The sequence below is a fragment of the Pseudomonas tolaasii NCPPB 2192 genome (assembly GCF_002813445.1).
Taxonomy (GTDB): Bacteria; Pseudomonadota; Gammaproteobacteria; order Pseudomonadales; family Pseudomonadaceae; genus Aquipseudomonas; species Aquipseudomonas tolaasii.
This window is the reverse complement of sequence record NZ_PHHD01000001.1, coordinates 4232980-4345794: the sequence shown is the minus strand read 5'-3', so window position 1 is coordinate 4345794 and position 112815 is coordinate 4232980. Positions and strand designations below refer to the sequence as shown.

Annotated in this window: 109 protein-coding genes, 1 tRNA gene, 1 pseudogene and 1 riboswitch (1 of these 112 only partly in view); of the genes and pseudogenes, 49 read left to right on the top strand and 62 right to left on the bottom strand. The window is 60.9% G+C overall.

All coding sequences use genetic code 11. The annotated features are described in order from the left end of the window. Positions 1–3: 3 nt before the first annotated feature. The 3 genes from ATI14_RS20335 (at position 4) to ATI14_RS20325 (ending at position 3088) form a co-directional block, all read left to right on the top strand. Entirely contained in the window at positions 4–942 is a 939-nt protein-coding gene (locus ATI14_RS20335; protein ID WP_016974536.1) for an AraC family transcriptional regulator, read from the top strand. 155 nt (positions 943–1097) lie between these two features. Then, positions 1098–2045 (top strand): nucleoside-specific channel-forming protein Tsx, encoded by a 948-nt coding sequence (locus ATI14_RS20330; protein WP_016974537.1) that lies wholly within the window; start codon positions 1098–1100, stop codon positions 2043–2045. A gap of 14 nt (positions 2046–2059) precedes the next feature. Then, positions 2060–3088, top strand: a complete 1029-nt coding sequence (locus ATI14_RS20325; protein WP_016974538.1) for a purine-nucleoside phosphorylase — start codon at positions 2060–2062, stop codon at positions 3086–3088. A gap of 183 nt (positions 3089–3271) precedes the next feature. Here the strand turns inward: ATI14_RS20325 and ATI14_RS20320 are convergent, their stop codons facing one another. From ATI14_RS20320 to ATI14_RS20295, 6 genes are all read right to left on the bottom strand, one after another. Then, the gene (locus ATI14_RS20320; RefSeq protein ID WP_017254554.1) at positions 3272–4231 is read right to left on the bottom strand and encodes a quinone oxidoreductase family protein; all 960 of its coding nucleotides are present in this window, start codon (positions 4229–4231) and stop codon (positions 3272–3274) included. Positions 4232–4261: 30 nt separating this feature from the next. Then, positions 4262–4435 (bottom strand): DUF1427 family protein, encoded by a 174-nt coding sequence (locus ATI14_RS20315; RefSeq protein ID WP_016974540.1) that lies wholly within the window; start codon positions 4433–4435, stop codon positions 4262–4264. Between the two features lie 90 nt (positions 4436–4525). Beyond that, positions 4526–5290, bottom strand: coding sequence for an AraC family transcriptional regulator (locus ATI14_RS20310; RefSeq protein WP_026083052.1), 765 nt, complete (start codon positions 5288–5290; stop codon positions 4526–4528). A 73-nt stretch (positions 5291–5363) separates the two neighbouring features. After that, on the bottom strand, positions 5364–5534 hold the full coding sequence (locus ATI14_RS20305; RefSeq protein ID WP_016974542.1) for a metallothionein: 171 nt from the start codon (positions 5532–5534) through the stop codon (positions 5364–5366). Between the two features lie 89 nt (positions 5535–5623). After that, positions 5624–6079 (bottom strand): DMT family transporter, encoded by a 456-nt coding sequence (locus tag ATI14_RS20300; protein ID WP_016974543.1) that lies wholly within the window; start codon positions 6077–6079, stop codon positions 5624–5626. Between the two features lie 4 nt (positions 6080–6083). After that, positions 6084–6572: a DMT family transporter gene (locus ATI14_RS20295; RefSeq protein ID WP_016974544.1), complete on the bottom strand. Its 489-nt coding sequence runs from the start codon at positions 6570–6572 to the stop codon at positions 6084–6086. 117 nt (positions 6573–6689) lie between these two features. Here ATI14_RS20295 and ATI14_RS20290 point away from each other — a divergent pair, with 117 nt between their 5' ends. After that, positions 6690–7622, top strand: coding sequence for a LysR family transcriptional regulator (locus tag ATI14_RS20290; RefSeq protein ID WP_016974545.1), 933 nt, complete (start codon positions 6690–6692; stop codon positions 7620–7622). Between the two features lie 215 nt (positions 7623–7837). Further along, entirely contained in the window at positions 7838–8029 is a 192-nt protein-coding gene (locus ATI14_RS20285) for a hypothetical protein (protein ID WP_042918823.1), read from the top strand. On the opposite strand, the gene ATI14_RS20280 is transcribed toward ATI14_RS20285, so the two are convergent. The 3 genes from ATI14_RS20280 to ATI14_RS20270 all read right to left on the bottom strand — a co-directional run bounded on the left by ATI14_RS20280 (position 8026) and on the right by ATI14_RS20270 (position 11794). Continuing rightward, complete coding sequence (locus ATI14_RS20280; protein WP_016974547.1) at positions 8026–9345, bottom strand: Nramp family divalent metal transporter; 1320 nt, start codon at positions 9343–9345, stop codon at positions 8026–8028. The two genes, ATI14_RS20285 and ATI14_RS20280, sit on opposite strands and share 4 nt — an antisense overlap. Before the next feature lie 40 nt (positions 9346–9385). Next, positions 9386–10939, bottom strand: coding sequence for a DUF726 domain-containing protein (locus ATI14_RS20275; protein WP_016974548.1), 1554 nt, complete (start codon positions 10937–10939; stop codon positions 9386–9388). A gap of 81 nt (positions 10940–11020) precedes the next feature. Beyond that, a complete protein-coding gene (locus ATI14_RS20270) occupies positions 11021–11794 on the bottom strand; it encodes an AraC family transcriptional regulator (RefSeq protein WP_016974549.1) in 774 nt (257 codons plus the stop codon). 93 nt (positions 11795–11887) lie between these two features. Between ATI14_RS20270 and ATI14_RS20265 the strand changes: the two genes are divergently transcribed. Together ATI14_RS20265 and ATI14_RS20260 are read left to right on the top strand one after the other, a co-directional pair. After that, positions 11888–12760, top strand: coding sequence for an amino acid metabolite efflux pump (locus tag ATI14_RS20265; protein ID WP_016974550.1), 873 nt, complete (start codon positions 11888–11890; stop codon positions 12758–12760). An 81-nt stretch (positions 12761–12841) separates the two neighbouring features. After that, a complete protein-coding gene (locus ATI14_RS20260) occupies positions 12842–13243 on the top strand; it encodes a RidA family protein (protein ID WP_016974551.1) in 402 nt (133 codons plus the stop codon). Here the strand turns inward: ATI14_RS20260 and ATI14_RS20255 are convergent. Next, on the bottom strand, positions 13233–14129 hold the full coding sequence (locus tag ATI14_RS20255) for a LysR family transcriptional regulator (protein WP_016974552.1): 897 nt from the start codon (positions 14127–14129) through the stop codon (positions 13233–13235). The two genes, ATI14_RS20260 and ATI14_RS20255, sit on opposite strands and share 11 nt — an antisense overlap. Before the next feature lie 344 nt (positions 14130–14473). Then, the gene (locus ATI14_RS20250; protein ID WP_231124377.1) at positions 14474–27148 is read right to left on the bottom strand and encodes an autotransporter-associated beta strand repeat-containing protein; all 12675 of its coding nucleotides are present in this window, start codon (positions 27146–27148) and stop codon (positions 14474–14476) included. A gap of 303 nt (positions 27149–27451) precedes the next feature. Here ATI14_RS20250 and ATI14_RS20245 point away from each other — a divergent pair, with 303 nt between their 5' ends. Then, positions 27452–29260: a monovalent cation:proton antiporter-2 (CPA2) family protein gene (locus ATI14_RS20245; protein ID WP_016974477.1), complete on the top strand. Its 1809-nt coding sequence runs from the start codon at positions 27452–27454 to the stop codon at positions 29258–29260. Between the two features lie 72 nt (positions 29261–29332). After that, complete coding sequence (locus ATI14_RS20240; RefSeq protein ID WP_016974478.1) at positions 29333–29887, top strand: DcrB/PsbP domain-containing protein; 555 nt, start codon at positions 29333–29335, stop codon at positions 29885–29887. A 132-nt stretch (positions 29888–30019) separates the two neighbouring features. On the opposite strand, the gene ATI14_RS20235 is transcribed toward ATI14_RS20240, so the two are convergent. Genes ATI14_RS20235 through ATI14_RS20225 form a run of 3 tightly spaced genes read right to left on the bottom strand, consistent with a single transcriptional unit; the run spans position 30020 to position 32106 of the window. Then, positions 30020–30739, bottom strand: coding sequence for an alpha/beta hydrolase (locus ATI14_RS20235; RefSeq protein WP_016974479.1), 720 nt, complete (start codon positions 30737–30739; stop codon positions 30020–30022). An 11-nt stretch (positions 30740–30750) separates the two neighbouring features. After that, a complete protein-coding gene (gene cobF, locus ATI14_RS20230; RefSeq protein WP_016974480.1) occupies positions 30751–31506 on the bottom strand; it encodes a precorrin-6A synthase (deacetylating) in 756 nt (251 codons plus the stop codon). Between the two features lie 45 nt (positions 31507–31551). Next, positions 31552–32106: a histidine phosphatase family protein gene (locus ATI14_RS20225; protein ID WP_016974481.1), complete on the bottom strand. Its 555-nt coding sequence runs from the start codon at positions 32104–32106 to the stop codon at positions 31552–31554. A 51-nt stretch (positions 32107–32157) separates the two neighbouring features. Next, positions 32158–32303, top strand: a riboswitch (adenosylcobalamin (AdoCbl) riboswitch). On the opposite strand from ATI14_RS20225, the gene ATI14_RS20220 reads away from it, so the two are divergent. Together ATI14_RS20220 and ATI14_RS20215 are read left to right on the top strand one after the other, a co-directional pair. Next, a complete protein-coding gene (locus tag ATI14_RS20220; RefSeq protein WP_016974482.1) occupies positions 32304–32516 on the top strand; it encodes a CbtB domain-containing protein in 213 nt (70 codons plus the stop codon). An 18-nt stretch (positions 32517–32534) separates the two neighbouring features. Further along, the gene (locus tag ATI14_RS20215; RefSeq protein WP_042918819.1) at positions 32535–33263 is read left to right on the top strand and encodes a CbtA family protein; all 729 of its coding nucleotides are present in this window, start codon (positions 32535–32537) and stop codon (positions 33261–33263) included. Positions 33264–33267: 4 nt separating this feature from the next. Here the strand turns inward: ATI14_RS20215 and ATI14_RS20210 are convergent, their stop codons facing one another. Beyond that, entirely contained in the window at positions 33268–33807 is a 540-nt protein-coding gene (locus tag ATI14_RS20210) for a DUF4865 family protein (RefSeq protein ID WP_016974484.1), read from the bottom strand. 93 nt (positions 33808–33900) lie between these two features. Here ATI14_RS20210 and ATI14_RS20205 point away from each other — a divergent pair, with 93 nt between their 5' ends. Beyond that, the gene (locus ATI14_RS20205) at positions 33901–34779 is read left to right on the top strand and encodes a LysR family transcriptional regulator (protein ID WP_016974485.1); all 879 of its coding nucleotides are present in this window, start codon (positions 33901–33903) and stop codon (positions 34777–34779) included. Positions 34780–34848: 69 nt separating this feature from the next. On the opposite strand, the gene ATI14_RS20200 is transcribed toward ATI14_RS20205, so the two are convergent. The 5 genes from ATI14_RS20200 to ATI14_RS20175 form a co-directional block, all read right to left on the bottom strand. Next, positions 34849–35328, bottom strand: coding sequence for a YbjN domain-containing protein (locus tag ATI14_RS20200; protein ID WP_016974486.1), 480 nt, complete (start codon positions 35326–35328; stop codon positions 34849–34851). A 134-nt stretch (positions 35329–35462) separates the two neighbouring features. Next, complete coding sequence (yghU, locus tag ATI14_RS20190) at positions 35463–36296, bottom strand: glutathione-dependent disulfide-bond oxidoreductase (RefSeq protein WP_016974487.1); 834 nt, start codon at positions 36294–36296, stop codon at positions 35463–35465. Between the two features lie 4 nt (positions 36297–36300). Then, a complete protein-coding gene (locus ATI14_RS20185) occupies positions 36301–37746 on the bottom strand; it encodes an efflux transporter outer membrane subunit (RefSeq protein ID WP_016974488.1) in 1446 nt (481 codons plus the stop codon). Further along, entirely contained in the window at positions 37739–38908 is a 1170-nt protein-coding gene (locus ATI14_RS20180) for an efflux RND transporter periplasmic adaptor subunit (RefSeq protein WP_016974489.1), read from the bottom strand. Before ATI14_RS20180 ends, ATI14_RS20185 begins: the two co-directional genes overlap by 8 nt. A gap of 1 nt (position 38909) precedes the next feature. After that, positions 38910–42089: an efflux RND transporter permease subunit gene (locus ATI14_RS20175; protein WP_016974490.1), complete on the bottom strand. Its 3180-nt coding sequence runs from the start codon at positions 42087–42089 to the stop codon at positions 38910–38912. 296 nt (positions 42090–42385) lie between these two features. Here ATI14_RS20175 and ATI14_RS20170 point away from each other — a divergent pair, with 296 nt between their 5' ends. Beyond that, the gene (locus ATI14_RS20170; protein WP_218166397.1) at positions 42386–42856 is read left to right on the top strand and encodes a MarR family winged helix-turn-helix transcriptional regulator; all 471 of its coding nucleotides are present in this window, start codon (positions 42386–42388) and stop codon (positions 42854–42856) included. Here the strand turns inward: ATI14_RS20170 and ATI14_RS20165 are convergent. The 4 genes from ATI14_RS20165 to ATI14_RS20150 all read right to left on the bottom strand — a co-directional run bounded on the left by ATI14_RS20165 (position 42853) and on the right by ATI14_RS20150 (position 47082). Then, on the bottom strand, positions 42853–43953 hold the full coding sequence (locus ATI14_RS20165; protein WP_016974492.1) for an agmatine deiminase family protein: 1101 nt from the start codon (positions 43951–43953) through the stop codon (positions 42853–42855). The two genes, ATI14_RS20170 and ATI14_RS20165, sit on opposite strands and share 4 nt — an antisense overlap. Before the next feature lie 111 nt (positions 43954–44064). Continuing rightward, the gene (locus ATI14_RS20160; protein ID WP_016974493.1) at positions 44065–45147 is read right to left on the bottom strand and encodes an extracellular solute-binding protein; all 1083 of its coding nucleotides are present in this window, start codon (positions 45145–45147) and stop codon (positions 44065–44067) included. Then, a complete protein-coding gene (gene aguB / locus ATI14_RS20155) occupies positions 45144–46025 on the bottom strand; it encodes an N-carbamoylputrescine amidase (RefSeq protein WP_016974494.1) in 882 nt (293 codons plus the stop codon). Before aguB ends, ATI14_RS20160 begins: the two co-directional genes overlap by 4 nt. Positions 46026–46029: 4 nt before the next feature. Then, positions 46030–47082 (bottom strand): agmatine deiminase family protein, encoded by a 1053-nt coding sequence (locus ATI14_RS20150; protein ID WP_016974495.1) that lies wholly within the window; start codon positions 47080–47082, stop codon positions 46030–46032. Between the two features lie 134 nt (positions 47083–47216). Between ATI14_RS20150 and ATI14_RS20145 the strand changes: the two genes are divergently transcribed. From ATI14_RS20145 to ATI14_RS20130, 4 genes are all read left to right on the top strand, one after another. After that, entirely contained in the window at positions 47217–48083 is an 867-nt protein-coding gene (locus ATI14_RS20145) for a LysR substrate-binding domain-containing protein (RefSeq protein WP_016974496.1), read from the top strand. Next, entirely contained in the window at positions 48080–48613 is a 534-nt protein-coding gene (mug, locus tag ATI14_RS20140; RefSeq protein WP_016974497.1) for a G/U mismatch-specific DNA glycosylase, read from the top strand. The genes ATI14_RS20145 and mug overlap by 4 nt, the downstream gene beginning before the upstream one ends. A gap of 30 nt (positions 48614–48643) precedes the next feature. After that, positions 48644–49240 carry a glutathione S-transferase family protein gene (locus tag ATI14_RS20135; RefSeq protein ID WP_016974498.1) on the top strand — a complete coding sequence of 199 codons (597 nt, stop codon included), beginning with the start codon at positions 48644–48646 and terminating at the stop codon, positions 49238–49240. Positions 49241–49301: 61 nt separating this feature from the next. Next, complete coding sequence (locus ATI14_RS20130) at positions 49302–49985, top strand: SOS response-associated peptidase (protein WP_016974499.1); 684 nt, start codon at positions 49302–49304, stop codon at positions 49983–49985. Between the two features lies 1 nt (position 49986). Here ATI14_RS20130 and ATI14_RS20125 read toward each other — a convergent pair whose 3' ends face one another. Then, a complete protein-coding gene (locus ATI14_RS20125) occupies positions 49987–50751 on the bottom strand; it encodes a Fic family protein (RefSeq protein ID WP_016974500.1) in 765 nt (254 codons plus the stop codon). After that, positions 50748–51011 carry a hypothetical protein gene (locus tag ATI14_RS20120; protein WP_016974501.1) on the bottom strand — a complete coding sequence of 88 codons (264 nt, stop codon included), beginning with the start codon at positions 51009–51011 and terminating at the stop codon, positions 50748–50750. The genes ATI14_RS20125 and ATI14_RS20120 overlap by 4 nt, the downstream gene beginning before the upstream one ends. Before the next feature lie 189 nt (positions 51012–51200). On the opposite strand from ATI14_RS20120, the gene ATI14_RS20115 reads away from it, so the two are divergent. Further along, positions 51201–52076, top strand: coding sequence for a bestrophin family protein (locus ATI14_RS20115; RefSeq protein ID WP_016974502.1), 876 nt, complete (start codon positions 51201–51203; stop codon positions 52074–52076). Positions 52077–52089: 13 nt separating this feature from the next. On the opposite strand, the gene ATI14_RS20110 is transcribed toward ATI14_RS20115, so the two are convergent. Continuing rightward, positions 52090–52956 (bottom strand): Bug family tripartite tricarboxylate transporter substrate binding protein, encoded by an 867-nt coding sequence (locus ATI14_RS20110; RefSeq protein WP_080520647.1) that lies wholly within the window; start codon positions 52954–52956, stop codon positions 52090–52092. Positions 52957–53147: 191 nt separating this feature from the next. Here ATI14_RS20110 and ATI14_RS20105 point away from each other — a divergent pair, with 191 nt between their 5' ends. Then, entirely contained in the window at positions 53148–55556 is a 2409-nt protein-coding gene (locus ATI14_RS20105; protein WP_017255491.1) for a glucose/quinate/shikimate family membrane-bound PQQ-dependent dehydrogenase, read from the top strand. 58 nt (positions 55557–55614) lie between these two features. After that, positions 55615–56880, top strand: a complete 1266-nt coding sequence (locus tag ATI14_RS20100) for a carbohydrate porin (protein WP_080520648.1) — start codon at positions 55615–55617, stop codon at positions 56878–56880. Between the two features lie 56 nt (positions 56881–56936). Here the strand turns inward: ATI14_RS20100 and ATI14_RS20095 are convergent, their stop codons facing one another. Then, the gene (locus ATI14_RS20095; protein ID WP_370590143.1) at positions 56937–57578 is read right to left on the bottom strand and encodes an imm11 family protein; all 642 of its coding nucleotides are present in this window, start codon (positions 57576–57578) and stop codon (positions 56937–56939) included. A 302-nt stretch (positions 57579–57880) separates the two neighbouring features. Between ATI14_RS20095 and ATI14_RS31680 the strand changes: the two are divergent. After that, positions 57881–58176, top strand: a pseudogene (locus ATI14_RS31680) (DUF6124 family protein). 432 nt (positions 58177–58608) lie between these two features. Continuing rightward, on the top strand, positions 58609–58905 hold the full coding sequence (locus tag ATI14_RS20085) for a DUF6124 family protein (protein WP_080520042.1): 297 nt from the start codon (positions 58609–58611) through the stop codon (positions 58903–58905). 113 nt (positions 58906–59018) lie between these two features. On the opposite strand, the gene ATI14_RS20080 is transcribed toward ATI14_RS20085, so the two are convergent. Further along, positions 59019–60518, bottom strand: coding sequence for a CoA-acylating methylmalonate-semialdehyde dehydrogenase (locus tag ATI14_RS20080; protein ID WP_016970647.1), 1500 nt, complete (start codon positions 60516–60518; stop codon positions 59019–59021). Between the two features lie 109 nt (positions 60519–60627). Here ATI14_RS20080 and ATI14_RS20075 point away from each other — a divergent pair, with 109 nt between their 5' ends. Beyond that, on the top strand, positions 60628–61569 hold the full coding sequence (locus ATI14_RS20075; RefSeq protein ID WP_016970646.1) for a LysR family transcriptional regulator: 942 nt from the start codon (positions 60628–60630) through the stop codon (positions 61567–61569). Positions 61570–61576: 7 nt separating this feature from the next. Here the strand turns inward: ATI14_RS20075 and ATI14_RS20070 are convergent, their stop codons facing one another. Next, complete coding sequence (locus ATI14_RS20070) at positions 61577–62617, bottom strand: SDR family oxidoreductase (protein ID WP_016970645.1); 1041 nt, start codon at positions 62615–62617, stop codon at positions 61577–61579. 109 nt (positions 62618–62726) lie between these two features. On the opposite strand from ATI14_RS20070, the gene ATI14_RS20065 reads away from it, so the two are divergent. The 15 genes from ATI14_RS20065 to ATI14_RS19995 all read left to right on the top strand — a co-directional run bounded on the left by ATI14_RS20065 (position 62727) and on the right by ATI14_RS19995 (position 81576). Next, positions 62727–63644, top strand: a complete 918-nt coding sequence (locus ATI14_RS20065; protein ID WP_051032792.1) for an AraC family transcriptional regulator — start codon at positions 62727–62729, stop codon at positions 63642–63644. A gap of 88 nt (positions 63645–63732) precedes the next feature. Further along, complete coding sequence (locus ATI14_RS20060; RefSeq protein ID WP_016970643.1) at positions 63733–64770, top strand: hypothetical protein; 1038 nt, start codon at positions 63733–63735, stop codon at positions 64768–64770. A gap of 394 nt (positions 64771–65164) precedes the next feature. Beyond that, on the top strand, positions 65165–67033 hold the full coding sequence (locus ATI14_RS20055) for a 3-dehydroquinate synthase (protein WP_017254252.1): 1869 nt from the start codon (positions 65165–65167) through the stop codon (positions 67031–67033). Next, complete coding sequence (locus ATI14_RS20050; RefSeq protein WP_031319703.1) at positions 67030–67914, top strand: UbiA family prenyltransferase; 885 nt, start codon at positions 67030–67032, stop codon at positions 67912–67914. Before ATI14_RS20055 ends, ATI14_RS20050 begins: the two co-directional genes overlap by 4 nt. Next, positions 67911–68594, top strand: a complete 684-nt coding sequence (locus tag ATI14_RS20045; protein ID WP_016970640.1) for an EboA domain-containing protein — start codon at positions 67911–67913, stop codon at positions 68592–68594. Before ATI14_RS20050 ends, ATI14_RS20045 begins: the two co-directional genes overlap by 4 nt. Positions 68595–68635: 41 nt before the next feature. Further along, a complete protein-coding gene (locus tag ATI14_RS20040; protein WP_016970639.1) occupies positions 68636–69520 on the top strand; it encodes a TatD family hydrolase in 885 nt (294 codons plus the stop codon). After that, complete coding sequence (gene eboE / locus ATI14_RS20035) at positions 69517–70737, top strand: metabolite traffic protein EboE (RefSeq protein ID WP_080520043.1); 1221 nt, start codon at positions 69517–69519, stop codon at positions 70735–70737. The genes ATI14_RS20040 and eboE overlap by 4 nt, the downstream gene beginning before the upstream one ends. Continuing rightward, complete coding sequence (locus ATI14_RS20030) at positions 70727–72163, top strand: alkaline phosphatase family protein (RefSeq protein ID WP_016970637.1); 1437 nt, start codon at positions 70727–70729, stop codon at positions 72161–72163. Before eboE ends, ATI14_RS20030 begins: the two co-directional genes overlap by 11 nt. Continuing rightward, positions 72142–73281 (top strand): hypothetical protein, encoded by a 1140-nt coding sequence (locus ATI14_RS20025; RefSeq protein ID WP_031319701.1) that lies wholly within the window; start codon positions 72142–72144, stop codon positions 73279–73281. The genes ATI14_RS20030 and ATI14_RS20025 overlap by 22 nt, the downstream gene beginning before the upstream one ends. A gap of 10 nt (positions 73282–73291) precedes the next feature. Further along, positions 73292–75655, top strand: coding sequence for a hypothetical protein (locus tag ATI14_RS20020; protein WP_080520044.1), 2364 nt, complete (start codon positions 73292–73294; stop codon positions 75653–75655). Positions 75656–75714: 59 nt separating this feature from the next. After that, entirely contained in the window at positions 75715–76638 is a 924-nt protein-coding gene (locus tag ATI14_RS20015; RefSeq protein WP_016970634.1) for a hypothetical protein, read from the top strand. A gap of 19 nt (positions 76639–76657) precedes the next feature. Next, positions 76658–77950, top strand: coding sequence for a hypothetical protein (locus tag ATI14_RS20010; RefSeq protein ID WP_016970633.1), 1293 nt, complete (start codon positions 76658–76660; stop codon positions 77948–77950). A 3-nt stretch (positions 77951–77953) separates the two neighbouring features. Next, entirely contained in the window at positions 77954–79762 is a 1809-nt protein-coding gene (locus tag ATI14_RS20005) for a hypothetical protein (protein ID WP_016970632.1), read from the top strand. Between the two features lie 11 nt (positions 79763–79773). Then, positions 79774–80823, top strand: a complete 1050-nt coding sequence (locus ATI14_RS20000) for a hypothetical protein (protein WP_016970631.1) — start codon at positions 79774–79776, stop codon at positions 80821–80823. Positions 80824–81012: 189 nt separating this feature from the next. Continuing rightward, positions 81013–81576 carry a hypothetical protein gene (locus ATI14_RS19995; protein ID WP_016970630.1) on the top strand — a complete coding sequence of 188 codons (564 nt, stop codon included), beginning with the start codon at positions 81013–81015 and terminating at the stop codon, positions 81574–81576. A 10-nt stretch (positions 81577–81586) separates the two neighbouring features. Here ATI14_RS19995 and ATI14_RS19990 read toward each other — a convergent pair whose 3' ends face one another. Both ATI14_RS19990 and ATI14_RS19985 read right to left on the bottom strand, forming a co-directional pair. Next, positions 81587–81880: a hypothetical protein gene (locus tag ATI14_RS19990; RefSeq protein ID WP_016970629.1), complete on the bottom strand. Its 294-nt coding sequence runs from the start codon at positions 81878–81880 to the stop codon at positions 81587–81589. Positions 81881–82089: 209 nt separating this feature from the next. Continuing rightward, a complete protein-coding gene (locus tag ATI14_RS19985) occupies positions 82090–82599 on the bottom strand; it encodes a hypothetical protein (protein ID WP_100217151.1) in 510 nt (169 codons plus the stop codon). 81 nt (positions 82600–82680) lie between these two features. On the opposite strand from ATI14_RS19985, the gene ATI14_RS19980 reads away from it, so the two are divergent. Continuing rightward, positions 82681–83604 carry a DNA cytosine methyltransferase gene (locus tag ATI14_RS19980; protein WP_080520045.1) on the top strand — a complete coding sequence of 308 codons (924 nt, stop codon included), beginning with the start codon at positions 82681–82683 and terminating at the stop codon, positions 83602–83604. Here the strand turns inward: ATI14_RS19980 and ATI14_RS19975 are convergent, their stop codons facing one another. Next, a complete protein-coding gene (locus tag ATI14_RS19975) occupies positions 83605–84294 on the bottom strand; it encodes a hypothetical protein (protein ID WP_016970626.1) in 690 nt (229 codons plus the stop codon). It lies immediately after the preceding gene. 58 nt (positions 84295–84352) lie between these two features. Between ATI14_RS19975 and ATI14_RS19970 the strand changes: the two genes are divergently transcribed. After that, entirely contained in the window at positions 84353–84790 is a 438-nt protein-coding gene (locus ATI14_RS19970; RefSeq protein WP_016970625.1) for a hypothetical protein, read from the top strand. Then, positions 84787–85104, top strand: coding sequence for a DUF4406 domain-containing protein (locus tag ATI14_RS19965; RefSeq protein ID WP_016970624.1), 318 nt, complete (start codon positions 84787–84789; stop codon positions 85102–85104). Before ATI14_RS19970 ends, ATI14_RS19965 begins: the two co-directional genes overlap by 4 nt. On the opposite strand, the gene ATI14_RS19960 is transcribed toward ATI14_RS19965, so the two are convergent. After that, complete coding sequence (locus ATI14_RS19960; RefSeq protein ID WP_130886751.1) at positions 85101–85751, bottom strand: hypothetical protein; 651 nt, start codon at positions 85749–85751, stop codon at positions 85101–85103. The genes ATI14_RS19965 and ATI14_RS19960 overlap by 4 nt on opposite strands. A 91-nt stretch (positions 85752–85842) precedes the next feature. Between ATI14_RS19960 and ATI14_RS19955 the strand changes: the two genes are divergently transcribed. The 5 genes from ATI14_RS19955 to ATI14_RS19930 all read left to right on the top strand — a co-directional run bounded on the left by ATI14_RS19955 (position 85843) and on the right by ATI14_RS19930 (position 89119). Continuing rightward, positions 85843–86271: a hypothetical protein gene (locus ATI14_RS19955; protein ID WP_016970622.1), complete on the top strand. Its 429-nt coding sequence runs from the start codon at positions 85843–85845 to the stop codon at positions 86269–86271. Positions 86272–86320: 49 nt separating this feature from the next. Further along, complete coding sequence (locus ATI14_RS19950) at positions 86321–86797, top strand: class I SAM-dependent methyltransferase (RefSeq protein ID WP_016970621.1); 477 nt, start codon at positions 86321–86323, stop codon at positions 86795–86797. Positions 86798–87601: 804 nt separating this feature from the next. After that, positions 87602–87823, top strand: coding sequence for a hypothetical protein (locus tag ATI14_RS19940; protein WP_016970617.1), 222 nt, complete (start codon positions 87602–87604; stop codon positions 87821–87823). Between the two features lie 2 nt (positions 87824–87825). Beyond that, entirely contained in the window at positions 87826–88068 is a 243-nt protein-coding gene (locus ATI14_RS19935) for a DUF4224 domain-containing protein (RefSeq protein WP_016970616.1), read from the top strand. A 1-nt stretch (position 88069) separates the two neighbouring features. Beyond that, positions 88070–89119: a tyrosine-type recombinase/integrase gene (locus ATI14_RS19930; protein WP_016970615.1), complete on the top strand. Its 1050-nt coding sequence runs from the start codon at positions 88070–88072 to the stop codon at positions 89117–89119. Positions 89120–89235: 116 nt separating this feature from the next. Here the strand turns inward: ATI14_RS19930 and ATI14_RS19925 are convergent. Next, positions 89236–89330 (bottom strand) — tRNA-Ser (locus ATI14_RS19925). Between the two features lie 173 nt (positions 89331–89503). Here ATI14_RS19925 and ATI14_RS19920 point away from each other — a divergent pair. The 3 genes from ATI14_RS19920 to ATI14_RS19910 all read left to right on the top strand — a co-directional run bounded on the left by ATI14_RS19920 (position 89504) and on the right by ATI14_RS19910 (position 90634). Further along, positions 89504–89713 carry a hypothetical protein gene (locus ATI14_RS19920; RefSeq protein ID WP_080520046.1) on the top strand — a complete coding sequence of 70 codons (210 nt, stop codon included), beginning with the start codon at positions 89504–89506 and terminating at the stop codon, positions 89711–89713. A gap of 93 nt (positions 89714–89806) precedes the next feature. Next, a complete protein-coding gene (locus tag ATI14_RS19915) occupies positions 89807–90130 on the top strand; it encodes a hypothetical protein (RefSeq protein WP_080520047.1) in 324 nt (107 codons plus the stop codon). A 192-nt stretch (positions 90131–90322) separates the two neighbouring features. Continuing rightward, complete coding sequence (locus ATI14_RS19910) at positions 90323–90634, top strand: hypothetical protein (protein WP_080520048.1); 312 nt, start codon at positions 90323–90325, stop codon at positions 90632–90634. 567 nt (positions 90635–91201) lie between these two features. On the opposite strand, the gene ATI14_RS19900 is transcribed toward ATI14_RS19910, so the two are convergent. The 27 genes from ATI14_RS19900 to ATI14_RS19775 all read right to left on the bottom strand — a co-directional run. Next, positions 91202–91714: a DUF2514 family protein gene (locus ATI14_RS19900; RefSeq protein WP_080520050.1), complete on the bottom strand. Its 513-nt coding sequence runs from the start codon at positions 91712–91714 to the stop codon at positions 91202–91204. Continuing rightward, positions 91711–92244 carry a glycoside hydrolase family 19 protein gene (locus ATI14_RS19895; protein WP_080520051.1) on the bottom strand — a complete coding sequence of 178 codons (534 nt, stop codon included), beginning with the start codon at positions 92242–92244 and terminating at the stop codon, positions 91711–91713. The genes ATI14_RS19900 and ATI14_RS19895 overlap by 4 nt, the downstream gene beginning before the upstream one ends. Positions 92245–92300: 56 nt before the next feature. Continuing rightward, positions 92301–92669, bottom strand: a complete 369-nt coding sequence (locus ATI14_RS19890; RefSeq protein ID WP_100831507.1) for a phage tail protein — start codon at positions 92667–92669, stop codon at positions 92301–92303. Between the two features lie 2 nt (positions 92670–92671). Continuing rightward, complete coding sequence (locus ATI14_RS19885; RefSeq protein WP_080520053.1) at positions 92672–93829, bottom strand: pyocin knob domain-containing protein; 1158 nt, start codon at positions 93827–93829, stop codon at positions 92672–92674. 85 nt (positions 93830–93914) lie between these two features. Then, positions 93915–94562 (bottom strand): hypothetical protein, encoded by a 648-nt coding sequence (locus ATI14_RS19880; RefSeq protein WP_080520054.1) that lies wholly within the window; start codon positions 94560–94562, stop codon positions 93915–93917. A gap of 348 nt (positions 94563–94910) precedes the next feature. Next, on the bottom strand, positions 94911–97949 hold the full coding sequence (locus ATI14_RS19875; RefSeq protein WP_100831506.1) for a phage tail tip fiber protein: 3039 nt from the start codon (positions 97947–97949) through the stop codon (positions 94911–94913). Then, a complete protein-coding gene (locus ATI14_RS19870; protein WP_080519877.1) occupies positions 97949–98347 on the bottom strand; it encodes a DUF6950 family protein in 399 nt (132 codons plus the stop codon). The genes ATI14_RS19875 and ATI14_RS19870 overlap by 1 nt, the downstream gene beginning before the upstream one ends. A 2-nt stretch (positions 98348–98349) precedes the next feature. Next, entirely contained in the window at positions 98350–98952 is a 603-nt protein-coding gene (locus ATI14_RS19865) for a hypothetical protein (protein ID WP_080519876.1), read from the bottom strand. Beyond that, complete coding sequence (locus ATI14_RS19860; RefSeq protein ID WP_080519875.1) at positions 98952–99536, bottom strand: hypothetical protein; 585 nt, start codon at positions 99534–99536, stop codon at positions 98952–98954. Before ATI14_RS19860 ends, ATI14_RS19865 begins: the two co-directional genes overlap by 1 nt. 18 nt (positions 99537–99554) lie before the next feature. Continuing rightward, positions 99555–102815 (bottom strand): phage tail tape measure protein, encoded by a 3261-nt coding sequence (locus ATI14_RS19855; protein ID WP_080519874.1) that lies wholly within the window; start codon positions 102813–102815, stop codon positions 99555–99557. Positions 102816–102870: 55 nt separating this feature from the next. Then, on the bottom strand, positions 102871–103206 hold the full coding sequence (locus tag ATI14_RS19850) for a hypothetical protein (RefSeq protein WP_080519873.1): 336 nt from the start codon (positions 103204–103206) through the stop codon (positions 102871–102873). Between the two features lie 293 nt (positions 103207–103499). Continuing rightward, on the bottom strand, positions 103500–103829 hold the full coding sequence (locus tag ATI14_RS19845; RefSeq protein ID WP_080519872.1) for a hypothetical protein: 330 nt from the start codon (positions 103827–103829) through the stop codon (positions 103500–103502). A gap of 39 nt (positions 103830–103868) precedes the next feature. Next, positions 103869–104366, bottom strand: coding sequence for a hypothetical protein (locus tag ATI14_RS19840; protein ID WP_080519871.1), 498 nt, complete (start codon positions 104364–104366; stop codon positions 103869–103871). A gap of 55 nt (positions 104367–104421) precedes the next feature. Beyond that, a complete protein-coding gene (locus ATI14_RS19835; RefSeq protein ID WP_080519870.1) occupies positions 104422–104808 on the bottom strand; it encodes a DUF3168 domain-containing protein in 387 nt (128 codons plus the stop codon). Beyond that, entirely contained in the window at positions 104801–105304 is a 504-nt protein-coding gene (locus ATI14_RS19830) for an HK97-gp10 family putative phage morphogenesis protein (RefSeq protein ID WP_080519869.1), read from the bottom strand. The genes ATI14_RS19835 and ATI14_RS19830 overlap by 8 nt, the downstream gene beginning before the upstream one ends. A gap of 3 nt (positions 105305–105307) precedes the next feature. Further along, entirely contained in the window at positions 105308–105478 is a 171-nt protein-coding gene (locus ATI14_RS31440; RefSeq protein ID WP_165448225.1) for a hypothetical protein, read from the bottom strand. Positions 105479–105487: 9 nt separating this feature from the next. Then, entirely contained in the window at positions 105488–105820 is a 333-nt protein-coding gene (locus tag ATI14_RS19825; RefSeq protein WP_080519868.1) for a head-tail adaptor protein, read from the bottom strand. Next, a complete protein-coding gene (locus tag ATI14_RS19820; protein ID WP_080519867.1) occupies positions 105817–106134 on the bottom strand; it encodes a head-tail connector protein in 318 nt (105 codons plus the stop codon). The genes ATI14_RS19825 and ATI14_RS19820 overlap by 4 nt, the downstream gene beginning before the upstream one ends. Then, complete coding sequence (locus ATI14_RS19815; protein WP_080519866.1) at positions 106127–106540, bottom strand: hypothetical protein; 414 nt, start codon at positions 106538–106540, stop codon at positions 106127–106129. Before ATI14_RS19815 ends, ATI14_RS19820 begins: the two co-directional genes overlap by 8 nt. A gap of 41 nt (positions 106541–106581) precedes the next feature. Continuing rightward, on the bottom strand, positions 106582–107787 hold the full coding sequence (locus tag ATI14_RS19810; protein WP_080519865.1) for a phage major capsid protein: 1206 nt from the start codon (positions 107785–107787) through the stop codon (positions 106582–106584). Positions 107788–107797: 10 nt separating this feature from the next. Then, positions 107798–108457 (bottom strand): HK97 family phage prohead protease, encoded by a 660-nt coding sequence (locus ATI14_RS19805; RefSeq protein ID WP_080519864.1) that lies wholly within the window; start codon positions 108455–108457, stop codon positions 107798–107800. Then, positions 108435–109646 carry a phage portal protein gene (locus ATI14_RS19800; RefSeq protein ID WP_080519863.1) on the bottom strand — a complete coding sequence of 404 codons (1212 nt, stop codon included), beginning with the start codon at positions 109644–109646 and terminating at the stop codon, positions 108435–108437. The genes ATI14_RS19805 and ATI14_RS19800 overlap by 23 nt, the downstream gene beginning before the upstream one ends. Then, entirely contained in the window at positions 109646–109837 is a 192-nt protein-coding gene (locus ATI14_RS19795) for a hypothetical protein (protein WP_080519862.1), read from the bottom strand. The genes ATI14_RS19800 and ATI14_RS19795 overlap by 1 nt, the downstream gene beginning before the upstream one ends. Continuing rightward, a complete protein-coding gene (locus ATI14_RS19790; protein WP_080519861.1) occupies positions 109834–111561 on the bottom strand; it encodes a terminase large subunit in 1728 nt (575 codons plus the stop codon). Before ATI14_RS19790 ends, ATI14_RS19795 begins: the two co-directional genes overlap by 4 nt. Continuing rightward, the gene (locus tag ATI14_RS19785; RefSeq protein ID WP_080519860.1) at positions 111561–112046 is read right to left on the bottom strand and encodes a phage terminase small subunit P27 family; all 486 of its coding nucleotides are present in this window, start codon (positions 112044–112046) and stop codon (positions 111561–111563) included. Before ATI14_RS19785 ends, ATI14_RS19790 begins: the two co-directional genes overlap by 1 nt. A gap of 135 nt (positions 112047–112181) precedes the next feature. Next, positions 112182–112532: an HNH endonuclease gene (locus tag ATI14_RS19780; RefSeq protein ID WP_370590107.1), complete on the bottom strand. Its 351-nt coding sequence runs from the start codon at positions 112530–112532 to the stop codon at positions 112182–112184. 46 nt (positions 112533–112578) lie between these two features. Further along, positions 112579–112815, bottom strand: partial view of a phage holin, lambda family gene (locus ATI14_RS19775; RefSeq protein WP_080519858.1) — the 3' portion only. Its footprint extends 93 nt past the window's final position; only the last 237 of its 330 coding nucleotides appear in the window; its start codon lies beyond the right edge, outside the window; it ends in the stop codon at positions 112579–112581.

The following is a 112815-nucleotide window of genomic DNA, read 5'->3' as shown; positions in this document are numbered from 1 at the left end:
GCCATGCCTGTCAGCCGCGCCAAGCTGTTCGAGCACCGCCCCGCCGAGCTGGAAGTGATCCTGCCCGAGCCCGATCATTGCTTCCGCTGGTTCGAGCATGATTACCCCTACGACCTGGCGCGCTGGAACCACCATCCCGAATTTGAAATCCACCTGATCCGCCAGGGCAGCGGCAAGCTGGTGGCGGGCGACTACATCGGCGCCTTCGGTGCCGGGCATGTCGCGCTGATCGGCCCGGACCTGCCCCACGACTGGATCGGCGACCTGGCCCCCGGCGAGTACCTGACCGGGCGCGATGTGGTGCTGCAATTCGACGGCGCCGCCCTCCTCGCCCTGCGCAAGACGCTGCCGGAACTGGGCGACTTGCAGCAGCTCTTCGAACAGGCCCGGCGCGGCCTCGAATTCACGGGTGACACGGCCGTAAAGGCCGCGCACTTGATGGAAGCCATCGGCAATGCCCATGGCCTGCAACGCCTGATCCTGTTTCTGCAATTGCTCGACACCTTGAAAAATGCGCCCACGCAACACGTCCAGGCCCTGGCCAGCCCCTGCTACGCGCCCACTTTGGACGCACGCAGCGCCGAACGCATCAACAAAGCCTTCGATTACCTGATGCGTGAACTGACCGGCGATTTGCGCCTGTCGGTCATCGCCCAGCAGTTGGAGATGAGCGAACCCGGCTTTTCGCGCTTCTTCAAACGCAACACCGGCCACGGCTTTATCGACCTGATGCGCAAGTTTCGCGTGCAGCGCGCCTGCCGCCTGTTGCTGCAAAGCGACATGTCGGTGGCCGATATCTGCTTTGAAGTGGGCTACGCCAACCTGTCCAACTTCAACCGGCATTTTCGCATCGAGATGAACCAGACGCCGAGTGAATACCGACGCGAAACCGCCATGCATCTGTTCAACCGCATTGAAAAAATGACACCCAGTCAATTCTGACCATAAGGTCGACTAATCCCCATTTTTATCAGGCTGATCAACCGATTGAGCAAAGTTGGTAAAGCCTGTGCAAACGTTTGCGGAACGGACCTGACGAGCAGGTTCATCTCCACCCGAAGAATCGGGTTCAAACCGCGTACGAATAGGGATTTTCAATGCACCCCACCTCAAGGCGTTCCGCCTGCTTTGGTGTTTCCTTGCTACTGACCGCCGTTACGGGAGTACTCAGTGGCCCCGTTTTGGCGCAGGAACAACCCGTCGATGACTCGGCCCAGGGCGAAACCCTGAGCCCTGAGGCCAGCCCGGCGAAAAAAGGGGCGTACCTGTCGGACTGGTTCAACCAGGACCTGACCTTGATCGGCAGCAAAGACATCAGCTTTGGCCCCAAGCCGCAGGATGACGTGTATCTGGAATACGAATACTTCGGCCGCAAAGGGCCGTTCGAGCTGTATGGCTATATCGACGTGCCAAAGATCCTTGGCATCGGTAACAGTAATGACAAAGGCGCGTGGGACCATGGCTCACCAGTGTTCATGGAGCACGAGCCGCGTATCTCCATCGACTACCTGGCCGGGCGCAGCCTGGCGATCGGGCCGTTCAAGGAATGGTACGTGGCGTTTGACTGGATCTACGACCACGGCAGCAACAAGTCCAACCGCGCCAACACCTTGTACAGCGGCCTGGGCACCGACATCGACACGCACTCGCGGGTCAACCTGTCGGCGAACTTCTACGGGCGTTACCAGTGGGAAAACTACGGTGCGAGCAATGAATATTCGTGGGACGGCTACCGCGCACAAATGAAGTACATCGTGCCGATCAGCAGCTTTGAGAACGGCGCTTCGCTGACCTACATCGGCTTTACCAACCACGACTTTGGCTCAAGCCTGCACAAGGACAACCCCGCGCGTACGGCCAACTCCACCGTGGCCACCAACGTGCTGCTGTATTCGTTCACGCACCTGCGCTTCACTCTGGTCGGCCGTTACTTTCATAACGGTGGCAACTGGGAAGATGGCAGCGAGCTGAATTTTGGCGAGGGCAACTTCCGCGCCCGCTCCGACGGCTGGGGTTACTACGCCGGCGTCGGCTACCAATTTTGATAAAGGAGCTAAAGATGAACCTGTTCACCCGTCTCTCGATGGCCATAAGCCTGGCGTTTCTGCCCCACGTCGTACTGGCAGATGCTCCGGCGCCGATCAAACCCAAAGTCATGCTGATCACCATGTTCGCGCCTGAAGCGCAAACCTGGATCGACCGCCTGGAACTCAAGCAGGAAGTACGCGTTCCGGGCCTGTCTGCCGAATACCCGGTGATTCGCTGCAACACCCAGGACGTGTGCCTGCTGGTGACCGGCATGGGCCAGACCAACGCGGCCGCCTCTACCCTCGCGCTGGCCCTGTCGCCGAAATTCGACCTGCGCCAGAGTTATTTCCTGATCGCCGGAATCGCCGGCATCAGCCCCAAACACGGCACCATCGGCACTGCCGCCTGGGCGCATTACCTGGTGGAGTTCGGCACCCAGTGGGAACTGGATTCGCGCGACGCCCCCAAAGACTGGCCCACCGGTTACATCGGCATCAACACCAAAGGCCCAAACGAGAAACCACCGCTGGACTACAAAACCGAAGTCTTCGAGCTGAACCCCAAGCTGCAAGCCAAGGCGTTCGCGCTGTCGCAAAAGGTTGAGCTGACGGAAAGCAAGGAATCGGCAGCCTGGCGCAAACACTACCCGGCCGCGCCCGCCAACCAGCCGCCGCAAGTCACCCGGTGCGACACCCTGGCGGGCAACACCTGGTTCTCCGGCACACGCCTGAGCGAGCGCGCCGAAGTCTGGACAAAATTGCTGACTGACAATAAAGGCGAGTACTGCACCACCCAGCAGGAAGACAACTCCACCTACGAAGCCTTGCTGCGCGCCAGCCGCGAAGGTTTGGTGGATATCCAGCGCCTGGCGGTGGTGCGCGCCGGCTCCGATTTCGACCGCCCGTACCCTGGCTACAGCGAAGTGGACAACCTGCTGAAATACGCCGACCAGGGCGGTTTTGTACCGGCGCTGGAAAACCTCTACCGCACGGGGAACCCGCTGGTGCAGGCGATCCTGAAGAACTGGTCAGCGTGGGAGAAAGGCGTTCCCGAGGCCTGATAAAGATCAAACTGTGGGAGCTGGCTTGCCTGCGATAGCCATAGGTATCGACACAACTTTCACAGACTGTCGAACCTCCTCCCTGTGGCGAGCGGGCTAGCCCGCTCGCCACAACAGCTTTATCGAGTTGTTGGCTGAACCACCGCTATCGCAGGCAAGCCAGCTCCCACGGTTTTGATTGTGTCAGGGCAGGAAGATGATCTTGTCTGCGCTGCCGCTGTTCACTTCCTCATAGCTGAGCAAGCCATCGGCCAGCGCCACTTCGCGCAAGCCGGTAGGCAGTGGCAGCAAGTCCTGATCAAAAAACCTCCCGAATTGCTCCAGCATCACCGCACATTGCTCGCAGTTGTAGAGCAACGAATTGATCCCCACCACCGAGCCGCCCTTGCGGTACAGGGCCAGGGCCGGCAATTGCACATGGCCGTCGACCGGCGCGGCGATGATTGCGATGCGCCCGAACGGGGCCAGGCCTGCCACGGCGGCCGGCAGCCAGAAACCGGTGGTATCGAAGATCACGTCCGCGCCGCCCTTGAACACAGCGTTGACCTGCGCACCCAGCTCCTCTGGCTTGCCCAGGGCAATCGCCGTGAACCCTTGGGCCTGCAACACGGGCACCTGATCAGCCTTGCGCACCGCCGCCAACACCTCGGCACCGCGAATTTTCGCCAGAGCCAACGCCGCACTGCCCACCGCACCATTTGCACCGATCACCAGCAAACGCGTGCCTTTGCCCACGCCGCTGCGCTCCAGCGCGTCCCAGGCGGTGGTGTACGGCACGCCGAGACTGGCGGCCTGGGCGAAACTCAGGTGGGTGGGCTTGTGCGCCACGCCTTTAGCCGACACGGTCAGGAACTGCGCGTGGGAGCCGTCGGCAAAAAAGCCGATATCGCGACCGGTGCCCCACACGTCCTGGCCCAGCCATTCCTGCGGCCCCTCCACCACCACCCCGGCGAAGTCACGACCGGGAATACGTGGCAATGTGGTGTAGGGAAAACGCCCGAGTACGTTTTTCACGTCGCTGGGGTTCAAGCCCGCGGCCTTGACCTGCACCAGCACTTCACCGTCCGCCGGAACGGGGGTGGCAACATCGGTGTAGCGCAATGCGGTGAGGTCGCCAGTGGCGGAAAATTGCAGAGCTTTCATGGCAGATATCCAATAAAGGGAAGAAAGGAATCAGGACAACCAGCCACTGACCAGCTGTCGGCCCAGGGGCCAGAGTTGTTCGCCGAGCAACATGCCCATCAGGCCGACCAGGGCGATGGCCGGTGGTGCTGGCGAACGAAAGTCCAGGGCGCCGTAGATCACGCCGACAAACAGGCCGATGGCGAGGGAGATCAAATAGTTCATGCTGAGCGGCGCCTTGTGGGTCGATGGGCTCAGTGTAGAGAGCGCTTTCCTGAAGCATCGGCCAAGTACTTCAGAATTTCGGCCAAACCGTCAGCCTGCGTATTGCGACGGCGCCACGCCCAGTTCACGGCGGAACATGTCGCTGAAACTGCTGGGCGAATACCCCAGCGACCGTGCAACCCCGCTCACCGACTGGCCCTGAATCAGCTCCGCCACTGCCGTGGCCAGTTGCACCTGCCGCCGCCAATGCGCGAAGCCCATGCCCAGGTGATTCTGGAACAACCGCGCGAGGGTACGCACACTGGCCCCGGCCGCTTCAGCGTGTTGTTCAAAAGAGATTTCCAGAGAAGGTGCGGCCATCACCGCGTGGCACGCATTGATCAGCCGGCGGTCAGCGTCTAAAGGCATGGCGATGCGAATCTTCGAGCGTCGCGCCCGTTGCAGCTCCAGCAGCGCCAGGCTGACCACGGCGTCGTAATAGGCCGGGTCGCCGTTATCACCTTGGTCGACCAGCGTGACGATGAGTTCACGCAGCAGGCCGCCCACTTCAATCACCTGTACCTGCGCGTCGAGCGTGCCCGCCAGTGCCGGGCGCAGGTAGATATTGCGCATCTGCAAATCCGAGACCACCCGAATGCCGTGCTCCACGCCAGGCGGCAGCCACACCGCACGCTGGGGCGGTACAACCAGGGCTTCGCGGGGCGTTTCGACCCACATCACCCCGCTCATGGCGTAGAGCAACTGGCCCCATTCGTGGCTGTGGGGTTCCACATACAAGCCACGCGGGTAAGTGCGCGCAAGGGGCTGCACGGGTATGGCGTGATCAGTGAGGTCGGGGGGCGCGGCGAGGGCCATGAAGGGCATGTCGATCAAGGGTGAGCGGCCATGGTAATGACCGCTACCCCACATTCCGAGCGTTTTTTGCGATTTAACCGTGGGCGGACTTGGTGCACTCGCAGCCCGTCGCCGAAGCGCACGGCTCGCCATGGGCATGGTGCTCGGCGCAGCCTTTGCAGCAATAGCCTTTACCGTCCTTCATCACCGCATCTTTGCCCAGCACGCATTTGCAGTGGGGGCAGGCACAGGTTTTATCAGCCATGGTCAGACTCCTTTTTCATGGTCGTCCAGATGCGGCGAGCGCCACACCTTAAGCAGTGACTATAGGAGAGGTTCCGGGGTTCACTTGGGTTAATCGGCCAGGCGGCTGTTGCTGCGGTACATGAACACCAGCGCCAGGGCCAACAGCAACATGGCCACGATGCGGCTGGCGGACAGCTCGATGGCCGGGTTACCGAGCCAGCCGAAATTGTCGATCAACATGCCCATACCCAATTGACCGACGATCACCGCCACCGTCGCGACCGCGGTGCCTACCACCGGTACCGCGCCGACCATCACCATCATGTACACCACGCCGAACAGTGCGCCGGTCAGTTGCCATTTCGGCACGTCCAGCAGGCTGACGGCCTGAGCGGGTTCGAAGAAGAAAATCAGCAAGGCGGTGGTGATTGCCCCCACCGCAAAAGTCAGCAAGCTGCTGCGCAACACACCCACCGCCTGGCCCAGGCGGCCGTTGATGGCGGCCTGTACGCTCAGCACCGCGCCAGCGACGATTACCAGCACCAATAACAGCATCAGATTCATCGTCTTACCCTCTCGCAATCAGAACAAGTGCCGCCACAATCAGCGCCAACGCAACCCAGCGCTCGCCATTGACCCGCTTGCGCGCAGTGCCGAACCAGCCGAAATGGTCGATCAGCACACTCTTGCCGACCTGCCCCGACAGTATTGCGATCATGGTCATGGCAATGCCGATATGCGGCGTGGCCAGGGTCAGCACCACCACATACATCGGCCCCAGAAAGCCGCCGATCAATTGCCAGCGCGGCAAATCGGTCAGCGCCGGGCCCTTTTGCGGGCCGCTGAACAACAGCAGCAAAAACAGGATGGCCGTGCCCACGCCGAAAATGCTCAAGGTCGCCCACAGGTGGCCCACCTGCACGCCCAACGGCCCGAGCAACCCGGCCTCCACCGACAGGCCCATGCCCGCCAGGATCACCAGTGGCAGCAACAGCAACCGGAGTAGGTTTTTCTTTGGCGTGGCTTGCGCCACACCCTCGATGGAATTTGCCTGCATACATCACCTGCGCATCAAGAAAGGAAACATGGCGCGCATTATCCGGTGGCCGTCCTGTGCGATAAATGGGAGCATGCGGATAACACCTTTGCGCAACACGCACAGCACGGAGCCACCATGCAGGGTTTGAATGAGCTGAGTTTCAAGGCTTTGCGCCTGTTCGTCGCCGTGCTCGACCACGGCAGTTTTTCTGAAGTTGCGCGGCGAGAGAGCCTTGCGCCCTCCTCCATTTCCCGGCAAATCCAGCTGATGGAACAGGCGCTCGGCCAACAGTTGCTCTATCGCCATACCCGAGCGGTCAGCCCGACCGAAGCCGGGCGCCTGCTCGGACATCACGCACGCTTGATGCTGGAACAATTGGAAAGCGCCAGCCAGGCCTTGCAGGAACAGGAAGCCGAACCCAGCGGCCTGGTGCGCATCAACGCGCCGATGGTATTTGGCCAGCGGCATCTTTCCCCCTGGCTCGGCGAGTTGTGCCGCCGCTACCCGAAATTGCAGCTGGATATCCAGCAGACCGACACCTATGTCGACCCGCTTCAAGACGGTACCGACTTGCTGTTTCGCATCGGTGTGCTCAACGACTCCGGCATGCAAGCACGCATTTTCGCGCCCCAGCGCTTTCGCATCGCCGCCAGCCCCGCCTACCTGGCGCGGCATGGCACGCCCAGCCATCCTGACGAGCTGGTTAACCACCAATGCCTGGCCTACAAGGGCATCACCGGCCAGCAGCGTTGGTTCTTCCGCCGTGATGGCAGCGACTGGACGCCCTACAGCGTCAAGGGCCCCATCACCGGCAACCACGCCGACACCCTCACCCACGCCGCCGAGCAGGGCCTGGGCCTGGTGGTGTTTCCTTCGTGGCTGATTGGCGAGGGCTTGCGCGCTGGAACCTTGCAGGCGGTGCTGACCGAATATGAGGTGGCGACCACGCTGGAACCCCAGCAGATAGCGGCGTTATGGCCGGGCAGCCGGCGCTTGTCGCTGAAGGTGCGTACGGTGATTGACTACTTTGCGGAGTGCTTCGGGGTGGTGCCTTATTGGGACAGGTAAGCGTAATGGATCGAACAGAACTTCTGTTTCATGAGGAAGTTTCCTCTGCGAGTAAGTAGGCTCGTTCTGATTTTGCGGGCCACTATTCCAGGACGGCGTCACTGCGACAGGCTTTCACCACTGACTTCTCGGAGAAATGCCATGGATGCAAAATACTTGATAATACTATTTCGCCGGAATCGACAAAGGCCCAACAAACGACTTCGGAACAAACCGTGACGATCACCGCAGATGGGTGTGAACCTGCCAACGGTGCAACTCTGGAAAAACATTCTGTTCAGCGCATTGGCGCGATGAAGGGAAAGCTATTTATTCCTGACGGATTCGACCATCCGCTACCCGGCGACATGCTCAGTACCTTCGAGGGCATGCAGTACATCGCGGGGCGGTATTTGGCTTCTGACTAAAACAACCATTGCCCGATCAACCAGGCATTCGCTCCGCTGATCACCGCAAACAAAAACCACGCCAGCAAACGCGTGGGCAAGCGGTTCACGAATGGCCCCATCAACTGTTTGTCGCCTGTCATGCGAATCAACGGGTACAGCGCAAACGGCAACTGCAGGCTGAGGACCACCTGGCTGAGAATCAGCAGTTTGCCGATGGCATCGTCGCCCATCAGCCAAACGCCGAGAAACGCCGGAATCAGCGCCAGCCCGCGGGTAATCAGGCGCCGCTGCCAGCAGGGAATTCGCAGGTTGAGGTAACCCTCCATGATCACTTGCCCGGCGATGGTGCCGGTAAAGGTCGAACTCTGTCCGGAAGCCAGCAGGGCTATACCGAACAGGATGCTGGCGAAGGCGCCGCCCACCAGAGGGTCAAGCAGGTGGTAGGCGTCCTGGATCTCGACGACGTCGGTGTGGCCGGTCTTGTAAAACGCCGCGGCAGCCAACACCAGGATCGCTGCGTTGACCAGCAGTGCCAGGGACAGCGAGCCGATAGTGTCGATGCGCGCCAGTTTGACCGCGTCCTGCTTGCTGGCCAGATCCTTCCCGATCATGCGGGTCTGCACAATGGAGGTGTGCAGGTAGAGGTTGTGAGGCATGACCGTGGCGCCGAGGATGCCGATGGCCAGGTACAACGGCGCGGCGTCGCTGATTGCCGATAACGATGGCGCAAAGCCGCTGAACACGTCCGGCCAGTACGGTTTGATCAGCACCAGCTCGATAAAGAAACACACGCCAATGGTCGCCACCAGCGCCAGCATGATCGCTTCAAGGCGGCGGAAGCCCCGGTTTTGCAGGGCCAGGATCAGCAACGTGTCGAAGGCAGTAATCACGATGCCGGTGGTCAGCGACACGCCGAGCAACAGGTGAAACGCCAGGGCGCAACCGAGCACTTCGGCAAGGTCGGTGGCGATGATGGAGATTTCCGCCAATACCCATTGGGTGCGCGAAGATCGTTTGCTGTAGCGCTCGCGGCACAGTTGCGCGAGGTCTTTGCCGGTGGCGATGCCCAGCCGCGAGCACAGACACTGCACCGCCATGCCCGCCAGGCTGGCCAGCAATACCACGAATAACAGGCTGTAGCCGTAACGCGACCCGGCTTCGATGGCCGTGGCCCAGTTGCCCGGGTCCATATAGCCGATGGAAATCAGCAGGCCTGGCCCGGCGAACATCAGCGCACGTTTGAAGAACGAGGCTTTGGGATCAACGAGCACGGAGCCGGCCACTTCGGGCGGGCAAAACGGGGCGGTGGCGATTTTCGGCAGGCTGAATTTCACGCGGTATCCCAGGCAAACACACAAGTAAGCCCGCAGCTTATCAGTCGGACGCGACCGTGCGCATCACCGTGTCCCGAGGCAAGTCAAAGGTTTCCACCACCTGCACCACCAGGTCCATCTCCTGGTTCAGTGCCTCACGCTCCATGCGCTGGCGAATCAGACCGACCACCAACACCGCCAGCGTGGTGATCGAATAGGCCGGGCCGGAAAACGCCCGCACGCCGGTGACCAACAGCATCGCCGCCGCCAGCGCCTGGCCCACCACCGGAATGGCTGTGGCGGCACCACGGCGCAGCATGAACCCGGTCAACCCCGCCAACGCCGTACCGCTCAGCGCGGCGGTGGCCGAACGGCCCACGTCGATCCGGTTGAACAGTCCTTGTTCCTTTTGCGCGGCGGCCTTGAGTTCCGCGTCGAACGCTTTGCGGTCAGCACTGCTGAGCTTGTCCCGGTACTGTTCGATCAGTTTTTCCGCGACCTGCGCCTCGATGTCCGCCAGCGCGACAGTGCCAGTGGGTTCATCGAATTTGACGCCAAGCCGACGTGCCACATCTTCGGCGATCTGGCGATAGCCCACACCATGACCACGGGCCAGGTTCATAAACGTGTCCCCGCCCATGCGTTGCAATTCGATGGCCAGCTTCAGCGGTTCACGCACATCGGCGTCAATCGACGCACTGCGCTTTTGCGCCATCAGTTCGGCGAGGAATTTCAGCTCATCGGGCCGCGCCTGCACCAGTGCCGGAAACAACTCCAGGTCTTCTTCGGCAAAACGCACTTCGGGGCTGCGCTGGTCAGAACGAATCATGCCGCGCCTCTCCTGCAACAGGTCGGTGTACTGCACGACCGTCTTCAATTGCGGCCAATACGCCGCGTGATCGAAGGTGGCCAGGTGCACATTGGTCACCTTGGCCTTGAGCGCAGGCGTGAGCGGAATCGCGTAACGCCCGATGCAGCGCTCGGCGTCCGGCTTCATCGCCAGCGCCCAGTCCTTGCTCGAATGGCAGTTGATCACCCGCCCCGCAAGCGGCGCCGACACCTCATCCCAAGCGCTCGACGTGCAAATCGCCCCACCCATCAGCAACACATTGTTCAATGGCAGTTCGCGGGCGACCTCGGGAGTGGCCAACAGACTCTTGACCAGAATGCGCGCGCCGAGGGAATGACCGATGAGGTTGATCCGCCGCACCGGCAGCGCTTCGGCGTGCAGGTAATTGGCCAGTTCGGGCAACAGGGTGCGGGCCACCTCATCTACCCGCGCCTCGACACTTTTGTAGTGGTCGAGAAAATAGGCAATCGCCTTACCCACTCCCACAGTGGCCGCGCCCAGGCCGCCACCGCCGAGCATTGAGGTGATCACCTCCTTGAACGGCGCAAACAGGTTTTCCAGAAAGTGCCCCGCCGGCCAGAACAACATCAGGTTGGTCGAGCCTTCGATACTCGCCAGTTGTGCCTTGAAGTTGCCCAGTTGCTGGCGGTTGAAAAACGCGGAGTAACCGTGAACATAGAGATTGAGCACATCCCCCTGAGGCTCGCCACACAGCAGGAACGTGGGCTTGCGGGTGCGGTGCATTTCATCCCACTGGTGTTGCATGGGTCGGTGACTCCTGGTGACGACGGACGGCGATAGTAACAAAGCATGGCTGCAAGAACGGTGAATCCTGACCGGCGTGGCTCAGAACATCGACCCCGCCCTGGATTTGGCCAGATAGCGTGCCGGCGAATCCCCGAGATTACGCCGGAACACCGCGGTAAAAGCGCTGGAGCTGCTGAACCCCAATTCGAGTGCCACTTCGGTGATGGACACACCTTGGCTGAGCCGCGCGGTCGCCTCCAGCAGGCAGACCTGCTGGCGCCAGGCGATGAAGGTCATGCCGGTATTGTCATGAAAGTGGCGGGTGAAGGTGCGCCGGCTCATGGTGGACCACTCAGCCATTTCATCAAGGGAAACCGACTGCGCAGGCGCCTCCAGAAACCGCTGGCAGGCCCGCGCCAGCCGTGGTTCGGCGGGCAACGGCGCACTGAGGGGCAACTCGGGCATGGCGCCGATTTCATCGATCAGCAACGCCAGCACGCTTTGTTGCCTGACGCTGGAGGGCTCAAGGTTGAGCGCCGCCTCCAGCAGATGCCTGAGCAACGGCGAAACTTCAAACACCTGGCAGCGCGCCTGCAGCCCGGCACGCTCGGCGGCATCTTCGTTCAAGTAAGTATTGAGCATGATCACATCCCCGCGCATGTGCATCTCGTGGGGCACGCCACCGGGCACCCAGATGGCTCTTTGGGGCGGCACCACCCAGTTGCCGAGGTCGGTAAACATCTTCAGCGCGCCGGTGGACGCATAAGCGAACTGGCCGCGCGGGTGGGTATGCCGTTCAAAAACGGTGCCGGACGGATATTCACGCAACGTGACCACGGCTTCGGGGTGGGAAGAATCAAAAGGGGAAATCATGGCCCGATAATGTCAAACCATGGCCCGGCATAGCAAGCGGGCCATTTCCGTACGCCCTAGCATGTACGGCTCTGAACCCGCTCCGGAACGTCCATGCTGAAAAAACACCTCGTCCTCGCTCTGCTCGTCACGCTGGTCTGGGGCTTGAACTTCCCCGTCACCAAACTTGGTTTACGTGAAATCGACCCCTTTGTGCTGACCGCCATCCGCTTTGCCCTCGCCGCCCTGCCCTGGGTGTTTTTTATCAAGCGCCCGACCGTCAAGTTCCGCTACGTAGCGGCTTATGGCGTGATCTTCGGGTTGGGCATGTGGGGCATTATCAACTACGGCATTCAACTCGGTGTAAGCCCCGGCATCGCTTCGCTGATCATTCAGCTCAGTGTGTTTTTCACCTTGGGTTGGGGCTATGTGCTGTTCAATGAGAAAATCCGCGCGGCCCAATGGATGGGGGCGCTGCTCGCGCTGACCGGCCTCGCGGGCATCATCGTCACCCAACAAGGCGCGGCAGCGGTGCTCGGCGTGTTGATGATCGTACTGAGCGCCGTGGCCTGGAGCGTCGGCAACGTCATCATCAAGGCCTCAGGCGTGAAGGAAATTTTCTCGTTCATGGTGTGGGCCAGTCTGTTTCCGCCGGTTCCGCTGTTGCTCATGGCCTGGTGGCTGCACGGCGACAGCGCATTCAACAACCTGCCCGCCAGCCTGGATCTCACGGCAATACTGTCGATTCTGTTTCAGGTGTACCTCGCCACGCACTTTGCGTACTGGGGCTGGAATTCGCTGCTCAAGGCTTACCCGGTTTCCACGGTGGCGCCGCTGTCGCTGTTGATTCCGGTCTTCGGAGTTGCCAGTTCGATGCTGATACTGGGTGAGCGCATTGCTACACCCAACCTGATGTTCATCGCGGTCATCATCATCGGCCTTGCCGTGGGCCTGTATCGCAAGCCGATTGTGCACACAGGTAGATAGTCATGGCATAAATCATGGATTTTGTTCACCCCACGGCTCCATTAGCCTTTGCCGAGTTTTTAACTGAACAGAGGAAACACCATGAGCACGCCCGAATTTTTTGTTACCCCCGGTTATGGCGATTACATGCGCGAACACTTGCACTATTCCCAGGCGGTGAAAGTCGGCAATCGCGTGGAAACCTCAGGCCAGGGCGGCTGGAATGACGCCTTTGAAATCCCCGCCGACATTGCCGAAGAGATCGCCCAAGCCTTCGAAAACCTGGATCGAACCCTGGCCACCGCCGGTGCGGGTTGGGAGCATGTGATTCACGTCAACTCCTACCACGTCGGCGGCTTTGCACCCGAAGTCAATGAAGCGATGGTCAAGCAATACCGCCACTACATGCCCGACCACGCGCCGATCTGGACTCAGGTCGGTGTCGAGGCGCTGGGGTTGCCGACCATGCGCGTGGAGATCCGCGTGACCGCCATTATTGGTTGACGCCAAAGGTGCGGATGACCCACTCGATAAACACCTTGAGCCTTGCGCTTTGGTGGCGATTGGGTGGGTAAAGGATATGCAGCGGCGTGGCCGGGCGTGACCAGTCCGGCAACAGACTGACCAGTTGGCCGCTGTCGATGTAGTACTGCACGATCGACCTGAAGTGCTGCCCCACGCCTAGGCCTGCAAGCAGCATTTCCTTGAGGCCGTTGCCTTCATTGGTGGAATAGGCGCACTCACCGACTTCAATCCGCTGGCCGTCTTTCTCGAAAATCAGCGGTTCGGGCCTGCCGGATCCTGCGAAGAAATAGCCGGCTTTGAGATGGTTGCCCTGCACATCCTGCGGCGATGTCGGCACACCGTGGCGCGCCAGATAGCTCGGCGCCGCGCACGTCAGGTAGTCGAGGTCAGCCACTTTGCGCCCGATCATGCCCATGTCATCGAGCTTGCCGGCGCGAATCACACAATCCACGCCCTCCCCGACGATATTCACCGCTCGGTCGCTGATGCCCAGCGCGACAGTGATGTCCGGGTACTCGCGATGAAAATCCACCAGCGCCGGGATCAACAGGCAATTGGCAAACGAAGCCGGCGCATCCACCCGCAAGTGCCCGCGCGGCTTGAGGGTTTGCCTACGAATGGCGCTGTCGACCTCATCCAGTTCGGCCACCAGGCGCCGGGCCTGACTGTAATACTCCAGCCCTTCGGACGTGGGTGCCAGCGCCCGTGTGGTGCGGTGCATCAGCTTGATGCCCAGGTAGGTTTCCAGGTCGGTAATCAGCTTGCTGACGGTGGAACGCGGCAACGCCAACTGATCGGAGGCGCGGCTGAAGGAGCCCGTGTCGACAACCCGCACGAAGGCGCGCATGGCGAGGAGTTGGTTCATAGGGGGTACCAAATGCCGTTAGTAAGCGAATTGTCGATCTTGACCTGACTATCGGCAAACGTCGCGATAATTTCCAGTTCGCCCCCATCGCACGGATTATTGTGGCGAGCGGACTTGGTGTGGCGAGCGGGCTTGCCCCGCGTTGGACTGCGCAGCAGTCCCCTATAGAGGCCGCAGCGGTGTGTCAGACATATCTGGGTGGCAGGTTTAGGGCGGCTTCGCCACCCAACGCGGGGCAAGCCCGCTCGCCACACCAAGTCCGCTCGCCACAGGAAGGCTAAGCGCGGTGACTGATGTGCAAAAAAAACCGCCCTTTCGGGCGGTTCAAAGGTGCTCGGCTTTGATCAGAAACCGAGGGAGAAACTGATGGTCATCGCGTGGTCCTTGTCGTTGCGCGAGAGCTGACCCGAGTAGCCCAGGCCCAGCTTGCCGTTCTGGCTGATCTGGTAGTCCACGCCAGCTTCCAGCACCGCGCTGTCCCTGGCGATCGGTACGCCCTGGGTGCTGAACGAAGCGCCACCATTGATGAAGGTCAGGTCGGCGTCGGGCTTGGTGTCACCGAACGCGTGACGCCAGCCGATGCTGCCCCGCGGGGTGATTTTCGAGCCGTTACCCAGGGTGATGGTCTGGCCGATGCGCACGCCCAGGGTGGAGAAGGTCACGTCCTGATCGGCATCGCCGCGCAGGGCTGCGGAACCGCCCTTCTCTTTGAGCGTGTCGCTGTCGTAGTTGACGTAGGCCAGGCCCGCGAACGGTTCCAGCGCCACACCGCCCTTCTCGATGGTGTAACCGACTTCACCGAACACTTGCGCGCTGCGCGCCTTGTAGTCAGCTTTCAGGCGTTGGCCTGCGCCGCCTACGGCTACGTCGCGTTTGCTTTCGATGTCGTGCCAGCTGTACGCCACACCCATGCGAGCGGCGAAGGCTTCCTGCTGGTAAGCGGTGTAAGCCATCAAGTGGTAGCTGTCGACGTCGGCGCTGGAACTGCGGCGCTTGGCGTCCAGGTCGCTGCGGGTGTAACCGGCCGCCACCCCGACGCGCCAGGCGTCATCCACTTGCTTGTCGGTACCGAGCAGGAAACCGCCGAGGTTGCGGTCCAGCTTGGCGGTGTTGCTGTCGCCGCCCATGTGCCCCCAAGTACCCAGCACGCGCATCCAGCCAACCATCTCGCCGTGGCAACCGGCACTGCTCAAGCGGTTTTCGCTCGGCGCCAGGCTGTTGCGCGGGTCGTCCTCGCGGTAGCAGCCGGGTTGGCGCAGACGCTCGTTGACCGCATCACGGATGTAACGCGAGTCTTCCAGCATCGCACTGGCGGTGCTGGCGTGGATCTCACCGGACAGGCTGTCGAAAGCCGCACGTGCTCCGGCCGCGTCGGAATTGAGCAGTGCATTCTGCACATCCGTACCGCCAACCGCCGCACCGCTGCCCAACGCAGCTGCAACCGCGCGTTGGTTGCGAGTGGCGGCCACGCTGGCGTAGCTGACGTTGTTACGGCTCACCGCCAGCGCCACTTGCGTCGGGCTGTAATTGAGCGAGGTATTGAGGAATGCCAGGTTCTCCAGGTTGGTGGTGTTGAACGTGCCGTTGACCACGCCGGCCGTCAGCAGGGTGTAGGTGGTCGGGCCGGCATAGGGTGCCAGGTTGACCACGTTCAAGGTGCCGCCCAGGTTGGCGGTGCCGCCCACCGCCAGGGAGCTGGCAACCGACGGGGTGATCACCAGGTTCAGCGCGCCGTCGCTGGCGTTGGTGAAGTTACCGGCCACCGTCAGCTTGCCGTTGTCAGGCGTGACCGCACCGTGGTTGACGATGGAGCCGACACTGCCGTTACCGGTCAGGCCGGCGCCGCTGGCAACCGTCACCTGCCCGCCCAGGACAGTACCGGGGTTGGCGGCGTTGCCCACTTGCAACACGCCCTGATCCACCGCCACGGTGCCGCTGAATGACTGGTTGCCGGTCAGCAACAGTGCGCCAGCGCCTTGTTTGACGATGGTTCCGGTGCCGGTCAGGTTGCCGTTGAACTGGCCGTTGTTGGCCTGCACGAACAGCAAGCGTGCATTGTTGAGGATCGAACCGCGCAGGCTGGTGGTGTTACCCGCCAGCGTACCGCCGCTCACCGTGGTGCCACCGGTGTAGGTGTTGGCGCCGGTCAGCAGCAAGGTGCCCGCATCGAGTTTGTTGATGGCGCCGGTACCGACGATCGGTGCCGACACTTCAGTGGTCACACCCGAGTTGACCCGCACCACCGCCGTGCCGGTTGGCGACAGCGTACCGCCGGCGCCTGCCGTGAGGGTGTAGCCAGCATCAAGGAACTGCAGGCCGGTGAAGCCCTGGTTGCCGACAACGGTAACGGTGCCGCCCTGCCCGCCAAACACGGCGAACTGGTTGGTCGACGCCTGGCCTTGGGTGCCGGTCGGGTCGGTCCAGTTGGTGCCGGGGCCCCAGGTGCCGCTGCCGCCCGTGATGGTGCCATCCGGGTTGGTGGTGCCGCCGTTCCAGAACTGGATTTGCCCAGGCGTGGTTTGCACCAACAGGTTCAGTTGATTGGCCAGCGAGGTTTGCAGGGACAGATTGCCAAAGCCTGTAGGCAGTGAGCCCAGGGTCAGGCCGTTGTCGGTCAAAGCGCCGCCGTAGCGGAACAGTTGGTACACGCCGATACCGAAACCGCCCGCATCGGTGACGTTAAGCGTGCCATCCAGCGTCAGGTTACCCGCCACGTTCACTGCGGTCGTGGACGCACCCGGTGCGCCCAGGGCGAAGTTCAGGTTGGTACCCGAAGACAACGCCAGCGAACCCACCGACAGCGGCGTGGCTGCTCCCGCCTTGAGGATCGAACCGTCGGCCATGCTCACCGCGCCACCCAGGGTACCGCTGCCGCCGAGGGTTGCGCCGCTGGCGACCTGTACCGCGCCGCTGTTCAAGGTGCCGTTGACGAGCAGGCTGCCGGCATTGACGTGGGTGTTGCCGGTGAACGTGTTGTTGCCGGTCAGCAGCAAGGCGCCGGTGCCGGTTTTGTTCAGCACACCGGCGCCGGTGAGGTTGCCGGTATAGGTGCCGTCAGTGGCTTGCTCGAAGGTCAGGGCCGCATTGTTGGCAATCGCCCCTTGCAAGCTATTGGCGGAACCGGTGGTGGTGCCGCCGTTCAGGGTAGTACCGCCGGTGTAGGTATTGGCGCCGGTCAGCAACAGCGCGCCGTTGCCGTTTTTGACCAGGCTGCCACTGCCGCTGACGACGCCGTTGAGGGCCAGGTCATTGCTGCCGCCCAGCGTCAGCGGGCCGCCCAGAGCAATGGCATTGGCCAGTTGCAGATTTGTGCTGCCGTCCAGTTGCGCAGCGCCGCCGACCGTCAGTGCGCCGGTGCCGAGCGCCGCATTGTTGCCGAGCACCAGCTGGCCGGCATTCAAGCCGGTGCCGCCGGTGTAGGTATTGGCGCCATTGAGGGTCAGGGTTGCCGCGCCTTTTTTCAGCAGGCTGCCTGCCCCGCTGATGTCACCATTGAGGGTCAGCGCATTGCTGCCGCCAATCGCCAGGGCGCCATTGAGGACCGCAGCGTTGCCCAGGGTTACGGCGACGTTGCTGTCCAGCGTGGTGCCATCGGCGGCGGTGAGCGCGCCTGTACCGAGTGCACTGTTATTGCCGACCACCAATGTGCCGCCGTTGAGCGCCGTACCGCCGGTGTAGGTATTGGTGCCGTTGAGTACCAGCGTACCGGTGTCGAGCTTGGCCAATGTACCGGCGCCGGCCAGGGTGACGCCGAGGGTGGCGGTGGCATTCGGATCAACGCGAACCGCCGTATTGCCGGTGCCACCGTTCACCAGGTTGAGTACACCTGCCGTGCCGGAGGCCAGGTTGTAGCCGTCGGTGACGAACTGCATGCCCGTGATGTTTTGCGTGCCGTCCACACTCACGTTGCCCGCCGCGCCCTGGAACACCGCGAAACTGTTGTTCCAGTTCTGGTTGAGCGTGCCGTCGACGTTGGTCCAGTTGGTCAGCCCGCTGCCCCAGGTGCCGTTGCCGCCTTCAATGGCGCCGTTGCCGATCAGGCTGCCGCCGTCCCAGAACTGCACAGTGGTGTTGGGTGCAGTGACCAGCAGGTTGACCTTGTTGGAGATAGCGGTCTGCACTTGCAGGTCGCCCGGGATCACACTGCCCGGCAAGGTGCCGAGGGTCAGGCCATTGTCAGTCAGCGCCCCGGTGTAGTTGATGATGTTGTAGACGCCGCTGCCAAATCCGCCGATATCGGTGACGTTGAGGTTGCCGTCCAGGGTCAGGTTGCCGCCCACATTCAGCAGCCCGCTGCCACCGCCGACCACGGGAGTGCCAAGGCCCACGTCCAGGTTGGCGTTGGCGCCGAGTACCAGTGAGCCTACCGACAAGGTGCTGCCGGAGCTCAGGCCGATATGACCACCGTCGGCCACGGTGACAGCGCCGGCCACAGAACCGGCACCGGTCAGCGTCCCGCCGTTGTTGACCGCCACCGTGCCGCTGGCCAGCGAACCGCCGACATTCAAGGTGCCGCCATTGACGTTGGCCGCGCCGGTGATGCCGTTCACCCCGCTCAGATTGAGGGTGCCCGTGCCGTTTTTATCCAGGTTGCCCGCGCCGTTCAATGCTCCCGCGAAGGTGTTGTTCAGGTTGCTGCCACCTACGGCCAGTGTGTTGCCGCCCGCCACTTGAACCACGCCGTTGCCGGCCAGCGTATTGAGACTGGCATTGCCACCCAGGTTCAGGCTGGCGCCTGTGCCCACGGTGACGCCCGACGTGTTGCCCAGTGCGCCGTTACCCACGGTGGTGAGGCTGCCGCCTGCTACGTTCAATGGCCCGGTGAAGGTGTTGTTGCCAGTGAGCAGCAGGTCTGCCGCACCGTTTTTGATCAACGCCGCGTTGCCGGCCAGTACACCGGCGAGGGTCAGGTTGTTGTTGCCGGCCAGGGTCAGATCAGCATTGAGATTGACGGCGTTGGCCAGTACCAGCGGCACGCTGTTGTCCAGCGTACCCGCCCCCGCGACGGTCAAGGCGCCCGAGCCCAGGCCCGCGGCATTGCCGACGGTCAGGGTGCCGGCATTGAGGGTGCTGCCGCCGCTGTAGGTGTTGGCACCATTGAGCGTCAGGTTGGCGTTGCCGTTCTTGATTAGCGAGCCTGTTCCATCCACCACGCCGTTCAGGCTCAGGTCGTGGGTGCCGCCCACAGTCAGTGCCGCATTCAGGGTGGCGTTATTGGCCAGGGCCACGGCGCTGCCGGTGTCCAGCGTTGCAGCACCATTGACGGTCAGGTTGCCGCTGCCCAGGGCGGCGGCGTTACCCAGCGTCAAGGCACCTGCATTCAACTGGGTGCCGCCCAGGTAACCATTCGCACCGTTGAGCGTCAGGTTGCCCGCCCCGCTCTTGGTCAGGCTGCCGACGCCGTTGACCAGGCCATTGAGGGTCAGGTCGGCGGTGCCGAGAATCCCCAGGTTGCCCGCCAGGTTCAACGTGTTGGCCAGGGTCACGGGTGCAGTGTTGTCGAGGGTGGTACCGGCGGCGGCGTTCAGCGCACCTGCACCCAGCGCGGTGCTGGTGCCCACAATCAGCCCGCCAGCGTTCAATGCCGTCGGCCCGGTGTAGGTGTTGTTGCCATTCAGGGTCAGGTTGGCGATGCCGTTTTTGATCAGGCTGCCGGCGCCTGCCACGGTGCCTGCCAGGGTCAGCGCGTTGGTGCCGCCGATCGTCAGCGCACCGTTGACGTTCACCCCGTTGGCCAGGCTCACCGCAGCGTTGCTGTCCAGGGTAGTGCCGTTGGCAGTGGTCAATACACCGCTGCCCAACGCACTGTCATTGCCGACCACCAGCGTCCCGCCATTGAGCGCGGTACCGCCGGTGTAGGTGTTGACCCCGTTGAGCACCAGCGTACCGGCATCGAGTTTGGCCAGGGTGCCGCCGCCATTGAGGGATACGCCCAGTGTGGCAGTGACGTTGGGATCGACCCGCACGGCGGTGTTGCCGCCGGTACCGTTGAACAGGGTCAAGGCCCCCGCCGTTCCGCCCGCCACGTTATAGCCGTCGGTGACGAACTGCAGGCCGGTGATGGCTTGCGCGCCGTCCACGGTGACGGTGCCCGCCGTGCCCTGGAAGATCGCAAAGCTGTTGGGTACCCAGGCCGCATTGAACGCACCGTTTACACCGGTCCAGTTGGTGCTGCCGGTTGTCCAGGTACCGTTGCCGCCGTCGATGGCGCCATTGCCGGTGGTCTGGCTGCCGTCCCAGAACTGAATATTGGTGTTGCCGTTGACCAGCAGGTTGACCTGGTTGCCGATGGCGGTTTGCAGGTCAAGGTCGGCCGCCGGGATGTTCACCGGCAGGCTGCCCAATTGCAGGCCATTGTTGGTCAGGCCACCGGTGTAGTCGATCAGCCGATAGATGCCGGCGCCGAAGCCGCCGATATCGCTGATGTTCAGAGTGCCGTCCAGAGTCAGGTTGCCGCCCACGTTGATCAATGCGGTACCGCCTGTGGAAGGTGCGCCGAGGCCCGCGTCCAGGTTGGAATTGGCATTGAGCACCAGCGAGCCGACGCTCAGGGTATTGCCGGAGTTGACGGCCAGATGGCCGCCATCCGCGATCGTCACATTGCCCAGCACCGCGCCGGTGCCGCCGAGCGTGGCACCGCTGCCGACTGCGACAGTGCCGCTGGCCAGCGAGCCATTGACCAGCAGGCTGCCCGCGTTGACTTGTGTGTTGCCGGTCAACAGGCTGATGCCGGTCAGGGTCAAGGCGCCGTTGCCGTCTTTGGCAAAGTTGCCAAGGCCGGCCAGCACGCCGCCGAAGGTGCTGTCGAGGTTATTGCCGCCCACGCTCAAGGTGCTGCCGGTACCGATTGTCGCCAGCCCGCTGCCGGTGAGCACCCCCAGGCTGGCCGAGCCGCCCAGGTTCAGGGCTGCACCGTTCGCCAGGTTGACCCCGGCGCCAACGCCCAGCGCGCCGTTGCCCAGGGTGGTGAGGCTGCCGGATTGCACATCGAACACGCCGCTGAAGGTGTTGTTGCCGGTCAGGGCCAGGTCTGCGGTACCGGTTTTGATCAGGCTTGCGGCGCCGGACAGCACGCCTGCCAGTGTCAGATTATTGTTGAGGCCGCCCACGGTCAGGTTGGCATTGGCGTTGACTGCATTGGCCAATACCAGCGGTGTACTGTTGTTCAGCGTCGCCGCGCCGCCGACCGTCAACGCGCCAGTGCCCAGCGCGGCTGCGGTGCCCAAGGTCAGGGTGCCCGCATTGAGTGTGGTGCCGCCCTGGAAGGTATTGATGCCATTGAGCGTCAGGTCGGCCGCGCCGTTTTTGACCAGCGCGCCGGTGCCGCTGATCAGGCCGCCCAGCGTCAGGTCATTGTTGCCCGCCGCCGTCAGGCTGGCGTTCAGGATGACGCCGTTGCCGACCGTCAGCGCCGCGCTGTTGTCCAGGCTCGCCGCCCCGCCGACGGTCAAATTGCCCAGCCCCAGTGCTGCGTTGTTGCCGATGGTCAAGCTGCCGGCATTCAACGTCGTGCCACCGAGGAAGGCGTTGGCGCCATTGAGGGTCAGGTTGGCCGTGCCGTTTTTGGTCAGGCTGCCTGCCCCATTGATGGCGCCGCTCAGGGTCAGGTCGGCCGTGCCGCCAATGCCCAGATTACCGGCAAGGTTGATGGCATTGCTGACGGTAGTCACCGCCGTGGCGTCCAGCGTCGTAGCGTTGGCCGCATTCAACACGCCACTGCCGAGCGCCGAATTGGACGCCAGGATCAGCCCGCCCGCGTTCAACGCCACCGGGCCGAGGAAGGTGTTGTTGCCGCCAAGGGTGAGGTTGGCCGCGCCGTTTTTGATCAGGCCGCCCACGCCGCCAATCGCGCCATTAAGGGCCAGTGCATTGCTGCCGCCGATGTTCAGGTTGCCGTTGAGGGTCACGCCATTGGTGAGCGTTGCTGCGGTATTGCTGTCCAGCGTCGTACCGGCAGCTGCCGTCAGCGCACCGCTGCCCAGCGCCGCATCGCTGCCCACCACCAGGGTGCCGCCGTCCAGTTGGGTACCGCCGCTATAGGTGTTGTTGCCACCGAGCACCAGGGTGCCAGCATCGACTTTGTTGATCAGCCCGGTACCGTCGATATTCACGCCAAGGGTGCCGGTGACGCCCGGGTCCACGCGCACTGTCGTGACACCGCCCCCATTGTTGACCGCCGTCAACACGCCGCCCGTGCCATTGACCAGGTTGTAGCCATCGGTGACGAATTGCAGCCCGGTGAAGGCTTGCGCGCCATCTACCGTCACCGTGCCCGCCGTGCCCTGGAACACCGCAAAACCACCGCCCCACGTTTGATTGGTGTTGCCATCGGCGGATGTCCAGTTGGTGCCAACGCCGGTCCAGGTCCCCGTACCGCCATTGACGATGCCGTCAGGCAGTGTGTTGCTGCCATCCCAGAAGCGGATGTTCGGCGCAGACACCACCAGGTTGACCTGGTTGCCTACCGAGGTCTGGACCAACAGGTCGCCCAGGCCAAAACCGGTTGGCGCCGTGGCCACGTTGAGGCCACCACTGAGCGCCCCGGTGTAGTTGATCAGTCGATACACACCGACACCAAAACCGCCGGCATCGGTGACATTCAGGTTACCGGCCAGGGCGACGTTGCCGCCCACATTCAGCAAGGAAGTGGTCGACGGTGCGCCCAGGGCCACGTCCATGTTCGAACCGGCATTGAGGGTCAAACTGCCGGCCGACAGCGTGTTGCCGCTGCTCAGCGCCAGGTGCCCGCCGCTGTTGACATTGACTGCGCCCAACAGCGAACCGGTGCCGGTCAGGGTGCCGCCGGTATTGACGTTAACCAGGTTGCTGGCCAGCGAGCCGCTGAGGTTCAGCGTGCCGCCGTTGATTGCCGTATTGCCGGTCAGGCCATTGATGCCGGTGAGGTTGAGGGTGCCGGTACCGACCTTGATCAAACCGCCTGCGCCGTTGAGGTCGCCGTCAAAAGTGCTGGTGGTGTTGACCCCGCCGATGGTGAGGTTCGTGCCGCCCCCCAACTGCACGCCACCCGCGCCACTCAGGCCCGCCAGGCTGGCATCGACGCCCAGATTCAGCGAAGCGCCGGCACTGACGTTGGCGCCGGAACTGCCACCCAGTGCATTGGCACTGGCCAACGTGACGCTGCCGGAGAGCACATCGACGGCCCCGGTGAAGGTGTTGTTGCCGCTCAGGGTCAAATCACCCAGGCCATTTTTGATCAGGCCACCGGTGCCGCTCACAACACCGCCAAGGTTGAGGTTGTTATTGCCCGCGAGGGTCAGGTTGGCATTCAGCGCAATGGTGTTGCCCAGGGTGAAGGCTGCACTGTTGTCCAGCGTAGCGGCGCCATCGACGCTCAAGGCACCGCTGCCGAGTGCGCCTGCCGAACCGAGGGTCAGGCTGCCCGCATTGAGCGTTGTACCGGCGCTGAAGGTGTTCACGCCGTTGAGTGTCAGGTTGCCAACCCCGTTTTTGGTCAAGGTACCCGCGCCGCTGATCACACCGCCGAGGGTCAGGTCATTGGTACCTCCCACACTCAAGCCCGCGTTGAGGTTGACGTTATTGCCCAGCGTCACCGCGGCATTGCTGTCGAGGATTGCGGCGCCGCCAATGGTCAGGTTGCCCAGGCCCAGGGCCGCGTTGCTGCCCACTGTCAGGGTGCCTGCGTTGAGGGTGGTGCCGCCCAGGAAATTATTGGCGCCGCTGAGGATCAGGTTGGCCGCGCCGTTTTTGGTCAGGCTGCCGGCGCCATTGATCGCACCGGTAAGGCTTAAGTCTGCGCTGCCGCCAACCCCCAGGTTGCCGGCGAGGTTGACGGCGTTGTTCAGGCTGACGTTCGCATTGGCGTCCAGGGTCGTTCCCGCTGCCGCGTTCAATGCACCCGACCCCAACGCCGTGGCAGACCCCACCACCAACTTGCCCGCGTTCAGCGCCGTATTGCCAAAATAGGTATTGGCGCCATTGAGCACCAGATCGGCCGAGCCATTCTTGATCAGACCGCCCACACCGGCCACCACGCCGCCCAGCGTCAACGCGTTGCTGCCGCCCAGGGTCACGCTGCCGCCCAGGTTGACGTTATTGCCCAGGCTGGCGGCGATGCTGGCATCCAGCGTGGTACCGTTTGACGCGTTCAACACGCCCGTGCCCAGCGCCGTATTGGAGCCGACTTGCAGCGTACCGGCGTTCAGTGCGGTGGAGCCGGTGTAGGTGTTGGCGCCGTTGAGGTTGAGCGTCGAAGCACCGGTTTTGATCAAATTGGCGGCGCCACTGATGACACCCCCGAGCGTCAGCGGGTTCGCGCCGCCTGCCGTCAGGTTGGCATTCAGCGCAATCGCATTGTTGATCGCAAGATTGGCGTTGGTGTTCAACGTGCCCGCGCCCGCCACGGTCAGGGCTCCCGTGCCCAGCGCAGCTGCGTTGCCCAGGGTGAGCGTGCCGGCATTCAGCGTGGTACCGCCCAGGAAAGTGTTGGCACCGTTGAGAGTGACGGCCGCTACACCGTTCTTGATCAGCGCCGCTGCGCCGTCGATTACGCCGCCAAGCGTCAGCCCGTTCGCGCCGGCCAGGGTCAGGTTGGCGCCGAGGTTGATGGCATTGGCCAGGCTGACGCCACCGCTGTTGTCCAGGGTTGCCGCGCCCGTGACGCTCAGCGCGCCGGTGCCGAGGGCCGCGTTATTGCCGGCGTTCAAGGTGCCGCTGTTCAAAAGGGTGCCGCCAGCGAAGGTATTGGCGCCGCCCAGTGTCAGCGACGAGGCGCCGTTTTTGGTCAGGCCGCCACTGCCGCTGATGACGCCGCCCAGCCCCAGGTTCTGGCTACCGACAAGGTTCAAATTGCCCGCCAGGTTCAGGCCGTTATTGACGATCAGCGCGCCGGTGGTGTCCAGCGTGGTCCCGGCAGCGGCGTTCAAGGTACCGCCCACACCCAGCGCGGTATTGTTGCCGAGCACCAACGTCCCCGCGTTCAGGTTGGTATTGCCGGTGAACGTATTGGCACCATTGAGCGTCAACGTGGCCGTACCGTTTTTGGTCAGGCCGCCAACGCCCGAAATCACGCCTCCCAGGCCCAATGCCTGTGAACCGCCGAGGGTCAGCGCGCCAGCCAGGTTGACGGCGTTGGCCAGGTTGACGGCAGTGCTGGCGTCCAGCGAAGTCCCGGCGGCGGCATTCAATGCGCCGGTGCCCAGTGCCGATGCGGAGCCGACGATCAGGCCACCGCCATTGAGTGAAGTGGTGCCTGTACGCGTGTTGTTGCCGGTCAGGGTCAACAGGCTTGCACCGGTTTTGACCAGGCTGCCGGCCCCCGACATCACGCCGCTGAGGGTCAGCGGGTTGGTGCCGGTCAGGGTCAGGGTATTGGTCAGGGTCACGTTATTGCTCAGTGCTGACGCCCCGCCGCCATCCAGGCTGGCAGCGCCCGTCACGTTCAGGGCGCCGGTGCCCAGGGCACTGTTATTGCCCAGCACCAACGTGCCGGCCCCCAGGCCGGTGGTGCCGCTGTAACCCGTGTTGACGCCGTTGAGGGTCAGGCTGCCCGCACCTGTTTTGGTGAGGTTGGATGCGCCGGTCAGCACGCCTCCCAGCGTCAGGGCGCCGGCGCTGTTGGCCGTTAACGTAGCGTTGAGATTGAGTGCGTTGGCCAGGTTGATCGTTCCGGGCGCGCTTAACGTCGTTGCCCCGCCGATGGTGACCGCGCCGGTACTGAAGGCCTGGTTGTTACCCAACTGCACCGTGCCGCCGTTGAGCGTGGTAGTGCCGGTATAGGTGTTGGCGGCACCGAGCGCCAATTGGCCGGAGCCGATTTTGGTCAAACCACCGCTTCCGGAAATGACACCGGACAATGTTGTGCCATTAATGCCCTGAACGGTCAGGCCGCCGGCCCCCAGAGTGACCAGGTTGCCAATGTTCAAGCCGGCGTTGCTGGCCTGGATGATCCCGCCATTGGAGGTCAGCACGCCGCTGCCGAACGCCTGGTTGTCATTGTATTGCGCTACGCCGCCGTTGAGCGTCGTGCTGCCGCTGACCAATGGCCCTTGCAGGGTCCAGGTACCGCTGTTGATCGTCAGGTTGTTGAAGTTGACGTAAGTGGCACTCGATGCCGTGCCGGTGCCCGTGGTACCGCCGCCGACACCGAGCGGGTTTTGCAGGACCAGCGTGTTGGTGCCAGCCGCCCCGCCGTCAATCGTGCCGGTCGGTGCGAAGGTCAGGTTGATGCCGATCAAGCCGCCAAGGCCGACGGAAATCTGCACGCCATCCCCCACGTTGACACTTGAGCCGGTAATCGCATTGAAGGTGTTGGTACTCCCCGCCCCCATCGAAACGCCGCCGGTGATGGAACCGGCGTTGGTAAAGGTGTTGCCTGCCACAGAGCTTTGGAACGCCACCCGCCCATTGATGGTACCGGTGCTGCTGTTGGTCATGTTGACTTGCGAGCCACCGTAAACACCCACCACGGGCGTATCGGCCAGCGTGATGCCGCCGACGGAAAGCCCGGTGGAAGTAATGGTGCCGTCGTTGATGATGGTGGTGGTGCCCGTCGCCGCATTGTTGACGCCGATACCCAGGCCGTCGACGCTCGTCAGGTTAAGCCCGAGCAGCATGCCGGTGCCGCGGATGAGCCCGGTGACATTGTTCGCCACATTGATGGTACCGGCGGCACCCGTGCCGAGAAACGCACCGCCACTCAATATCGACACCAGCCCCAGGAGGGCCGGGTCCAGCGTCCCGGAGTTGTTGAGGTTGACGTTGGCCCCGGTGAGGTTGATGACTTTGCCGCCCAGCGTCGCATTCATCTGCGCGCCATTGGTCACGTTGACGGTGAGGCCGCTGGTGGCGCTGGAGTAATCGTTGAGGAACAGTGGAAGGGTCGGTACGCCGGAGCAGGTGATGGTTGAACCGGCCGCCGAGCATGTGGCCAGTGCCTCTGGACTCGCCAACCCCACCAGCACCCCCACGATGCCCAAACGGATCGCCATGTTCAGAGGGGAAATACGAGAAATACCGGCAGCCGCAAGTCTTCTATCCACGTTCAACTCCTTCGTGGTTCAAGCCTTTCATCCATGAATGCGCAGAAGCCTTCTTGCAAAGATCCACACGCATCGAATTCGAGATGCCTGACCGTGGTGACAACTGATCTAGTTTGTCGAAACGGTAGTAGACCTACAGAAAAGTCATTGAATTAAATGGTATTAATACTTTCGTAAGCAGCCCGTAAGAATGGGCTGACAGCCAACATCCATTGGCGCTCGACGCAGAAATACAATTTTCGAAATGTAAAAAGCGCTCTAATGGCGCCTTGTTGAGTGGCTTTAAAGATCCTGGAGTTCGTGATGCCCCATGAAGGCAACCTGTTACAAGCAGCTGTGGTATTCCTGCTCGCCGCCGTGCTGACGGTGCCTCTGGCCAAGCGCCTGCAACTAGGCGCGGTGCTCGGTTATCTGTTCGCCGGCGTGATCATCGGCCCGTCGGTACTGGGCCTGGTCGGCAACCCGCAAAGTGTTGCGCAGTTTTCGGAATTGGGCGTGGTGTTGCTGTTATTCATCATCGGTCTGGAACTGTCGCCCAAACGGTTATGGGTGATGCGCAAGGCGGTGTTTGGCGTTGGTCTCGCCCAGGTGTTGCTGACTGGTCTGGTCATGGGCGTGGTCGCGTTGTGGCTGTTTGGCCAACCGTGGAACAGCGCGATTGTGCTGGGCCTGGGCCTGGCGCTCTCTTCCACCGCCTTTGGCCTGCAAAGCCTGGCCGAGCGCAAGGAATTGAACCAGCCCCACGGGCGCCTGGCCTTTGCGATTCTGCTGTTTCAGGACATCGCCGCCATCCCGCTGATCGCCATGGTGCCGCTGCTGTCCGGTAGTGATCACCCGGCCACCGAAGCCCAGGGATTGCAGCACGTGTTGCAGATTCTGGGCAGCATCGCGGTGGTGATCGTCGGCGGGCGCTATTTGTTGCGGCCGGTGTTTCGCATCGTCGCCAAGACCGGCCTGCGCGAAGTGTCCACCGCCACCGCCTTGCTGGTGGTGATCGGCACCGCATGGTTGATGGAACTGGTGGGCGTTTCCATGGCCCTCGGCGCCTTCCTTGCCGGGTTGCTGCTGGCGGATTCGGAATACCGTCACGAACTGGAATCCCAGATCGAGCCGTTCAAAGGTTTGCTGCTCGGGCTGTTCTTTATCAGCGTGGGCATGGGTGCCAACCTCAGCCTGTTGCTCAGTTCGCCGTTGATCGTGATCGGGCTGACCCTGCTGCTGATCGGTCTGAAATTGCCCCTGCTGTACGCCGTGGGCCGTCTGGTGGGTGACCTCAATCGTGAAAGCGCCCTGCGCCTGGGCGTGGTGTTGGCGGCAGGCGGTGAATTTGCCTTCGTGGTGTTCAAGATCGGCCGCGACCAGGGCCTGTTCGAACCGCACCTCTACGACATTCTGGTACTGACCATCACCCTGTCCATGGCCGTGACGCCCCTGTTGCTGCTGGTATGCCCGAAGCTGTTCAAGCCCAAGGCCAGGCCCGTGGAAGTGCCGGAGGAATACCGCACCATCGACAGCGACGCGCCACGCGTGGTGATCGCGGGCATGGGCCGTATGGGTCAGATCGTCGCGCGGATATTGCGCGCGCAAAACATCTCGTTCATCGCCCTCGACACCTCGGTGGAAACCATTGAGCTGACCCGCAGCTTCGGCGGCATGCCGGTGTTCTACGGCGACCCTCAGCGCCCGGAAATCCTGCACGCGGCCAAGGTCGATCAGGCCGAGTTCTTCGTGATTGCCATGGACGACCCGGAGATCAACATCAAAACCGCCGAACTGGTGCGCAACCTCTATCCGCACATGAAGATCATTGCCCGCGCGCGCAACCGCCAGCATGTTCACCGCCTGGTGGACCTGGACGCCTCACCGGTGCGCGAGACCTTCTATTCCAGCCTGGAAATGAGCCGCCGCACCCTGGTCGGCCTGGGTCTGACCCAGGCGCAGGCGGACGCGCGCATCACCCGCTTCAAGAACCACGACCTGCAGGTCCTCGCCGCCCAGCACGCGGTGTACGACGACGCGGCCAAAGTGATGCAAACCGCCCAGGAAGCACGGGCAGAATTGGCACGTCTGTTTGAGATGGACCGGCTTGAGGAAGAGTCCGACAAGGTGTAAGCCGGCAAGCGAACGAAATTGCGAATTTTCTGACAGAATACGGCGCAATTTCGTTCATCAATGGAGCGCTTCATGGCTACTTTCACCAAGACCGCCGCCCTGCTGGCCCTCGCGCTCACCGCCGGCAGCGTATTCGCCGCGAGCAAACCGGCGACGCAAACCATCTCCACATTGGGCGGCAAGTTCACCTTCAACCTGCCCAAGGCCTACACCGCCGACACGCTGCCCACCGGCAAATCCGAAGATGGCACCGCCAACACCCAGGGTACTTTGTACGCCAACTCGACCACCAAAAGCGTGGTGATCGTCGCTGAAACCGAGCGCAACGACGGGGCGACCATCAAAGACAACGACCCGCAATTCCTCGACGGCGCCGTGGCCGATTTCGTCAAGGACCAGAGCGCCGCGCTGCCGGACTTCAAAAAACAAGGCGAGAAAAAACTCACTTTCAAAGGCCTCGGCTTGCGCCAGGTGGACAGCACCGCCACACAGGGCGGCGGCAAGACCCTGAACTCGACCTTTTTGGGCGGCTCGGGCACCCACCTGCTGGTGATCCAGGCGATTTCCCGCGCGGACGACGTGAAGGGCCATGCGGAGTTGGTGAAGCAAATCACCGGCGGCAAATAACCCAATTCAGCTGGCGATACACATTTACTGTGGGAGCTGGCTTGCCTGCGATAGCGATTTACCAGTCAACCCTGCGGTGGCTGATACACCGCTATCGCAGGCAAGCCAGCTCCCACATTTTTTTGACCGTGTTTACTTAAGGCTCTTTTCCAGCCAGGCCTTGAGGTCCTGTATTTCCGCCTCACTCACGGTATGCGGCATGCCCATATACCCATGAAACTCCGGCTTTAACCCCAACCCCGTCAGAACTTCATTCGCCCGGGTCGCCGACGCATACGGCAGCGCCTGGTCCAGCGTGCCGTGGCCAATAAAAATCGCCAGTTTGTCCAAGCCCGCCTTCGGCTTGAGCTCGGCCTTGAGTACCGGCAGCACGCTGCCACTCAACGCGGCAATGCCACGCACCAGCGCAGGCTGACGCAGCCCGACTTCGTACGACATGATCGCGCCCTGGCTGAACCCCACCAGAAACACCCGATCAGGTCGGGTGTGGTACTTGGCGGTGGCCTGGGTGACGAAGGCTTCGATCAGCTTGGCACTGCGTTGCAGGTCAGCCGTTTCGCCGTCGTAATCGCCATCCCCGGCTTTTCTGGCGAACCAGCGGTAGCCATTCGAATCCACCGGCATTGGCGCGCGCGCCGACAGGTAGGTCCAGGTCGACGGCAGCTCATCCTTGATGCCAAACAGGTCGTCCTCGTTACTGCCAAACCCGTGCAAAAAAATCACCAGGGGTTGGTTGCGCGCATCGCCCTGGGTTTGTTCCAGATAAGTCAGCGGCAAGTCGGAGTGCAATGCGGAATCAGCATGGGCAGCGCCAGCTACGAGGGCTAGCGCCAGGGCAAACAGTTTGAGCATGGAAAATAACCTCAGGGTTTGCGCAGCAGGTAAGTGTCCATGATCCAGCCATTTTCCAGGCGTGCCGCCTTGCGCACTCGCTGGATTTCGTCAGCCACTTCGTTCACCTTGCCGCTGATGAGAATTTCATCCGACGTGCCCAGGTAGGCGCCCCAGTAGATGTCCATGTCCTGATCGGTCACGGTTCGGTAGGAATCTTCGGCGTCGAGCATGACCACCAGGGTGTCGGCCTCACTCGCCTGCCCGGCCGCCAGACGGCGCCCGGTGGTGATCTCGATGGAACGGCCGATGCGGTTCAGCGGCACTTTGTGCTGCGCGGCCAGGGCCTGCACGCTGGTGATGCCGGGGATCACTTCAAACTCGAACTCGGCGCGGCCACTGGCAAGAATCGCCTGCAGGATACGAATGGTGCTGTCGTACAACGCCGGGTCGCCCCAAGCCAGGAAAGCGCCTACTTCGCCGTCGGCCATTTCCTCGTTGATCATGCGCTCGAAGGTCTGCTGCTTGTCGCGGTTCAGGTCCTGCACGGCGGTGGTGTAATCAATGTCTCCCCGCACACGCTCGGGGCAGTCGGCCTCGACGAAGCGGTAGCCGGGCTCGCTGATGTAGGTCTCGCAGATCTCGCGGCGCAGGTCGATCAGCTTGTCCTTGCTCTGGCCCTTGTCCATCAGGAAAAACACGTCGGTGCGGTTCAGCGCCTTCACGGCCTGCATCGTGATGTAGTCAGGGTTACCGGCGCCGATGCCGATGATCAGGATGCGTTTCATGGGTTGCTCTCATTGCGGGGCGTGGATTTTGCCATGTTCGCGCGCTCAGGCGCGAGTTTCCAGGCGCAGGCGCCACACGTCGTTGAAGCGCAGTTCGGTGGCTGACAGCGGCTCGACGTCAATCAAGTAGAACATCGAGACAGGAAATTTCATGACGTACAGCATGGCGGCGCGGATCACGAAGGGGTGGGTGACGGCCACCACGTGACCGGGTTGGGTTTCGAGGCATTTCATCCAGCGGCCGACCCGCGCACAGACTTGGTCGACAGATTCTCCGCCATGGGGCGCACTGGCATTGTCAGTGAGCCATTCCAGCAATTCTGCGCGATCAATCTCGTCGATGTCCTTGCCTTTCCATCGTCCAAAGTCGCCATCACGCAGGTCTTTTTCGACGATGGGACTTGTGCCGAACATCCCCGCCGTCTGTCGAGTGCGAGCTTCTGGCCCGCACAACAGGCGCGCGTTTTTCTTGTAACGGTTCGCAAGGGATAGCCCTGCGTTTCGCCAATCCATAGCAACGGACTCGTTATCAGGAAAACTCCCCTTTTTCTGCTGAGGGGTCACAGCGTGGCAAATGAGTGTCAACCGGGTCGTTTGCATCACAATTCACTCTGTTTCGGCGCGCAGTCAGCGTAGACTCGCCAAGTTGTTTCAATATGTTACAACGAACATGAAACAGGAAGCCGGTGCAAACCCGGCGCGGTCGCGCCACTGTATTCGGCCTCACAGCCGTAAGCCAGACCCTGTTTCTGCCCTCTCGCTATCCATTTCGGGACGCGTCATCCCTGGAGGTTTTCATGGCTAATACCGCCGCAACCAACCCTGATGTTTATGTGCCGACCATCCCCTTGGGCGAAATCCTGCCCTGGGCGATCTTCGGCGGCCTGCTGTTGCTGCTGGCCATCTACTTCGTCGGTGCCGAACAAGGCGCCACCGCCGTGTTCAAGGGCATGTATGTGCATGAGTTCGTGCACGATGGCCGCCACCTGCTGGGTTTTCCCTGCCACTGACCTCAAGAGAGACATGACATGACAGGGCATTTACTCGTACGCGGAATGCTGGTGGGCCTGCTCGCCGGCATCTTGGCGTTTGGCTTCGCCAAGACCTTTGGCGAGCCGCAGATCGACAAGGCCATCGCCTTCGAAGACCAGATGGCGCAGATGCACGGCGATGCGCCGGAAGAAGAACTGGTGAGCCGCGAGGTGCAAAGCACCTTTGGCCTGTTCACCGGCGTGGTGGTGTACAGCGTGTCCCTGGGCGGCATTTTCGCCCTGGTGTTCGCCTACTCGTTGGGCCGCATCGGCAAAGTAGGCCCGCGCGGCCTGGCGGCGCTGCTGGCATTGGCCGCTTTTGTGACGATCATCCTGGTCCCCGGCCTGAAATACCCGGCCAACCCGCCGTCGGTGGGCGACCCGCAAACCATCGCGCAGCGCACCAGGCTGTTCTTCCTGATGCTGCTGGTGTCGGTGGCCGCCGCCGTGATTGCAGTCAACGCCGCACGCAAGCTGATCGCCCGTCGCGGCGTCTGGGCCGGCGCCATCCTTGGCGTGGCGCTGTACATCGTGATCGTGTCGGTGGCCGGAAGCCTGTTCCCGGTGATCAACGAAGTGCCGGAGCAATTCTCCGCCGTGCTGCTGTGGAAGTTCCGCGTGGCATCGCTGGGCATTCAACTGGTGCTGTGGACCACCCTCGGCCTGGTGTTCGGCGCGGTGGCCGAGCGCAAACTGAGCCAGCCACAGGCACGGTTCAACTCGTAAAACGCTAAATCCCCGGGCGGGCCAGGTACAACACCTGATAACCCGTGCCGGGGTGCTGCGCGTCCGGCGCGTTGGCCGACAAGGTGATCCGGATCAGGCGCCAGGCCTGCACATCCAGCGCCAGGAACACCGCAAACGTATCGCGGCTGTCGGCCAGTTGCCGATTGCGGATTTTCCCTTCGGCCAACACGGCGGCCCGGTCCGCGCCCGGCTCCAGCGGCCACTCCTCCCGGTACAAACTCAACGCGTTCTGCGCCGGGCCCCGTTGCACATCCAGCGGCAGCCAGCTCTCGATGTGTGGGCGGCCAAAACTGTCGAGTACTTTTTGGAAACGCTCACCGAGCAGAAAGTCGGCGGCCTGCAACGGGTCGGCCCACAAGTACACCGATGAATACACATTGCCCCCGCTTTCCCGGGCGATAAACGCCTTGAACAGCAAGCCTTCGGCGTGATCCCACAACGGCCCAAGCTGTGCAGCGCGACGGCGAATCACGCCCATGTCGTAATCGGCGGGCAGGCGGTGTGAATACTGTTTGGCGAACATGGCAAAGCTCCCGTGCAAGATGAGATTACAGCTTGCGCAGGACGGGTGATTTCAACAAGATATCAGTCGATATAGGTGCAATAAGGAATTGAAATGACTGATGCACTCAAACCCCTGGATATCGACACGGTGCAGGCCTTCGTGCTGGTCGCCGACTTTGCCAGTTTCACCCGCGCGGCCGAGGCGCTGGATACGTCACAGGCTGCCATCAGCCTGAAGCTCAAGCGCCTGGAAGAACGCCTGGGTTATCGCCTGCTGGAACGCACCCCCCGCCATGTGCGGCTATCGCCCCGAGGCGAACAATTCATCGCCGCCGCCCGTGCGCTGCTCAACGCCCATGAGCGTGCCTTGGGCGATATGAGCGCTGAGGCGGCGAGACGATTGGTCATCGGCATCAGCGACCATGTGGCAGGCCCGGACTTGCCGCACTGGCTGAGCCGCCTGGCGGCGTATGACCCGATGGTCATTCTCGAGGTGCGCATCGCCTCTTCCCGGGACCTGGTCGCGGCCTTTGACCGCAACGAACTGGACGCGGTGATCGTGCGCAACGAGGGTGACCGCCAGGACGGGGACGTGTTGGCCGTGGAACGCTTCGGCTGGTTCGCCGCCCCGACCTGGCAGCACAGCCCGGGAACGCCTTTGCGCATGGCGACCATGGCAGCCCCTTGTGGCGTGCGGCATTTGGCTACGCGGGCGCTGGATGAGGCGCAGGTGGACTGGACCGAGGTGTTTGTCGGTGGCGGCGTGATGGCGGTGGGTGCAGCGGTCAGCGCAGGGCTGGGAGTGGCCGCCCTCGCCCACCGGGTAGCGCCGGCGGGGGCTGTGGAAGTTGGCGAGCAGTTTGGGCTGCCGGTTTTGCCGGTCAGTGAGGTGGTGTTGCACAGCCGGATCAGTGATGCGCGCTCGCGGGAGACGTTGCGGGCGTTGAGTGCTACGTTTCGGGGCGCTTTGCAACGCCAGGTGGGGCACTGAGTAGCGACCGGATCAACGTCCGGTCGCCCCCTGCCCTGCAGCGACGCTCAGGGCCGACAAACAGCATTTTTACGCCACAGGCACGGCTTCACCCACCGGCTCAGCGGCGGCCTGGGCTTGCAATTGCGCGGCATGCTGGCTGTAGTCACGCAGGTACACGATGAACTCCTGCAGCAGGCGGTCCCACAACTCCAGTTGGTTGCGCAGGTGCGGCGCACCGACGCCAGCCACCACCACGTCCATTTCCATCAGCAAAAACTCACCCTGCAACGACAACCGCGCAAAGCGACGCGAAGCATTCCACACCTGGGCCAGGCCTTCGGGCAGCTCACCCTGTACGCGCAGCGCGCAGCTGTAAGTGAAGTCGACGAAACTGCCCTGTTCCGCCGCGGGGTTGCCGAAACGCACGGCAAACCCGATGCCCTGGCTGGCGCTGAGCAGTTGCACGATGCCGTTCTGTTCGGTCTGGTTAACGCGGTAACCGGCTGCCTGCAGCAGCTCGGTCAGGCTTTGCGGGGTGACGCTGGTGATCAGTTGAACATCGCTCATAGTGTCTCTTCCTTGTTGATCAATAATTCAGGGCGGTGTGCGGAACATCAAACCGATTAAGGTATAGCTCATCATCAAAACCCTGGGCGAGTTCTTCAAATCTTCCCTTGTGCCATTGCGCAAAGGTTGAGGGCTCAATCCAGGTCGCGGGCGTCGTGACGCTCACGCAATTGCTCGGAAACGTCCCCCGAGACCCGGTTCACCCGGCGCCCGCGCTGCACGGCGGGTCGCGCCTCGATGGCGTCGGCCCAGCGCAGTACATGGGTGTACTCGTGCACGGAAAGAAACTCCGCTGCGCCATACAAGCGGCCTTTGACCAGCCCGCCGTACCAGGGCCAGATGGCGATGTCGGCGATGGTGTATTCGTCGCCGGCAATGTATGGGCTGACGGCCAGGCGCTGGTCCAGCACGTCCAGCTGACGCTTGGTTTCCATGGCAAAGCGGTTGATCGCATATTCCATCTTGCTCGGCGCATACGCGTAAAAGTGCCCGAAACCGCCGCCCAGGTAAGGCGCGCTGCCCATCTGCCAGAACAGCCACGACAGGCATTCGGCCCGCGCCGCAGGTTCGGTGGGAAAGAACGCACCGAATTTTTCTGCGAGGTACTGCAAAATCGCCCCGGACTCGAACACCCGGATCGGCGTAGCGCCGCTGCGGTCCAGCAATGCCGGGATTTTCGAGTTCGGGTTCACCGACACAAAGCCGCTGCCGAACTGGTCGCCGTCGCCGATCTTGATCAGCCAGGCGTCGTATTCCGCGCCGCTGTGGCCCAAGGCGAGCAGTTCTTCGAGCAGGATGGTGACCTTCTGCCCGTTGGGCGTCGCCAGTGAGTACAGCTGCAAGGGGTGCTTGCCCACCGGCAGCTCCTTGTCATGGGTCGCACCGGCGACGGGCCGGTTGATGCTGGCGAAGGTGCCGCCGCTTTCGGTTTCCCAGGTCCACACCTTCGGGGGTACATAGTCAGTCATGAATTTACTGCTCCTTGGTTTGAGTAGTGTTCGACGCGGCCAGTTGAGCCACGTTCCATCCGCCGCCCAATGCCTTGATCAGGCCCACATTAGCGCTCAATTGCTGGGTTTGCAGTTGCAAGACTGTGCGTTTGGCTTCCAGCGCCGCCACCTGGGCGGTCACCACGTCCAGATAGGCCACGGCGCCCTGGCGGTAACGCGAGGTCGACAGGTCTTCGGCGTATTGCGCGGCTGCCGCAGCATCGCGCTGATCATCCAGCGCGCTGCCCAGGCCGGCGATCTGCGACAGGTTGTCTTCGACTTGCTCGAACGCACCCAACACCACGCCACGGTATTTCGCCGCGGCTTCATCGGTGGCGGCCTTGGCGATATCCACCTGGGCCTGACGCGCGCCGCCATCAAATAGTGTCCCGACCAGCGACGGGCCGATGGCCCAGAACAGGTTGGGCGCACTGAGCAGGCGAGCAAACTCGTCACTCTGATAACCGCCCTGGGCGCTCAAGGTGATCTGCGGGAACCACGCCGCCCTGGCCACGCCGATACGTGCATTGGCCGAGGCGATACGCCGCTCAGCGGCGGCGATGTCCGGGCGACGTTGCAGCAGGCTGGACGGCACGCCGGTCGGCACCGTCGGCAAGGCAATCGGCGCGACGTTGACGGCCACGCTGTAGGTGGAAGCGGATTCGCCGAGCATGGCTGCGATGGAATGCTCCAGCACCGCGCGCTGCACCTGCAGTTGGGTGAGTTGCGACTTGACGGTCGACAACTGCGTACGCGCCCGCGCCACATCCAGCCCGGAGACAATCCCGCCGCCGTGCAAGCCTTCGGTCAGGTTCAGGGCTTTGGCGTAGGCGTCACGGGTCTGTTCCAGCAACTGGTTTTGCCAGTCGATGCCGCGCAGGCGGATATAGCTGTCGGCCAGTTGCGCTTGCAGGCTCAGGCGTACCGAGGCCAGGTCAGCCTTGGCGGCTTCGGAATCACTGGTACCGGCGGCAACGGTGTCGCGCACGCGGCCCCACAGGTCGACTTCATAGTCCACCTCAAGGCCCAATGTGGCCGAGTTGTAGATGTCTGGCGAGGTCGCCGAACGCAATGGCCGGTTATCCGACTGGCGAATCCGCTGGCCATTGCCAAGTGCTGAAATCTTGGGAAACAACCCGGAGCGCGCCTGCGCCTCAAAGCCCTGGGACTGTTGATAGTGGGCCAGCGCCGCGCTCAGGTCGGCGTTGTTTTTCAGCAGTTCCTGCTGCATCGCGTCCAGTTGCGGGTCGTTGTAGATGCGCCACCAGCCATCACGGTTGGCCTGATCATTCGGCGTGCCGACGGTCCACGGCCCCTGGGTGTGGAACTGCGCGGCAATCGGGGTGGGCGGCACCTTGAGCGGCGGCGCCAGCGAACAGGCACCCAGGCTCAAGGTGGCGAGCAGCCCCAGCACGGTGCGCTTAGCCATGGGGTTTGACCTCATTCGCGGCGACGGCGAGTTGCACCGAATCATCATCGGCCAGGCCATCGGGCGGTGTGTCGATCACGCGGTCGGCGGCCTGCAGGCCGCTGGCAATCTCTACGCTGTCGCCGAAATCGCGAGCGATGCTGATGGTTTTGAAGTGCACGTGGTTCTGCTCGTCCAGGGTGGCGACGCGCATGCCCTTGTCATCGAACACCAGCGCGCTGGACGGAATGCGCAGCACATCGGCCTGCACCGGCAGGTCGAACTGCACGCTGGTGTAGCCACCCGGCAGCAGACGGCCACCGGGGTTGTCCACCAGCAATTGCACCAGCGTGCTGCCGGAGGCGGCGTTGACCGCATCGGCGGTGGCGATCACCTTGCCGGTAAAGGTTTCGCCACGGTATTCCGGCACGCTCAAACGCGCGGTGGTGCCTTCGCGAATCTGCGGCGAGAAGGTTTGCGGCACCTGCACGTACACGCGCAGGCGGCTGACATCGGCCACGGCAAACAGCTCTTTGCCGGCCGCCCCACCGGCGCTGATCAAGGCGCCCACGTCCGTGCTGCGCGCCGTGACCACACCGGCAAATGGCGCTACCAGATGCTGGAAGCCTTTGGTGGCAACCAGTTGCTCGACATTGGCCTTGGCCGCCGCCACCTGGGCCAGCTTGGCGGTCAGGTCGCCGGTGCGTTCATCCACGTCCTGGCGCGACACCGAATCATTCACCAGCATGGCCTGCCAGCGTTTGGCGGTGGTTTGCGCAAGGGCCGCGTTGGCCTGGGCCGAGGCCAGGGTGGCGCGGGCTTGCAGCAGTTGCTGGTCGAGTTCCGGGGTGTCGATCTCGGCCAGTACCTGCCCGGCTTTGACGCGGGTGCCGATGTCGACATTCCAGGCTTTCAGGTAGCCGTTGACCCGGGCAAAAATCGACGCGCGGGAGTAGGCCTCCATGCGCCCCGGCAGGTTGAGCACTGGCCCCTGGGCCTGCACCAGCGGCTTGATCAGGTTGACGCTGGGGAGCGCCTGGGCGTCGGTCCAGGTCTTGAGGTCACGGGATTCGCTGGCGCGCACGCCGAGGCCGACACCGACGATGACAACCACGACCACCCCGCCCACAAAGAGCCAGAGCAGGCCACGGGAAGGCTTCGGTTGAGAATGGGAAACGGACATGTCAAACCCCTACGGTAACGGTGGTCGCAAGCGGCGCGTGTTGGCGACGCCCGTGCACAAGGCTGAAAATCAGTGGAACCAGAATCAGGCTGGCGATGGTGGCGAAGGTCAGGCCGCCGATCACCGCACGGCCGAGCGGCGCGTTCTGTTCACCGCCCTCCCCCAGGCCCAGGGCCATGGGCGCCATGCCGATGATCATCGAGATGGCAGTCATCAACACCGGTCGCAACCGGGTGAAGCCGGCCTCGAGCGCGGCCTGCACCGCATTGCCGTGTGCCGCCAGGCGTTCGCGGCAGAAACTCACCACGAGGATGGCGTTGGCAGTGGCCACGCCCATGCACATGATCGCCCCCGTCAGCGCCGGCACCGACAGTGGCGTGTGGGTTACAAACAGCATCCACACAATGCCCGCCAGCGCCGCCGGCAACGCGGTGATGATCACAAACGGGTCGGCCCAGGACTGGAAGTTGACCACGATCAGCAGGTAAATCAGCACCACGGCGCCGAGCAGGCCGAACAGCAAGCCGCTGAAGGCCGCGTTCATGGTTTGCACCTGGCCCTGCAAAATCACTTTGGAACCGGTCGGCACTTCACCGGCGTGGGCGGCGATGATCTTCTGGATATCGGCAGATACGCCGCCCAGGTCACGGTCCTGAATCGCGGTCAGCACCTCGACCACCGGCTGGATATCCGACTGGCTGAACACCGAGTTGCTGTGGCTGCGCTGGATATTCGCCAGGCCGCCCAGAGTCTGGTCCGGCGCCGCCCCGCTGCCGCCGCTCAGCGGCAGGTTGTGCAACGCCGCCAGGCTTTCCAGGCTGTATTGCGGGGTTTGCATCACGATCGGGTAAGAGATGCCGTTGGCCGGGTTCAGCCAAAACGTCGGCGCCACCTGGCTGGAACCGGCGAGGTTGACCACCAGGCTGTTGGTCACATCGCGCTCGGTCAGGCCGACCAGTTGCGCGCGGGTGCGGTCCACGTCGATGTTGAAGGTGGGCAACTGTCGCGACTGCTGGATGCGCGCGTCCACCACCCCCGGCACCCGGCGAATGTCACGCAGCAACGCGTTGGCATAGGTGAAGTTGGCCGCCAGGTTATTGCCGGTGATTTGCAGGTCGATCGGCGCCGAAGAACCGAAGTTGAGAATCTGCCCGACGATGTCCGAGGCGGGGAACGAGAACACCGCACTCGGGAATTCCCGTGGCAGGGTTTCGCGCAATTCGCGCATGTACTCGGCGGTCGGGCGATGGCCTTCATTCAGGCTGATCTGGATGTCGCTGTCCTGGGAACCCACGGTGCCGGTGTTGTTGTACACCACGTTGATGCCGCTGATGGACAGGCCGATGTTGTCGACCAGGGCCTTGAGTTCATCCGCCGGGACCTTGCGGCGGATCGAGTTTTCAATCTCGGCGATCAGGTGCGCATTGCTTTCTACCCGCGTGCCCACGGGGGCCCGAACGTGCAGCAGAATCAGGCCGGAATCCACTTCAGGGAAGAAGTTGCGCCCCAGGAACGGCACCAGTGCAAACGACACCGCGACAAACGCCAGCAGGCCGATCACCACCGTGCGGCGGTGGTGCAAGGCGCTGTCCAGCACCCTGTGATAGCGCTCGCGAAACGCTTCGAAACGCCGTTCGAACCCGCGCTGGAACCTCACCAGCGGGTTGCGCGTGGGCGCCGGCCCGTGTTCGTCGTGCACATGGGGTTTGAGCAAGTAATTGGCGAGGGTGGGCACCAACGTCCGCGAGAGGATGAACGAGGCAATCATCGCGAAAATCACCGCTTCGGCCATCGGCACGAACAGGAACCGCGCCACGCCGTCGAGGAAGAACATCGGCACGAACACGATGCAGATACACAGCAGCGACACGAACGCCGGGGTCACGATTTGCGCCGCGCCGTCGAGGATCGCCGTCTGCACCGGCTTGCCCTGCTCCAGGTGCCAGTTAATGTTTTCGATGGTCACCGTGGCATCGTCCACCAAAATCCCCACCGCCAGGGCCAGGCCGCCGAGGGTCATGATGTTGAGGGTTTCGCCGAGGGCCGACAGCGTGGCAATCGAGGCGAGAATCGCCAGCGGAATCGAGGTGGCGATGATCACCGTGGAGCGCCAACTGCCGAGGAACAGCAGGATCATCAGGCTGGTCAGCGCCGCGGCGATCAGGCCCTCGCGGGCCACGCCGCTGATGGCCGAACGCACGAACAGCGACTGGTCGCCGATCAGGTCGATATTCAGGTTGGGCGGCAATGCGGCCTTGTTGTCGGCGATCTTGTCCTTGATCCCGGCAATCACCCCCAGAGTCGAGGCCGAGCCGGTCTTGAGCACCGGCAGCAACACCGAGCGGTTGCCGTTCACATGCACGATGTTGGTCTGCGGCGGGTTGCCGTCGCGCACGGTGGCCACGTCGCGGATCAGCACCGTGGTGCCGTCGGCGGTCTTGATCGGCAGGTTTTCCAGGTCGTGGAAGTCCGACGGCGCGTTGTTCAGTTGCAGGTTGAATTCGTAGCTGCCGATTTTCTGCGTGCCCACCGGCGTGATGAGGTTCTGGGTCGCCAGCGCGGTGGCCACGTCCTGCGCCGACAGGCCGCGGGCCTGCATGCGCGCCGAATCGAGGTCGATCTGCACCTGGCGGCTCTTGCCACCGAACGGGTATGGCAGCGCCGCGCCCGGCACGCTGGTGAGCATCAGGCGCACCTGGTTCAGGCCGATGTCACCCAAGCGTTGTTCGCTCAGGCCCGGACCCGACAGCGCCAACTGCACAATCGGTACCGTGGAGGCGCTGTAGTTGAGCACCAGCGGCGGCACGGTACTGGGCGGCAACTGCCGCAGGATCGCCTGGGACACCGAGGTCACCTGGGCGTTGGCCGTGCTGATGTTGACGCCGGGCTGGAAGAAGATCTTCACAATCCCGTAGCCGTTCATCGACTGCGCTTCAATGTGGCGGATGTCGTTCACGGTGGTGGTCAGCACCCGCTCGAACGGCGAAGTGATACGCCCGGCCATCTGGTCAGGCGGCAAACCGGTGTACTGCCAGATCACGGCAATGACCGGAATGCGGATTTCGGGAAAGATGTCGGTCGGCGTGCGCCATGCCGCCAACGGGCCGATGATCAAGATGAAAATGGCCAATACCAGAAAGGTATAGGGGCGCAGCAATGCGATGCGCACGAGGCTCAGCATAGGAGGTGATCCAGACAGGGGGTTGGACGTTCAAGCAGGCAGAGCCATGCCGTTTTCCCGCCTCGCCCCATGCGCATCCTGGGGAGTTTACAACGACATCCGGGTCACAAAGAGGCATACGCCACGATATCCAATTTAGTGGCGTACGCAACTAATTTGTTTCAAGCTGTCTCAATATTCACTTTTGCTGTTTTCGTGATGCGTCGGTGTTCATCGGTGGCCTCAAAGGCCTTGTCCTGACGGGGGCGGCAGGCATAATCGTCCCCGTCGCGTTTTGTATCAGAGAGTATTTGCCCTTGAAATCTGCACCGCCCTGCTCCGAGAGCCCCAGTGCCTGCGTGAATGGCGCCGTGCGCCGCACGTCCCGGCGCCTGGGCCAGATCTACGATGAGGCCTTTGCGCCCTGCGGCTTGAAAGCCACGCAATACGCCGTGCTCAACCGCATCGCCAAGGCCGGCACGCCGAAAATGGGCGAGCTGGCCCAGGCTCTAGTGATGGATTTGTCGGCGCTGGGCCACACGCTCAAGCCGCTGGTGCGCGACGGACTGGTGGAGTTGCGCGTCGACGAACTCGACCGCCGCACCCGTCGCGTGCTGCTGACCGACGCCGGCGCCAGCATCCATGCCAAAGCCAGGCGTATTTCAACGCAAATGGCCGAACGCTTTGATCAGGCGTTCGGCCGGGAAGCGGCGGCGCAATTGCGCCAGACCCTGGACTTTATCGCCTCCGACGACTTCGCCCGTCAGTTACTGGCCAAAAACGACTAAGCCACTGGCTGGTGATTGGTCACGCAGTGAATACCGCCACCGCCCGCCGCAATGGCGTCGATGTTGAGCTGCACCACTTTGCGGTTCGGATAGAGTCGGGTCAGCAGGTCCAGCGCCTTGCGGTCCGCCGTCGCATCACCGAACTCCGGCGCAATCACCGCGCCGTTGATCACGAAATAGTTGATGTAACCCGCGGCAAAATCGTCGTTGCCTTTGCTGAACTTGCTTTTGCGCGGGTTCAGCGGTGGCGACACGGTATGCACCTGCAATGGGCGGCCGTCGGCATCGGTGGCGTTCTTGAGAATTTCCAGGTGCGCCAGGGTGACTTTGTGGTCGTAAGACTCGGGGTCGGTATCGAGGTTGGCGAGCACCACGCCGGGCGAGACGAAGCGCGCGTAAAAATCGACGTGGGCGTCGGTGATGTCCTTGCCCTTGATGCCGGGCAGCCAGATGATTTTGCGCAGGCCCAGGCGCTCTTTCAGCTCGGCTTCGACATCAGCCTTGCTCCAGTCGGGGTTGCGGTTGCGGTTGATCCAGCTGCTCTCGGTCATGATGCCGGTGCCCAGGCCGTCCACTTCGATGCCACCGCCCTCGCCCACCAGCTCGCTGCGGATGTGTTTGGCGCCGGTCTCTTCGGCAACCAGGCCGGCCAGTTGAGCGTCCTCGTCGTGCTGCTGTTTGTTGCCCCAGCCGTTGAAGTTGAAGTCCACCGCGCCGATGCCGCCCGTGCCATCAATGACGAAATTGGCGCCGGTGTCGCGCATCCAGATGTCATCCAGCTCGGTTTCCACAAAGGTGATGTTGCGGGTGCCGCAGTGCTGCTCGGCCAGTGCGCGCTCGTCTTCGCGGCAGAACACGGTGACCGGTTCATAGGCTGCAATGGCACGGGCGATGCGACCGAGGGCGGCCTGCACGTCGGCGGTGAAGTCTTCCCAGATCGCGTCCTGGGCGCCAAAGGCGATAAACGCCTGGCGGTGTTTTTCGCCTTCGTCGGGCATGTAGAACCGCCCGCCAACAGCGGCGCGTACGTGGGTGTTGATCAGGGTCATGGCGCAGACCACGCTGGCTTGTTTGATGAAAGTGCGGCGAGTAGGCATGTCAGTCTCGGGAGTGCGGTGTTGGGTTGAAAGGCGTTGATTAAGGTGAGCAAGCTTTTTTGTGGCGAGCGAGCTTGCTCGCCACAAAAAGCACGCTCTCTACAGGAAGCTTCATTTGACGGTCGCTGTCTTGAATTTAGTCCACACACGCATTCGCGCGCGCATATCGGCCTGGGAAATGTCCTTGCCGGGGATCAGCCGATCAAAGGTCGCCGCGTCCGGGTAGATGTCGGGGTTGTCGCGCATGCTCGCCTCCACCTCCGGCCGGGCCTTGGCGTTGGCCGTGGGGTAACCGGTGAAATTGCTGATGGCCGCCATGTTCTGCGGGCGCATCACGAAGTTGATAAACGCGTAGGCGTACTCCGGGTGTTGCGCGTCGACCGGAATGGCCATCGTGTCCATCCACACCGTGGTGCCTTCGCGGGGGATGTGATAGCCGAAGGTCACGGCCTTGCCAGCCGCGTCGGCAGCGCGTTGGGCCTGGGTCATGTCGCCGCTGTAACCGAGGGACAGGCACAGGTTGCCGTTGACCAGGTCGGTCACCGGCTGCGACTGGAACTTGCGGATGTAAGGACGCAGCTTGAGCAGCAAATCACTGGCGGCGGCGAGGTCCTCGCGCTTGGCGCTGCGCGGGTCGCGGCCCAGGTAGTTGAGCACCACGGCGAGCACTTCGTCCGGCGAGTCGATCAGCGAAATGCCGCAGTCTGCGAATTTGGCGGCGTTTTCCGGCTTGAACAGCAGGTCGAGGCTGTTGACCGGCGCGTTCGGCATTCGCTGCTGGACCTGTTGGGTGTTGTAGGTCAGGCCGATGGTGCCCCAGGTGTAGGGCACCGTGGCTTTGTTCGAATGCACGTAGTGGGTGCGCAACTTCTGCAAGCCGGGCTCGATATCGTCGGTTTCGGTGAGCCTGGCCGGGTCCAACGGCTGCAAGGCCCCCGCACGCATCAGGCGCTCGGCCACGGTGTCACCGGGGAAGATCAGGTCGTAACCGCTGCCGCCCGCCATCAGCTTGGCTTCGAGGGTTTCGCTGCCGTCCATCACGTCGTAAATCACCTGGATGCCGGTTTCGGCGGTGAACCTCGACAGCGTGTCGGCGGCAAAGTAATCGGCCCAGTTGTAGAGCTTCAGGGTTTTGTCGTCCGCCGACGCGCAGGCAGCCGCGAGCATCAGGGTGCAGCTCAGCAATGTTTTCATGACGGGCGGCCATCCAGGGTCAGCAGTGCGCCGTACAGGTGCGGGCGGCGATCGCGAAAGATGCCCCACGTCAGGCGTTCTTCGCGCATGGCCGACAGATCGAGGCTGTGCACCCGCACGCCGGTGCTGTCGCGGTCGGCTTCGGCGAGCAATTTACCCTTGTGGTCGCAGATAAACGACGAGCCATAGAAGTCCATTTGCAGCCCGGCATCGGTGGTTGCCACTTCACGCCCGACGCGGTTGGCCGCCACCACCGGCACCAGGTTTGCCGCCGCGTGGCCGCGCATGGTCATCTGCCAATGGTCGCGCGAATCCAGTGTGGCGCAGCCGGGCTCCGAGCCAATGGCGGTGGGAAACAGCAGCACTTCGGCGCCTTGCAGGGCCAGGCAGCGCGCAGTCTCGGGAAACCATTGGTCCCAGCAGATGCCGATGCCGAGGCGGCCGAATGCCGTGTCCCAGACCCGGAAACCCGTGTCGCCGGGGCTGAAATATTCCTTCTCCTGGTAGCCGATGGCATTCGGGATATGGGTCTTGCGGTACACGCCCAACAGTTGCCCGTCGGCGTCGGCCACGCTCAGGGAATTGAAAAAGGCGTTGCCGGCTTGTTCGAACCAGCTCAGCGGCAGTACTACACCCAATTCCCGAGCCAGTGCGGCAAAGCGCTTGAGGACCTGGCTGCGCGAATATTCTTCGGCCAGGGCCAGATGCTTGTGGTGCTGCTCGATGCAGAAATACGGCGTGGCGAACAGCTCCTGCAACAGGATCACCTGAGCGCCCTTGGCCGCCGCGTCACGCACCAGCTGTTCGGCGCGGTCAAGGTTGCCCGGCAAGTCCCAGGTGCACGGCATCTGGGTGGTCGCGATGGTCAACATGGTCATGGCATTACCCCTTGAGTGGCCAGGCCGGTTGCTGCTGGGTGATGCAATGCACCCCGCCGCCGCCGTGGGCCAGATGGTTGATCTGCACCGGCACGATGTCGCGGCCGGGAAACGCCTGGGCCAGCACCTGCGCAGCGACCTGATCGGCGGCGATGCCATAGGCCGGCATGATGATCGCGCCGTTGGCGATGTAGAAATTGGTGTAGGAGGCGCAGAACACCTCGGCCTCCGTGTCCACCGCATCGGTGGCCTCGTAGAGCTCGATCATCTCGAACGAGCGGCCCCAGGCGTCGGTGGCCAATTGCAGGGCGCGGCGGTTTTCCCGCACCACCTCGGCGTAGACCGAGCTTTGGTCATGAGTGGCGTCGACCAGCAACACGCCGGGGCGGGCGAAGGCGCATACGCCGTCGACGTGGCCGTCAGTCATGTCGCCGGTCACGTAATCCGGGTCGCCTGGCAGCCAGACGGTTTTCTTGATGCCCAGCAGGCGCGTGAAGATCTCCTCCATCTCGGCCTTGGTCACGCCGGGGTTGCGGTTGGGGTTGAGCAGCACCGATTCGGTGGTGATCAGCGTGCCCTCACCGTCCACGTGGATCGCGCCACCTTCGTTGCTCAACGGCGTGCCAAAGCACTCCAGGCCCAAGTGGTTGAGCACCCGGCGTGCCAGGCTTTCATCCAGGTCGTGGGCCGACTTGCCGCCCCAGGCATTGAAGCGCCAGCTCACCCCCGCCAGCCCGAGTTGCGGGTGGCAGATAAAACTCGGGCCGGAGTCGCGGCACCAACTGTCGTTGACCGCCTGTGCGATCAGTTCCACTCCCGGCCCGCACAGCGCATTGGCACTGGCTACCGCCGAGGGGTCCACGAGCATCTTCACCGGCTCGAACCGGGCAATTGCATTGGCCACACGGGCAAAATCTTCCTGCACCTGCGCCAGGGTCACGCCCCAGGTGGTTTCCCACAAAGCCCGGTTGTGCGGCCAGACCATCCAGGTTGCCGCGTGTCGGGACCACTCCGCGGGCATCCACCAACCACTGTTTGGAATTTCATTGCGCTGCATGACAAGTACCTTTGAGTTAAGTCATTGTGTTCAGTGAAAACCGTCCACGGAGTCTTGGCATGCATGCTACGGTGGTGCTTAAGGTCAAACAAACGATGGATTTTGTAGAAAACTGATTAGAGGAACTTATCAGCATGTTGAACCACTGGCCGCCCCTCGGCACGTTGCGCGGCTTTGAAGCCGCCGCCCGGCTGGGTAGCTTCCACAAGGCGGCTGAAGAACTGCACCTGACCCAATCAGCGATCAGCCAGCAGATCCGCAGCCTGGAGGCCTACCTTGAGCAACCGTTGTTTTTCCGCAGCGGGCGCAGCGTGAGCCTCACCGACGCCGGTTATGACTTTCTCAGCACCACCCAGGCCCTGTTGCAACAATTGGCGGTCGGCGTGCGGCGGCTGGGGCAATACCGCAAGCCCAACCAACTGGTGCTCAACACCACGCCGACCTTCGCCCGCCATTGGTTGCTGCCGCGTCTGGCGGACTTCCGTCGCCGGCACCCGGAAGTGGACCTGTGGATTTTCAGCACCGATGAAGTGCCCGACATGGCCAGCCAGACCATCGACCTCGCGGTGCGCGACGACATCAGCTCCCAGGCCGAATGCAGCTTCAAGGTGCTGCATGCCGACCGCTTGTTCCCCGCGTGCCACCCACGCGTGCTGAACGTGCCGAAGGAGCAGCGCACCACCCTGCACGGCGAGCGGGAAATGGATTGGAGCCATTGGGCGGTGGAAGCCGGCGTCGATGTGGGACAGCAGGATCAGGGCCTTAATTTTTCCGACCCCGGCCTGTTGCTGGACGCCGTGTGTACCGGGCTCGGGATTGGCCTGGTCAGCCAGTTGCTGAGCCGCCAGGCCCAGGAAAACGGGTTACTCACGCCGCTGGTCGAAGCAACCATTCGCGGCCCGAGCTGGGCACTGCTGACCCACCGCGACAGTGAACACGACCCCATGGCACGCAGTTTCACCGCGTGGCTGCTGACCCATCTGCAGGCAGACCCGACATGACCGACCGGCTCGAAGACATCCTCGCCGAAGGCTTGTCGGTGGTGTTCTGCGGCATCAACCCCGGCAAGGGCTCGGCCGCCCTCGGCCTGCACTTTGCCAACCGCAGCAACCGCTTCTGGCGCACCTTGCACCTGGCGGGGTTCACGCCCCATGAACTTCGCGCGCAAGACGGGCCAAGGCTGCTTGATTACGGCTACGGCCTGACCACGCTGGTCGAGCGCCCCACGGCGAGCGCCGGCGAGTTGGCGCAGCATGAGTTCAAGGGGGCAGCGGCGGCCTTTGAGCAGAAGATCCGCCGCTGCCAGCCACGCTTCGTGGCGTTTCTGGGCAAAGCCGGCTACAGCGCACTGAGCGGCCAACGCCAGCTCGACTGGGGGTTGCAGCCGCAATTACTGGGCGACGCCTCGGTATGGGTGTTGCCCAACCCCAGCGGGCGCAACCTGGCGTTCAGCCTGGAACAATTGGTGGACGCTTACCGGCCACTGCAAGCCGCCATTGCGCAGGCCGATCAACAGCCCTTAACCTCCTGAGCCCAACGGTTTGAATGCAATGGAGGCTTCATGAAACTGATCGGCATGCTGGACTCGCCCTACGTGCGTCGCGTGGCTATTTCCCTGGACCTCTACGGGGTGCCCTTCGAGCATCAAGCGCTCTCGGTGTTTCGCCACTTCCCGGAATTTAGCCAGATCAACCCGGTGGTCAAGGCGCCCACGCTGGTGCTGGACGATGCAACCGTGCTGATGGACTCCAGCCTGATCCTCGACTATCTGGAAGCCCTGGCCCCGGCTGACAAGAAGTTGCTGCCCCAGTCCCCCGCCGCCCGCGCCCGTGATTTGCAAGTGCTCGGGCTTGCCCTGGCGGCGTGCGAGAAAAGCGTGCAGATCGTGTATGAACACAACCTGCGCCCGGCCGAGAAACAGCACGCGCCCTGGCTCGACCGCGTCGGCGGCCAGTTGCTGGCGGCCTATGCGCTGCTGGAAAAACACCTGCCCGACGATGAAACGCTGACCCAGGCGTCCCTCACGGCGGCGGTGGCCTGGTCGTTCAGCCAGTTCACCGTGGCCTCGGTGGTCAACGCCGATGCGTTCCTCAACCTGAAACGCCACGCCGAACGGCTTGAACAGCATCCGGCCTTCAAGCGCTACCCGATCGAATAAACAACCGGCCCCGGCCTGCGATGCAGCGGCTACGCTCAGGTGACAGCCTGAGGGATCAGCCATGTGCGGACGACTGACGCAGTACCGGGGCATCCATGATTTCGTCGCGGCCCTGAGCATGCCCAATGCCCTGGTCAACAGCGTGGGCGAGCAGCCGCTTGGGCGCTACAACGTGGCGCCCTCCACGCCGGTCGCCTTGCTGCATCTGGAAAACGGTCTGTTGCACGCCGACCTTGTACGCTGGGGCTGGCGCCCGCACTGGGCCAAAGACCGCGCGCCGCCGATCAATGCGCGGGTGGAGAAAGTCGCCAATGGCCCCTTTTTTCGCGCCATCTGGCCCCATCGCGCGATCGCGCCCATCGACAGCTGGTTTGAATGGGTGGACGAAGGCGGCCCGAAAAAGCAGCCCTATCTGATCCGCCGCCGCGACGGCGCCCCGGTGCTCTGCGCCGCCATCGGCCAACTGCCTGACGCCGATGAAGGCGCAGGCGTTGACGACGGCTTCGTGATCATCACCGCCGACAGCGCCGGCGGCATGCTCGATATTCATGACCGCCGCCCCGTGGTGCTCAACCCGTTGCTGGCCAGGGAATGGCTGGACCCGGCCACCAGCCGAAACCGCGCCGAGCAACTGGTGCTGTTCCAGGGCGAGCCGTCTGAGGTGTTTGAATGGTATCGAGTAGATACCGCCGTCGGTAATCCGCGCCATGACGGGGCGCATGTGGTTGAGCCGATAGACGGCTGAATCAGTTGCCCGGTTCTACCGAGGAGGAGGCGTCAAGCAGTTGCGCCCTGTAAGTCTTGTAGATCTGTTGAACCTCGGGCTGGTCCAGGTTCGCGTAGGTAATGCCTTCTTTATCTAGCCCATCCAGCCCTTTGATGCCACCAATCATTGCTGGCCATTCATCACGGTCGGCAATATCAACCACGAACGGCTTCAGGTAGTGATTCAAATGCCCCTGGAAGGGCTCTCTAATTTCATCGCTGAGTGCCAGAAGATAATGGTCTTTATTGGTTTTCGACCACTCAATCGCAAAACCGGCTCTAAAGCAAAGCTCCATGAAAACCAGCAGGATCGTACGACCATTTCCGTCAAGAAATGGGTGGGCAAAGGCAAGTTGCCCCATTACATCGCCAGGGCGATCTCTGAAACGCGCACGGTTCGAAGCCAGTTCGAGCGCGTAGTCAATAGAAGGCTCGATCAAGAGCGGTTGTTCGAAGGCCGTATGATGCGGGTTCTGCGGCGTCCCCTTGAAAACAGCAAGATGGGGAACAAGTACCTTCCGGTCCTTACCTGCCCAGGGATAGAAACCCGAGAACAGGATTTCGTGCACTTTCAAGACCGAGCTGTACGCAATGGTTTTTACACTCGCCAGGTAAACCAGTGCATCTTCCAGACTCAATTCAAACGAGAGATGCTCGGACTCTTTAATTTCGACAGGATCCTTGAGCTGCAGAGCATTTTGAAGGTACCCGGCAGTCTCGAAGTCGCCGAAGGGGTCAAAGCTCATGCGCTGAGTGTCTTCTTCAAGCGACGCTTTTCCTGAAGATAGCTGCCTTGAAGTGCAAGTGTCTCCGACTTGCTCAAAACCCCTTTCCTTTTGAGGTTGACCAGCAACTGCTCCACACCATCCAACTCGACCACATCGCCAGCCAGGCCGGTGATCGCAATAGCCATCCGGCTTATCCCGTCACGTTCGGCGGTGACATGATGGACTTCAGCCATTTTGCGCACTTTGCTGGCAACACTGACATCAGTTGTTTTGGTCATCGGGTATCCCTCAATTCATTGCTGGAGCATAGCATGGTGCCCGTCTCGACCCTCAACCCGGCTTACCGCCCGCGATGACCGGTTTTAACCTGAAATAGCCCCCTGCATTTGGCACTCGCCGAACCTTTCCCCCCAAACCCGCGTCCGAGCTAAGGCATTGTTGCCAACTGCTCGCTGTGAGGTTGTCGTTTGAAAGCCGCCATCATCAAAAAGTACCGTTTGATCATCAAAACCATGGGCTACGTGGGTTGGGCCCTGTTCTGGCTGCTGTTGTGGGATATCGCCGTGACGGTGGATTTCATGCTGTTTCTCAACGCCAAGATCAACCTGCCGTTGATGCCGCTCACGCTGCTGGGTTCGGCGCTGGTGGTGCTGATCAGTTTTCGCAACAGCAGCGCCTACAACCGCTGGTGGGAAGCACGCACGCTGTGGGGGGCGATGGTCAACAATTCGCGCAGTTTCGCGCGGCAGGTGCTGACCTTGCTGGATGACCCGGACGCCGAAGTCAACCCGATCAAGTCCACCCTGCTGCGCCGTCACGTCGCCTATGTGAACTGCCTGGCGGCGCACCTCAAGGGCCAGCCGTGCCCGGAGGAAGTGCGCGCATTCATTCCCGGTGAAGAATTCGCGCGCAACGGCGCCACCAACAACTTCGCCAACGACATTCTCACCGGCTCCGCCACGCTGCTGGCCCGTGAATACCAGGCCGGGCGGCTGGACAGCATTCGCCTGGCGCGGCTGGAATCCACCCTGGTGGACCTCTCCAATGCCCAGGGCGGCATGGAGCGTATCGCCAATACGCCGCTGCCCTACCCCTACGTGTATTTCCCGCGCCTGTTCATCTCGCTGTTCTGCCTGATCGTGCCGGTCGGCCTGGTGGAATCCCTCGGCTGGTTCACGCCGCTGGCGTCCACGGTGGTGGGTTTTATGCTGCTGGCGATCGAGCGCATCGGCACCGATTTGCAAAGCCCGTTTCACTCCAGTGAGCACCAGATTCAGATGGAGACGATTTGTGAAACCATCGAGAAAAACCTGCAGTCGATGCAGCGCGATGCCCTGGCGTAAACCCTTGCACGGTCTAGCCGCGCAACCACGCCCAACGCGCGAGTTCATCGGCCAGGTGCCGGGCGAACTGTGCGGGCGTGCCAGCCACGGCTTCAATGCCGTTTTCGTCGAGCAACGCCTGGGTTTGCGCAGCCTTCAACGCACTGGCGATGGCGCTGTTCAACACGGTTATCGTCGCCGGTGAAGTGCCTTTGGGTGCGACAAAACCCAGCCAGTTGTTCAACGCAAAACCGCTCAGGCCGGACTCATCCAATGTCGGCACAGCGGGCAACGCCGCCGATCTCTGCGGTGTGGTCACCCCCAGCGCACGCAGCGATCCTTCGCGCACCTTTGGCAGCATGGAAGCGGCGTTGTTGAAACTCAGGTCGAGGCTGCCCTCCTCCAGCGCCCCATACAGCTCGCGCGTGTCGGGGTACGCCCGGTGCTCCAGCTTGACACCGGTCAGCTTCTCAAACAAAAGGCCCGCCAGATAAGGCGCGCTGCCCACGCCCGAACTGCCGTAGGTCAGGGTCTGCTGCAAGCCCAACTCGATCAGCGCCTGCACATTGTCCACCGGTAGCCCCGTGCCCAGCACCAGCGGCGCACGGGTCGCCAGGCAGATCGGCTCAAAGTCCAGCAACGGGTCATAACCCAGATCATCACGCAGGTTGGGGTTGATGGCATGGGTGCCAAACGTGGCGACCAGCACGGTATGACCGTCCGCCTCACCCGCGATGAACGCGCGGGCGGCCCTGGCACCGAGTTCACCGGGCATCAGCTCGATGTGGATCGGGCGCTCCAGGGCGGCGCTCAGTGCCGGGGCCATGCTGTTGAGCAAGTCATCGGAAGCGCTGCGCGGCGAAAAGCCGATCAGTACGCGCAGGGGCGTGGGTGAAGGCATGGGGGAACCTCAGAGGCACGAATCCGGCGATTCTAAACCCGGCAGGGAAATCGTCCAGCGCGGCGCGGCATTTGACCACGTCTCATCTTCACCGCCGCTGTAATAGTCTATTGCAGGACTCTAATGTACTAACTGGTTACTTATCTTGCTAACATTCAACCTTTAGTCAGTCACATTCGAGTCCTGCCGACATGAAACGAACACCCCGCGCCGCTGGCGCATCCCGATATCTCCTGCTGGGCCTGGGCGTCATCATCGCCCTGCTCGGCGTGGCCCTGGCCGTGGGCGGCGCCAAGCTGGCCAGCCTGGGCGGTTCCTGGTACTTCCTGATCGGCGGCGGCGCCATGGCGATTTCCGGCGTGCTGATTGCCCAACGCAAGCCCGCGGGTGCCTGGTTGTTCGCCGCGTTCCTGGTCGGCACAGCCGTGTGGGCGATTGCGGATGTGGGCCTGGTGTTCTGGCCGTTGTTCTCGCGGCTGTTCATGTTTGCCGCCATCGGCGTGGTGGTGGCGCTGGTTTATCCGCTACTGGCGGGCCGCCCTGCGCGCGGCGCGTACGGCATTGCCGCCGTGCTGGCGGTAGGCGTGGCGGTCGCGGCAGGCAATATGTTCGTCGCACACCCCAGCGTGGCCCCAACGGGTGCAGGTCCGGGCATCACTGCGGTGAACCCGGCAGACGCGCAGAAAGACTGGGCGCACTACGGCAACACCGAAGGCGGCAGCCGTTTTGCCGCGCTGGACCAGATCAACCGCGATACCGTGAACAAGCTCAAAGTCGCGTGGACCTACCACACCGGCGACGTGGCCATCAGCGACGGCAACGGCGCCGAAGACCAGCTCACGCCCCTGCAGATCGGCAACAAAGTGTTCATCTGCACACCGCACAACAACCTGATCGCCCTGGATGCCGACACCGGCAAAGAGCTGTGGAAGAACGAAGTCAACGCCAAGTCGGCCGTGTGGCAGCGCTGCCGTGGCATGGCGTATTTCGACGCCACCGCGCCGATTGCTCAACCGACCCAGCCCAACAGCTCGCCGATCATCGCCGCCAGCGTCCCCGCCGGTGCCCAGTGCCAGCGCCGTCTGCTGACCAACACCATTGACGCACGCCTGATCGCCGTGGACGCCGACACCGGCCAATTCTGTGAAGACTTCGGCACCCACGGCCAGGTCGATCTGAAAGCCGGCCTGGGCAACGTGCCGGACAGCTACTATCAACTGTCCTCCGCGCCCTTGATCGCCGGCACCACCGTCGTGGTCGGCGGCCGCGTGGCGGACAACGTGCAAACCGACATGCCCGGCGGCGTGATCCGTGGTTTTGACGTGATCACCGGCCAGATGCGCTGGGCCTTCGACCCGGGCAACCCGGAAGACAAAAAAGCCCCGGCCGAGGGCAGCACCTACGTGCGCAGCACGCCGAACAGCTGGGCGCCGATGTCCTACGACCCGCTGATGAACACGGTTTTCCTGCCGATGGGCAGCTCATCCACCGACATCTACGGTGTGGAACGCACCCAGCTCAACCACAAATACGGCGCATCGGTACTGGCGCTGGACGCCTCCACCGGTGCTGAAAAGTGGGTGTACCAGACCGTCCACAACGACCTGTGGGACTTCGACCTGCCCATGCAACCGAGCCTGATCGACTTCACCCCGCCGGGCAGCGACAAGCCCGTGTCGGCGGTGGTGATCGGCACCAAGGCCGGGCAGATCTACGTGCTCGACCGCGCCACCGGCAAGCCGCTGACCGACGTGCGCGAAGTGCCGGTCAAGGCCGCCAACATTCCCAACGAACCCTACTCGCCAACCCAGCCAAAATCCGTGGGCATGCCGCAGATCGGCGCGCAAACCCTGACCGAATCGGACATGTGGGGCGCCACGCCGTTTGATCAGTTGCTGTGCCGCATCGATTTCAAGGGCATGCGCTACGAAGGCCTGTACACCGCGCCGGGCACGGACAAATCCCTGAGTTTCCCCGGCTCCTTGGGCGGCATGAATTGGGGCAGTATTTCCACCGACCCGGTGCACGGTTTTATCTTCGTCAACGACATGCGCCTGGGCCTGTGGATCCAGATGGTGCCGGGCCAAAAAAACGCCCAGGCCTCGTCCGGCGGTGAAGCACTGAACACCGGCATGGGCGCCGTGCCGCTCAAGGGCACGCCCTATGCGGTGAACAAAAACCGCTTCCTGTCGGTGGCCGGCATTCCGTGCCAGGCGCCGCCGTTCGGCACCCTCACCGCCATCGACATGAAGACGCAGAAAGTGGCGTGGCAAGTGCCCGTCGGCACGGTGGAAGACACCGGCCCGCTGGGTATCCGCATGCACCTGCCGATCAAGATCGGTTTGCCGACGCTGGGTGGCACGCTGTCGACCCAGGGCGGCCTGATCTTTATCGCCGGCACCCAGGATTTCTACCTGCGCGCCTTCAACAGCGGCAACGGTGATGAAGTCTGGAAAGCCCGCCTGCCCGTGGGCAGCCAGGGTGGCCCGATGACCTATGTGTCGCCGAAAACCGGCAAGCAATACATCGTCATCACCGCCGGCGGCGCTCGCCAGTCCACCGACCGTGGCGACTACGTGATCGCCTACGCCCTGCCCTAACCTTTGTTCGCGCGGTGCCCGCCCCGGCACCGCGCTTTTTTTGCCTGGAACACTTCGCATGACCCCCACTTCTCATTCTTCCCTCGGGCGCCTGTTGCTGGGCCTGGCCCTGGGTGCCGCCCTGCCCGTACAAGCCGACGATACGACCCTGACCGGCGACTGGGGCGGCCTGCGCCGCGAACTCGACGAACAAGGCATTCGCTTTACCGGCGACTACAGCGGCGAAACCGCCTACAACGCCCACGGCGGCCAACACCGCGCGGCGCGCTACTCGCAGAACATCAAGCTCGGCGTGCAGTTCGATCTGGGCAAACTCTACGGTTTCAACCAGGGCGACCGCATCCAGCTGACGATCAACGACCGTCGCGGCAACAGCGCTTCCGAGGACCTGGTGGGCAACCGCCTGCCGATCCAGGAAAACTACGGCGGCCTCTACACCCGCCTCACCGAGTTGAGCTACGAGCGCACGCTGTTCACCCCAGCGCTGAACATCAAGCTCGGCTACATGGCCATGGGCAACGACCTTGGCGGCCTCGACAGCGGCATCCTCTGCAACTTCATGAACGCCGGTTTCTGCAGGCACCCGCTGAACATGTCCGGTGGCAGCGGCTGGACCAACTACCCGAACGCCCGCCTGGGCGCGCGGGTGAAATACGACTTTTCACCAAGTTGGCAACTGCGCGTGGCCGCCTTCAACGTGGACCCGGACAGCAACGGCAACGCCAGCCGCGCCTGGCGCCTGGACCCGAAACGCACCACCGGCACCGTGGTGCCGATTGAGCTCGTCTACAAACACGCCGGCACCCTGCCGGGTGAGTACAAGCTCGGTTACTACTACGACAGCTCCGATGTAAAACGCATCGGCAGCGACAAGAAGGTCAGCGGGCGCGGCGGGCATTACCTGCTGGTTGATCAAGCGGTGTGGGCGTCCGAATCATCCGCCGGGCGCGTGCTGCACGCCTTTGGCCAATACTCCGCTGCCAGCGAAGCGGCCTCGCCGTTCAGCCAGTGGTATGGCGCAGGCGTGGTGCTGTACAAGCCGTTCGAAGGTCGCCCACGGGATACGCTGGCCCTGGGATATGGCCGCGCCGTGCCCAACCCGCGCAGCCGGGAGGTGCAGGAACTGGCTGCAGTCAACGCCGGGACCGATTACCCCAACCTGAACAACGCCGAACAGTTGATCGAACTGAGCTATGGCTACCAGGCCACGCCATGGCTGACGCTGCGCCCGGATGTGCAGTACATCCTTGAGCCCGGCGCGTTTTCCGGGGTGGATATCGACAATGCGCTGGTGGTGGGGCTACAGGTGAAAGCTGTTTTCTGACCGGGTGATTGCCGGGGTGCACGGCCACAGCACCCCGGCCATAACACCGTCGTGGGTCAGTCAGCATCAACCGAATCAAAGACCAGCCCGACCAGCCCAGCGGCCTCGAAACGACGTTTGACTTCTTCGCTGACGATAATTGCGCCGAGGTAGTCCTTGACCCGGAAGATATGGCGACCGCCTGTTTTCGACGGGTCGATGACGAGCCGGAAAAAGTAGCTGTATTGCCCTGCCAGATCCGGCCTCACAGGATCGTCTACCGCAAAGCGTTCAAACTCCGAACGCTGTTCGTCAATGCAGTCGACCTGGGTCTCGATGACCATCACAAAATAATCCTGCGACACGGCCTTGTTCGCGATGCGGACCGGCTCAAGCACGACGTGGTGATAAGGCTCGTCCACCTCGGGCAACCCCGCCAGGGCCTCATAGGCCCTTTGGCTCAACACCGGAACACTGGCATACCCGGCAACCGAGTAGTCCCGTTCTGCACCGTCGTGCAGCACGTCAAGCGTGTAGGTGCACGGCTCCATAAACTCAGCAGGCGGGTGCCTGAAGAGCCAGTTATCAACATGGCCTATGTTTCCCAACACCCATTTACCCGGCATTGCAAATTGTGGCCTGAGCCAGTAATACCGCATGTGCCTCATCCTTCTCTCTTTCCCTTTTGTCTCACAGATGGTCAAGTGGCATTTGGTCATGGTTTGTAAAGCGCCAGCAAGCCACCTCCCTTTTAATTGCAGGACGTTTCCTAGACAATCCCTGCCGCCTTGTGCGTCCTGGAATCGGTGGCTAGTCTGCGGTCCGTCACTGCTCATCAGTGATCGGGTTTAGTCGCCCGGATTCAGGAAGTGCATAGTCCCATGAAATGTTATGGCGGCTGTGCGCAGGGCGCCTTCGGGCGCGCCGGATGCTCCTGACCGGTCGACTAACCTGCGTACAGCCGCCACCCTGCGTTTAGTCGCGAAGCGTGTCGGCTCCTTAGTCATTCAGGAGCTACACCATGAATAAACCCGTCCCCGACCCACCCCTCGCCCCCCCAAAGACCGCGCCGCCTTCAACCGCGCCATCGACCATTACCTGCCCACCCAAAGCGTTCACATCCAGAACCTCAGCTTCGAAGACGCCCTGTTCTACACCGCCAGTTTGCTCGACAGTACTTCGGCGACTGCGCTGGATTGCGGCGAGTTACTGCCGCCGCCTGAACGGGCGAAGGTGCTGGCGGTGTGGCATTTGCTGGAGATGGCCAAGACCACGGTGGATCGGTCTATCGAATGCCTCAAACCTGAAACACAATAAAAAGTGGGAGCTGGCTTGCCTGCGATAGCGGAGTGTTAGCCAGAATATCCGGTACTGATACACCGCCATCGCAGGCAAGCCAGCTCCCACAGTGAATAGGTGACGTTAGTGGCATTTGGTCATGGCTTGTAAAGGGCCAGCAAGCCACCTCCCTTTTAATTGCAGGACGTTTCCTAGACAATCCCTGCCGCCTTGTGCGTCCTGGAATCGGTGGCTAGTCTGCGGTCCGTCACTGCTCATCAGTGATCGGGTTTAGTCGCCCGACCTTCCAACACGTGCATGGTCCTCCGTGAGATTTTATGGTGGCTGTGCGTAGGGCACCTTCGGGTGCGCCGGATTTTGCGTGTTGGACCGGTCGACTAACCTGCGTACAGCCGCCACCCTCGTTTAGTCGCGATGGGTGTCAGCCCTAATCCAACACGAAGGTACACCATGAATAAACCCGTCCCCGACCCGCCCCTCGACACCCTCAAAGACCGCGCCGCCTTCAACCGCGCCATCGACCATTACCTGCCCACCCAAAGCGTTCACATCCAGGACCTCAGCTTCGAAGACGCCCTGTTCTACACCGCCAGTTTGCTCGACAGTGCTTCGGCGACTGCGCTGGATTGCGGCGAGTTACTGCCGCCGCCTGAACGGGCGAAGGTGCTGGCGGTGTGGCATTTGCTGGAGATGGCCAAGACCACGGTGGATCGGTCTATCGAATGCCTCAAACCTGAAACACAATAAAAAGTGGGAGCTGGCTTGCCTGCGATAGCGGAGTGTCAGCCAGAATATCCGGTACTGATACACCGCCATCGCAGGCAAGCCAGCTCCCACATTAGATTAGCTGCTGGCTTGGGTTACCTGGACACAGGCATCGCAAACTCCGCGCCCTGCTCGATGCTCTCCGACCAGCGCTGCATGATCGACTTCTGCTTGGTGTAGAACCGCACGCCCTCAGTGCCATAGGCATGCATGTCGCCAAACAGGCTTTTCTTCCAGCCGCCGAACCCGTGCCAGGCCATCGGCACCGGGATCGGCACGTTGATGCCGACCATGCCCACCTCAATGCGCCGCGCGAATTCACGGGCGATGTTGCCGTCGCGGGTGAAGCAGCTCACGCCGTTGCCGAATTCGTGGTCGTTGACCAGTTGGATCGCCTCGGCGAAGTCGTTCACACGCACGCAGGCCAGCACCGGGCCGAAGATTTCTTCGCGGTAGATGCTCATGTCTCGGGTCACGTGATCGAACAGCGTCGCGCCCAACCAGAAGCCATTTTCCAACCCGGCTTCGGTCGGCACATAGTCACGCCCGTCGAGCAGCAGTTTTGCACCCGCCTGCACGCCTTGCTCGATGTAGCCGCTGATGCGCTCCAGCGCCGCCCTGGACACAATCGGGCCCATTTCGGCCTTCAAATCACGGCCATCGGTAATGCGCAATTGCTTGGCGCGTTCGGTCAAGGCCGCGATGACTTTATCGCCCACATCGCCCACCAGTACCGCCACCGAAATCGCCATGCAGCGCTCGCCGGCACTGCCGTAGGCGGCGCCCATCAATGCGTCGACGGTTTTTTCGATATCGGCATCGGGCATCACCACCATGTGGTTTTTCGCGCCGCCCAGGCCTTGCACGCGTTTGCCGTTGCGCGCGCCGGTTTCGTAGATGTATTGGGCAATCGGCGTCGAACCCACAAAGCTCAGCGCCTTGACGTCCGGGTGTTCGATCAGCGCATCCACCGACTCCTTGTCGCCCTGCACCACATTGAATACGCCTTTAGGCAAACCGGCTTCACGCAGCAATTCGGCCATGAACAGCGAAGCACTCGGGTCAGTCGGGCTTGGCTTGAGGATGAAGGTATTGCCCGCTGCAATGGCGATCGGGTACATCCACATCGGCACCATCACCGGGAAGTTGAACGGCGTGACACCGGCCACTACGCCCAGTGGCTGGCGCATCGTCCAGTTGTCCATGCCTCGGGACACCTGGTCGGAATGTTCGCCCTTGAGCAGGTTCGGAATGCCGCAGGCGAATTCGAGAATGTCGATACCACGGTCCACTTCGCCCTGGGCGTCGGTGAACACTTTGCCGTGCTCGGCGACGATGATGCGCGCCAGCTCGTCCTTGCGCTCACGCAACAGGTGCAGGTATTCGAACAACACGCGGGCGCGGCGGATCGGCGGCGTGTCGGCCCAGCCGGCGAACGCGGCCTGGGCGGCGGCGACCGCTTCGGCCACGGTCTGTCGGCTGGCCAGCGCGACGCGCCCGGTCACTTCGCCGGTGGCCGGGTTGTAGACGTCCTGGTAGCGGTCATCGCGGCTCACGCGCTGGTCATTGATGTAGTGCTCAATCGTGGTGGTCATGGCGGTTGATCCCGGGTCGGTAGCGTTGAGGCACACGATAGGCTTTCGGTTTGTTCCAAACCAGAGCAGAATCCAGAACTGATTGTCCTCATAAGCGAACAATACGATTATGGAAAAGGCTGAGATCGAGGGGCTCTGGACCCATATTCACTGGTTGTCGGTGCTTGAAGAACACGGCACTTACACGGCCGCGGCGGCGCGCCTGGGGGTGAGCAAGTCGGCGGTCAGTCAGCGCATTTCGGACCTGGAAAAGGCCACCGGCACGCGGCTGGTCACCCGCACCACCCGCAGCGTGCGGCTGACCGATGCCGGGCAATCCCTGACCCGTGAAGTGCGCAGCGCCTATGCGCACATCGCGCGCAGTTTCTCGTCGGTGCGCGATTCCGCCGGAGAGATTCGCGGGCTGGTGCGCCTTACCGCGCCGGTGGCGTTTGCCCGTCAGCAATTGGTGCCGCACCTGTCGGAATTTCTGCAGCAGTACCCGCAAGTGCGCATTCAACTGGATGTATCCGATGCCTTGAGCTCACTGGCGGCCGAGGGTTACGACCTGGCGGTACGCCATGGTTTTCAGGTGCCGGAAACCCACGTGGCGTGGAAGCTGTGCGACACCTCGTCGGTGCTGGTAGCCACCCGCGAATACCTGCACCGCCACGGCGAGCCGCGTGAACCGGGCGAACTCAGTACCCACAACTGCCTGTTCTACCCGCGCGGCACTGACCAGCCGGCCTGGACCTTCGAGCGCGGCCACAAAAAAACCGAACGCCTCACTGTGCCCATCGCCGGCAGCTTCGCCACCAATAACAGTGAAGCCCTGCGCGACTCGGCGCTCAACCACCTGGGCATCGCCCTGCTTCCGGATTTCAGCGCCCACGCCGCGCTGGCCAGCGGCAAGCTGGTGCAGGTGCTCAAGGACTGGACGCTTAAAGGCGCGTTTGCCGACGAGATCTACTTGATCCGCCCGTATTCGCCCCATGTGCCGAAGTCGGTGACTGCGTTGGTGGGGTTTCTGAAAGACAAGCTCTCGGGCGGCTTCCGCTACATCGCCGGTTAACCAAGCATCAGGCCTTGTGCCCCACCAAACCCAGACGCACCAGGCTCTCGGCGGTGGCAACAATCGACGCCTCCTGCGAACGCGGCGCCCAGCCCAGCAGACGCCTGGCCTTGGCGCTGCTGGCGTTGAGCTTCACCCCCAGCAACGGCACCATGTTGGCCAGGTTGGGGTTACGCCGGGCGAGCAGACGTATCAGCCAGTTGGGCAACACCCGCGTCGACACCTTGTCGGCAGCACGGCCCAGGCGTTTTTTCAGGACGTGGGCCACGTCCTTCATCCACAGGCTTTCACCTGCCGAGGCCAGAAAGCGCTCGCCCCTGGCGGCCGGGTGGGTCATGGCGAGCAGGTGCAGGTCGGCGACGTCGCGCACATCCACAAAGCTCGAATTGATCTTCGGGCAACCGCCCTGGCCCTCCATCAGGCGCTGGATAATGCGGATGGAGTGCGAAAAGTCCGCGCCCAACGCCGGGCCGAGTACCGCCACCGGGTTGACGGTCGCCAGTTCGAGCCCGCGCCCTTCACTGGCGATGAAATCCCAGGCGGCGCGCTCCGACAGGGTTTTCGACTTTTGATAAGGCGCCAGGCCTGCGTCCAGGTTGCTCCAGTCGGTCTCGTCAAAGGGTCGGAGCATCGGCGGATGGCCAACACCCACGGCGCCAAATGCCGACGTCAGCACCACACGCTGAACCCCGGCCTCCCGCGCAGCGCGCAACACCCGCAGGTTGCCGTCTACCGCCGGCTTGACCCACTGCTCTTCACTGACCTGGTCGCCCGACGGCGTGGGCGAGGCGCCGTGCAACACATAGGTGCAGCCCGCAGCGGCCTCGGCCCAGCCACGATCTTCACTCAAATCGGCGCGCACCACCTGCAATCGATCACCCGCCTCCACGCCACCGGTTTTCAGGTGGGCACGCACTTCGGCTTCACGGCTTAACGAGCGTACGGTGGTGCGCACGCAGTAGCCCTGGTTCAGCAAGGCAATGATGCAATGTTGCGCAATAAAACCGGTGCCGCCGGTAACCAGCACCCACGTAGGTGTATCGAGCATGGTGACCTCCAGGGTCAGGATTCAGCGAATCGGGAAGCGCTCATGATAGAGTCGCTCTTCCGGACGTTGAATGCGCCAGCGTGCCGATAACTATCGCGAGAGTACGAGTGTGAGCAGTGATCCCTTTTCCGACATCCTCAGGCTGACCCACGCCGAATCGCTGATGACCGGCGGCTTCAGCGCCGGGGGCCCCTGGGCGATCCGCTTTCCGCCGCCTACGTCCATCAAGTTCTTTGCGGTGATCAAGGGGCATTGCTTTGTCAGCATCGACGGCGAACCCGAACCCGTGCGGTTTGACACTGGAGACGTCGGCCTGCTGACGGCGGCGCGCGGCTTTGTGGTGTCCAGTGAGCCGTCGGTGGAACCGGTTGACGCCATGCAGCTGTTCTCCGGCTCCGGCAAAAACACCGCGCAATTGGGTGACGGCGAAGACTTCACCTATATCGGCGGGCATGTGCTGCTTGACCCGGTAAGCGGGTGCCTGCTGGCTCAGGTTCTGCCGGCGTGGATTCAGGTCTCGGCAGCATCACCCCAGGCCACGGCGTTTCGCGGGTTGCTGGATCAGTTGGTGGCAGAACAACAAGCCGGGCTGCCCGGTGTGCAACTGGCCTGCGCGCAGCTGTCGCAGTTGTTGTTCATCCAGATCATGCGCGCGCACTTGAGCACTTCCAGCACTCTGCCCGCCGGCTGGTTGCGCACGTTGAGTGACCCACGCCTGGCACCGGCCCTGCGCTTGATGCACGAGCAACCCGAACGGGCCTGGCCGCTGGAAGCACTGGCGAGCGCTTGTGCGATGTCACGCACCACGTTCGCGTTTCATTTCAAGGCCGTCGCCGGCGTAGCGCCGCTGACCTATCTGACGGAATGGCGCATGCACCTGGCCGAGCGGGCCTTGCGGGAGGAAAACACCCCAATCGCCGTGCTGGCGCACTCCCTCGGCTATGGTTCGGACAGCGCGTTCAGTAACGCTTTCAAACGCATCACCGGGCGCTCACCCAAGGCGTACCGCAACAGCATGCGCCGCTAGCGTCTCCATCAAACCTCCACACAACCTCACGGGAAACCTCATTGAGGGGCGGTAACCTGAGCGACCTGACTGTCAAAGGGCAATCGATATGCCGGGCCTCAACCCACGCGTGCTGTGTATGGCGCTGTTACTACCCGCCGTGCTGTGGGCGCAAGACTCTGCCGCCGCACGCCTCAAAAATGACATCCCGCCGCGCCTGCAATGGACGGCGAACTACGGTTACTGCGGCGAAGTGGCCTTCATCAGCGCCGGGCTCTATTACGGCCAGTATGTGTCCCAATACGACGCCCGCGCCCTGGCCAGCCCGGGCGTGGACCAATCCCACGCCGGCAGCCAGCTGCTGCCGGGGGTCAACGATGTGGCCGCCGCTGCGCGCATGCATTTGCAGGCACAGCCGTGGAACAGCGTCAGCACGCCAAACGCCAACCACTTCCTGACGTGGGTGAAGGGCAATGTGCTCGCCGGTTACCCGGTGATTATCGGCGTGTATGAAAACATGCACGCTTTCGAAGGTTCCGATGACACCGAAGCCGGTGACGCGCAGTACGACCATATCGTGCCGGTGATCGGCGTCGCCTCAAAACACCCGTTCACATCGCCGCCCAGCTATTACGCCGACGACGTGCTGACGCTGAGTGACAACGGCCTCTGGTCCCCCGACGGCGCGCCCGTTTACCGCTACCACTTCCCGTTCGGTGAATTCCAGGCCAGCCGGGAAGCAGCGAATGCGCCCTCCCGGCCGGTGTATTCGCTGCCGCGCGGCAAACAGTTCGGCGTGGCCGTCACCGGCATCATCGATCATGACGGCCAAACGCTGCCGGTGCGCCTGTGGACCGATGTCAACGCCGAGGAACCGGCGATGGCGCAACACGGCAATAAACGCCCGCCGTCTGCCCCGTTGACATTGACCCTGACGATTTCCGACTTGAAGCCGGACGTTTCCTACACGCTGTATCGCTATGACCACTTTGCGGCGGTGCCGGACGCCGCCTTCAACGCCAATGCGTCACGGGCTGCACAGCACTGGAAGATCAAGATCAAAACCGGTTCGACGTACACATTAAAAGAGACGATTCGCTCGGATGAGGTTGCTGTTTATCGCGCTGTTCCAGACTCGGCACCTTAAACATTCGACGGCTTAAGCGGAATCATTCTCGACAACTAAGTCGCGTTAAATTACTTATAGCCAGCGGCAATAACCCGACCCACTAACATCGCAACTTTGCTACTGCATTGGGCGTTTTAAAACGGGTTATTGACGCCCAATAAAAAGCCATACAACTAGTTGTAAGTATTGACCAAGTGCCCGCCTCCGACACCCGCCTGCCCCCCCCCGCCAAGCAACTGCTTTACCGCCCGAACTTGCAAAAAAACCACAACCGTCTACGTTCATGAATACCTTCACCGCCGTGCTCAATTGCCCGTATTACCAGCCCTCCAGGCAGGGGAAACTGTTGCTCTGAATTAGCGTTGACGACTGAAACGGAACTTGGTCTTTACACTTGAAAAGGGATGCTTTGATGAAGCGCAGCCAGTGGCATCGTGCGTTTTCGAAAAAGGGGCCAGTCGAACATTTCTGGCTGTCATTGAGTGTTTTTGCTGTGCTGGTGATCGCCAGTTTCCTGTTATTCGAACAACAGATTCAGCACGCCCTGAGCTCACTCGATCAGTTACAACTCACCTCTGCCAATCAGGCACTTGCATTCGCACTTTTACTGATTGCTTTGCTGGCGCTCGACGTGGTGTTGCCGGTGCCGTCGAGCATGGTCGCACTGCTCGCCGTGGCCCTGCTCGGCAGCCTCGGCGGGTACCTCACGATCTTTATCGGCCTGTGCCTGGGCGCCGGGTTGGGCTATGCGCTGGGGGCCGGTTATTTTCGGCTGTTATCGGGTCGCCTGGGCCTGCATCAGCGCCAGCCGGGGCAACTGGCTTACCGTTTGAACACGCTGTCGCTGATCTGCCTGCGCGGCGTGCCGGTGCTGGCAGAAACCTCGGTGGTGGCCGCCGGGATGCAACGCTACCCGCTGCGCGCGTTTTTACTCATCACCACCCTGGCCAACGCGGGCCTGGCACTGGCTTACACCGCCATCGGCACGTTTCTGATCGAGGAAAATGCGCTGCTGGTGACCATCCTGGCGAGCATGGTGCTGCCGCTGCTGTTCGTGGCCGGTTACAGCCTGTTCAAGGCCCTGCGCGCACCCGGCGCCGGGCAACCGCTGCAAGGCCGTTTCCAGGTGAGTTACGACTACCCGGTGGTGTTTACCGACCACCTGTTCGACCCGCTCAACCCTTGCCTGCACCAGCAACTCTGCGCGCGGCACAATAGCCCGGTCACAGTAATGGTGTTTGCCGATGAGCAACTGCTGCACAGCGCGCCGACACTGCTGCAGCAGATCGACACTTACTTCAGCACCCACAACGCCGACCTGCATTTGCTCACCGCGCCCATTGCAGTGCCCGCCGGTGAGCTGAGCAAAACGGCCCAGGTACTGGAACAGCTTTACGCCGACATGTTGCAACACGGCCTCGACAGGCATTGCTACGTGCTGGCGCTGGGCGGCGGCGCGGTCCTGGATTCGGTGGGCTACGCCTGTGCGACCTTCCACCGGGGCATTCGGCTGATCCGCATCCCCAGCACCGTGCTGGCGCAGAACGACGCCGGTATCGGCGTGAAAAACGGCATCAACGCCTTCGGCCAAAAGAACCTGCTCGGCGCCTTCTATCCCGCCACGGCGGTGATCAACGACTTCCAACTGCTCACCAGCCTCACCCACCGCGACCAGATCGCCGGGCTTGCCGAAGCCGTCAAGGTGGCGCTGATCAAGGACCAGGCGTTTTTCGAGTGGATGGAGCAACACGCCGACGCCCTCGCCCGCTTCGACCACCCGGCGAGCCGCTACGCGATCCGGCGTTGTGCAGAGCTGCACCTGGGGCACATCACCGGCGCCGGCGACCCGTTCGAGCGCGGCAATGGCCGCCCGCTGGACTACGGCCACTGGGCCGCGCACAAGCTGGAAAACCTCAGCCATCATCGGCTGCGCCATGGTGAAGCGGTCGCGGTAGGGATGGCGCTGGATGGGCTGTACGCCAATGCCCTTGGGCTGTTGAGCGATGCCGACACGCAACGGGTGATGAACCTGTTGCACACCCTGGGCTTCAACCTGTGCCCGCCGGAATTGAGCCTGAAAGACGCGAGCGGTCGCTCGCAGGTATTGCTCGGCCTGGAGGAATTCCGCCAGCACCTGGGCGGGCAGTTGTCGATCCCCATGCTCAACCGCATCGGCCAGTCGGTGGACCTGCATGACATCGACGACACCCAGATGGAATGGGCGCTGCACCAGTTGGCAACCCGCAGCGACCTGGCCCTGCGCCTGGGCTACGCACAATGAGCCAGACCACGATGAAAACCTGGCTGACCCTGGGCCGCGTGTCCAACCTGCCCACGGTGTGGACCAACACCCTCGCCGCCGCCCTGCTGGCCAGCAGCGCCGGGGCCCTGACGCCGCCGTCGTCGCTGGTGTGGGGGCTGCTGCTGGTCACCCTGTCGCTGCTGTACCTGGCCGGGATGCTGCTCAATGACTGGCTCGACGCCGACTGGGACGAGCAGCACCACAACCCGCGCCCCATCACCCTGGGTCTGGCCAGCCGCCAGCAAGTCGGCCTCGCTACCGCCCTGCTGCTGATGCTCGCCGTGGCTGCGGTGCTGGGCCTGAGCCGCCTGATTGACCAGCCGCACTGGCTGCTCGGCGGCGTGGTGCTGCTGGTGGGCTGCATTGTTGGCTACAACCTGCTGCACAAGAAATACGCCCACAGCGTGTGGCTGATGGGCGCCTGCCGCTCGGCGCTGTACCTCACCGCAGCGGCGAGCCTGGCGGTGCCGCCGGAGCCGATCTGGCTCTGCGCGATGCTGCTGGGCGTATACATCAGCGGCCTGACCTACCTGGCCCGCCAGGAACATCGCAACCAGTTGATCAGCCGCCTGCCGCTGGTGCTGATGCTCAGCCCGCTGGCGCTGGCCCTCTACGCCGGCAGCCTGTGGTTCTGGCCGGTGCTGGTGTTGTGGCTGGGCTGGCTGGGCTGGCATTACCGCAAGCACCTGGCCAACCCGCAGCAACGCAGCGTGCGCGCGTTTATCGGCGCCGGGCTGGCCGCCTTGCCGCTGTTCGATGCACTGGTGCTGGCGGTGGCCGACCAACCCTTGGGCAGCCTGCTCTGCGTGCTGGTGTTCTTTGTGCTCCCCCACTTTCAGCGCTGGATCAAACCCACATGAACATGCGCCCGGATTGCCTCGCCGACTATCGCCAAGCCTTCGCCCAACAGCTGGACGCTACCGAACTGCAGTGGTGGCAACAGGCGCAGGCGCAACTCATCCAACAACCAGGCGTCAGCACCACGGCGTTGTTGAGCGGCCAATGCAAGCGACATCTCAAGGCGCCGGTGGTTGAGCGGGCGCGTGCCTTGTTGCTGGCTCAGACACTTGAACAAACGCCGGACGGCGAGCACGTTTCGACCGTGCGCCAGCTGTTCCTGTGGGGCGACGACCACGAGAAAACCGCGATTATCAAAGCCCTCGACTGGCTCGACAGCGACGGCGTGTGCCTGGAGCTGGCCTTGCAGGCCGGGCGCACCAGCAACCCGCTGGTCTTCGCCGCCCTCGCCCTCGACACGGCTTATCCCTCGCGCCACTACCCCGAACGCGCCTTTCACCAGCTGGTGCTGAAAGCCTTGGGCATGGGCCTGGACATTGGCCGTGTCGTCGGCCTGCCGCAACGCCAGGGCGTCACGCTCAATCAACTGGCGCTGGACCTGCTGGACGAACAACTTGCCGCCGCGCGGACCGTGTCCCCCGGCCTGCCCAACGCCATCGCCTTCCCCTTGCTCAGCCCCGCGCAACGCCAGCGCCTGGGTGGCTTGCGCCTGCCGCCGGAATGGCACGCTCACTTGAACTGAACCGTTCACCGCCTGCGCCTTTTCCTTGACGAGGATTCACCATGCTCAAGTACTTCGATCCGCATATTCACATGGTCAGCCGCACCACCGACGACTACCAGAACATGGCCGCCGCCGGGATCACCGGGGTCATCGAGCCGGCGTTCTGGCAAGGCCAGGCCCGCACCAGCGTCGGCAGTTTCGTCGACTATTTCGACACCCTGCTGGGCTGGGAGCGCTTTCGCGCGAGCATGTTCGGCATCCACCATTTCTGCACCATCGGCCTGAACCCCAAAGAGGCGAATGACCTCTCAATCGCCAACGAAGTGCTGGAGATTCTGCCGCGCTACCTGGTCAAGGACGGCGTGGTCGCCGTGGGCGAAATCGGCTACGACGACATCACCCCCGAAGAAGACCGCTTTCTCGCCGCGCAGCTGGAGCTGGCGAAGCAATTCAACCTGCCGGTGCTGGTGCACACGCCGCACCGCGACAAGATCGGCGGCACCAAACGCACCCTCGCCGTGATCCGTGAAGTGGGCATCGCCGAGCACCTGGTGATCATCGACCACCTCAATGAACTGACCTTGCCGCTGGTGCTCGACAGCGACTGCTGGCGCGGCCATTCGATCTACCCCAACACCAAAATGTCGGAGCAGCGCATGGTCGCGTTACTGCAGGAATACGGCACCGAGAAAATGGTGGTCAACAGCGCGGCCGACTGGGGCATCAGCGACCCGCTCAAAGTACCGAAAACGGGCCAGGCGATGCTCGCGGCGGGTTTCTCTCAGGCTCAGGTCGAGCAGGTGCTGTTCCACAACCCGGTGGATTTCTTTGCCCAAAGCGGCCAGCTCGACAAGGCTCTGGTCAGCACCCCATTGCCCATCGACCAGCGCAAGCAGTGGCAGGAAAACTCGGCCCTGCGCGGCCAGGACCCGGTGGTCAAATGAGTGCCGCCAGCGGCTGGGCCGCAAGCCAAGTGGGTTATTGCAGCAACGTGCACCCCACCCGTGACCTGGCGGGTTTGCGCGCCTCCATCGAGCAACACTTTCAAGGTGTGCGCCGCCTGCGCGGGTTGAGCGAGCAGGACAGCGGCCTGTGGATTTGCGCGCGTGCGGCCGCCGAGCTGCAAAACGAGTCGGCACGCGCACACTTTCTGAGCCTGTTGCGCCACAGCGGGTTGCGCCTGACGTCGCTGAACGGTTTTCCCTATGGCGAGTTCCACGAGGGCGCGGTGAAAGCCGAAGTGTATTCGCCAGACTGGGCCGACCCACAGCGGCTTGCCTACAGCCTCGATCTGGCGCGCATTCTCGCCCATGCCTTGCCGCCTGACTGCCGCCAAGGGGTAATTTCCACCGTGCCGCTGGGCTATGCCGCCACCTGGACCCCGGCGTTGCAAACCCGTGCTGACGAACACCTCAGCCAGCTCACCGCGGCGCTCGCGGACCTGCACCGGGAAACCGGCAAGAAGATTGTGTTTTGCCTGGAAATGGAACCGGACTGCGTGCTGGAAAACACCGAGCACACCATCGCCTTCTTTCATCACCGACACACCATTGACCCCAACCATGCCTACCTGACGCTGTGTTTTGACGTATGCCACCAGGCGGTGATGTTCGAGGACTGCTACCAGTCCCTCGACCGGCTGCGCCACGCGCGGGTGCCGGTGGGCAAGATCCAGCTGTCCAATGCGATGATTTGCCGCTTGCCGGCCAGTGATGAAAAACGTCGCGAACACGTCCTCAATACCCTCGGCAGCTTTGCCGAAACCACCTACCTGCATCAGGTCAAATCCCTCGACGCCCACGGTCGGCGTGTGGCGTGGCCGGACTTGCCCGCCGCGCTGCAGCGTTGCGCCGGGTTCACCGAACTGCGCATTCACTTCCACATTCCGCTGTTCAGCGAGCACCTGCTGTTGCCCGAGCTGAGCGGCAGCCAGGTGGCCCTGGCGCAGACCTTTGACTACCTCGCCGCCCACGCGGATTTTCGCCCGGTGCTGGAAGTGGAAACCTACAGTTGGGGCGTGCTGCCGGCCCAACTGCGTCCGGCCACCGAACGTGCGCAACTGGAAGGCATTGCCGCCGAACTGCGCTGGGTCGAAGACCAGTTGCGCCAGCGCAACCTGCTGCAAACCCTGGTGCGGGAGGCCTACGCCGATGCCCTCTGAGCAACCGCTGCTGCTGATCAATGTGGTGGGGCTTACGCCATCGCTGCTGGGTGAGGCCACGCCGCACATCAACAGGCTGCTCAAGACCGCGAAAATGGCCACGCTGCAACCGGTGTTTCCGGCGGTGACCTCGACGGTGCAGGCGTCGATCCTCACCGGCGCGCCGCCGTCGCAGCACGGTATCGTCGGCAATGGCTGGTACTTTCGCGATCAGGCCGAGGTGCGTTTCTGGCTGCAACCCAATGCGTTGATCGAGGGCGAAAAGGTCTGGCACACCCTCAAACGCGAAATGCCGGGCTTTCGCTGCAGTCAGTTGTTCTGGTGGTACAACATGTACGCCGACGTGGACGCGTCGATCACCCCGCGCCCGCATTATCCGGCCGACGGGCGCAAGCAATTCGGGCTGTATTCGTCGCCGCCGGGGTTGCACGAGCAGATCGAGCAGCAGATTGGCACGTTTCCATTCCCCGGTTTCTGGGGGCCGGCGGCGGGTATTGCGTCGAGCCGCTGGATCGTGGACTGCGCCATGGCCGAGTTCACCCTCAGCCGGCCGCATTTGCAGTTGATCTACCTGCCGCACCTCGACTACAGCCTGCAACGCCTGGGGCCGGATCACCCGTCGATTCCTGATGAAGTGCGCGCGATCGACAGTGAAGTCGGGCGCCTGCTGGCCTTTGCCAAGGCCGAGGGCGCGGCGGTAATGCTGCTCTCCGAATACGGCATCGAAGCCGTCGAACAATCGGTGTCGATCAACCGCGTATTGCGTGCCGAAGGCCTGTTGCAGGTGCGCGAATCCCTGAGCTGGGAGTTGCTCGACCCCGGCGCCAGCGCGGCGTTTGCGGTGGCTGACCATCAAATAGCACACGTCTACGTCAGGCAGGCCCAGGACATCCCGCGCATCAAAGCCCTGTTGCAGCGCCAGCCCGGTATCGAGCAGGTGCTGGACAAGGCCGAGCAACACGCGTGGCAGCTCGACCATACGCGCAGCGGCGAGCTGGTGGCCGTGGCCGCCAAAGGTTTCTGGTTCGATTACTACTACTGGCTGGATGAGCGAAAGGCGCCGGATTTCGCACGCACCGTGGACATTCACCGCAAGCCCGGCTACGACCCGGTCGAGCTGTTTATCGACCCGGCCATTCGTTTCCCCAAGCTGAAGGTCGCGCAGCGCCTGCTGCAAAAGAGCCTCGGCTTTCGCTACTACATGGACCTGATCCCGCTGGACACCGGGCTGGTCCGAGGCAGCCACGGCCGCCTGCCCGAGACCCCGCAAACCGGCCCGCTGCTGATCACCGATTGCGATCTGCCGTTACCGCACCACTTGGCGGCCACGGCGGTGAAACAACTGCTCCTGGAACACTTCCTGGGGCGCCCCGACACCGAACTGGCCACAGCCAAGGAGCTTCCATGCGGCGAGCCTTATCTATAACGGTACTGAGTGCACTGGCCGGATTGGCCCAGGCCCAGACCACCAGCCCCTTCGATTGCAGCAACTTCATGCAATTTGGAGGCGACATCGACAAGACGCGAACTACGTTTACCCAGAGCCCCGAGACCCTGGCCTGGAACTGGTTCGCCTGCCTGAACCAACCGGCGGCGGCGCAGAGCCCGGACTTGGTGTGGGAAACCCTGAAGCCGTCGGACCAGGTCTACCTGGCCAAAGGCGCCGCGCCCCTGCCCTACGCCCAGCGCACGCCAGTGCCCGCTGCGGTGCTGAGCCAGGCCCAGGCCATGGGCATGAACACCAGCCGCCTGTTCCATAACCTTAACGCCACGCAACAGGTGGACGGGCTGATCCTGGAAATGGGCGGCCAGGTGCCGCAGGCCGAACAGGGCCAGGCGGTGCGCTTCCAGTTGCTGATGGGCGAAGACACTTTCAACTACATCGTGCAGCAGAAGGTCTACAACGTGAACGGCCAGGCCGCGCTGACAGGCGACCTGAACTTTCCCTTTACCGCATGGGAACTCAAGGCGGCCTGGCTGTGGATCGGCAACAACCCGACCTACCAGCAGCAACTGGCCAATGACGGCTACTACATCGCCCAGACCTATTACCAGCAAGGCACAAAGTACGTGGTGGGCTACGCCGCGCTGAGCGGCCTGCATGTGATCAATAAACTCAACCCGGACTGGGTGTGGACCACTTTCGAAAACCGCAACAACAGCAAGTACACCGTGACCAACGCGATTCCTCCCACGCCAATGACCAACAGCACCGGGCCGACGGCTGCGGCGCAACCGGTCAACACCACGTTCCAGGCGCAATTTCCGGCGCTGGCCCAATACGAGCTGATCGGCGTGCAGTCCAACACCAACCCGACGCTGCTGGCCAACTCCCAGCTGGAGTCGGCGTTCCAGAGCGAATCCTCGTGTTTTGCCTGCCACGGCACTGCGGCGTATTCGCCAAAGCAGGGCTACTTCAATTTCGCCCTCAACAAAAACGGCGGGATTGTCTACCCCACCGCCGCACTGCCGGCCTCCGACTTTGTCGGCTATCACAAACTGGACTTTGTCTGGTCGCTCAAACGCGCCCAGTGGCAACGCTAAGGAGCCTGACATGAGCGTATTGAATTTCCCGCGCATCTACGTCGGTGGCCATATGTTCTGGAACCCGCCGACCGCCAACAACAACGACATGTACCCGCTCTACGACGCCGTGAAAATGCGCATGAACTGGCGGTTTCTGGAGTCGTTCAACATCACTCCGTTGAACGCCGCGACCACCCTGTTGCCCTGGACCATCGCACCGCTGGCCCCTGCTCAGGTGCCGAGCTATGTGATGCAGGTGCCGGGCAATGCCGGCCAGTTGACCACGCCGATGATTCCCGGCGAATGGAACCTGTTCGGTGACAACGCCTGCGGCACGGTCAGCTACAACGGGACCCAATCGGTGATCACCGGCGGCGAGCTCCCGGGCGGTGGCTATGTGGGCAGCGACCCGCTGATCAACCAGAGCTTTCAGTTGCTCGGCAACCCGTTTGGCGGCGCGCCCAACTCCCCGGCGCGGTTCGTGGACGTGAGCCCGTGGCAGAACACCTTCACCGCGTTGTACTTCGACAAGCTGGTGCTGGGCGGCAATGGTTGCAGTCTGACCCTGAACCGCGAACACCGCATGCTCGACCGTTTCCTGAATTTCAACTGGGCCAACCTCGGCGGCCTGAGCTACGTCACCACCACCTGGCAAACCTGTTTCCCGAAAGAGAACCTTGAATGGGTGCCCGGCAGTTCGGCCCTGCTGCAAAATTTGCAGGCGCAAATGACCCAGCAAAACGCCAAGGGCCTGATGTTCCGCTTTACCACCTACCTGACCTGCTACGACAAGAACGGCATCCTCAACAACTACCCGCCCATCGACACCCACAGCTCCACGCCGCAAGCCCAGGCCAAGGTGCAGGCGATGTACCAGCAGGCGCTGGATAACGTCGGCGATATCTTTTTCAACCCGGCCTACAGCCGCACGGTGGGTACGGTGGGCCTGTGGTTTGAGGATGAGTTTCCCACCGCTCCGGCGGGCCGCCGCCTGGTGCCGGCGCAAAAGGTGCCCATCTACAAAACCTCGCCGGGTGATACCAACCCGGTACAACTCGGGGTGATTTCGGTAGAGGCCCATGGCGACACCTTGTCGCTGGACCTGGGCAACGCCTTCCCGTTCTACCCGGTCGACAAGACCGCCGACATCCCGATTGCCGCCAAATACCAGGCCGGCAATTACCAGATCGGCATTCGCCAGGGCGCGCAATTCAGCCCGCTGGCGACGTTCGGTTATGCCGATTACGAGCAACTGCAATTCGACAAGCGTTCGGGCATTCTCGACCTGCCGCTGAACGTGCAGGCGCAGACGCAGTTGCAAACCGGCAGCCTCGAGTTGCAGTGGCAAGGCACCACGCCCGTGATCGCCGCGACCCAGCAAATGTGGACCGCCGAGGTGGTGCAAAGCGCCGGTTTCATCGACGTGGGCGACACCAAAACACTGCAGGTGATGGTGCAATACGACGGCCTGCCCGCCCCCGCCGGCACCACGTTGTGGGTCGCGGAATACGGCAACCCCTACATGCTGTGCACCACCGATTACTACCTGGCGTTCAGTAACGCGGCGAATTTCACGCTGTTTAACAACGACCCGGCGAACCCGGCCAACAACAGCGCCAACCTGCCGCAATTCCAGGGGGTGGTGACGCTGCCCAGCCATGTCACCGACGGCACCGGGCGCCAATTGATGGCGATACGGCTGGCGGTGTCGGCCGACCAGACCACGCCCGTGACGTATCAGGAGTTTCTACCGACACCGGCGTCTGTCCCTTTGAGCCCGACCCTTGCATTTCAAAACCCGATCGCCCGGCAGGGTACGCTGCAAGACCCACTCAACAGCACGGTGCAGTACAGCCTGACCCAGATTCAAACCGACGCCAACGGCATCGCCAACCTGACGGTCACGGCCCTGGCGCCAGGCTTTCCGACCTTGCGCTTTTTTGTGCAGGAAGGTCAGCAGGCGCCGGTCATTCCGTTCAGCTTCCCGCTGGGCCAGGCCTACACCGACTTCCTCGCACCGCTGCGCGTGCTGCCGCAGGAGCCGCAGATGCAGCAGGATTTCGTCAATGCCTGGAACCTGATCTACCAGCGCGAAGACGCCGGCCAGGTGATCTGGGAGACGTTCATCTACCCCTTCATCCTCCAGCCGTTCTATTACCTGTACCCGATCATGAGCAAGTACATGCCGCTCAATAACCTCACGCGCATCGAGGGCGCCGTCGACCAGTTGATCGTGCTGATCAGCAAGGCGTACCAGGAAGAAAGCACGCTGGCGATGCCCATCACCCGCGACATGCCGCAAAGCCGCCGCGCCGTGCTGGAGCTGTGGGCGCAGGCGCTGGTCAAGCGCAACTATCCGCCCATTCAGCTCAGCATGAGTGACTACCACTAACGCCGCACACAGGACTACCGGGTGACGCACCTGTCACCCGGCTTTCAAAGGAGTGTCTTATGAACGCCAGCCTCTTGAGCCGACTGCTGTTGCTGATTGTGTGCCTCAGCCCCGCCACCTTTGCCGCCGATGACAGCGGCGCGGTGTACTTCACCAACGGGGTGCACAACACCGAAGGGTGCAATGCACAGAACGGCAATTGCATCGCCAAACGCCTGCCCGGCGAGCCGTCCGACCCGTTCTTTCCCGCGCAGTGGATCAGCAACTGGACCATGTACCGGGTGATGACCAATTACGAGAAAAACCCGCCGCCCTACAGCAGTCCGCCGTCCACCTTGAAGCCGTCTGACTATACGGTCTCGCGGGGCACCAGTTACTACGACACCACCTACATCCCGGCTGATGGTGACGGCTTCGGCGCGATGATGGAGCACTACGAGAAGTACTGCCTGCCGATCTTCCCGATCAAGAACAACAACTACAGCTGCTCTTTCGTGTCCCTGGGCAACAAGGCGTACTTTCTGACCTACCCCGAGGACCGCCCGAAAGACATGCCGGCCTGCTGCATGTTCTCGCCGATGAACCACCCGCCCCGCCAGGACTTCGTGCAGCACCTGCCTTACAGCGCGACACGCAGCCAGAACCTCGGCGGCAGCGTGCAGGCCTATGCGCTGGACTTGCAGTCACCGTCGGGGCCGATCCTGTTCGGTTACGCGTTCAACAAACAGCAAACGGGCACACCGCCCTACCGGCTGCCGCAATCGTTCTTCTTTTCCGGCGACACCAGCGTGGCCAATGCACCGATTGTCAGCCAGAACTACACGAACTTTCGCATCGCCAAACCCGACCCGGCCCAGACCTGGGCGCAAGTGGCCGCCATGTGCCCCACCAACCCGCCGCAATGCCAGTTGTTCGAGCCGCCGGCGTCCCAGAGCAATGGACGCAAGGCGCAGTGGAACCAGCTCATGCCACGTAAACCCTGACGTGCGAGGAAGGATTGCGATGAAAAAGCTATTGAATTTTTGCCTGATGGCTCTCGGGCTGTTTAGCCTGTCGGCACAGGCGCGTGAAGAACCGCAGCCGGCCACCCTGGCCACCCAGTTGAACTGCCAGCCACCCGGCAGCGCACCCGCCGCCAACGCCAGCCAGGACCAGTTCGACCAATACAGCTGGCAAATGTTTATTGCCCTGAACTGGCCCGCGCAAGATGGCCAGCGCGGCGCGCCCAATTGCAGCAAACAACCCGGCGACCCCGGCTACACCGTGTGGCAAACCTACAAGACCGTCAGCGAGATTTTCCTGCCGGGAGCCGCCAACCCGGGGCCGTGGAACAGCCCGCTGAAAGCCAAAAGCCTGGGCATCATCAACATTGCCGCGCTGAAGAACAGCACGCTGGTCAACTCCATCGACCAGGCTGTCGGCGGCTGGCTGATCGATCAGGCGGGCAACCCGACCTACTACGATATTTCGGCGAACCAGGCGTCCTACAACTACATCGTGGGCAACAATTTCTACAACGCGAATGTGGTGTCCAAAGCCAACAACATCGCCTTTCCGAATGGGGTGATCGAGATTAAATCCAGCTGGCGCATCCTGACCCCGCGTGACAATGCCAGCCATTACCTCACCCAGTTCGCGCGCGTGGCGCGGTTCAACAGCCAGGGCCAGAAGATTGGCGTCAGCGAGGCCTATTTGGGCTTGGTGGGGCTGCATATCATCACCAAGGTCAACGGCTACCCGCAGTGGATCTGGTCGACCTTCGAGCAGATTGAAAACGTGCCGCCCAAAGCCAAGGTCAACGGCCAGTGGGTCGACCAACCGGTACCGGGCACGGCGTATTCCTACTACAACGCCACGGCCCCCGCCGCCTCGCTGAACCAGTCACCGTGCAACTGGCAAACCCAAGGCACGCAACTGGTATGCGTGCCCAAAGCCGGTACCACGTTCCAGACGCCGAACCCGCTGAATCGCGTGACGCCTATTGCCGACGTCACTCAGTGGGTCAACAACAACTACCGCGCCAACCCCGGCCTGCAGCGCAGCGTGCTGAAGTACTACCAGCTCGTCACCACCCAACGCCCCTTGATGCCGAACAACCCGAGCAACCCGTTGGGCCAGCCAACGCCTGCGCTATCGGCCAACGTGACCATGGAAAGCTACATCCAGCCCAACAGCAGTTGCATGAACTGCCACTCCATGGCGACGCCGGTGAAGAGCCCGTTCAAATCGGACTTCTCGTACCTGTTCAAATTCGCCAACCCGCCTCTGACCCCTCACGCCACGGACAAGGAATAGACCATGAGCATTCTTAACGGACCACGACTGAATTTCTGGGGCGGCATCCGCACGGACGTGAGTTTGCCGAACAACTCGCCGACCATTCCATTCAATGGCAACCCGAACTGGCCGCTGTTCGACCTGACCACCTCGACCCTGGCGCCGGGCGCGCAGTCCTACACCGATGACCAATTGAACAACATGATCAACGCCCCCGCCGGCAACTACTACACCGCCGGCGGCTGGAACCACTACGGCCAGCATGTGGTGGACATGCAAAACGCCTTGATCAGCTCACAAGGCAGCCCCGGCAACATCAGCACCACCGGTGACCTGATCGGCCAGCCGGTGTACCTGCTCGGCTCGGTAGACCCGGTGACCGGCCAGGGGCCAGTGTCGGGGCCGATGATGGTCGACCTTGACCCCACGTCCTCGGTGACCACACAGATATTTGTCGGCGGCCTGCAAATTGGCGACAGCACTAATGTTCAGTTGCTGATTCGCAACAACGCGGTATGCAGCAGTTTCGACGTGACCGGCCGCGTGCTCGACCCGGCGAAGATGGACGCGCCGGGCTCGTTTCACGCCAGCGGCACCTTTCAACTGACCTTCCCGCTGAGCAGCATCGTCAGCTGGAACAAGAACAGCGCCGGGTTGAAGTCGATCATCCAGGCGCCCGGCGCCACGGGTATTGTGTTGCGTTTCGTGATGTTCGAGATGTGCCCGCAGATGACCACGCCGCAGCTGGATGCCGACTATGCGGCGGGCAAGTACACACCCAACCCAAGCATCGGCCGGGTGATCGGCACCCTGGCTCCGGCCTTTGCCGGCGAGCCGATGAGCTGCCAGCCGGGCCGGCAAATCGTCAACCTCAGCACCGGCAACGCCGCTTATGCAGCGCTGGGCAATAACGGTTTGTTGAGCCTGGACATGGTGAATGTCATCCCCAAGCAAACCTTTCGCACCGTGCGTGACGACATCACCAGCCCCATCGGGCCGAACGCAAACTACGGGCCAGTGACCATTGCCGCCGGGGCCACGGCACTGACCACCCTCAACCCGACGGCCAGCCCCTTGGTCAATTACTACGTGTACGGTGGCATTGTCGACCTGCCGTTGAACACCAGCCAGCAGCAGGCGGTGAGGACTACCGCGCTGACCATCACCGGCCCGACGGCGGTGAACGGCAAGACGCTCAACGCCATCGAGTCGACCTACCGGGTGTATGCCGACCAGCGCAACGTGTACCTGGAGGACTACCCCAACGGACTGACCATCAACCTGCAGGTCCGCTACCTGGGCGGGCCAGTGCCCAACGCCACCAAAATCAGCGTGCAGGCCAGTGCGCCGGGGACTTATGAGGGCAAGCAATACACCGACTTCCTGAATTTTCCGGCGTCGATGACGCTGAATGCCGGCCAGCAGACACTGAGTTTTCCTGTCACCGTGAAATCCGGCAGCGCGGGCCAGGCGGGATTTGTCTCGCTGACCTGCACGGCGAATGGCGTGGACAACGGCGCGTTTTTCACCAATTTCCGCAAATACGCGCAGACCGACTTCGGCATCGCCAAGGGCAGCACTATCACCTGGCAGCAGGTATACCCCAACGTACTGCGCTTTCATTACCTGGCCTTCCCGGCGATGTCGCGCTACGTGCCGCTGAACCAGCCGGACGCGATCATGGCTGCCAAAAACGCCATCCTCGCGCGCACCGCCGACGCCTATAAGGGCACCACGCTGTTCATGCCGGTGGTGCGTTCCATGTCGCCGGCCCAGCGCGCGTTGCTGCGTGCTTACCTCACCGGCAGCCCTTGGCAACCGCCGCAATAGGAGTAAACCCCATGACCCTGCATATTCCTGCGCAGCCTGTCGAAACCCTGCGCCCGAGTACGTTGATTGCCGAAGGCCTGCTCAACCCGCGCGGGCTGTGCCTGCAAGCCGATGGCAGCCTGTTGCTCGCGGAGGCGGGCTCGGGCTTGCCGGACCAGCCGTTCAGCGGCCGTATCAGCCGATTGATTCCCGACCCACAGCGGCCCGGCGCTTACCTGCCCGGCGCGGTTCTGGCCCAAGGCTTTCGCGCGCTGAACATGCAGGCTCGCATGTTGCGCGATGAAATCATGGGCGTATCGGATATTGCCTGCGGTGATGGCCGCTGCCTGGCGAGCCAGACCGATTATGTCGGCGGCTCCAGGCTGCTCGACCTGCAATACAGCCCGCCGGAGCCGGTGTTTCACAGTCGCGGCAATCTCAATGCGCTGTGCTACCACCCGACGCGGCGCAGCTGGCTGGCGGTCAAACCCGATACCAACCAGTTGGTGGAATTTCGCGATGGCGAAGAAGAACGTGTGCTGGCGCAACTCCCAGAGCTGGATCAGGGCCAGGAAGCCGTACCCGTCACCCTTGTCTATGAACCCGAAACCGACGCGGTGCTGATGAGCCTGTTTTCCGGCGAACTGCATGACGAGCCGGCGCGTAAAGGCATCGACTTTGCCGACTTCGCGGGCCAGGTGGTGCGGGTTTACCCGGCCAGCGGCCAGGTGGAAGTGGTCATACGCGGTTTGCAGTTGCCCACCGGGCTGGCGCTGTGCCCAAACGGCAACCTGCTGGTGCTGGAGCTGTGCAGCCATCTGCAACAACCCTTGGCGCCGGACTGGGCCGGTGAGCCACTGCATGGCGGTTTCACCCGGTTTACCGGGCGGCTGTTGCGTTGCAATGTGCGCAGTGGCCAGGTTGAAGTGCTGGCGCGCGGGCTGGATACGCCGTCCAACCTGTGCCTGGTGCCGGGGGCCGTGGTGGTGAGTGAAGGCATGGGGCTGACGGGCCGAAAAGTGCCCGCGCCGGGGAATAAAGTCGTGGCACTGAGTGGCAAATTACGCCGGGTTGAACTGTGAAAAAGGCTTTCACGAGGTTTTCACAATCAAGCGCATAGGATCGATTCAGCTCCTAAGCGAACACCTTTAAGCCCGCGCCCCCATCGTGGGCTTTTCTTTGTCTGCCCTTTGGTGAACAGCCGTTAGCCAGCCGCCTCGATATAAATGCTTAAATGCACGCTCGATTACGACGGCAAAGGGAATTGGCGGATGAACAAATACATTCTGTTAACAGTACTGGCACTGGTCACGGGCTGCAGTACCGGACCTTATCTGCACCCCGAATCCCGCATCGGCCAGAACGCCCTGCTCTCACGCACCTGCCCCGGCGCGCTCGCAGCCATCAGCGTCGCTCCCACCTCGCCCGCGCTTGACTGGGTGCGCGTGCTGGTGTATGTGGCGCCACCCGGCACACGGAGTTGGCCGGGTAATGTGAAATCAGCCGATACAGAACTTCGCCTGTTTGGCCGTCTCTACAAACCCCGTCAAGGCAATGCAGGTACCCCGCTCTGGGTCAGCGCCGCGTCACCTGAAGTCACCGTACAACTGGCTTCCGGGCAGACTTATCAGGTCAGCGTGGATCGTTTGAAAACCGGGTTCGATCCCAGAGACATCAACAACTCCGACAGCAAGGGCACGCCCCTGGGCAAAGGTGATCTTGACGACTTCACCCTGACCTTCCCGGATATTTTCGTGAACGGTGAGAAAATCCCCATGGCGCCGATTCACTTCAAGAAACGTCAGGAGCGTTATGCGCCGGTGTTGAACTGTTAAGTCGAGCCCGTCATTGCAGCGGCAGCTTGTCCAAGGCGCAGCCACGTTCCACTTTCGGCTCGTCAGCGACAGCGACGCGTGCCCCCGAATCCGCGTTGAAAATACTGATGTGGCACCCGCTCAAGGCTGACGGGTCGTCGACAATCCCGCCCTTGATCACGTAACGCACTCCCGGCGCAAACTCACTGACGAACCCTATCCTGCAGGTGCGGTTGGCATTGGCCCAGCCACGCATGACCAGATGCAGCGGCTTGCCGGCTTCGATCGGAAAGTAACCGGTGGGAGTCGAGGTATTTTTGTACACCGAAACTAACTCCCCACCTTGCACGACTTGCACGGTTCTTCCGAATTTGCAGCCAAGGGTAACCGCCGCGCGGCGCCGACCGGCATGCCTGGCACTGCCAGCAAGTGGAATTGAAGAGGTAGGCCATGGCCAAAGACAATGCGCAGATTCAGCGGGACAAGCGCGCGAAAGAGAAGACGCTGCTGCATCGGGTAAACGGAGGGCGGCGCTTACCAATGGCCCTCCGTCCGATAAATTTGTGCAACCAATTCAAAACTTCGCAAAAGGTGTCTTTTAAGATACAGGCGGTGCTTACCGTAATACACGGCAATGTCATCGGCATAATCAGAACCCATTTCCTTGCCATTAATAACGAAGCCTGTAGGTCCATATCCAGAAGCTACGCAAAAGGTGAACTTGCCAGACTCAATTTTGTGCTCCCCGCTTGGAACATGACACGCCGCATATCTGCAAGCTCTAACAAGGTCGGTGACATCAGAGATTGTTTCAGTGATCTCAATGTCGTCCACGAAGCTTATTCTTTTCCCATCCGTCTTGGCCTTCTGCAACAAGTCATTCAGATGGATCAGCAAAAGCGTTACTGCAGACTCAAACAAAATTCCAGCACTGGAGTTGGAGTTAAAAACCCCGCTATTGAACAAGTCAGCACAGCGCGAGACCGAGGACTGTATGTCCGAAGCCCTCATCCATGCTGCGAAATTTTTTGTGTCTTCAGCCATGTTCGCTCCCTGATCCGGCTCCATGCCGGTCACCCGTAATACCCCATATCAACGAATCACGCCAGCCGGCGAGGGTCCCCTATGCTCACAGCAATTGACTTGTTTTCTGGTTTCGGCGGATGGACCCGCGGAGGGAAAGACGCTGGCCTCAACGTGCTCTGGGCTGCCAACCATTGGCCCGCAGCCGTAGAGTGGCACACCAAGAACAACCCGGAGACGCAGCACGTCTGCCAGGACTTGCACCAGGCTGACTGGTCGCGGGTGCCAAAGCATGACGTGATGCTGGCCTCTCCGTGCTGCCAGGGCCACGCAAAGGCACGCGGTAAGGCCGCCGGCAACCCGCAGCACGACAACTCGCGCTCTACCGCCTGGGCGCCGGTGGCGAACGCAGAGGTGAATCGGCCCGACTTTGCCGTCATCGAAAACGTGCCGGAGTTCATGGACTGGATTCTCTACCCGGCCTGGGCAGATGCGATGAAGCGCCTTGGCTACTCACTGGCGCCGCACATCGTGGACTGCGCCGACCTCGGCGTGCCTCAGCACCGAGTGCGTCTGTTCATGGTGTGCTCCCGCAGCAAGGCTCCGCTTCACCTGCAACTCCAGCAGCACCAGCACGTGCCTGCCAGCGAGATTATCAATTTCAATGCTGGAAAGTGGTCGCCGATCATCAAGCCAGGTCGTTCTGAATCTACGCTTACCCGCGTGAAGAATGGCCGTGAGCGGTTCGGCGAGCGGTTCGTTATGCCCTACTACGGTTCCGGTTCTGGGCTCACTGGCCGCAGCCTGGAGCGCCCCATCGGCACCATCACTACTCTGGACCGATGGGCCGTGGTCGACGGTGACCGGATGCGCATGATCACTGCCAATGAGGCCATGGCCGCGCAGTCTTTCCCGAAGGACACGCAGCGGCCGGACAACCACCGGCTGACCATGCACATGACCGGAAACGCGGTTCCGCCATTGGCTGGTCGTCGAATAATTGAGGCGCTAATGAAAGCTTGCTGATTAGCTAGAGAGCCTTACCGCTTCCGCAAAAGGCTGACCAAATCTAGGCTGGACTTTCCTTAGACCATAAAACTCATGACTTACTGTTCCGTTATTTTTTGTATAACTAAGAGTAGCCTTTCTTAGTTCAGAAATACTTAGCAGCCTTTCAGGCACTTCAATTTCAATTTCCTCACTCGCAAAAACCTCCTTATATATCAAAATTATTTGCTCAGAATCAGAGGCGGAAAATATAACACTCAACGCTCGACATCTGGGTCCGGTATTAATCAGTACAAAAGTAGCGATATTCTCAGGGCCTTTAGTGACCATATACTTAAATTTGAAACCAGTATGCGGCTCACAACTTCTTTCGTTAAGCTGTCTCTCATACTTTGCTGCATCTATCGCAGTGCGTAGCTGTTCCTTCGAAACATCAACCATAGCTGACTGCTGCTGCACTGACGCCCTTAATTCTTTTGCTTGCATCTTCAGCGCCTCTGTCCCTTGCCGAAGTTCTACGCCCTGCTGGAAAAACCCCAGTACGAGCCAGAGAATAGCTAAAGGTCCAAACACACCTGCTAAAAAATCCCCTACTTCATTTAGCGCCATGGTTTGCAGGGATTGAATCCTCTCCCCCACTAACCACCAAACAAAAACCAAATAAACCACTGTTACAACAATACCCACTATCGCCAGAACACGCCCCATTACACATTCGCCTCGAAATTTTTTACTAGTTTACCGCATATAGACGCGAGGACTCCCCATGCCTACAGAAAACAAAACCATCGGCCAGCAGCGCCTGGACCGAGTCATCGCTGCAAACGAATTCCTCAGGGTGATAGCCAACTGCGGCCGGTGCTTCTTTCGTAACAAGGGCGCCGGGCATGATGCATACCTCGCCCTCAATGGCCGTCGCAATATCGTCTGGCTGTTCGATGACTACACCGGGGACCGCATCAACGTTACGAGGCAAGGCCCGTGGGACGGCTTCTCGCACGGCGGCACACTGAAGAGCCTTGTCGGATCTATCGGTTCGTTCGTACTCAGCGGGAAGATGATGCTCTACGGGTATTTCCAGCCCGTGATGGATAACGGCTTCGAGAATCCATGGGGCTATGGCGACGACATCTTGATTGTTCGAGATGAAGGCGTACGCCTGGGCTTGATACGAAAGCCGGAAGATCGAAAGGAGGCAGCATGAAGCGCATCTACCTCAGCGGCCCCATGACCGGCCTGCCCGACCTCAACTTCGCCGCCTTCCACGCCATGACCACCAACTTGCGCGCCGGCGGCCACACCGTCACCAACCCCGCCGAGATCAACCCCAACGGCGGCACTTGGAACGACTGCATGCGCCGCGACATTGTCGCCCTGATGGACTGTGAAACCGTGGCCACCCTGCCCGGCTGGGAGCATTCAAAGGGTGCCCGCTTGGAAGTCCTGATCGCCGAACACCTCGGCATGAAGGTTGTGAATGCCCATGATCTGGTTACATCTCATCCGATAAATATCTAGGCAGATAAATTTTTAATAATAGCGCGCGCGCCCGTTTCTAACTCTTTATATTGAGACGTAATCTCTTTCCCACCTCTAGCTGTTTCCTTTACCAAGTTCAAGTGACGCCTAAGCCTCGGGCTCCCGTCTTCGAAAACAATATAAATCATCTTCTCAAACCATTCGGTAACAGAATCATCCAAATCAGAGGGGCGCGTAGCAAACCTAGAAATGTCTTCATCACTGAGTATTTCACACATATTGTTCCATGCGTAATTCAAGCTTTTCGAGTGCTGCCACCACAGTTCCATTCCAAAATCCTTCATCACCTCGCTTGGATCATCTTCAAGCGACTCGCTATATAAGGAGCTCATCAATTGATCTCGAACAGATATCACAAAGCGCCTGATGAAATCAGAGTCACTAGTCATATCCCTTAGCTCTTTGATCATTCGATACTTTTCTGCATGTTTAAACTGCGTGCGCCATGAATTTAATGCATATACAGCAGTGAGTGCAGCTCCAATTGTAGCTAAGCTTGAAAGAGCTCCAAGGAACGTAATAAAGCTCACCTCACCCGTTTTCGTAAAAATGAAACTAAACACAACTCCAGCGCAAAACAATAAACAACAGTAGCAAAAAATTAAATAACTGTTCGTTCTGCTCATTTCATTTCTGCCATGTTACTAAAGACTGAGAGCTTAACCTACTAACCCCTCCCCCTTCAAAGTCAGCCGCTATAGCGGCAAGGACGAAGTCATGTCTGAAAAAACCTTTTTGATCCAGCCACTGCCCATTGAGCGAGACGCGGCCGGCTGCTGGACCCACCCAGCTTGGCCATCGACTGATGACGAACTGATTCCATACGCCTGGTTCACAGATCGAGGGTTGGAGGTTCGTGAGCGGAACTTTGAGGATGACGCCCCGGATGAATTGCAAGCGGCATGGTTCGCCAGTGGCATCGCGGATTGTACGGCCTGGGCGCCGACACAGCCCGCTGGTGATGGCTGGTTCCTCTTCTCGATCCACGACACCGAAGACGGCCCAGTGTGCGTATGGGTGCGGTATGTGCCGAGCCTGCAGCGAGAAGTCGACGCCATGGCAGTTGGCAAAGATTTCTGCGGTGCGTGCGGTGACGGTTGCGGCTCTTGCCAGGTCGCAGAAGAAAGCCCGCTGGTGACGCCATGATCGCCCCTCTCTGGTTCGCCTACGTGTTCATTTACAAGGGGCCAAGACCATGAATGCACAAGTCCTCGATCCATGCAGCGCCAGCCGGATGATGTGGTTCGACAAGGGTGACCAGCGCGCTCTGTTCGGCGACATCCGCGACGAAGAGCATGTGCTGTGTGATGGCCGGGTGTTGAAGGTTGAGCCCGACGTCATCATGGACTTTCGGCACCTGCCTTTCCCTGATGCCAGCTTCAATATGGTGGTGTTCGATCCACCGCACCTGGTGCGCGCCGGCCGCGAAAGCTGGTTGCGGCTCAAGTACGGAATCCTCACCGATGACTGGAGGGACGATCTCCGCAAAGGCTTCGCAGAGTGCTTCCGGGTGCTGCGACCAGGCCAGTTCCTGATCTTCAAGTGGAACGAAACCCAGATCCGGGTCAGCGAAATTCTGACACTGACCGACGAGCAGCCGCTGTTTGGCCACAAGTCCGGTAAGCGCGAGAAAACGCACTGGATCACGTTCATGAAGGGGTCAAATCCATGAGGCGGTTCTTCCGGCGGAAAGCCGAAGCCTGGCTGATCCTGCTGGCTGCAAAGATCCTGATCGATCGCAACGTCCAGCGCGGCAGTGGTATCCCGCCGCGACAACAACGATATGTGGAGCATGGCCGAAAAGCTCGAAGCCATCGCCCAGCGCATCAGCAAAGGCTACTCCTAACCCCAATCCCCCTACATGCCTGCCGGTGAGCAACTTCAGGGCAACTGGCTGTCGACCCATCTCTCGGCTGCGGACATCGCTTCCGATATCGCCGACTGGTAGTCATCCCACGGGCCATGTAGATCAGCCGCAACCTCGCCCAGTCCGTTAATAGAGGCGGGCTCGATCACGGTGACCGAGCGAGGACTTTTGTCGTTGGGGCGCCGCCACTCGAATTTGAGGAAAAGGATGTGCCCTCGATATTCGTGAGCAATTGGGGCTTCCAGATGATGAGACAAGCGCACGACCGATGGATTAAAGAACGGACTTTCTGTTCTACGCCCTTCTTCCAACCGTAGATACGGGGGCCATACGCCACCACTCCATTCCCCTATATGCCTGCAGGTGAGCATCAAGGCTGTTTCTTGCTCTTCGCCAGCCCACAAACCATCAAAACCAAACCGGGAATCCAAAGGGCTGGCGCAGTGATCGCAATGCCGCAGATTGCCAACGGGATCCCAGTCAAAAACAAAGGGTTTCTAAACGCCTTATCCATTTCGCGCCACCTGCAAGGATTTTTCTCATTAAAGCATAAGTGCCTGCCGGAAAGCGGTGGGCCAACTTCTGCCGCCAGCGCGGCAAGGACACTCCATGTACTCAATAAAACTCACCCTGCTGATGCTGGGCGTCTTGCTGTACGTGTCAGCTACGGTCTGCTGGTTCTTCTGGCTCGGCCCGGTGCTGCTCATGGACGGCGAGACGGCCGACATTCTCTACGCCTTTGCCGGCACCTGCGCCTGGCTGCTGGTCAGCTTCGGCATTGCCATTCACATCATCAAGACAGCGCGGCCCACTGCGGGCAGCGGGAGGTAGGCATGGAAGCGGAGATCCTTTCGGATGAAGAACTTGCTGACTTGACCGGGTACAAGCACCGCGCGCACCAACGCAAGTGGCTTAAAGACCGTAACTGGGTGTACGTCGAGAGCCGCGGCGGACGCCCCTTGGTTGGCCGAATGTTTGCCCGGATGAAGCTGGGCATGGCGACCGCAACTAATGTCGATCCAAATCCGCCGCCGGCGCGCCCGGCTTGGACGCCGGACTTCTCAAGAGTGAATTGATATGCGCCCCCGCAATACAGAGAACAGGGACTTGCCGCCTGGGATGGTAAGGCGCAAGCGCCCACGCAAGAACGGCAAAGTATGGGTCGGGTACTACTATCGCGACGCAACCGGTAAGGAGATCCCCCTCGGCGGCGACCTGGGCAAGGCCAGGCTGAAGTGGGCAGAGCTTGAAGCGAAGGAAAAACCAGCCGACCTAACCACGATGAAGGGAATCTTCGACAGATATGAGCGTGACGTCATTCCGAAAAAGGGCGAGCGCACCCAGAAAGACAACCTGGCCGAGTTAAAACAGCTACGACCCACCTTCGATAGCGCGCCCATCGACTCTATAACCCCTGCCAATATCGCTGGCTACCGTGACGCGCGAACGGCCAAGGTCAGGGCAAACAGGGAAATCGCCCTGCTCTCTCACGTATTCAACATGGCGCGGGAGTGGGGCCTTACCGAACGGGAGAACCCATGCCAGGGGATCAGAAAGAACAAGGAGACACCCCGCGACTATTACGCCAATGCGGTGGTGTGGGATGCGGTCTACGGGATGGCAGAGCCTGAGCTCAAGGAAGCGATGGACCTGGGCTATTTGACCGGCCAGCGACCTGCAGACGTGATCATCATGCGCAGCGACGATACAGAGGGTGATTACTTCTTGGTGACGCAGGGCAAGACAGGCCTAAAACTGCGGATCTCGATGCGCACAGAGGCCGGGGAAAACAGCCTGGGACAATTGATCAGAGAAATTACCGAGAGGAATGCGCACCACTCTTCAAAATACCTGCTGATCAACAAGCACGGTAAGAGGATGACGAAGGGGATGTTGCGCTTGCGCTGGGACAAAGCTCGGGAGAAGGCGCAGCAGAAAGCAATTGACCAAGGGGACCCCTTGCTCGCGGCGAAGATAGGCGGGTTTCAGTTTCGTGACATTCGGCCTAAGGCGGCCTCGGAAATCATCGATATTGGTGACGCAAGCCTCCTGCTCGGACACAGTAAACAGGAGATCACGAAGAGGGTTTACAGGAGGATCGGCGCGACCGCCAAGCCCTCTAAATAGGCAAAGTTTCGGAACTCCTGCCCGAAAGTTTCGGAACGCCTCTTGTTTTCGTCGTTGTGCCAACCAAGCGCCAGAAACGCAAAAGCCCCGCAATCGCGGGGCTTTTGTGTAAATCTTGGCGGGAAACCAGGGATTCGAACCCTGGAGACGCTATTAACGTCCGCCGGTTTTCAAGACTGGCGACTTACCTATTGATTTCAAACAGTTACCCTTAAACGGTTTCCGCATCTGATATGTTTCAGTTGTTCTACAGCCCGCATAAATCAAGGGGCACGTATCAGGTTGCGGAAATGATTTACCCCTCCCCCGGCGTTCTGCCGACCGAACACGAGCTCCCCAAAAAACACAAGCTGCTAAGCTGTTCACTCCACCAGAGGAACGCCGATGCCCAACTCAGACCTGCTCCCCTCCCTTCTGTCCAAGCTCTACGAAAACCAGCTGGCCCTCGAAGCCTCAATCATCGAAATTTCGAATTGGGTAGAACAACGCGGATCCGCCGAAGTCGCAGAAAATGTTCGAGGTGCCCTACACACCATCGACGAAAATGAAGAGTTTATTAAGCTGACCCTGGCTTTACTGATGTCCCCCGACTGATCGTCGGGCGGGCAGGCAGTTCGTCGGCTTGAACCTTCCCATTGCTCGAATCTCGATTACTGTATGGGCATACAGTATTCGGATTGACTCACCATGAACCTCGACGAAGACACCTCAGCGTGGCTTGGCTGCCCAACGCCTCTCGAAATGTACCAACAGCATTGCCTGCTGCTGGAGAATGAGATCCTGGAATTGAACTTGCACTTGCGCAAGGCGCGCGCCGACATCTTCGGCCTGATCAACATGCTTTCGGAGGCCCAGGCGAAGAAAGAGGAGTTCGCCGGGTATCTCAGGCTGCGTGGAGCTGAAGCCGCCGACATGCGAAGGCAGATTGCTGACCTGACCGTCTCGGATAACGTGCATAGGCGGGAAGTTGAACAGCTCAGGAAAAAGCTTAGGCCGGTTGCGGCACCATAAATCTAAACCTGAAATAGGACTGACCTGCAGAAGATCGGATAACACCCACTTGTTAAAAAGGCCCCAACACCCTGACCAGGTGCGGGGGCCTTTTTGTTGGCACTGGAAACCACTTCCCCCTACGATGGTCTACCAATCCCCTATCGTTGGTCTTAAATGCCACTCCCATTCAGTCGTCAAGGAGCTTGCTTGATGAGTAAAAACATTGCCCATCCCGGCGGGCCGCAATATGGCAGCGGTCGGCGCAACGACTCACCCAATGGAATCAAGCTACCGTCCGATTTTCTTACCAATGCTTGGAACCGCGAAATTGACAACATTGGTCGGAACCTGAGCATACCGATGATCCAGCAGCACGTCGCGCGGGCCACGGGGTTCGCTTGGGGGCTGCGCGCGGCTGATTTGGTCAACGAAGACATGCACAAGGCGATGGGCGAAGCTATTGGTCTAGCTGAACAAGCAGCTCTTGTGCGTTTTGAGCGAGGTAGCGATGAGCGCGACTGATTACTTTGATGACGTTAGCCTCCCGGTGCTAATTCGTACACATACCGCCAGCCACCTAGCGCGCATGGCTCGCGCTCCTGACTTATTGACACTTAGCTTTGCGGTGGAGCGTGCGGAGGGTTTTGTAGAAGGTGTAGAAGCCGCTCGGGGACTGACTCCCGCCACGATTGAGGCATTGCTCGTGCTTCTAGACAATGCTGCTAAGGTGCGACGCCAGGAACTGACGCCCTGATTGGACCTGCACAGCCGGGCACGCTCGGGGTTATTGGTATCAACGCAAGTTATCAACCTAAATTTCCATCGACAAACTTGTGATCCTGCGCAGCTCAATCAGGCCTATCAGGTTGATAGGAATGGCTATCAAGCGTCTGAAAATGATTTTTGATTAAGCCCCGTATGATTTGCGAAACAGTTTTATCTTGATCCTTCGCAGCCTTTACCAATCGACTTTTTGTCGACTCATCAATCAGTAGCGTGATCCTTTCATCATTCTTGTGCATTCGGGCTCCATCTGCCACGCCAAAACCGTCTTACAATCCTACAGCTTAAACAGCTATAAAGTTCTTATTATCTGGCTTGAGAGCCAGCACTACCCTCTCTAATAACTCTGTATGCATGCTCACATGATAGACCAGCTATTTTGGCCCGGTCATAAGCCGCTGCCAACTCTCCCGCTCTTTTATCAGCCCGCTGGAGCAGGTCGGAGAGCACCATAGCGGCGCTGATGGCTGACGCGCCTCGATGGGTAGCTCCGGGATCGCCACAGGCAGCAGCGGCAAGCTTACCGGCTTCGATGTGCAACCGCACACCAGCAGTATCAGCGTTACTGGCATCCACAGCTGCAGCCTTATTCTGTTCTCGCGCATAACTTCCCGCCTCGTTCACCGCCACTTGGCGCCGTTGCTCTTCCTCTCGAGCAGCGATCACTGCCCTTTCCTTCGCGATTGCCTGCTCAGCGTCCCGGTCTGCCAGTTGCTTCTCATAACGCCAGTCCTGCACCTGCCACGCCGCGCCGCCGGCGCAAGCCATCAGCACCAAGATCAGCAACGCCAATCCCGCCAGTCTCTGCGCCGGCGTCATGCCAGCACCTGCAGCGCCTTTTCATACAGCGCCTGGCGGTCTACCTGGCCATTGAGCCCGCCATTGATGCGGCGGGTGATCTTCGTGAAATCCTTCTGGTCTGCCAGCGTATTCAGCCCGCGCGTGGACCAAAACCACGCCGCCGACATCGCGGCATGCTGGGGCAACTCCAAAAGCTCAGGTTTGCCGATCAGATCCAGGCCCAGCGCCTCACCGCACGCGACGTAATTCGCCCGGCCGGTGACCTGGATAAGGCCCCGGCCTCGGAACTTGGAGCCGTCACCCTTGACGGTGTTACCCAGATCCGCGCGCCCTTCATATCCGAGCTGCTGCGCCGTCGGCCCCCAAATCTCGCGCACCCACCGCAACTGGCCCGACTCATGTCCGACCTGAGCGATGAATGCAGCCACCCGCGGCATGCCGACAATGGAGTAGCGACCCATCGCAGTGTTTAACGCGGAAACGAAAACGCCGGCTTGGCAACCGGCGTTCGGGAGGATTTGCAGCAACTGCTGCTCGGTGATCGGCATACGTTTCTCCAGGCGAAAAAAAACCGCTCAAGGCGGCTGTGGTGTATTTGCGTTGGTCAGGCTTCGGGCGTTACGGGATCTTCCGCAGGTTGTGCTTCCTGTGGCATCTCCACCGCTGGAGCATCAGGCACCAGAATGTGCAGCGTGATCATGTGCTTCAGGTCGTATGGCTTCCCGTCCTTGGTCACCGTCACGACCAGCACATCGTCATCGAATTGAATGTCCACGTCCGCCCGAGAGTCCACCTGGTTGACGGTGTAGCCCCAACCATCATCCACTGGCGGGAACGGAACCATGCCGAGGCATCCTGTGATGTGATACACGCCAACCGAATCGCGGGATGATCCAACCACCCCGGCGCCATTGGTCACGAAGTCGTAGGTCGCGCCAGTCGCCCCGAGGACATTGATTGCTGCTCTTGCCATGGTCAGATCGCCTTCAAGGTGCCGTCAGCGGCACGCGTGGTGTTGGTGTCGTCATAGATTTTCCGCCACGGCGTGGTAGCGCCGTTCGCCAGAGTGACGCGCGAGTAGAGGCTGCCATCGAGGATGTTCGCTGCGAGCTCACTTTGACGAAATCCTTCTGGATACTTGATCGTTATCAGCGTTGAGTAAGGGGCGGCGGCTGGAACGTCAGCATTGCTGCTGGTCGTCGAGAACTGTGTCTTCTGCACCAGGCTCAAGGCTGTTCCCTGAGGGATTCCGATAGCCACGCCAAGCAGCCCGCCCGCGCCAACCGCCATTACGTTCCCGGCCGCCGTACCAACAGTCGCTGTAGCAGCCGAGCCAAGGCCAAGGCCCGCACGAGCATCCGCTTGGGTTTTTCCTCCGGTACCACCTTGCGAGACTGAGAGCGCCGTTGTTAAACCTGACAAACTGGTGATATCAGTATTTGCACCGGCGCCCGGCAGCTTTTTCCAGGCACGCCATGAAGAAAGCGACTGCGTCCGGAAGTATTTAGAATCTTCATCAAGGGCCAAGAATTCCTGGCCGGCGAATGTTGCATTTGATCCCGGGTGGACGATCAACACCCCCACCTTTCGGGTGCCGAGAATGAGGAAATTCCCCAAGTACTCCCCACCGGCGCGATAGTCATCCGGGTTTACGTCACCCAAATAAGGCATGTTGTCCTTTGCGCCAAGCCCGCCGTAGCCCACAGGCAATAACCGCCCAGGCGTCGTATCCGAAAGGCTTGTCGCGATGTCGGCGGTTATCGAAGTGCCAATCGTGGTGCGACCGGTCCCGCCCTTTGATACGGGCAAAATATCGTAATTGCCAGTGGTGCCCAGCGCTGCCAGCTTCGGCCCGAACTGATTGTTCAGGTTGTTGAAGGCATCCGAGAGCATCTTGTCATAGCCCTGCACCGGCATGATGGCGTAGGCACCACCGCTGACTGACGGGCCTTTGTACGCAGGAATGATCGAAATGATCGTAGCACTCGCGACGTTGCCAACCTCATAAGTGAAGCCATCAGGCCCGATGAACGAATCGCCGTTTCTGCTGCTCGCGGCGAAGTCCACGCCGATTCCAACTACTGTATTGCTGTTAGTTTGAACAGTGACCGAGCCCGCTCTTTGCCAAACCATGTATTTCTCCATGAAAACAATTATCTAACGGCAGCATAAATACTGCCCCAAGACTTGGACATCAGAATCACAAACCCTACCAAAATCATTGTGGCATTGGCTTTGCGAACAATAATGGAAGAAACAATGAATCCGTTCGAAAATCTCCAATATTCTGAAGATAAACCGACACCGTGTTGGCGGCGTAATTGAAACCACAGCTGAGTTTAGAAAACGTATCATTACCCGGAAGATCATATGCAATATTATTGATAAGCATATAATCGCCGGTATTGAATGAGGCAGGTGCTAGATACGTGTAAAGCCATCTGCCGGGCGATGGATTTTCTGCACTGACAAACGTCCATGTAGTGACTACACTTGTGAATTGGGCACAAGGCGTTCCATTGTCAAATAAAAGCTTTGAATTACCATTCCACAACCTCAATCCATATCCTGCAGTCGGCTTTGATTCGTAAGCGGCTAAAAAATAATTTCCAACTCCAGCCGCTTCATTAACAAAGCCAGTCCAATTACCGGGCCCACCAAGAAGCCTGACCCATTGAAAACCGCCGCTTACATCTGGCCTCGCAAAAATTAAAGGGGGTTCAAGCGAGGTGATTGGCGTTGGAAATGCGGCACCTTTAACACCATTCTCCCCATACCTTGCGGAGTACAGTACAACAAGCCTGGAAAACTCAGAGTCGAGTGTTACTACGCCTGAGCTATTGGTAAATGTGAGACCATACGTCATTTCAACCTCACTTATATTTTAATACCAGCAGCCTTTGCGTGCTTATACCAATTCGTCCATTCGGCATATTCCTGTTTGAGAACCAAACCCTGACCCCACCCGATAATACTTGGGCATCAAACTGAGAGTTGCGAGCATTTTGACTACTCGTACTTCCGGACCAGGGCTCGTTGGGCAAGCAAATGGCCGTGTGATTTGAAGGCTCTACTCCTGGGATTGCTATGTACACACTCCGACCTGAACCTGGCACTGAAGAGTCTATAAGCGCCGAGTAAACCACCCTTACAGTGAAAGAGTTTTCATCCAGTTGAAGACCGCCCGCCCCCCCCCAAATCCTTGCTCCATAACTCATTCACTTAAATCTCCGATTTGAACGCGTTTGATGCCGTTAACATCCCAAAACCGCAACGATCGATTCGTCATAATCGAGCGGCCTTGACCAGGAACCACCCCGTTAATCTCAAACGTTCCGTCGAAGAACAACTTCCATCCACTGGTACCCGCCACGTAGTTATTCGACTGGATGTAGTTGCCGATCTTCGCGTTAGTGATGGTTCCGTCCTGGATAAAGGCCGAGCGGATGAAGGTCTGCCCGCCGGTGACCGAGAACGGCGACACCGGCGTGCCGTTGGCCAGGTTCAGCAGCATGAAGGTGTCGGCCCGCACGACGAACTGCGACGACACCCCGGACGGATCGACCTGCAGGCCCAGGCCAAACGATGCGGCGTACTTCTGGCCGCCCGCGGCGGTCTCCATCTTCACAGACCAGATCGTCGACAAATCACCGCTCAAGTCGGCTACAGCCTTGCTCGTGGTCTGAATGGTCGCCTCGTTGGCCCCCACTTTTGCATTGAGCTGAGTGAGGCTTTCCGCCGTAGCCGTGCGATCGGTTGCCGTCACGCGCTCAAGGTTGGTGAGCTTGGCGCCGTTGTCACCGACAGAAGCGTCGAGTGTGGTAAGGCGCTGCGCTGTTGCCTCTTGGGCAGACGATCTAACCGACTCTTCCCGAGCAATAGCCGCCGTACTCGACCAGCCTTTGAGCGCATCGATCTTGGAGCCGTTACCTGAGTCGTCCCTGGTCGCCGCGCGCAGAGCATTTAGCGTCGAGGCCTGCGCAACTACCTTGCCGTCGACGGTCTCGATGTTGGTCTTGTTCAGCTCCACCTGCTGCGCCAAGGCGCCGACAGTGCCGACGGTCTGCCCAACGTCGAGCCAGAAAGCGGGATTCGGCGGTGGGGTGTTTGTCGGCACGTCTGCAGTGGCCTGGTACAGCCTTTGGCCCTGGCGCACGGTGTCGCCCGCGACGTAGGTCTTCTGCGCGTCGTACAGCAGGATGTCGTCGAGCGCGTCGATCTGGTCCTGCAGGCCTTGGATCTTCTCAAGATCACTGAGAACGTCCTGTCCAAGCTCTGTTTTGCCAACCTTCCCGGCCAGAGCCGATAGGTAGGCGGTGACGTCGTTCGACGTTGAGGCTGGCACGTATAGAAACGCGCTTTTGCCGTAGGCGTTCTTGGAGCGGATGAAGTAATAATAGTTGGTGTAGAAGGCCAATCCCGTGTGGGTAAAGCTGAGGCCCTGCCCCAAATAGGTAGCTTCGCCAACTGTCGCCTGAGGCGTTACGCTGAAAAAGTACTCATAAGTTCCGCCATTAAGGCCGTGCAGAACATTGTTCGGGGTTAGCGTGATCGAGGTGATCGAGGATTGAACCGAGCAAGACTCAGGGATTGCCGGACCCTCGATGCTCACGGTAATTGTCGCTTCGCCTGACCGCGCCATAGGCCCGATGGCTGCCACGCTCATCGTGTAAGTGCCGGATGGCAGCGCACTGATCTGGCACTGATTGCTCACAGCCTGGATCGTATGCGATTGCGCCACGCCAGAGCCCTGGCGGACGATGATGGCGTACTCTGAAACGATGCCCTCGGGCGCCTCCCACGAAAGAACGCCCTGCACCACCTCCGCGGTGGTGTCCTGCGTCCAGACTAATCCTGTCGGCGAGCCGAGACCGCCGGACGGAAGATTGATAAACCCTAACGGGTCATACGGCTGCCCGACTGCATCATCAAAAATAGCCGCCTCATACTGCTGGACCTGAACGTTACAGCCCTCGCTGTCGCCCATGGACCAGTTGGTCACGATGAACTCGCCGAGAATGTTGAGCGACGGCAGGTTGACGCGCACCACGCGGCCGGGCCGGCAGTTGTAGCCGGAAAAGTTCATAGGGATGGTTATCACCCCACCCGCCCGCCGGCGCCGCAATTCGATATTCGCCAGGCGTTGCGGCTGGTAAGCATCAGTTACGTAGGAATAAGTAAGCGTTTCCGCCGCCTCACCACCATCTTCCGCAATCCACTCGGCGATGCTGACTTCGGGATAATCCGTTTCGGTCCAAGACTGTGAGGGGTCAATAAAGGTGCCGCGCACGGTATTGATGGCTGAATCATTGGTTGGCTCGGTGCTGCCTCCGATCGTACCGATGACCATGTCTTCTGTGATTTCGAAGTCGTATGGCCCGTAGTAGGCGCCGGCCTGCAGCATCCATCGCCCGCCAACACGGATCAAACGACCTGCACATGCAGCCTCGAGCTTTTGCAGCACCCCAGACTTCAACTCGTCCGCACCGATGACACACGCACTGCGGTATCGCTGACTTACAGATCCATCGGCATTGGTCACAGCCTCGTCACAGACGTTCGCTGCGCTGGCAAATGTCGAAAAAACGATCTCGTCATCTGGAACACTGCACCGATTGCGCAGATACCAGAGGATGTGCAGCGCCGTGTTTGGACTGTAACCGCTGGTGTTGGTGCGCGGATCGAAAACGTCATTGCGACCACGCACGATGAAGCGCACATCAGGAATACCCGACGGGAACTTCACGGAGCTATACATCAGCGACAGCCGTACAAAAGACAAGCCGCGGCCAATCTGAGAGTCTTTCCAGTCGGGGCAGTTCGCCTTCAGAAAAGAATTCACCTGGGTAGGGTTTACGACCAGCTCATAGCTCGCAAAACCAGCAAAAGAGGCGATAGGCTCTTCGCCAAGGTATATGTTTTCGAGTGCATCCACAGCGCCTTCGCACAACACATACACCAGGTGGAGCCATTCACCCTCCGTCTGTGCGCCCCTCTGCTCTTGAGCCCACACCAGTACGCCACCGGTTGCAACCCGACCGAGAATGAAGCGGACAGGCGCTTTCGAAGAGCGAACTGTTTGAGCTGATGGCTCGTTGTCCCGCAAAGGAGACTTGGTGTTCAGCTTTTCCTGCTGTTCTGCCGCATAGAAAGCCAACCCGGCTCCGATAACGGCGCCTACCGGTCCGCCCTGCACAAAGCCAATGACTGCGCCGACGACGACCTGAGCAATTTTCTTAACGCCACCGCTCATTAATCAACCCTCCAGGCAGCCCTCGGCTCGCACTCAATGCGGTGGGCTCCATCCTCGGTTGCCGACCAGTAATCACCCGCCCAAAAGACAGCCATACTTCGGCCGCCAGGGGCGTCATACAGCACCACGTCGCCGCGCTGGATAAATGCCAGCGATACCCTTTGAAAGCAGGCGTCCCAGGCAGCTTCTAGGCTCCCGTGCTTGCGCTTCAGTTGACGCTTGGCACCGGCCTCGGTTTTATATTTGCCGCGATAATCGGAGGCGGGATCGATACCGCATACCGCTTCAGCGCAGTCCGCGGCGAACAGGCAGCAGTCAAATTCGCCCCACGAAAAAGGCCGCCCTTGGGCAGCCTTGATTGTTTCGTTGAGTCGTGTGGTCCAGTCTCGATGCCGCATCGCTAACTCCCGTAGTTGAATGCCGGAGCGTCCTTGCTGGAACCCCAGTAAATCGGCCACTCGGACATTTGCGCGATGGCGTAGAAGAACCGATCGCCCTGGTGCCGGGCGCGGTGGTTTTCGTCAGTGAAGCGCTCGGTGCCGGTGCGGCTCCATTCAGCCATTCGGTCTACCACTGGAACCGTGATGCTGTTGCCTTCCTGGCCAGTGCCGGCGAACGAGAATTTTGCGGCGTCCATACGCCCAGAGAACAAAATATCAGCGGCGTAGTTGCCAGCCTCATCGAACACGATGAACAGGACCTTGGCCGCCCTCCCCCGACAGCCACGGATATTTGTCTCGGACAGGATGTAGGCGTCGAGGCCGCTCAGAGTCAAATCTACCGACATAGGCGAACCTGAATTGTCGCTTTCCTGCGACTGGCTGACCTGGCCGAAGTCGCCGACACCCTCGTAGGTGATCCCATCCACCACCAGTTGGCCGGTTCCGGTGTGCGCAAACACCATGCCGTCTACGAAGTCCAGCTGGACCGCGTACACAGGCATAAACTTGCCGGTGGCGATGATATTCACCACGCTCTGACTGAATGGAAAGGCAGACGGCATTAGAAGGCCTCCCTGAATTGCAGCGTGCAATTCGAAACGATTGGCTGAATGGTTACCTGGTGGGTGTCGTCAACACGCCGCATCTCCGAATAAGGGTTTCGGTACTCAACTGCCGTGCCGGGAGTCAACGTTTTCCGAATGCGCTTATTGAGCGAAACGGTGACCTGCCCTTGTGCATTTGAAGTTGCGGTTTGCACGGCTTCAAACATCTCGCCGTTTATTGTCAGATAGTCACCAAGCGAAAAAACCCTCGCATTGGGTGTTACCCCGCCAATGACGACAGCCATGGCTTGAGCGATGCCAGATACAACAACGGGTGCCCCGATATTGTCACTGCGAGTACGCGTGATTGCTGGGATTTTGACCGTGCCGAACATCCCATTCAGGCGCCCGAGGAGCGCCGTTAGCTCCCTCTCGTCCTCATCAAAGAGTACTCCAAATGTCAGAGTGCAGACCCAGTAGGCGCCAGGATACCCAACAATCTGCTGGGCATTGGATAGCGTCGACGTAAACGCCCTGTTGTTGTAGGTCATCCCCCACGCCGTCTCACTGGGCTCTAACAGTACAGGCCAATCAAGAGCCATGGTTTCTCCTACAGCCGCTTAACGGCGCGCGATCATTTGGCGGGCAGGCCCGTTCTGTTTGAAGTCGTTGAGCACCAACTGGTACCCAGCTTGGGCTCCATCTTGCGCAGCACGCTTGAGCTCATCCCTGGAAACACCATTCGCATCCCCACTGAAATGAAAGTGCTGCGTCACGCCTGCGAGACTTGTGGTCGTTGTGGAAGAGTCGGACTGCGACGTGCCTCCGACCATTCGCACGCCAAGAGACCCGTCAGAGGCGCGAGTCAAAGGCATGATTGCCTCCGGCCCGGCCTCGGCGAAGATTCCAGCGCCCTTAGCGAAAGCGAAGGTCTGTGGCGTGTCGTAAACCCCGCCGGAATAAGAGGATAGACTTGCAGAGTTGTAAACGCCGCCTTTGGCGTTGGCCACCATAGCGCCCTCGCTAAAACCAGTCATGGTTCCCTGCCCTAACGCCTGGCTACCACCAGAGAGAAAGCCGAACGCACTACTCAAGAACCCGGCGGCAGCCTGGCGAACCTGAATTCGGATGAGATCCGAAATAATAGAGTCAGCCATGTCCTTAAACGACAACTTGCCTGTTTTGACGAAGTTTACGATGCCGTCTTCCATGCCGGTGAAGGCGCTGGTGAACATCTGCTTGGTTTGACCAGCTACGTCAGCAGCCTGAGCGACGTAGTCCTCGAACGCATCCGAGGCGCCATTGACCCAGTTTGACTGCGCAGCATCAAGTTGAGCGTAGTAATTTTGTTGAGCTGCGAGGCGCTTACCGAGTTCATCCTCGAGAACCTTGGTTTCGCTCGCATAAAGCTCCGGTGAAATTTCCCCGCTATTACGCTGCTTGACCAACTCATTTACGTCAGCGGCGTACTTCTGACGAAGAGCCAAGTCAGCCCGCATCCGGTCGCGGGCCTTGTCGCCCATCCCCACGCCCGCCAGCTCCTGCTCAAACCCGTCCTTCGTGGTTTGGGTTGTCAGCGCCTGGGCATTCTTGAACGCCGTCAGCTTCAGGTCGTCCTCGTTGGCCTTCTTCAGTTTGTTCAGCGTATCCAACTCAGCGGCCATGCCCTGGAGCTTTTTCTTCTGCGCTTCGCTCAGCTTGCCGAGCTTCCCTTCCTGGAGCTCGAAGGAAAGCTTCATCACCTCCGTTGCTTCGTTCTGCTTGTTGCCGGTGGTGTTGATCAGTTCGATCTGGCGCTTGTAGCCTTCCTCGGCAGTGGCGAAATCCTTGACCTGCTTCTTTGCTGCCGACTCCTCCGAGCTGGCATTCTTCTGCTTGGCCTTAGTCGCATCCGCATCGGCTTTCTTTTGGTCATCAATAGCCTTGGCCCGAGCGCGAATCGACGCGGCGAGAGCGCTTTGGGTATCGATGTTTTCTTTCAGAATTACGCGCTCAGCAGCTTCAGCAGCAGTCTTGTCCTGCAAGGTGCCAAGCTGTTTTTCAAGCTGCTCAAGATATTTCTCGCCGGCGGCCGTAGCGGCAGCAGCGGCAGCGGCGTTCTTGCCAAGCCCGTCTGCCGACTTATTGTTCTCCGCTGAGAATGCAGAGAGCGCAGATTGATTTGCCGCTAGGGTGGCGGTGAGCTTTTCAACATCGCCTGCGCTCTCCTCGATCCCTTGCGCCATGGACTCGGAAACCACGGCGGGAAAGGCTCGAACTTTGTTCGCGACACTGGCCCAGTCAACTGCTACTCCGCTGGCCGAATCCTTCGAGGCCTTCTTGACGATATCCAGGGCAGCCTGGGCATCCTTTGATAAGCTGACGAAACCGGCAGCAAGACCGGAATCCTGGCCAGCTGCACCAGCATTACGAAGACTGCTTTCGAATTTGTCCGCAATCGCGCCGGAAGATTCTTCGACCTTGCGCTGGGTCTTTTCGATTTCGGAGCGTAGCTCTCGCAGGGTGACGGCCTGAGTTGCCCGTCCAAGCTCGTTGAATTTCTTGATCAGCACATCAAGTGGCGCTGACAGGTCTCCCAGCTTTTTCTCAAGAAAACCAGTGTTGTCGCGAAGAGTAAGAAACGCCGTCGCCGCGCCTATTGCCAGCATTGCTACACCGGCCGGGCCGCCAAGAACGCCGAGCAAAGTCGTTGACGCGCTTCTCACGCCTGCTTGAGCGGTGGCAACTGCGTTCGTTGCGCGCGCCTCAACCGCTCGGGCTTCCGCCAGTTGCAGAGACATCTGTGTTTGAACCGCAGTGCCGCGGGCCGCAATAGCCTCTTTCTCCGCCAAGAAAACAGTGGTCTGCGCTTTCTGTTGCTCCGCTTGCGCAACGAGCAATACAGATGCGGCCTGGGCTTTCCTCGCAGCAGCGTCCTGAATAGCTGACTTGACCGCCACCGCCGCGTTTCCAGCAGCCGCACGACCGTAGCCAGCTAAGGCCCCAATAGCTGCGAGAATCGCAACGTCTGCGAGCGTTTCAAAGTTTTCGCCAACAACTCCAATGCCGCTTGCCAGAATGCCCGTGGCATCTGTGGTTTCGTTCAGCTTCCCGACGTAAGTGGTGAAAGCGTTTTGCAGGTTTTGCACCGCGTCTCGTACAGCGACACTCATTCCGTCCGCAAGAATCCCGTTTGCTTCCGCAGTCTTTTGCAGGCCTGCAGTCAGGGTATCCAAGCTAAGCTTGCCTTGTGCGCCAAGGCTGCGGATTTCTTCGGCCGACTTTCCGGTCGATTTGGCGACGGTGTCCACTACCGTAGGCATCGCGGCAAGTATTGATTGCCATCCGTCAGCCTCAACCTTTCCGGTCTGAAGCGCCTTCGAATAAGCATCGATAGCCGAGCTGGCTTTATCTGCCGACGCTGAGTTGGTGACCAGTAGAAAGCTGAAACTATCCATTACGTCCAGCGCCTGGCTGGTGTTGTAGCCCATGGATTTGAGGCTTTCCGAAGTTCGGATGTATAGCTCTTGCGCTTCAGCGAGAGGCCGATAAGTGCGCTTCGCAGTCTCCAACAGACGCTGTTGCACCTGCTCGTATTCGCCGACACTGCTGGTTGCCATGCCTATACGGTCGGACATCTGGCCGTATGAGTCGGCGGCCTCAATGATCTTACCGATACCGGCAGCTCCGATCGCTGCCGCCAACGCAGTCTTGATCAGTCCGGATGCGTTCTGGGCTCGCTCTCCAGCGCGATCAAAAGCGGTATCAACTTGCCCCAGACTTTTGTCGATCTTGCTGGAAGCTTGGCCAACGCTGGAATCTGCACGGGCCATTTCTTGGCGAAGTTGCGCCGTAGTGGCCTCGATGCGGACAAGCATTCCCTGTACGTCGGTATCGGCCATGCTTTTCTCCAGGCATAAAAAAACCCGCCGGGGCGGGTGTTAAATTTGATAAAAATTAGTGGCAGAGCTTGGACCAAGCCTTCTCAAATTCACTTGAGGTCATGCGATCGTCGCCCGCAAAAACCACCATTTCTTTAGTGGCCGCGATGAATCTCTTGAAGCCGACATACCCGCCGAAGGAGTTTTTAGAGTTGACCTCGCCGCAAAACCCTTTCTGATTACGAAACTCAGCGCTTTCTGGATCTTTCAAAACCCCAGATACAAACTCCCTGGCCACGCGCTGATATCGTATTTCGGTCATTTCGGCCTTATTCCTGGCCTTATCGGCCTCGGATTGGCCGCATGCCGCCAGCAACAAAAAAACCGGCAGCGCCATCAGCAGCTTTTGCATTCGTCAATCCCTCGTCTGTAATCGGGGAAGACTATCAAAACGCTACGCTGCCTGCCTCCCTGTGAGCGCCTGCCGCAGCTTGTCCGCCACTGTCGACGCAGATGGCTTATCGGCCTTGGCCTTGGCCTTTCCACCGCCGAAGGGATTCGTCATCTGCGCCCATTCGATCTTGGCGTCCATGGCCAGGAAAAGTTCAGGGAGCGGCACCCGCCAGGCGACATCAGGCGCCCATCCAAGCCATCCGACAGCAACGGCGTAAAGGCGATCTACATAGCTTCCATTCTCTACAGCGCTTACGCCTTCGCCGGCTGATCCTTTCCCGGCTGTGCGCCTCGAGGGTTGTAAAGCGCGACCAAGTACGCATTAAGCTGGGTAGCGACCTCCAGCACGCCCTCCTGCCATACCTGCTCAGAAATAGGTGCAGCGGCTTTACCACTCAGTCCAGCGCCGCCGGCGATAATCACTGCGCATCCTTCAATACTCAGAGAGCTGATTGCCTGCGAAGCCCCGCGCAGCCCGCCGAAGTGGGCTTCGATAGCGCGCACGGCGCTGAGCGTCGGGGTCAGTGTGTAAGTCTCTTCGCCGAGCCTGATCTCGACGGTACCGAAAAGGGTCTTGCTCATGCGTCGAATCCTTGGGGTTCGGGGCCGAAGCCCCTCGGGTTAGGCCGCGGCAGCCGGGAGAATTTCCAGGATGTCGGAGTTGATGCCGATCGTTACGTTGCGGCGAACCACGTTGTCAGCGGCGCCGGCGGCGACGGTGTTGTTCATCACCTTGCCACGCAGGTAGAAGGTGGTTGGCAGCAGCGCCGGGGTGGCATCGGGATCGCCATCGTTCAGCGTGATCTTGATGTTGTAGTCGCCCTTGCTTCGATCCTTGTGAGCGATCTTCAGCTTGGCCTGGCCCAGGTCGCCGTTGTCGAGGCCGATGGCCAGGGTCAGGTCACCGGCATCAGCGGTGCCCTTGTACTTGCGTACGCGGCCATTGCGCAGCGAGGTGAAGGTCACGGAGCTGAACGTGTCACCAAACTCGCCCAGGTCTTCAACCTCGCCAATATCGACGTAGGTGTCCGCCTTGTAGAGCGCTTCAGTGTCCGCGCCGTTCTTGCTACCGATACCGATCCGGCAGCCGGCGGCTGTGTTGAGGTTGTCTTCGGCCATGGGGGTTCCTCCAAGGGCACATTGGATAAAGCCGCGGTGCGGCCGGGTGTTGGGTTTAGTGGGTGGTGATGATGCGGACCGTAATCGACCCCTGGTACGTGACGCCATCAGCATCGCGCTGGGCGTCAGCCTGATCGACCCGGACCGAGACAGCGCGGCCAACAGTCAACGGCAACCGGCGCTCATCCAGAGCCGCGACAACCTCGCCGATTATGCGCTTCACCTCGGCTTGTCCATGGGCATCCGACCAGACCGACAGGTAAATCATGCGCTGTTCGCGCTTCCTGCCAGCGATAGGCGAAATGTTGGTGGATATCTCGCGGTCAATGGAAACGTAGGGCATCGGCGAATCCATGGGCGCGCCATCGTAGGTCGGGCATGAAACCTCGGCCGCAAGCCTGGCGAACAGCGCCTCCTGCAGCGCAACAGACGGATCAGCCATTGGTAAGCCCCTTGCTCGCCTTGCTCAGCGTTCGACCGATGGCCGCCTTGATGTTGGCCACCACATACTCCCGGTTAACGTCCTTCGCTGGGCGAAGCCATGGATGCGCGGGGCGCGCGGGGATGTCCGGGTACTTGCCGAAGAAGTTGGTGCCATCGGCCTTGTTTGTCGGGCGACGAGTTCGGCCACCGGCGCGCTTGTTGCCGGTGTAGCCCTTGGTCCCGTACTCGACGAACCGAAGGTAGAAGAACCGTTGCTTGTTTTTCTTGCCACGGATACCGATCTGGGCGTCCAGGCCGCTTTGCGAAACAAACACCGTCAGGGCGGCAGCAGCGGCGCCAGTGTCTTTCGGGATCAGGTTTTTCATCGTCGAAAGAATGCGCTCGGCACTGTCGCGCATCACCGGTGCCAGCTCGTTATCCATGGACTGATGGAGTGTGCGTAGCGTGCGGCGAAGCTTGAAATCGCCGGACATGCGCGAGCGGCGGGCGGCCATGGATTACTCCTTGGCCTTTCCGGCCTTTTCAGGGGCGGGAGGCGTATCAGGCGCAGGCTCGACCAAGCCGCGGCCCACCAGGTCGGCACCAAGCTTGGCGTCAACCGTGAATTCTTCACCCTTCTCCCGGTCGCCGGTAGCGCCGGACAGGGTGCCCAAGGCAATAACTCTCATGATTAACCTCTACGGATTGGGTACGTTCGAACAAAGAAGCCGAAGCATGTCGCGCTCGTTGTTCGGCAGAGCGGCTTCGATCAGGTAGGTGGTGGTGACTCCATTCGCCTGGTAGACCAGGCGATTGCCTGAGACCGCATCAGGGCGGGGATGCATGCGAACCTCTGCTGTTACAACCGCTTTCAGTTGCTCGGCTACGGGTGATACTCGCCCCGTCGGCAATGTAATCTCCGACCAGAGTTTGCCCACTTCGACCCAGGCGATATCAAAGCCGCCTGTTTGGTTCTTGGTGAGCACTGGCTTGAGCATCGTACCCCGGTGGCGCAGCGGTCCGGCTCTCATACATTCACCCAGCGGTGAGGCTTCCACAGAGCATTGGTTGCCATTGGCAGTTCCGCAGTAATCGTTCCGACCACCACAGTCTCGCGGCTGCTATACCAGTGTCCGATCAGCAACAGCGCTCCTTGCTGGATGCCCTTGGTCATCAACAGCGCATTACCGACCGGGTCAGGCAAGGCCGTTGCAGGGTCGACGAGCGTGCGATTGGTCCAGGTCTCAAACGCGCTGAGGGCTGCATCCGTGTAGCCCTGAATCAGCGCATTCTCGTCGTCATGGTCGACCCGTAAGTGAGCCTTGACGATGGGGAGATCAATCAACCTTCGGTACCAGCGCCTGAAGAACTTCTTTGTTGGCGGCCGGATCGAACTCAATTCCTTTTCCGGTGAGCCATACCTTCAGATCGGCGACTTTCATCTTGAGCGGGTCGGTTTCTTTCTGCGCCTCGACCGCCGCGTCAATCTCTTCCTGCGAGCTGCGCGATACGTACCCCTCAGGTGGGTAATTCACCGCCAGGTAGCCGGCCGCGACAAACTCAGCGATGGTCGGGCCATCCAGCTTCAGACCATTGGCGTCCAGTTGATTGGGGTAGGACGCAACACCCAGGTGCTCGACCGCAACCAACGCGCATCGCTCCGAGACATCCTGTTCGCCGGCGCCAACCTCAACTACATGGTTGCCATCGACAGAGAATGGGAACGGCTTTTTCACAATAATGATCGGCATAAATCCTCCAGCAGGCTGGGCGCCCGTAGGCGCCCGCCCATTTAGGCAGCGGCGCTCAGGGTGAGAATCTTCACGGCCTGGGAGTCGACCAGCATGCCGCCGACGCGCTTGGTGGTGTAGAAGCCAACGAATGGCTTGTTGGTGTAGGGGTCGCGCAGCACGCGGGTGCCGATACGGTCCACCACGGTGTAGGCGCGCTTGAAGTCACCGAATGCAATGGCATTGGCATCGGCGGCGACATCCGGCATGTCTTCGTTTTCGGTGATGCCGTACCCCAGCAGGACCGAAGGTGCGCCCGCTTCCAGGCCAGGGCGCCACAGGTAGTTGCCCTCGCTGTCCTTCAGCTTGCGGACGTAGGCAACAGTCAGGTTGCCCATCATCCAGGTGCCATTGGCGCGATAGCCAGCCTTGAGGGCGTGAATCAGGTTGATCAGGCTGTCACCAGTAATCGCACCGGCGGTGCCGCTCAAGAGCTTTTGCAGGACGCCGAAGGCGCGAGCGTCGTCGTCTTTCACGTCCAGACCATAAGCCAGCAGACCTTTCGGCTTGTTGACGCCATCGCCTTTCAGGAAAGCATTGCCTTCCTTCTCAGCGAAGTCGCGAGCAACCTCGCCATTCAACCAGCCCTCGGCATCGAAGAAGATGTCGTCAAGGCTGGTCTGAGTGGCTTGTGGGTTGGCGTACAGTTCCCCCATAAACGCAGAGATGTTGCCCAGTTTTGGAGTGTTGGTTGCCGGACGAGCATCGGTTTCACCCACCCAGCCCGCGCCGTTACCGCCGAGGTTCACCAGACGCTTGTAGTCCGGACTGCCAACGGTGATCTGGTTGCAGACCTGGCGCATAGGCGAGGTGTCGCGCAGCAGTTCGATGATGCTGCGGTCAAGCTCTTCGGGCACTGCGAAGCCGCCATCTGCATCAACGCCGACCTGCAATGCCTTGGCCTGCAGCTCGCCCAGACCAGTCTCGATACCCTTGCGCACGAACTGCATGAATGCGGTCTTATGCTCACTGGCGGCCTTGGTGCCGGTACCGTCAGGACGCTTGAGGGACAGCAACTCTTTTTCCAAGTTGCTCTTCAACACATCCAGATCACTCAGCTTTTCGTTGAGCGTATCGACCTGGCCGGACAGCTTGCCCTTTTCTTCTTCCAGGCCATCAATGCGCTTGTCATTGGTCTTTTTAAATTCGTCGAACTTCTTGCCCAGGGCTTCGGCGACGTCATCGATATCTTTCTTTTCAACAGCCATGAGAGGCTCCTTAAATGCGGGTCAACAGTGATTTGAGTGATTGCATTGCTTCGTCGGCATCCGCCTCTCGCGGTGAAACTGCGCCGTAGCCCTTGGCCATAAAGGCCTTGGCTTGGGAGCCAGAAAACCCAACCTCTCGAAGGGCTCGCTCCACTTTGCTGGGCGGCGGTGTTTCGCCGCGGGCCAGCAGAGATTTCACATCAGTGATCCGGGCCTCGTCGTTGGCCGGGAAGGTGACCGGGGATACTTCCCACAGGTCGATTGCCTTCAGCAGCCAGATTCCCTTTTCTTTGTCGTAGTCGTAACCGCCGTCCTCAAGCATGTAGCCGATGGACAGCCCGGTGAGACTTCCTGCTTTCATGTGTCCGTGCGCACGCTTGGCGAGCGGATCCGCCTCAACCAGGAGGCGACCCTTTACGTACAGTCCAACGTCGTCCTCGCGCATCTCGGTGTAAACGCCGATCGGCTCGCTCATTTGGTGCTGCCAGAGCATTGCCGGGAGGCGCCCTTTTTCCTTCCACCTGGCGAGGCTTGCCGCAAATGCACCACGGACAACTACATCGCTGTAGCTGTCCACGACGCCGAACACTGAGCCGTAGCCTTCGAACTCGCCGCTGTCGCTGACCGACTTAATGGTCAGCGGCACGTCAAGGCGCTGTTTTGTCTGCATCGTCGGCAGCCTCTGGATTGGTGGTCATGTTCATTGGGGTGAGGTAGATGTCGCCGCCTTCGCGGGGGTTTTCGTCTTCCAGTTCACGGCAGTCGTTAGGGCTCAATATTCCCCACTGAATACCTTTTCCGTAGGACTCGTAACGCCCCTTCAGGTCGCCTCGCATGAGGGCGCCCGCGTTGAACTTGGCATAGTGAGTCAGGCGGTCTTTCTCGTTGAGCAAGCCCACCTGAATGCGGTGCTCGATGCGGGTCATGATCGGAACCAGTGAGTAATTCACAAAGCTCATGCCCATGTGTTCGATGTTGTTTAGCGTCATCTTTTCCATACTGGCCACCAGGTGTGGCGGCACACGGAACAAACCGCATATCTGGGACTCGGTCAGCTTTTTGGATTCGATGAACTGGGTGTCTTGGGCGTTCAGGCTGATCGGTTTCCAGTCCAGGCCCATCTCCAGAATCATGGGTTTGTAGGCATTGGCCACACCCATGTGTTCGCCTTGAAACTCCGTCTTGAGCCGGCCAAAGGCTTCGTCGGTAAGCTGCTGCTCAGTCCGCAAAACACCGCTAGTCACAGCGCCATTCGTAAAAAGCTTGGCGGCGTGGGCGTCCATCGCCTGGCCCAGGCCCAGCGCCTGGCGAGCGTATGCGATGGGGTTTAGCCCGTTGAGCCCGTCCAGCGTGAATAACCGCACATGCCATATTTCATCCTGGGTTAGCGTTTTCGTACCCGATTTGAAATTGACGGTGTACTCAACTGTCCAGTCGTCCTTGAGCTTAGGCGTGACGATGTCCGGGTTGAGCGGTAGCAGCTCGACCACATTGCCCAAAGCCTTCACCTTGTAGGCGAAGAAGTTGCCACGAAGACACAGGCACGCCACCAGCATTTCCCAGAACTCCTGGGCGGTCATGTAGCTGTTGGGGGCCATGGTAATCAGCGGATAGAGCCGGTGAGCCGTCGCCGGCAGTCGGACCCGACCGGTTTGCTTTAGCAGCCGGCAAGGCAGCATGCCCATCGACTCGGCCAGCACCCGCACGCAGTTGAATACAACCAATTGTTGCATGGCGCTGGTGGTGGTCACGCGCTGGCCGGCATTGCTCTCGTAGCCTGCGCCCAATGCCTGGGCCAGCTTCTCCGGCGTATCAATGATCTGGGTGCCGCCTTTCCTTCCAAGGAGTGCGCGGAGCATCAGCGGCCACCTCGTACAATCGAGTACACGGACAGGGTGACCAACAGCGCTCCGCAGACTGTTAAGGCGAGTGGCTCACCCATCCATGCCCAAAGGCCGCGCGTCAGCAAAGCCAAACCCAGGACGCCGACGAGATCGGGGAAAGCCTCTTTCAGCGCCTCCAGCTTTGGCGACTTGATTTCGTCGGTCATAGGGTTCGAATTCCGTGTTTAGTGATGTGGTCAGAGAGGGTGTCATCGGGGTGAAGGTTTGCCAGAACTCGACCGATAGTCATGATCAACGCCACCGCGCCGTCGATTTTGTTGTCGTCTCCCTGCTTGATCGGGCGCACGACATCGTCGTTGCCTGGCAAGTTTTTGCCGATCACGTTTCCGATGCACCAGGTCATGATTGGATTGCCGTCGTGGTGGAATCGGCCAGCCTCAATAGCGGCCTCCAACTCCTTCATCGGATCGGACATGTTGGTGTAGTTTTGCGTGATGGTGACCGGCTCAAAACCTTCGTCATCAAGGTCATGGCTGAGACCTGTCGCACCGTGCGGATCAATAGGGCACTCGCGAATCGGGGCGAGATGATTCGCCTCCTTGGTGTCCTCAAGGATCTCGCGGTAGTCGACCTCCGCACCGTCTGTCACAGCCAGATGCTTTGAGTGAATCCACGCCTGAAACCGCTCGGACATCCTCTTGTTATCGGTATCGAATGCGGTGTCGTACGGAACCCAAAACTTCGGCGCAACGCTGTAGTAATGGACCTTGCCATCGATAACGCGCCAGAACAGCCTGGCCCTCGAGTTCATGTCGAGCTTGCGTGCCAGGTCGAAGCCAGCGATCCATTCTTGTCCCTCGAACTGCTCCAAGGTCAGCGAGGTATCCTCGCAGGCCTTCCAGCTTTCCATGTTGAAGAAGCCGGACTTCGCGCTCACCCAGAGGTTGAGGTGCTTTGTCTTGAAGGTGTTGGTGAATCGGGCCGAGCGAATTGCACGGGCTTGCTGGCTCTCCAGGTACTCCTGGAACACTGAGACCCCATGGTTCGGGTTAGCCTTGGCCAACATCTTCGGATCAGTCCAGTCATCACCTTCATCCAGCGTCCAGATCCATCCGAAAAGTTCCTCGTCAGGCACGGTGCCTTCGAGCATCTCGATCACCTGGCGCCGCTTGTCGTAGCACGGCCCCTCGATGTCGGCGCCGGCGGTGGTGATGATGAACATCAGCGGTTGGCGGCGGGCACCCATGCCCGTGAGCATGGTGTCGTACTGAGCCGACGTTGGGTGCTCGTGGTATTCGTCGACAATGGCGCAACTCGGTGAGGCGCCGTCGCCCGGGTTGCCAATCAGCGGCTCGAAGCGGCTGAAGTCCGACGGGATGTTCATGTTCGAGGCGTTCACCTCAATGCCGGCAGCCTGCACCAGCATTGGCGATTTGGTGACCATCAGCTTCGCCGGTCGGAAAACTTCCCAGGCTTGCTTCTCAGTGGTCGCACCGGAGTAAACCTCGGCGCCAAACTCACCGTCAGCCACGAACATGCTGATGCCTACGCCGCCAGCAACAACAGACTTGCCGTTCTTACGCGGTACTTCCCAATAGCTTTCGCGGAACCTTCGGTGGCCCCCCTTTTTCTTGACCCATCCGAACGTCACTGCCAGGCCAAACAACTGCCACCCCTCAAGGGTAATGAGCTGTCGCTTGAATGCCCACTCGCCCTTTGTATGGGGCAGCAGTTGAATGAGCTTCAGCTTCTTCTCGGCCTTGGCCAGGTCAAACTTGAAGCGAAAGCCTCGCTTGCGGCTGGCCGCCACATCGTCGAAGTGGCGCTGCACGGCCTGGTGAATGTAGCGGCAGGCCGGCACCTTCCCACGAAGAACGGACCGCCCCCAAGCCATTGCCTTGTCGACGTTGGCGTGCGGGGCTTTGGTCATTAGGAACTCAGTAGTTGAGCGAACTCATTGGTTGAGGCTTGCTTGTTGCCGCCGATGATCCGCGTCCGGCTCGCCGGATCGAGGCCGAGCAGTGAGCCAAAGGTGACCAGTTGGCGCATCGATTCGTTCGCCGCAGTAAGTGCGGGGTTCTTCATAGGGCTGCCCTGGGCAGAAGCCACGACGATCCCGAATTTCTGGACGGCCTCTTCGGACATGCGCCACTTGTCATAGGCGGAACAGAACGCCTCAACGTTGTGCAAATCGGTAAGCGCAACAACTTTTTCCCGGAGTAATTCAGGAATAAGCATCTTCCACATGGTGGCCGCGCGCTCGCTCAGCCAGTCCGGCGGGTCGATGTTTGTGACGGCGGTGAACTGAGGCTCATCATGATTGAGTGCCCGCTTTCCGGGGTTCCCAGCAAGTTTTTTCTGGGCCGTCGGCTTGGGTTTGCGACCACGGCCGGCGACCGTGGCGGTGCCTCCCATCGCGCAACTCCTGAATTTTTAATTTCGCGGGTGTAAGAGAAAGGCCAAGGGGACGGTCTAGCTCACCAAAAGTCGGGACTTTTGACCCTCCCCCTCCCTTATTGAGAATCAACCTCATTACAGCGCTCGAATCGGTCAATTCGAACGATTTCTCGATGGATTGCCCCAGCCGCCGTCCTCGGACGCCGTCTTCCTGCTGTGACAGGGATGACAAAGGGCTTGCCAGTTCGAGCTGTCCCAGAACACGGCCTTGTCACCTTTGTGAGGAACGATGTGGTCAAGATCAGTGGCCGCGACCACCAAGCCCTGCCGCTCGCACTCAGCACAAAGCGGGTGCTTGGCCAGGTAAGCCTTGCGGGCCTGCTGCCACTTGTAGCTGTACCCACGCTGAGCGCTGGTCTCGCGCTGCCGCTCGCGGCGCTTGGCCTCAGCGCTCTTGCCGATGTCTGCGTGGTCGTCGCAGTAGCGTGGGTTTCGGGTCAACACGCTGCAGCCTTGGGCGTTGCACGGCTTCTTCGGCCTCAACGGCATCTCATGGCGTCCTGGTCGGCAGTTTGAAGTCTGTGACCCGATCAGCAATCGACCGAATCTTCTCAACACCGAGGAAGCCAACCCAACCACCGACGAAGGTGGCCATGCTTTGCGGCAACCCGAAGAACTCCAGGCCGCTGATGATGGTCAGGGTCAGGCCACCGCATAGCACGCCTTCCAGCAGCATCTGGCGACGCGACCCACCACCGTAGGTGATGCGCAACACGGCCATGGCGAA

Coding starts and splice junctions, on each gene's coding strand:
- ATI14_RS20040 (WP_016970639.1), top strand. CDS start 68,636: ATGCTCAAGTACTTCGATCCGCATATTCACATGGTCAGCCGCACCACC.
- ATI14_RS19800 (WP_080519863.1), bottom strand. CDS start 109,646: ATGCTCCGCGCACTCCTTGGAAGGAAAGGCGGCACCCAGATCATTGAT.
- ATI14_RS19915 (WP_080520047.1), top strand. CDS start 89,807: ATGAACCTCGACGAAGACACCTCAGCGTGGCTTGGCTGCCCAACGCCT.
- ATI14_RS19895 (WP_080520051.1), bottom strand. CDS start 92,244: ATGCCGATCACCGAGCAGCAGTTGCTGCAAATCCTCCCGAACGCCGGT.
- eboE (WP_080520043.1), top strand. CDS start 69,517: ATGAGTGCCGCCAGCGGCTGGGCCGCAAGCCAAGTGGGTTATTGCAGC.
- ATI14_RS20015 (WP_016970634.1), top strand. CDS start 75,715: ATGAACGCCAGCCTCTTGAGCCGACTGCTGTTGCTGATTGTGTGCCTC.
- ATI14_RS20025 (WP_031319701.1), top strand. CDS start 72,142: ATGCGGCGAGCCTTATCTATAACGGTACTGAGTGCACTGGCCGGATTG.
- ATI14_RS19880 (WP_080520054.1), bottom strand. CDS start 94,562: ATGACGTATGGTCTCACATTTACCAATAGCTCAGGCGTAGTAACACTC.
- ATI14_RS19890 (WP_100831507.1), bottom strand. CDS start 92,669: ATGGCAAGAGCAGCAATCAATGTCCTCGGGGCGACTGGCGCGACCTAC.
- ATI14_RS19965 (WP_016970624.1), top strand. CDS start 84,787: ATGAAGCGCATCTACCTCAGCGGCCCCATGACCGGCCTGCCCGACCTC.
- ATI14_RS20080 (WP_016970647.1), bottom strand. CDS start 60,518: ATGACCACCACGATTGAGCACTACATCAATGACCAGCGCGTGAGCCGC.
- ATI14_RS19785 (WP_080519860.1), bottom strand. CDS start 112,046: ATGGGAGGCACCGCCACGGTCGCCGGCCGTGGTCGCAAACCCAAGCCG.
- ATI14_RS20050 (WP_031319703.1), top strand. CDS start 67,030: ATGAGCCAGACCACGATGAAAACCTGGCTGACCCTGGGCCGCGTGTCC.
- ATI14_RS20075 (WP_016970646.1), top strand. CDS start 60,628: ATGGAAAAGGCTGAGATCGAGGGGCTCTGGACCCATATTCACTGGTTG.
- ATI14_RS20215 (WP_042918819.1), top strand. CDS start 32,535: ATGACAGGGCATTTACTCGTACGCGGAATGCTGGTGGGCCTGCTCGCC.
- ATI14_RS20180 (WP_016974489.1), bottom strand. CDS start 38,908: ATGTCCGTTTCCCATTCTCAACCGAAGCCTTCCCGTGGCCTGCTCTGG.
- ATI14_RS20060 (WP_016970643.1), top strand. CDS start 63,733: ATGCCGGGCCTCAACCCACGCGTGCTGTGTATGGCGCTGTTACTACCC.
- ATI14_RS20290 (WP_016974545.1), top strand. CDS start 6,690: ATGCAGGGTTTGAATGAGCTGAGTTTCAAGGCTTTGCGCCTGTTCGTC.
- ATI14_RS19835 (WP_080519870.1), bottom strand. CDS start 104,808: ATGGCTGATCCGTCTGTTGCGCTGCAGGAGGCGCTGTTCGCCAGGCTT.
- ATI14_RS20310 (WP_026083052.1), bottom strand. CDS start 5,290: ATGGCCCTCGCCGCGCCCCCCGACCTCACTGATCACGCCATACCCGTG.
- ATI14_RS19840 (WP_080519871.1), bottom strand. CDS start 104,366: ATGGCCGAAGACAACCTCAACACAGCCGCCGGCTGCCGGATCGGTATC.
- ATI14_RS20235 (WP_016974479.1), bottom strand. CDS start 30,739: ATGCTCAAACTGTTTGCCCTGGCGCTAGCCCTCGTAGCTGGCGCTGCC.
- ATI14_RS20095 (WP_370590143.1), bottom strand. CDS start 57,578: ATGACCAAATGCCACTTGACCATCTGTGAGACAAAAGGGAAAGAGAGA.
- ATI14_RS20300 (WP_016974543.1), bottom strand. CDS start 6,079: ATGAATCTGATGCTGTTATTGGTGCTGGTAATCGTCGCTGGCGCGGTG.
- ATI14_RS19850 (WP_080519873.1), bottom strand. CDS start 103,206: ATGCAAAAGCTGCTGATGGCGCTGCCGGTTTTTTTGTTGCTGGCGGCA.
- ATI14_RS20295 (WP_016974544.1), bottom strand. CDS start 6,572: ATGCAGGCAAATTCCATCGAGGGTGTGGCGCAAGCCACGCCAAAGAAA.
- ATI14_RS20270 (WP_016974549.1), bottom strand. CDS start 11,794: ATGATTTCCCCTTTTGATTCTTCCCACCCCGAAGCCGTGGTCACGTTG.
- ATI14_RS19875 (WP_100831506.1), bottom strand. CDS start 97,949: ATGAGCGGTGGCGTTAAGAAAATTGCTCAGGTCGTCGTCGGCGCAGTC.
- ATI14_RS19845 (WP_080519872.1), bottom strand. CDS start 103,829: ATGAGCAAGACCCTTTTCGGTACCGTCGAGATCAGGCTCGGCGAAGAG.
- ATI14_RS20145 (WP_016974496.1), top strand. CDS start 47,217: ATGTTGAACCACTGGCCGCCCCTCGGCACGTTGCGCGGCTTTGAAGCC.
- ATI14_RS19980 (WP_080520045.1), top strand. CDS start 82,681: ATGCTCACAGCAATTGACTTGTTTTCTGGTTTCGGCGGATGGACCCGC.
- ATI14_RS20200 (WP_016974486.1), bottom strand. CDS start 35,328: ATGAGCGATGTTCAACTGATCACCAGCGTCACCCCGCAAAGCCTGACC.
- ATI14_RS19910 (WP_080520048.1), top strand. CDS start 90,323: ATGAGTAAAAACATTGCCCATCCCGGCGGGCCGCAATATGGCAGCGGT.
- ATI14_RS20130 (WP_016974499.1), top strand. CDS start 49,302: ATGTGCGGACGACTGACGCAGTACCGGGGCATCCATGATTTCGTCGCG.
- ATI14_RS19960 (WP_130886751.1), bottom strand. CDS start 85,751: ATGAGCAGAACGAACAGTTATTTAATTTTTTGCTACTGTTGTTTATTG.
- ATI14_RS19825 (WP_080519868.1), bottom strand. CDS start 105,820: ATGAGAGCCGGACCGCTGCGCCACCGGGGTACGATGCTCAAGCCAGTG.
- ATI14_RS19995 (WP_016970630.1), top strand. CDS start 81,013: ATGAACAAATACATTCTGTTAACAGTACTGGCACTGGTCACGGGCTGC.
- ATI14_RS19870 (WP_080519877.1), bottom strand. CDS start 98,347: ATGCGGCATCGAGACTGGACCACACGACTCAACGAAACAATCAAGGCT.
- ATI14_RS19865 (WP_080519876.1), bottom strand. CDS start 98,952: ATGCCGTCTGCCTTTCCATTCAGTCAGAGCGTGGTGAATATCATCGCC.
- ATI14_RS20085 (WP_080520042.1), top strand. CDS start 58,609: ATGAATAAACCCGTCCCCGACCCGCCCCTCGACACCCTCAAAGACCGC.
- ATI14_RS20260 (WP_016974551.1), top strand. CDS start 12,842: ATGAGCACGCCCGAATTTTTTGTTACCCCCGGTTATGGCGATTACATG.
- ATI14_RS20335 (WP_016974536.1), top strand. CDS start 4: ATGCCTGTCAGCCGCGCCAAGCTGTTCGAGCACCGCCCCGCCGAGCTG.
- ATI14_RS20320 (WP_017254554.1), bottom strand. CDS start 4,231: ATGAAAGCTCTGCAATTTTCCGCCACTGGCGACCTCACCGCATTGCGC.
- ATI14_RS31440 (WP_165448225.1), bottom strand. CDS start 105,478: ATGAGAGTTATTGCCTTGGGCACCCTGTCCGGCGCTACCGGCGACCGG.
- cobF (WP_016974480.1), bottom strand. CDS start 31,506: ATGAAACGCATCCTGATCATCGGCATCGGCGCCGGTAACCCTGACTAC.
- ATI14_RS20000 (WP_016970631.1), top strand. CDS start 79,774: ATGACCCTGCATATTCCTGCGCAGCCTGTCGAAACCCTGCGCCCGAGT.
- ATI14_RS20225 (WP_016974481.1), bottom strand. CDS start 32,106: ATGCAAACGACCCGGTTGACACTCATTTGCCACGCTGTGACCCCTCAG.
- ATI14_RS20120 (WP_016974501.1), bottom strand. CDS start 51,011: ATGACCAAAACAACTGATGTCAGTGTTGCCAGCAAAGTGCGCAAAATG.
- ATI14_RS20255 (WP_016974552.1), bottom strand. CDS start 14,129: ATGAACCAACTCCTCGCCATGCGCGCCTTCGTGCGGGTTGTCGACACG.
- ATI14_RS19810 (WP_080519865.1), bottom strand. CDS start 107,787: ATGGCTGTTGAAAAGAAAGATATCGATGACGTCGCCGAAGCCCTGGGC.
- ATI14_RS20160 (WP_016974493.1), bottom strand. CDS start 45,147: ATGAAAACATTGCTGAGCTGCACCCTGATGCTCGCGGCTGCCTGCGCG.
- ATI14_RS20055 (WP_017254252.1), top strand. CDS start 65,165: ATGAAGCGCAGCCAGTGGCATCGTGCGTTTTCGAAAAAGGGGCCAGTC.
- ATI14_RS20010 (WP_016970633.1), top strand. CDS start 76,658: ATGAAAAAGCTATTGAATTTTTGCCTGATGGCTCTCGGGCTGTTTAGC.
- ATI14_RS19860 (WP_080519875.1), bottom strand. CDS start 99,536: ATGGCTCTTGATTGGCCTGTACTGTTAGAGCCCAGTGAGACGGCGTGG.
- mug (WP_016974497.1), top strand. CDS start 48,080: ATGACCGACCGGCTCGAAGACATCCTCGCCGAAGGCTTGTCGGTGGTG.
- ATI14_RS19815 (WP_080519866.1), bottom strand. CDS start 106,540: ATGCCGATCATTATTGTGAAAAAGCCGTTCCCATTCTCTGTCGATGGC.
- aguB (WP_016974494.1), bottom strand. CDS start 46,025: ATGACCATGTTGACCATCGCGACCACCCAGATGCCGTGCACCTGGGAC.
- ATI14_RS19940 (WP_016970617.1), top strand. CDS start 87,602: ATGTACTCAATAAAACTCACCCTGCTGATGCTGGGCGTCTTGCTGTAC.
- ATI14_RS20265 (WP_016974550.1), top strand. CDS start 11,888: ATGCTGAAAAAACACCTCGTCCTCGCTCTGCTCGTCACGCTGGTCTGG.
- ATI14_RS20205 (WP_016974485.1), top strand. CDS start 33,901: ATGACTGATGCACTCAAACCCCTGGATATCGACACGGTGCAGGCCTTC.
- ATI14_RS19900 (WP_080520050.1), bottom strand. CDS start 91,714: ATGACGCCGGCGCAGAGACTGGCGGGATTGGCGTTGCTGATCTTGGTG.
- ATI14_RS20165 (WP_016974492.1), bottom strand. CDS start 43,953: ATGCCTACTCGCCGCACTTTCATCAAACAAGCCAGCGTGGTCTGCGCC.
- ATI14_RS20020 (WP_080520044.1), top strand. CDS start 73,292: ATGAGCGTATTGAATTTCCCGCGCATCTACGTCGGTGGCCATATGTTC.
- ATI14_RS20240 (WP_016974478.1), top strand. CDS start 29,333: ATGGCTACTTTCACCAAGACCGCCGCCCTGCTGGCCCTCGCGCTCACC.
- ATI14_RS19795 (WP_080519862.1), bottom strand. CDS start 109,837: ATGACCGACGAAATCAAGTCGCCAAAGCTGGAGGCGCTGAAAGAGGCT.
- ATI14_RS19885 (WP_080520053.1), bottom strand. CDS start 93,829: ATGGTTTGGCAAAGAGCGGGCTCGGTCACTGTTCAAACTAACAGCAAT.
- ATI14_RS20100 (WP_080520648.1), top strand. CDS start 55,615: ATGACCCCCACTTCTCATTCTTCCCTCGGGCGCCTGTTGCTGGGCCTG.
- ATI14_RS19920 (WP_080520046.1), top strand. CDS start 89,504: ATGCCCAACTCAGACCTGCTCCCCTCCCTTCTGTCCAAGCTCTACGAA.
- ATI14_RS20325 (WP_016974538.1), top strand. CDS start 2,060: ATGAACCTGTTCACCCGTCTCTCGATGGCCATAAGCCTGGCGTTTCTG.
- ATI14_RS20210 (WP_016974484.1), bottom strand. CDS start 33,807: ATGTTCGCCAAACAGTATTCACACCGCCTGCCCGCCGATTACGACATG.
- ATI14_RS20030 (WP_016970637.1), top strand. CDS start 70,727: ATGCCCTCTGAGCAACCGCTGCTGCTGATCAATGTGGTGGGGCTTACG.
- ATI14_RS20245 (WP_016974477.1), top strand. CDS start 27,452: ATGCCCCATGAAGGCAACCTGTTACAAGCAGCTGTGGTATTCCTGCTC.
- ATI14_RS20105 (WP_017255491.1), top strand. CDS start 53,148: ATGAAACGAACACCCCGCGCCGCTGGCGCATCCCGATATCTCCTGCTG.
- ATI14_RS20305 (WP_016974542.1), bottom strand. CDS start 5,534: ATGGCTGATAAAACCTGTGCCTGCCCCCACTGCAAATGCGTGCTGGGC.
- ATI14_RS20330 (WP_016974537.1), top strand. CDS start 1,098: ATGCACCCCACCTCAAGGCGTTCCGCCTGCTTTGGTGTTTCCTTGCTA.
- ATI14_RS19985 (WP_100217151.1), bottom strand. CDS start 82,599: ATGGCTGAAGACACAAAAAATTTCGCAGCATGGATGAGGGCTTCGGAC.
- ATI14_RS19975 (WP_016970626.1), bottom strand. CDS start 84,294: ATGGGGCGTGTTCTGGCGATAGTGGGTATTGTTGTAACAGTGGTTTAT.
- ATI14_RS19830 (WP_080519869.1), bottom strand. CDS start 105,304: ATGGCCGCCCGCCGCTCGCGCATGTCCGGCGATTTCAAGCTTCGCCGC.
- yghU (WP_016974487.1), bottom strand. CDS start 36,296: ATGACTGACTATGTACCCCCGAAGGTGTGGACCTGGGAAACCGAAAGC.
- ATI14_RS19935 (WP_016970616.1), top strand. CDS start 87,826: ATGGAAGCGGAGATCCTTTCGGATGAAGAACTTGCTGACTTGACCGGG.
- ATI14_RS19950 (WP_016970621.1), top strand. CDS start 86,321: ATGAATGCACAAGTCCTCGATCCATGCAGCGCCAGCCGGATGATGTGG.
- ATI14_RS20125 (WP_016974500.1), bottom strand. CDS start 50,751: ATGAGCTTTGACCCCTTCGGCGACTTCGAGACTGCCGGGTACCTTCAA.
- ATI14_RS20045 (WP_016970640.1), top strand. CDS start 67,911: ATGAACATGCGCCCGGATTGCCTCGCCGACTATCGCCAAGCCTTCGCC.
- ATI14_RS20135 (WP_016974498.1), top strand. CDS start 48,644: ATGAAACTGATCGGCATGCTGGACTCGCCCTACGTGCGTCGCGTGGCT.
- ATI14_RS19790 (WP_080519861.1), bottom strand. CDS start 111,561: ATGACCAAAGCCCCGCACGCCAACGTCGACAAGGCAATGGCTTGGGGG.
- ATI14_RS20005 (WP_016970632.1), top strand. CDS start 77,954: ATGAGCATTCTTAACGGACCACGACTGAATTTCTGGGGCGGCATCCGC.
- ATI14_RS20315 (WP_016974540.1), bottom strand. CDS start 4,435: ATGAACTATTTGATCTCCCTCGCCATCGGCCTGTTTGTCGGCGTGATC.
- ATI14_RS20185 (WP_016974488.1), bottom strand. CDS start 37,746: ATGGCTAAGCGCACCGTGCTGGGGCTGCTCGCCACCTTGAGCCTGGGT.
- ATI14_RS19970 (WP_016970625.1), top strand. CDS start 84,353: ATGCCTACAGAAAACAAAACCATCGGCCAGCAGCGCCTGGACCGAGTC.
- ATI14_RS19805 (WP_080519864.1), bottom strand. CDS start 108,457: ATGCAGACAAAACAGCGCCTTGACGTGCCGCTGACCATTAAGTCGGTC.
- ATI14_RS19930 (WP_016970615.1), top strand. CDS start 88,070: ATGCGCCCCCGCAATACAGAGAACAGGGACTTGCCGCCTGGGATGGTA.
- ATI14_RS19955 (WP_016970622.1), top strand. CDS start 85,843: ATGTCTGAAAAAACCTTTTTGATCCAGCCACTGCCCATTGAGCGAGAC.
- ATI14_RS20150 (WP_016974495.1), bottom strand. CDS start 47,082: ATGCAGCGCAATGAAATTCCAAACAGTGGTTGGTGGATGCCCGCGGAG.
- ATI14_RS20220 (WP_016974482.1), top strand. CDS start 32,304: ATGGCTAATACCGCCGCAACCAACCCTGATGTTTATGTGCCGACCATC.
- ATI14_RS20110 (WP_080520647.1), bottom strand. CDS start 52,956: ATGCCTTCACCCACGCCCCTGCGCGTACTGATCGGCTTTTCGCCGCGC.
- ATI14_RS19855 (WP_080519874.1), bottom strand. CDS start 102,815: ATGGCCGATACCGACGTACAGGGAATGCTTGTCCGCATCGAGGCCACT.
- ATI14_RS20175 (WP_016974490.1), bottom strand. CDS start 42,089: ATGCTGAGCCTCGTGCGCATCGCATTGCTGCGCCCCTATACCTTTCTG.
- ATI14_RS20070 (WP_016970645.1), bottom strand. CDS start 62,617: ATGCTCGATACACCTACGTGGGTGCTGGTTACCGGCGGCACCGGTTTT.
- ATI14_RS20275 (WP_016974548.1), bottom strand. CDS start 10,939: ATGCAACACCAGTGGGATGAAATGCACCGCACCCGCAAGCCCACGTTC.